The sequence below is a fragment of the Escherichia sp. HH26CH genome (genome assembly GCF_009820205.1).
GTDB lineage: Bacteria > Pseudomonadota > Gammaproteobacteria > Enterobacterales > Enterobacteriaceae > Escherichia > Escherichia coli_F.
Window position 1 is genome coordinate 343,433 of record NZ_VNXM01000012.1, and the last position, 115,343, is coordinate 458,775.

Consider the following 115,343-nt stretch of genomic DNA (forward strand, 5'->3'; position numbering starts at 1 on the left):
CGTCAGCAGCTGATGCAAAGCGTTAACCCAGCTCTGGTGTTGCGCAACTGGTTGGCGCAACGGGCGATTGAAGCGGCAGAAAAGGGTGATATGACGGAATTGCACCGCCTGCATGAGGCGTTGCGAAATCCTTTCAGCGACAGGGATGATGACTATGTCAGTCGTCCACCTGACTGGGGTAAACGGCTTCAAGTCAGCTGCTCGAGTTAAAGGCTACTTGGTCAACAGCAGCTTGCCAGCCTGAGTTTTACGAAGCAGATATTCTTGCCCGTCATGATCGATAATCAGTTTGCCATCCGGACCTAACAGTGTCTGGCTGGTAATTCGCCGAATGGGCTGCGGGGAAGCGGTCTTGTGATTGGCATCCGTTTCAGGCGTGAGTTTTCTGCTATCCGTATAACGCATAAAAATTAATAATAATTGATATAACAATGATTCTTATTATCAATATTCTGGCGGGCCAGAGCAAGCAGTAATGTGTTGAGAAGACAACAAGTTGCGCAGAAATGCCCATTCCGTCAGGAATGGGCACGCATTCAGAAGCGGGTATCAACCGCAGAGGCGAGTTTTTCGACCAGGCGTTCGGTATCTTCCCAGCCCAGACACGGGTCGGTAATCGATTGACCGTAAGTGAGCGGCTGACCGCCGACGATTTTTTGCGTTCCTTCGCGCAGGAAACTTTCCGCCATAATTCCAGCAATCGCCGTAGAGCCATTGCGGATTTGCTGACAAATATCCTCACAAACTTCTAACTGGCGACGGTGCTGCTTCTGGCAGTTACCGTGGCTGAAATCCACCACCAGATGTTCAGGTAAATCAAACTCGTGCAGCGTATCGCAGGCTGCGGCGATATCATCGGCATGGTAATTCGGTTTTTTGCCGCCACGCATAATAATATGGCCATACGGGTTGCCACTGGTCTGATAGATGGTCATCTGACCGTTTTTGTCTGGCGAGAGGAACATATGGCTGGCGCGGGCTGCGCGGATAGCATCCACGGCAATCCGCGTGTTGCCATCGGTACCATTTTTAAAACCTACCGGACAGGAGAGTGCCGAAGCCATTTCACGGTGGATCTGACTTTCGGTAGTACGTGCGCCAATCGCGCCCCAACTGATTAAATCAGCAATAAACTGACCGGTCACCATATCGAGGAACTCAGTCGCGGTAGGGACGCCCAGCTCATTTACCTGTAAAAGTAATTTGCGCGCCAGCTCCAGACCGTGATTTACCCGATAGCTGCCGTTTAAATCCGGATCGGAGATTAGCCCTTTCCAGCCGACAACAGTTCGTGGTTTTTCAAAATAGGTGCGCATTACGATTTCCAGCCGTGACTGGTACTGGTTGCGCAGCGACTGCAGACGGGTGGCGTACTCCATTGCAGCGGTGAGATCGTGGATCGAGCAGGGGCCAATGATGACCAACAGTCGCTTATCTTCACCATTCAGTATTTTTTCAATTCTGCGGCGGGAGTCGGTGACATGGGTGGCGACGCCAGGCGTTACGGGATACCGTAGCGCGAGTTCGGCGGGCGTTACCAGGCTCTCAATACGCGCAGTACGGAGTTCGTCAGTTCTGTTCATTACAAGTCTCAGAAATTTGTTGCTTCTACGGCAGGACTACCGGGAAGTGATGCGCATCACGATAAACCAATCGCAGCTGATTTCAAGTGCGAGGTGTGACACACCTCGCCGGGTGGTTAGCATGATAACAAAAAAACAAGTTAATGCACTAGTTCTCTAGTACATTCGACGACTAAGGCCCATGATATCAAGGATCTTGGTGGCAATCTCTTCTACCGAATAATTGGTACTGTTAATCCACGGGATCTGATTTTTACGGTACAACGCTTCCACTTCCGCGACTTCCATCCTGCACTGACGAAGCGAGGCATAGCGACTGTTCTCCCGACGTTCCTCGCGAATCGCCGCCAGACGTTCCGGGTCGATAGTCAGGCCGAATAATTTATGCTGAAGCGGTTTGAGCGACGCGGGTAGCACCAGATTATCCATATCGTCGGCAATAAAGGGGTAGTTTGCCGCGCGGATACCAAACTGCATTGCCAGATACAAACTGGTGGGGGTTTTACCACAGCGAGAAACGCCGAGCAGGATCACCTGAGCCTGGTCCAGATTGCGCAACGAAATGCCGTCGTCATGGGCAAGGGTGTAATCAATCGCCGCAATGCGCGCATCGTATTTATTGAGATTATTAGGATTAAGGCCATGGGTACGATGAGCAATCGGCGTTGGATCCAGTTTCATCTCTTGTTGTAGCGGGGCAACCAGCGCCTGAACGATATCCTGGCAAAAGCCTTCACTTTGCAAGATGATGGCGCGAATCTCCGGCAACACGATGGAGTAGAAGACCAGTGGGCGCACACCTGTCTGGTGATAAATTGCGTCAATCTGATCCTTCACTGCCCGTGCACGGCTCTCATTTTCGACAAACGGCAGCGTAATGCTGCTGATAGTGACGGGAAATTGTGACATTACTGCGTGTCCTAATACCTCCGCAGTTATTGCCGTACCATCAGAAATATAAAAAACGTGGCGATCAACAGCATTATCCATTTTGTTCTTCCCGTAATGCAGACATAATTCTATGAAAGCATAAATTAAAAACGCACAGAAGCGTAGAACGTTATGTCTGGTTTATAAAATGAACCTTCAATTTTATTTTTTATGAAAACAGCATTTCATTTTTACGGTTTCGTTTATACCGATGGTTTATGTGGAAATTGTCGAAGAGAGCAGATTTGCGCAACGCTGGGATCAGTCTTAAAAAGTAAAAAAATATATTTGCTTGAACGATTCACCGTTTTTTTCATCCGGTTAAATATGCAAAGATAAATGCGCAGAAATGTGTTTCTCAAACCGTTCATTTATCACAAAAGGATTGTTCGATGTCCAACAATGGCTCGTCACCGCTGGTGCTTTGGTATAACCAACTCGGCATGAATGATGTAGACAGGGTTGGGGGCAAAAATGCCTCCCTGGGTGAAATGATTACTAACCTTTCCGGAATGGGTGTTTCCGTTCCGAATGGTTTCGCCACAACCGCCGACGCGTTTAACCAGTTTCTGGACCAAAGCGGCGTAAACCAGCGCATTTATGAACTGCTGGATAAAACGGATATTGACGATGTTACCCAGCTTGCGAAAGCGGGCGCGCAAATCCGCCAGTGGATTATCGACACTCCCTTCCAGCCTGAGCTGGAAAACGCCATCCGCGAAGCCTATGCACAGCTTTCCGCCGATGACGAAAACGCCTCTTTTGCGGTGCGTTCCTCCGCTACTGCAGAAGATATGCCGGACGCTTCCTTTGCCGGTCAGCAGGAAACTTTCCTCAACGTTCAGGGTTTTGACGCCGTTCTCGTGGCAGTGAAACATGTATTTGCTTCTCTGTTTAACGATCGCGCCATCTCTTATCGTGTGCACCAGGGTTACGATCACCGTGGCGTGGCGCTCTCCGCCGGTGTTCAGCGGATGGTGCGCTCCGACCTCGCATCTTCTGGCGTGATGTTCTCCATTGATACCGAATCCGGCTTTGACCAGGTGGTGTTTATCACTTCCGCATGGGGCCTTGGTGAAATGGTCGTGCAGGGTGCGGTTAACCCGGATGAGTTTTACGTGCACAAACCGACACTGGCGGCGAATCGCCCGGCTATCGTGCGCCGCACCATGGGGTCAAAAAAAATCCGCATGGTTTACGCGCCGACCCAGGAGCACGGCAAGCAGGTTAAAATCGAAGACGTACCGCAGGAACAGCGTGACATCTTCTCGCTGACCAACGAAGAAGTGCAGGAACTGGCAAAACAGGCCGTACAAATTGAGAAACACTACGGTCGCCCAATGGATATTGAGTGGGCGAAAGATGGCCACACCGGCAAACTGTTCATTGTGCAGGCGCGTCCGGAAACCGTGCGCTCACGCGGTCAGGTCATGGAGCGTTATACGTTGCATTCACAGGGTAAGATTATCGCCGAAGGCCGTGCTATCGGTCATCGCATCGGCGCGGGTCCGGTGAAAGTCATCCATGACATCAGCGAAATGAACCGCATCGAACCTGGTGATGTGCTGGTTACTGACATGACCGACCCGGATTGGGAACCGATCATGAAGAAAGCATCGGCCATCGTCACCAACCGTGGCGGTCGTACCTGTCACGCGGCGATTATCGCTCGTGAACTGGGCATTCCGGCGGTAGTGGGCTGTGGTGATGCAACAGAACGGATGAAAGACGGTGAGAACGTCACTGTTTCTTGTGCAGAGGGTGATACCGGTTACGTCTATGCTGAGTTGCTGGAATTTAGCGTGAAAAGCTCCAGCGTAGAAACGATGCCGGATCTGCCGTTGAAAGTGATGATGAACGTCGGTAACCCGGACCGTGCTTTCGATTTCGCCTGCCTGCCGAACGAAGGCGTGGGCCTTGCGCGTCTGGAATTTATCATCAACCGTATGATTGGCGTCCACCCACGCGCACTGCTTGAGTTTGACGATCAGGAACCGCAGTTGCAAAACGAAATCCGCGAGATGATGAAAGGTTTTGATTCTCCGCGTGAGTTTTACGTTGGTCGTCTGACTGAAGGGATCGCGACGTTGGGTGCTGCGTTTTATCCGAAGCGTGTCATTGTCCGTCTCTCTGATTTTAAATCGAACGAATACGCCAACCTGGTCGGTGGTGAACGTTATGAGCCAGATGAAGAGAACCCAATGCTCGGCTTCCGTGGCGCGGGACGTTATGTTTCCGACAGCTTCCGCGACTGCTTCGCACTGGAGTGTGAAGCGGTGAAACGTGTGCGCAACGACATGGGACTGACCAACGTTGAGATCATGATCCCGTTCGTGCGTACCGTAGATCAGGCGAAAGCGGTGGTTGAAGAACTGGCGCGCCAGGGGCTGAAACGTGGTGAAAACGGGCTGAAGATCATCATGATGTGTGAAATTCCGTCCAACGCCTTACTGGCAGAGCAGTTCCTCGAATATTTCGACGGCTTCTCAATTGGCTCAAACGATATGACGCAGCTTGCGCTTGGTCTGGACCGAGACTCTGGCGTGGTGTCTGAACTGTTCGATGAGCGCAACGATGCAGTGAAAGCACTGCTGTCCATGGCGATTCGTGCCGCGAAGAAGCAGGGCAAATATGTCGGGATTTGCGGTCAGGGTCCGTCCGACCATGAAGACTTTGCCGCCTGGCTGATGGAAGAGGGGATCGATAGCCTGTCTCTGAACCCGGACACCGTGGTGCAAACCTGGTTAAGCCTGGCTGAACTGAAGAAATAAAATAAATACCCGGCGGCGTTTTGTCGCCGGGTTTACGTGATCCCCGAGTATGAAACTTATTCAACCTCTTCGCAGATATCCTGAGTTAATCGCCGCATAATATCTTTCCTTAACAAAAACTTTTGTATTTTACCGGAGGCCGTGCGCGGTAGTTTTTCGATTACCACAATATGTTCAGGATATTTATATTTTGCTACCCGTTTACGGCTAAAAAAAGCCACTATGTCTTCCAGCGATATTGAATGATGTGGCGCTTTCAGCACGACATAAGCGCATGAACGTTCACCTAAGCGTTCATCGGGCATTGCCACAACACAAGCATCATGAATTTTAGGATGCTGTAATAAAATATCTTCCACTTCACGACTGCTAATATTTTCCCCGCCGCGGACAATAATATCTTTCTTGCGCCCGGTTATTTTTATATAGCCAGCTTCATCCATTCGGCAGAGATCGCCGCTGTAATACCAGCCTTCTTCATCCAGCGCACGGTCGGTTAATTCCGGTTCATCAAAATACCCCATAAACACATTGGGGCCACGCGAAGCCTCTTCACCTACACAACCAGGCGGTAAGGTCTTGCGTGCATCATCGACCACTTTAATCTCTACGCCTGCGGCAGCGTAACCATCGGTGTTCATAAAGCGCGACAAAGGATCGTCGAGATTTACCACCGCATGCGGCGAACTTTCTGTGGAACCATAAACACTTAATAATTTAATGCCGCGTTGTTGGCATTCACGCGCCACCTTTTTGGGGATCGTGGTGCCGCCGCAAAGAAAGAAGCGCAGCGCTGAAAGGTCTGCGGGCTGTTTCTCCAGTAAATTCAAAAGGTCATAGACAAACGGTGTTGCGCCGAGCATACAGGTGCAACGCTGCTGCTCAAGCAGCGCGAGACACGCATCAGGAGTGAAAATATCTAACAACACGCTGCGAGCACCAATCAAAAAAGGTGCTGTTACGCCATGCAGAAAGCCCGTTGCGTGACCAAGTGGCGCAGGCATCATAAAGACATCCTGCCAGGTCAGATTCAGCCGCGCGCAATAAGCCCGCTCACTGGCGAGAATATTGTTATGCGTTAGCATCACGCCCTTTGGCAGACCCTCGGTTCCGGAGGTAAATAGCACAGCGGCTAATTCATCGCCGTGGGTCGTTATCGCCGTAGTCAGTGGGGTATTGTCGGCGAGAATCTGACTTAATGAGAGGGAAGAGGTGGCGGGAGCCAGTTTGTCCACGCCGACAATTTGTTGTAGTTGTGGAAGCTGATTTTGCAGCGGCAGGATTAAATCTACCGGACGCGTTTGTTTAAACAACGTCGGTGCAAAGAACATTTTTGCCTGACACTTATTGAGCACCCACACCAGTTCAGCCTCCCGCCAGGAAGGCAACAGCGGCACGGAAACCGCACCGGTTTTCAGGCAGGCAAGATAGATAACGGTAAATTCACACCAGCCAGGCAGTTGAAAAGCAATGCGATCCCCTGATTCAATACCCTTCGCCAGCATCCAGTTTGCCAGACACCTCGCGGCATGATCGAGCGCGCTATAGGTGTACGATGCACCATGATTATCGACCACGGCAATTTTATCTGGCATCGAACGAGCGGTCTGCTGCCAGTAATCGGCCAGCGAAGCATCGCCCCATAATCCTTGCTGACGATACGCCGCACGACGTTGTTCGTTGAACGTTAATGTCACTTTCATTTTGGACTCTCGAAACAGAACATCAGGCCCGAGATGCGGGCCTGTGGGATGCATGATTAGCCGTAGCGAAAATCAATACCGAAGGTGCCTGCGGGATATTGCCACTGTTCGAGAATAGTGTTGCCGCACAGCACCCGACAGGTGCCGCACTCCAGACAACCGGCGGAATCGAAATGAATGTTTCCAGCGTCATCCTGCTTATAAAGTCCGGCAGGGCAAGCTTTCATTAATTTACGGAATTCATTGATATCGGGATTTGCCGCCAAAATGATATGCGGGTGGCCCTCATCAACATGGAATTTATTGACGCCTAATTTGATGTCGACGTTAACCGTAGCGTTCTGGCTCATAGCGCGGTTGCTCCTTTAATGCCATCTTTCAGCAAGTTGATCAGCCCAATTTTCTTCGCATGTCCCATGATCATTTTGCGTACCGGTTGGTTAGGCTTACCGTCGATAGTGAACATTTCGTTCATGATGTCGGCGACCATTCGTGGGTATTGGCTAAACAGGCGCGGGTTTTCCATCAGCGCCGGGATCTTGCGGAAATGCTGCATATCGCGCATAACACAACTTTGTTCCAGCTCACGTTTGTATTGCGCCAGGCTGCTGGCGGAGAAGTCAGCGCGTTCTTTGGCGGCAATCACTGTTGTGGCGGCAGCCTGGGCCGATGCGATGGCTAAATCCATTCCGCGAACCGTAAAGCCCAGATTGAGGCAGAAACCTGCGGCATCACCGACGATCATCACGCCCTCATTAACCAGCTGCGGCACCATCGCCAGACCGCCTTCCGGCACCATGTGCGCGGAATATTCAAGCAGTTTGCCGCCGCTAATCAGTGGGCGAATGGCGGGGTGTTGTTTAAAATCTTCCAGCATTTGCGGCACGCTTTTTTTTGCATGGGCGATATCACCCAATCCACAAACCAGCCCCAACGATACGGAATCCTTGTTGGTATAGAGGAATCCGCCGCCCATCAGGCCGTCAGAAGGGGAACCGGCAAACAGCCAGGCGGTACCTTCCTCGCCCATAACATTAAAGCGATCGTTGATTTGCTCTGGTGTAAGACCAATAACCTCTTTAACACCAACTGCGTAATGATGCGGATCGGAAGCGGGAACCATTCCCAGCGAGCGGCCAAGCATTGAGTTAACGCCATCAGCCAGAATCACCACATTCGCTTCGAGAATATCCTCCCCGGCCTGGACGCCAGTGACCTTATTTCCTTCACGAACCAGCGCATCGACACGAACGCCCGGGATAAACTGCGCGCCAGCCTGTTCGGCTTGTTCCATCAACCACGGGTCCAGACGATTACGCAATACGGTATAAGACGCGTGTTGCGGAACATCTGGTTGCTCGCGGTGAAAATCGAGGGTAACGGCACTCTCTTCGGTTAAGAAGGAGATTTTCTCGCGTGTGACCTTGCGTTCTACCGGCGCTGATGCTGCAAAGCCTGGAATAATCGCTTCAAGTGTGTGGGCATAAAGACGCCCGCCGGTCATGTTTTTACATCCGGCACTGTCGCCGCGTTCTATCACCAGGACATCCAGCCCGGCTCGCGCCATGACCAGTGCGGCAACGCTACCGGCAACGCCCGCACCGACCACAATGGCATCAAATTTGTCATCCGACATGCGTTATGCTCCCTTCCCGCTGCATTTACAGCGGGAGATGTGGTTGAAAGGGGAATTAGCGGCTCAACTGGCTAATCAGGGCAGGGACGACTTTGTAAATATCGCCCACCAGACCGTAGTCGGCATAGTTGAAGATTGGCGCATTTTTATCTTTATTAATGGCGACAATCACTTTTGCACCGTTGCCGCCAACCATATGCTGGATCTGCCCGGAGATCCCCAGCGTCAGGTAGAGATCGGATTTCAGCAACACGCCGGAGACACCGATATAACGTTCACGCTCCATCCAGTTCTCGCCTTCGGCAATTGGACGTGAACAGCCGACTTCAGCATTCAGCACCGCCGCCAGTTCGTGGACCATTTTCAGGTCATCCTGCGCCGCCAGACCACGACCGACGCCAACCACACGTTTTGCTTTGCTCAGGTCCACGCTGCTTGCCGCTTTCGCACGGCGTTCGCGACAGAGAATTTCATGACGCGGGGCAACATAAGGTACCGTTTCTGTCGGGCACTGATGAGAGATATCACTGGTGCACGGTTCCTGAACACCGGGTGCAAGGGTAATGATCGCCAGCGGGCTGTTGATCTTTTCCTGAGCGAACGCTAACCCGCCATACATCCGGTGTTCGGCGCAAATGTGACCATCGACAATATCCACCGCCGTGGCATCGTTCACCAGCGCCGCATTCAGTTGCACACTTAACCGTGCTGCCAGAGCTTTACCACGTTTCGTCGCGGCCAGCAGCAACATAGCGGGGTGTTTATCTTTCAGCAGGGCAGCAATGCTTTCGGCGTAATTTTCAGTACGTTGCAGCGCGTCGTTTTGCTCAAGAACATAAATACATTTTGGCCCATAAGGCATAACTGCCTGCGCCTGGTCGGTATTTTGTACAATGGCATACACCTGTTGGCCCCATTGCTGAGCGCCGCCAAACAGTTCAGCATAACGTTCAGGATTATCGCTAAAGACCCAGACGCTGTTTAATTGACTCATCGTTTCTTCTCCGTAGGCTTCAGTTCAGGGCTTTCTTCAGATGTTCCGCCAGCTCGGCAATGGCCTCCGGCGAATCGTTATCGAGAATGATGTGCTTACGTTCTGTTTGCGGCGGTACGCGAATACCGGTCAGTTCAGCAAGTGGTGCGCTCTGGCTCCAGCCAATATCACTTGCCTGCCACTGATTTACCGGTTTTTTACCCGCGCCGAGAATGGCTTTCATCGAAGGAATACGTGGCACGTTAATATCGGAGGTGACGCAGAGCACGGCTGGAACAGAGAGCTCAATAACTTCAACATCATCTTCAAGCGTGCGTTCAATCACCAGTGTATTGCCCTGACGCTGAATAGCACTCACTGCATTAATCACCGGAAGTTGCAGAATTTCTCCGACCAGCAAGCCAACCTGCTGGGCATAAAGGTCGCCGGAACCTTCACCAAAGATCAGTAAATCGAAGCCGATCTTTTCAACTGCTGCCGCCAGCGCCTTTGCGGTATCGAGAGGCAGTGCATGTTCAAGTTGCGCATCCTGCACCAAATACAGGCTATGCGGCCCGCGGGATAGCACGTCTTTGCGCACTTTCGAGTTCTGCAACAATGAGCCGCCAATGGTCAGCGCGGCTATCTCATCGTCATCTGTTGCAATCTGGCTTGCAGCTTCAATGGCATTGAGATCGAACTGGCTGATTTTGGCGTCGGCATTGTCGAAATTCAGGGTATATTCTGGAGTGACAACAATGTCCTGTTCTTCAGGCACCAGCTTAAAGCAGGTTATTATTTTCATGATTTCTCCTGTGAGTCGCATACGGAACCATCTCCGATGGAAGGTAAAAATGGCCTGAAAATAGTGTGCGATAGCGGTGCGGGGTTTTCGACGGAGCAAGCTGTTTTCCTTGCCAACAATCTTGCAAAAAAAATGCGATCGCTAAAACAAAAGTGCAATTTGCGGCAATGTTGTTATTCCATGACCGTACAATCTTGCATTCAGTGTAAATAATCTTGTTTAGCTCTCGCTAAACGCGGTTGTATAACCGCAATACACGCCGTATTTTATCCGGCATATATTGTTTTTGCTTGCTCATGGAATAGGGAGGTTGTCATGTATCAACGCTGTTTTGATAACGCCAGCGAAACGCTGTTTGTCGCCGGTAAAACGCCACGGCTTTCACGTTTTGCATTTAGCGATGATCCAAAATGGGAGTCCGGACATCACGTTCATGACAATGAAACCGAGCTGATTTACGTCAAGAAAGGGGTAGCAAGGTTTACCATCGATTCTTCGTTATATGTCGCGCATGCCGATGACATTGTGGTGATAGAACGTGGCAGGTTGCATGCGGTGGCCTCTGACGTTAACGATCCAGCAACGACGTGTACCTGTGCGCTGTACGGCTTTCAGTTTCAGGGGACTGAGGAAAATCAGCTACTGCAACCGCATTCTTGCCCGGTAATTGCCGCAGGGCAGGGAAAAGAAGTCATTAAAACCTTATTTAATGAGCTAAGTGTGATTTTGCCGCAAAGTAAAAATAGCCAAACATCTTCGTTATGGGACGCATTTGCCTATACGTTAGCAATTCTTTACTACGAAAACTTTAAAAATGCTTATCGTTCGGAGCTGGGGTATATTAAAAAAGATGTTCTGATAAAAGATATTCTTTTCTATCTGAATAATAATTATCGCGAAAAAATCACTTTAGAGCAGTTATCGAAAAAATTTCGTGCCAGCGTCAGTTATATTTGCCATGAATTTACCAAAGAGTATCGTATTTCCCCTATTAACTATGTTATTCAACGGCGTATGACGGAAGCGAAATGGTCACTCACCAATACTGAATTATCACAGGCAGAGATCTCCTGGCGTGTGGGTTATGAAAATGTCGATCACTTTGCCAAACTGTTTTTGCGCCATGTCGGCTGTTCGCCCAGCGATTACCGCAGGCAATTTAAAAACTGTTTTGCGGAACAAGAAATCTTATCTGAATTTCCTCAACCGGTAAGTCTTGCCGGATAAATCTGGCGGCGCAGTTTGTTAAGAAGCTGCGCCGCCTGCAGATTATTTGTTCTGAAAATCTTTCAGGATCTGCCGACCCGCTACGTAAATCATAATTTCGTCTGTACCGCCGCCGATACGTTCACAACGGACATCACGCCAGAAGCGAGAGACGCGCGCCTCATCGGTATAGCCCAGACCGCCCATGATTTGAATCGCATCATCAATGACTTCCATTGCGGTACGTGCGCAGTACAGTTTTGCCAGCGCCGCGCTGGTGCGCAGTGACTGATGCTGATCGGCTTGCCATGCCACTTTCAACACCATGTTGCGCATGTTGTCGATCTTAATCGCCATCAGCGCCAGTTTTTCCTGGATCATCTGGTTATGACCAATGGGCTTACCAAAAGCGATACGCTGGTTGGCATAGCGGGCGGCATCTTCAAAGGCACACTCGGCAAAGCCGGTGCTGCGCGCGGCATTGATCAAGCGTTCCATCTCAAAGTTATACATCACATTGAGGAAACCCATTCCTTCTTCGCCCACCATGTCGCTCTCTTCAACTTCCACGTTGTCGAGATAGACTTCGCAGGTGCTGAGCATATGCCAGCCGATTTTATGCAACGGGTTAATCTTAATGCCGGGCTTACTGGAGTCGACCCACCACAGGGTGAAGGCTTTTTTGGGATCTTTCGGTTCTGGATCGCGCGCCAGCACCAGCATATACGGGTACTCTTTCGCGCCGGTAATAAAGGTTTTCTGGCCGTTGATGTAAACCTTGCCATTTTTACGCGTGTAAGTGGTAGTGGCACTGTTATTGTCTGAGCCTGCGCCTGGTTCCGTCAACGCCAGGGCATAGGCGGGATCACCCGTTTCCAGGGTGCTCTCTGCCGTTTTACGTAGCTGCTCAGCAGAACCGAAACGGCGCATGCTGTGAATACATTGACCGTTGGTAATCAAAAATGCCGGAGCACCGCATTTTGACACTTCCATCAGCGCCAGCATTTGGGTGACGTAATCCGCAGGGATACCACCAAATTCTTCCGGCACGCCAAGCATAGAAATGCCGTTATCCGCCAGTGCCCGCATAAACTCACGCGGGTATGTCCCGTTTTGATCGCAGGTGCGGAAATACTCTTCCGGGAAGTTGGTCGTAATCAACTCGCGAATACTGGCCAGCAGCAGTTCTTGTTCTTCAGTTAAAGAAAAATCCATCATTATACTCCTGTTAATGAGCCGCTTCAGGCAGGACAAAACCCATCGCCGCATCGATAAATAATCTTTCGTCCATCAGTTTGAGTTCTGGCGAAATCACTGGGGTGAAATCCATTTTGTCGAGAATATCTTTTTGTAAATCGACGCCAGGAGCGATTTCGATTAAATGCAGGCCATCTTCTTTTAGCGTGAATACGGCGCGCTCAGTGATATAACGAACATCCAGTCCTCGCTCGAGAGCGATTTTTCCGCTGAAAGTAATTTCCGGTAGTTCCCGAATAAATTTCTTCACCCGTCCTTCCTGGACTATATTTAATTTGCCGTCGGCAATTTCTGTTTTTAAACTGCCCGCAGTTAATGTGCCGCAGAAAATGATTTTCTTCGAAGTGGCACTGATATCAATAAATCCACCGGTGCCCATGATTTTACCATTGAATTTATGCACGCCGACGTTACCGTGCTGGTCGACTTCAGCAAAACTCAAATAACAAACATCCAGACCGCCACCGTGATAAAAATCAAACTGGGACGTCATATCCAGAATGGCACGGGTATTCACGTTCGCGCCAAAGGCGATCCCCTGTGAAGTAATACCGCCAATTGGGCCTGTTTCTACCGTCAGAATAAAGTCATCAGCACAACCTTCTTCCCGGGCGACCAGGCCAATGCCGTCAGCAATACCGACGCCGACATTCCCCACCGCGCCTTTGCGCATTTCGAATAATGCGCGCCGCGCAACTAATTTACGTTGGTTTAGGGGTAGGCTAAGTTTGGTGCTGTCATCAAGGGTGAAGTCACCAGAAATAAAGCGGTTAACCGGCGCACCGCCATACAGTTGGGTTTGATCCGGATCGACTACCACAATATCCACCAGATAACCCGGAATACGGACAGATTTAGGATGCAGCGTGGCTTTCTTAACCATCTTCTGCACCTGCATCATCACAATACCGCCGTTATTGTGCACCGCCTGAGCAATAACCAATGCGTCGAGATACATCACCTCATCTTCAAAAGTGGCGTAGCCTTCACTGTCGCAGGTGGTAGCGCGAATGAAGGCGATATCTGGCGCTATCGCTTTGTAATAGAGATATTCTTTGTTATCAAACTCGACCAGTTTAATCAGGTCTTCTTTAGTGACTTCATTCAGTTTGCCGCCTTGCTGGCGTGGATCGACAAATGTTCCGATGCCAATATCACTAATAATACCAGGCTGGTGGGCTGCGGCGGCGCGTAAGGTTTGTGTAAGTACACCTTGTGGATAGTTATAAGCAATAATTTTATTTTGTTCTGCGAGATCAGAAATACGCGGCGATTGTCCCCAGTGACCGCATAATGCCCATTTCACCAGACCTTCTTGTGCCAGCGGACTAATACCACGGTCGGCGCGATCGCCAAGCCCTGTTGGACTAATAATCGATAAATTACGTGGTGTTTGAGTCTGTTTATATTTATCAGCAAGAGCAGTAATTAACGTGGTGGCTTCCAGAATACCGCCGCCAGCGCCTAACACACAAAGTGTTGCTTCGTCGGGAATATAATTCACCGCTTCCTGTGCCGACAGGACCGGCACTCGTCCATTAATACGAGGTGGTTTTACAGGTTTCATTGTTAATTCCTGATTCAGATGTGATTTTCCCTACGCCAGATGGAGAATTAGCGCACAGAGACTCACGAAATATTTTTATTAAATACGGTTGAATATATTTTTTTAGTTCGGCGGGGGAGGGTATTCCCGCCGAAATATTATTGCTTATGCCTGATGTAAAATAGTTAATACCGTGCGCAAATCATTTACCGAGATTTGCCCTGGCGCAGAGGCTTTTTTTACCGCACCAAAAGTTGCCGCCGACCCAAATACTTCACCAGCCAGACGAGAAATTACGCCAGTTTTTGCCATCGACATCGTGATGATTGGACGATCGGCATACTGCTCCTGCATCTCCAGGGTCGCGGCAAGCAACGTCAGCACATCGCTGGTACTTTGCGGCATCAGCGCAATCTTAGGAATATCGGCGTCGAAGGACTGCATTTTACGCAGACGGGCAATGATTTCTTCGGCTTCCGGCGTTTTATGGAAGTCATGGTTGGACATGACAACTTTCACATCATGCGCGTGGGCGTAGGCGACGGTTTCTTTAACTTGATCATCACCGGTAAATAACTCCAGATCGATCATATCAACCAGGCCGCTGTCGATGGCTGCACGATTGAGTGCAATATAAGCCTCGGTGGAAATCGCCTGCTCGCCGCCTTCTTTGGCACTGCGGAAGGTAAACAGCAGCGGTTTTTCTGGCATGGTTTCACGGAGAATTTTTGCCGCTGCCATGACAGACTCCACATTGGAGAGGTCGGCATAGTGGTCAACACGCCATTCCAGAATATCAAAGTCCGCTTCACGATAGGCGAGAGCTTCGGATTTCACGCTGGCGATATCTTTCGCCATCAGCGAGACGATGATTTTAGGTGCGCCCGTACCAATGACGAGATCTTTTACAGTTACGGTTTTCATTTTTTACCCTTTCTGCACGCGGTCAGCCTGTCAGGCACCGAACCCCATGACCTGTTTAACATATTCCAGAGGGAAATCTTTGCCAGTCCATAACGTGAACTGTTCAGCCCCTTGCCACAACAACATGCCGTATCCATCAATCGTTTTGCAACCAGCTTGTTGCGCCTGCTGCAATAACTTCGTCATATGCGGGTTATACACGCATTCAGTGACCAGAAGTCCCGGATGTAACAGACTGATATCATTAACCAATGATTCATTCTCAAGGGGTTTCATACCCACTTTTGTGCCATTGGTTAAAATGTCGGCGGAAGCCAGGGCTTCAGCAAAGGCTTGCTGATCGGCGAGATCGGTGACTGTCACGACGCAATCGGTGTTTTCGTTAACCCGCTGCGCGAAGGCGAGGGCTTTATCGAAGAACTCATCCCGACGGTTAAAGAGTTTAATTTCTTTTAAACCTTCAATTGCCCCCTGCGCGCCAATCGCCGTTGAGGCACCTCCGGCCCCTAACAGCACCATCGTTTTGCCTTTGATATCAAAACCGCTCTCTTTAATGGCGCGAATATGGCCCGTGCCGTCGGTGTTATAGCCACGCAGATAGCCATCATCATTAACGATGGTGTTGATGGCACCCACCAGTTTGGCCGCTGGCGTTAATTCATCAACATATTCACACGCCAGTTGTTTGTTCGGCATTGATACACCAGTTCCGCGCATTTTGAGGGCTTTTAATCCTTCAATTGCTCCGGGAAAGCTATCGTTATCCACTTCGAAGGCCATATAGGTAAATGGCAATCCCGCTTTTTCTAAGGCTTTATTCTGCATTTCGGGCGATAAACTGTGGCGGATAGGATAGGCCATCAACCCAATCAATTCGTATTTTGCGGTAACATCCATAATTAACTCCTTTAACCTCTATGCTTAATTGTGTTTAACCGGGTGCTAAATTTACGCTCGCCAAACCGCACATCATTTTCAGGAATAATGAAAACGCGGTAATAGCGGATAAAAACAATAATTGCGGTAATCAGGGCCAGCAGCGCGAAAGTAAAATCGAGAACGATGATATATTGCAGGCCGATGTTCGACAGATAACCGGTAATCAGCGGAATAACAAAGTTAGCCAGTCCACCCATCATCATATAAATACTGGTGACTTTGGCTTTGCTTTTGGGAAAAAACTCTGACATGACCGAAACGCCGAGCTGTAAAATGCCGCCAGCCGCTGAGAAACCGATAACAAAGGCTCCGGCATTACACACCAGTGGAGAAGGGTACAGGTAGATAATGGCTGATGTTATTGTTGCCAGTGCAGAGTTAAATACATTAGCCCAGATGGGCCGGACCATTTTTTTCAGTAGTGCGGCAAAAATAAAGACACAGACCAACGAGCCCATACTGTAATAAGAGATGGTTTTTAATGCCTCAGCTTCTGACATACCAGCAAAAGCCATCGCATATTTGGGCATCCACACCACAATCACATAAAAGGTCGAGAATGCAGCTACACCGAACAGTACCGATGAAACACCTTCCAGCCAGACTAACGGTTTGCTGTTCATTTGCGGTAATTCATTAGCTACGCTGGCGTCCACCAACTGGTTGGGGAATTTGCTTTTCAATAGCATCAGCGTGATCAGTACAAACAGAATACCCGGAATAATCAGCCCATAGCCGTACCAGATGTTATTGAGCAACATATAGCTCACCAGCATTGGGTAGAACATTTGTCCGAATGACACCATCGCTTTAACCAGTATGACCGCCGAACCAGAGGCTTTCGGAAAGCATTCCATGAGCGCAGGGTAGCCACCCGTATCAAGCGCTGAGTTAGCGATACCTACGCACACTGCCAGACAGTAGGCGAGAGTTAAATTCGGGCAAGCGGGAATACCAAAGAAGAATAGCAGATACATTATTACTGCCATTAATATCACCGCCCGACGACCAAACTTATCGGAGATCACACCGAAGAATAAAATACTGATCAATCGGCCCAAACCGATACCGGAAATTAAATAGGCAATGCCCGCGTTGTCAGTGGAAAACTTTTCTGCCAGAGATGACATATTTTGGGCAAGCGTAATAACACTAATGCCGTGCAGAAAATAGCTGAAGTAAATACAAAGAACAGCCAGGATAAATGGCGTGCTGAAAGCCTTATTTTGAGACATTTTCACAGCTCCTTGCTGAAAGATAATTTCGTTACCGTACGTATTGTTCTCCGACGGTTTACATAATTACTATACTGAAGATGATTTTCCCTGGGTACATGGCATAAAGTTTATGTTTCCAGGAATATTGCATGTCATAGTTTGTTTTTTATCGCGATTTTCCTTAGTTGGCGCAGAAAGAGTTATTTATCCGTAAGATCTTGCATGACCTGAAAAGAATATTGCATTACCCACCCGGAGCGACATTTTCCTTTAGCGAGTGATGCCACGTTTCTTTGCGGCTGCGTAAGCCGATAAACAGTGCCAGTAAAAAGCCGATGGCAGCGATGGCGGTATCGAACCACATAATATCGGCAATACTTCTTTGGGACAGATGAGCCGTAATCAACGGAATAGTAAAGGTCGCAATACTGCCCGCACTGTAATAGATCCCTGTAGCTTTACCCTTAGCGTAGGGGAAACGTTCAGCCATTAATGTCAGGCCAATTTGCACAACACCTCCAGCAGAGGTAAAACCAATGACAAAAGCAAATATTATCACCACATAAAATGTGGGATGCAGACAGACGGTAAACAGAGCAATAAATGAGATAAAGGTGTACAGCATCAGTAATGTTGTTGGGCGAACGGTATTACGAATGAGTGGAGCGGTAATAAATACACAAAGCAGCGAACCCACGGTGTAGATACTGAGTAGTTTGATCGACATAGTGTATGACATGCCTGCAACAAATTGTCCGTACTGTGCCAGCCACTGGCTAACCAGATAAAAGGTTGCCATTGAGATATAGCCATATAAGGTATAACTGGCTAAATCGATAATTGAACAGCGATGTTCCGTAGAGTTGGTGGCTTTCTCTATGACAGGTAAGCGACGACCCGGATGTGGTGGGAACGTACAACGGTATAAAAACAGAGCGTTAATAAACATAATGCCTGCGGCAATCATAAAGGACCAGCCGAACCACAGTTCAGCCCACACTAACAGGCTGATGATTAGCGGTAATAAAAATTGCCCGCTGGAAACAAATGCTTTAATTAAAATATTAGCTGTACCCGGTGAACGTGGAAAAGCTTCCATCAAACTGGGATAGGTGCCTGCATCGAGAAAACTGTTTGCCATTCCCGCCAGAAAGCCCAAACCATAAGCGATAATGATGTTATTGGTGTGCAGGATGCCAAAAAAGAAGGCCATATAGCAGCACATCCCGAGCATGATAAAAGGGCGGCGACCAAAGCGATCGGATAATAATCCTGCAAAAAGCAAGACACTTAATCGACCAATACCCAGCGATGAGATAACTATTGAGACGCCTGCGGCATTAGTCTGCCAAAGCGTCTCCAGCGAGGCCATATTCAGGCTCATCAAAATGACGCCCATACCATGCACCAGGTAATTAAAATACAACCCAAGTGCGGTAGGGAAATAGGGATTTTTCATAGGTTCTACTTAGCAAAGGTGCTTTAAAAAGTGAAGCGATGTTGTGTCAGCATCTGTTCATTATTGTTGTAACAACGACAATTCCTTTCTTTGGAAAATTAACAAAGGCGCTCCAGATCGTGTGCATATAATTCAGCGGCTACCGATTGATAGATCTTCCAGTCAATAAAATTGCCATCAGGGTAGACACGTTGAAACGCGGTTAAGTCAGGGAAAAAACGCATGGTGTTGTTGCCGATGCGGTTATTTATTTTCTCTATGATGGCATGAAGATGTTTTTTTCGTTGCTGTCGCATAGCCAACAGTTGCTCGACTACACGATCAGGAATGGCGCATTTGCCATTTTCCCACTGACGCCAGCTTTCACTGTCACCGGTCTGGGCAATCCAGGTCGCGCATTCATCAATAGTCATGGCAAAAATATGGCGAAGAGCCTGGAGTTCATAAGCGTTCATCGTGTAATGGCTGCATGAAATAAACAATAAAATATAAATAACATTATCAGCCTGCTGACGGCTTGAAGAGAGTCACAGTATCTTGTGCAACATTATTGGAAAGCGTGAGGGGCGAGGTAGCGAAGCGGAAAAATGTTAAAAAAAAGCCCATCGTGGGAGATGGGCAAAGACTACACACAGCAATTCGTTGTTTCACTCAGGGGATTTCCATGCTTATAAATCAATATGTTGATTTATAACCGTGAGCTAATAGTAGGCATACGGACTTTTTGCGTCGATCAGATTCGTCTCATTAGTTTAAAAACTGTAAAGAATTTGCGACAGGTACTACCAGCTGAATGGCGGTAAGCAGGAAAATATAGTGAAGAGCAAGCAAATATCAATTAGCGGTGGTTAACAATCAGGCGGCAGAACCGCCTGATGAGAAATTACTTATTCGGTTTCTCGATTTCGCCAAGTTCTTCGAGAATTTCTTCCGGTTGGTCCGTCGGCGGCGGGACTTCTTCCACCCACGCGGCAAACAGACGCCAGGAAACGGCTAACAGAACCGGACCAATAAACAGACCGATCATCCCGAAAGCAATCAAACCACCAATAACGCCAGAGAGGATCAGGATCAGCGGTAAATCGGCACCCATGCGAATTAACATTGGGCGGATGACGTTATCCAGCGTGCCAACCACACCGCTCCACACTAACAATACCGTTCCCCAGGTGGTATCGCCGGTCCAGTAGAGCCAGATAATCGCCGGAATCAGTACCGGCAATGGGCCAAGCTGGACAAGGCAGGAGAGGATCATTAACACCGTGAGCAACGTTGCATAAGGTACGCCGGATACGGCGAGGCCGATACCGCCAAGCACAGCCTGTACTAACGCCGTCACCACCACACCCAGCGCCACCGCGCGGATAGCCTGTGCCGCCAGCAGTACGGCGGCATCTCCGCGAACGCCTGCCAGACGGGTTGCAAAATGGCGAATGCCTTGTGCCACCTGTTCACCGCGCCAGTACAGCAGGGCACTGAAGAGAAGCATCAGCGCACAATGCACCATAAAGCGCCCGATATGCGCCGCCTGCCCAACGAACCAGGTGGTGGTAGTGCCAATATAAGGGCGGACTTTTGCCATGATCGCCGTACCCCCCATATCCAGCAAGTTGTGCCAGCCTGCATACAGCTTCGCGCCAATCACCGGAATGGTATTAAGCCACGCCAGATCGGGTAACGTCATGTCACCGCTGGAAATGGCTTTAATCAGTGGACCGCTGCCATCGACAATACTGTTAACCAGCAAAGCAATAGGGATGATAAACACCATCACTAATAACAGCGTCATCACCAGAACGGCGAGAGAGCGGCGGCCAAACATGATCTTTTGCAAACGTAACAATACCGGCCAGGTGGCGATAACCACCGTACCGGCCCATGCGAAGCCGAGAATAAAGGGTTGAACAATCCACAGACATGCCACAATCATGATGGCTAAAAACAGCACCGAAAGCAGAATTTGTGCGACATCCCTGGGCTGACGAACATTTACCATAACTACTTTTCACCTTTTTTGTGCGTCAAATCGTCGACGCGACGTGAACACGCGAAACTCACCTGCATAATGATGAGCAATTTCAGCGGTTTTTAACAGGCCGATTCTGCCCTTAATTCTGATGGGCGTGTTAGAAAAAAATGTGGTACAACAACTCAGGCAACACGCAAACGATTTACTCGTCGTATTTCAAATTGCATGTGCTGCGGCTACGTTCGTTCACCCCAGTCACTTACTTTGTAAGCTCCTGGAGTTCACTCGCTTGCCGCCTTCCTGCAACTCGAAATCCATAGAGTAAACAAACATCACCTTTCAGTGCGCTATTAGCAGCCTGAAAGAACAGTGTATCGTTCTACATCACAGACCGCAGGAAAGGGTCAATATAATGATTCCACAGATTTCCCAGGCACCCGGCGTCGTTCAATTGGTGCTTAATTTTTTGCAAGAGCTGGAGCAACAGGGTTTTACTGGCGATACGGCGACAAGTTATGCCGATCGTCTGACAATGTCGACCGACAACAGTATTTACCAACTTCTCCCCGATGCAGTGGTATTTCCGCGTTCGACCGCAGATGTGGCGCTGATCGCCCGTCTTGCCGCGCAGGAACGCTATTCATCGCTGATCTTTACCCCGCGAGGTGGTGGCACCGGCACTAACGGTCAGGCGCTCAACCAGGGGATTATTGTTGATATGTCCCGCCATATGAACCGCATCATCGAAATTAACCCTGAAGAGGGGTGGGTGCGCGTGGAAGCTGGGGTGATAAAAGATCAACTCAATCAGTATTTGAAACCATTCGGCTACTTTTTTGCGCCAGAACTTTCGACCAGCAATCGCGCAACGCTCGGCGGGATGATCAATACCGATGCATCCGGGCAGGGATCGCTGGTCTATGGGAAAACATCAGATCACGTGCTTGGCGTACGCGCGGTGTTGTTGGGAGGCGATATTCTCGATACCCAGCCTTTGCCTGTTGAACTGGCGGAAACGCTGGGTAAATCCAATACTACAATCGGGCGAATTTATAACACGGTTTATCAACGTTGCCGTCAGCAACGCCAGTTAATTATCGATAAATTCCCCAAACTTAACCGTTTTCTGACGGGTTACGATCTGCGTCATGTCTTTAACGATGAGATGACTGAGTTCGACCTGACGCGCATTCTGACGGGTTCAGAAGGGACGCTGGCCTTTATTACCGAAGCGCGGCTGGATATTACGCGCTTGCCTAAAGTGCGCCGTCTGGTGAACGTCAAATATGATTCTTTTGACTCCGCCCTGCGTAACGCACCGTTTATGGTCGAAGCGCGCGCGCTTTCGGTAGAGACGGTAGACTCAAAAGTGCTGAATTTGGCGCGGGAAGATATCGTCTGGCATTCCGTCAGTGAGCTGATTACCGATGTACCTGACAAACAGATGCTCGGGCTGAACATTGTTGAATTTGCCGGAGACGATGAAGCACTTATCGATCAGCAGGTGAATGCGCTCTGTGCGCGGCTGGATGAACTTATCGCCAGCCAGCAAGCAGGTGTGATCGGCTGGCAGGTGTGCCGTGAGCTGGCTGGCGTTGAACGTATCTATGCAATGCGCAAAAAAGCCGTTGGCCTGCTTGGCAATGCTAAAGGTGCCGCCAAGCCAATTCCATTTGCTGAAGATACCTGCGTACCGCCGGAACATCTGGCGGATTATATTGCTGAATTCCGCGCACTGCTCGACAGCCACGGCTTAAGCTACGGTATGTTCGGTCATGTCGACGCAGGCGTCTTACACGTCCGTCCGGCGCTGGATATGTGCGATCCACAACAAGAGATTTTGATGAAGCAAATCTCTGATGATGTAGTGGCGTTGACTGCGAAATACGGTGGTTTGTTGTGGGGCGAACATGGTAAAGGTTTTCGTGCCGAATACAGCCCGGCGTTTTTTGGAGAGGAACTTTACGGCGAATTACGTAAAGTCAAAGCGGCATTTGATCCACAAAACCGGCTCAACCCAGGGAAAATTTGCCCACCGGAAGGTATCGACGCGCCGATGATGAAAGTGGACGCGGTGAAGCGTGGCACATATGACCGGCAGATCCCCATCGCGGTACGCCAGCAGTGGCGTGGTGCAATGGAGTGTAACGGCAACGGTTTATGCTTCAACTTTGATGCCCGCAGTCCGATGTGCCCGTCGATGAAGATTACCCAGAACCGGATTCATTCACCGAAAGGGCGCGCAACGCTGGTGCGTGAATGGCTGCGTTTGTTGGCCGATCGCGGCGTTGACCCACTCAAACTGGAACAGGAACTGCCTGAATCCGGTGTCAGTCTGCGGACGTTAATTGCCCGTACGCGTAATAGCTGGCATGCGAATAAAGGCGAATATGATTTCTCGCACGAAGTGAAAGAGGCGATGTCGGGCTGCCTGGCCTGTAAAGCGTGTTCGACTCAGTGCCCCATCAAAATTGATGTGCCGGAGTTTCGCTCTCGTTTTCTGCAGCTCTATCACACCCGTTATTTACGCCCGCTGCGCGACCACCTCGTCGCCACGGTCGAGAGCTACGCACCGCTGATGGCTCGTGCACCGAAGACTTTTAACTTCTTCATTAACCAGCCGCTGGTGCGCAAACTCTCGGAAAAACATATCGGCATGGTTGATTTGCCACTGCTGTCGGTTCCCTCGCTACAACAACAAATGGTGGGACATCGCTCGGCAAACATGACGCTGGAACAGCTTGAAGCTCTCAATGCAGAGCAGAAAGCGCGCACGGTGTTGGTGGTGCAGGACCCCTTTACCAGCTATTACGATGCGCAAGTGGTGGCGGATTTTGTCCGTCTGGTCGAAAAATTAGGTTTCCAGCCCGTGTTACTGCCATTTTCGCCGAATGGCAAAGCCCAGCATATCAAAGGCTTTCTTAATCGTTTTGCGAAGACGGCGAAAAAAACGGCGGATTTTCTCAACCGAATGGCGAAATTGGGAATGCCAATGGTGGGCGTCGATCCAGCGCTGGTACTTTGTTATCGCGATGAATATAAACTGGCGCTGGGCGAGGAACGTGGCGAGTTTAAGGTCTTACTGGCGAATGAATGGCTGGCAAGCGCACTTGAGTCACATCCAGTGGCTACAGTCAGCGGTGAATCATGGTATTTCTTTGGTCACTGTACCGAGGTTACCGCCTTGCCGGGCGCGCCAGCACAATGGGCGGCGATATTTGCCCGTTTTGGCGCGAAACTTGAAAATGTCAGCGTGGGTTGCTGCGGCATGGCAGGGACTTACGGACATGAAGCGAAAAATCATAAAAACTCGCTCGGGATCTATGAGTTATCCTGGCATCAGGCGATGCAGCGACTGCCGCGTAACCGCTGTCTGGCGACCGGATATTCCTGTCGCAGCCAGGTAAAACGGGTTGAAGGCACGGGGGTACGCCATCCTGTGCAGGCTTTACTGGAGATTATTAAATGATATGGAAACGAAAAATCACCCTGGAAGCACTGAATGCAATGGGTGAAGGAAACATGGTGGGGTTGCTGGATATTCGCTTTGAACATATTGGTGATGACACCCTTGAAGCGACAATGCCAGTAGACTCGCGGACAAAGCAGCCTTTCGGGTTGCTGCATGGAGGGGCGTCCGTGGTATTGGCCGAAAGTATCGGTTCCGTTGCCGGTTATTTATGTACCGAAGGTGAGCAAAAGGTGGTTGGTCTGGAAATCAATGCTAATCATGTTCGCTCGGCACGAGAAGGGCGGGTACGCGGCGTATGTAAACCGTTGCATCTCGGTTCACGTCATCAGGTTTGGCAGATAGAAATCTTCGATGAGAAAGGGCGTTTGTGCTGTTCGTCACGATTGACGACCGCTATTTTGTGACGTTGTCACCAGAAAAGTGTGACGCATATTGCTTTTGGTCATTATCTGCACAGTAAACGGTGGTATACTGTGCAGGTCTTGTCTAAAAGCGAGGATGCTATGTCTACTCAACTTGATCCCACCCAGCTGGCCATTGAATTTTTACGTCGTGACCAGAGCAATCTTTCACCTGCCCAATATCTCAAACGTCTGAAACAATTAGAACTTGAATTCGCTGACTTGCTTACTCTCTCTTCTGCTGAATTAAAAGAAGAAATCTACTTTGCCTGGCGTTTGGGCGTGCATTGATCCTGACGTAATGTCGCGACTTCGCCAAATCGGCCTGGATTAATCTTCGTCCAGGTTCGAGGGCCTTCTTAATACTGCTTATCTACCCGCCTGATAACGTTCAAAAATAATACAAATCGCAGTTTGTGCTAAAACAGCGGCTTAGCTTTATGAGACTATTCTTATCGCCCCTTCAAGAGCTAAGCCACTGTGAGTGCCGGAGATAAGCGCCGGATGGGGTAGAAACCCTTAAGCCTGTGATGCACAGACTTAAGGGTTTTCTTATTTCTGAACGCTGCACTTTTTTACCTATCTCTTAAATAGTCATTTTCAATACAACTTTTTCTTTTTCATCACAGCCTTAATGCTCCTAAGATAATAATCATTATCTAACAATGAGATACCTAATTCTTAGCGTGCCTGTTAACCCACACATCAGGGTCTATGCTTATTAAAAGCAGGCAAAAAGCATGTTTTACGGTAAAGCCCCTGCGTTTGCTGGGTTGAACTGATAATCATTATCACTAACATGCTGTTATACGCTGAAAGCGATGAAGTGAGGTAAATCGATGGACATGCATTCAGGAACCTTTAATCCACAGGATTTCGCCTGGCAGGGCTTAACGCTGACACCCGCTGCCGTGGTCCACATCCGTGAGCTGGTGGCAAAGCAGCCGGGTATGGTCGGCGTGCGCTTAGGCGTGAAGCAAACGGGCTGCGCGGGCTTTGGCTATATGCTCGACAGTGTTAGCGAGCCGGACAAAGACGATCTGCTGTTTGAACACGACGGCGCGAAGCTGTTTGTCCCGCTGCAAGCGATGCCGTTTATTGATGGCACGGAAGTCGATTTCGTTCGTGAAGGACTTAATCAGATATTCAAATTTCACAACCCGAAAGCCCAGAATGAATGTGGCTGTGGCGAAAGCTTTGGGGTATAGGCGGTACTATGTCTCGTAATACTGAAGCAACTGACGATGTCAAAACCTGGACCGGCGGCCCGCTGAATTATAAAGAAGGATTCTTCACCCAGTTAGCCACTGATGAACTGGCAAAGGGGATAAACGAAGAGGTGGTGCGCGCAATATCGGCGAAGCGTAATGAGCCGGAGTGGATGCTGGAGTTTCGTCTCAATGCCTATCGCGCATGGCTGGAGATGGAAGAGCCGCACTGGCTGAAAGCGCACTACGACAAGCTGAATTATCAGGATTACAGCTACTACTCAGCACCATCGTGCGGTAATTGTGACGACAACTGCGCGTCTGAACCCGGCGCGGTGCAGCAAACTGGCGCGAACGCCTTTTTAAGTAAAGAGGTGGAGGCGGCGTTTGAGCAGTTGGGCGTTCCCGTGCGGGAAGGCAAAGAAGTGGCAGTGGATGCCATTTTCGACTCTGTTTCGGTTGCCACCACTTATCGCGAAAAACTGGCGGAGCAGGGAATTATTTTCTGTTCCTTTGGCGAGGCGATCCACGATCACCCGGAACTGGTGCGTAAATATCTCGGCACCGTGGTGCCGGGGAATGACAACTTCTTTGCCGCGCTTAATGCGGCGGTGGCCTCTGACGGTACGTTTATTTATGTGCCTAAAGGCGTGTGCTGCCCGATGGAACTTTCCACCTATTTTCGTATTAACGCGGAAAAAACCGGGCAGTTTGAGCGCACCATTCTGGTGGCCGACGAAGACAGCTACGTCAGCTACATTGAAGGCTGTTCCGCTCCGGTGCGTGACAGCTATCAGTTACACGCGGCGGTGGTGGAAGTCATCATCCATAAAAACGCCGAGGTGAAATATTCCACGGTACAAAACTGGTTCCCTGGCGATAACAACACCGGCGGTATTCTCAACTTCGTCACCAAGCGTGCTTTGTGCGAAGGCGAAAACAGCAAAATGTCATGGACGCAATCAGAAACCGGGTCAGCGATTACGTGGAAATATCCCAGTTGCATTTTGCGCGGCGATAACTCCATCGGTGAGTTTTACTCAGTGGCACTGACCAGCGGTCATCAGCAGGCGGATACCGGCACCAAGATGATCCATATTGGTAAAAACACCAAATCGACCATCATCTCTAAAGGGATCTCAGCCGGACACAGCCAGAACAGTTATCGCGGCTTAGTGAAAATCATGCCGACGGCAACCAATGCACGTAACTTCACCCAGTGCGACTCAATGCTGATAGGCGCTAATTGTGGGGCGCATACTTTCCCGTATGTCGAATGTCGCAATAACAGCGCGCAACTGGAGCACGAGGCAACGACATCACGTATTGGTGAAGATCAACTGTTTTACTGCCTGCAACGTGGGATCAGCGAAGAAGACGCCATCTCGATGATTGTTAACGGTTTCTGCAAAGACGTGTTCTCAGAACTGCCGCTGGAATTTGCCGTTGAAGCACAAAAACTCCTCGCCATCAGTCTTGAACACAGCGTCGGATAAGGAATAAACATGTTAAGTATTAAAGATTTACACGTCAGCGTGGAAGATAAAGCTATCCTGCGTGGGTTAAGCCTCGACGTTCGTCCCGGCGAAGTTCACGCCATTATGGGGCCAAACGGTTCTGGCAAAAGTACCTTATCGGCAACGCTTGCTGGGCGAGAAGATTATGAGGTGACGGGCGGCACGGTTGAGTTCAAAGGCAAAGATTTGCTTGCGCTGTCGCCGGAAGATCGTGCAGGTGAAGGCATCTTTATGGCCTTCCAGTATCCGGTGGAAATTCCCGGCGTCAGTAACCAGTTTTTCCTGCAAACGGCACTTAATGCGGTGCGCAGCTATCGCGGCCAGGAAACGCTCGACCGCTTTGATTTTCAGGATTTGATGGAAGAGAAAATCGCTCTCCTGAAAATGCCGGAGGATTTATTAACCCGTTCGGTAAATGTTGGTTTTTCCGGCGGCGAGAAAAAGCGCAACGATATTTTGCAAATGGCGGTGCTGGAACCGGAGTTATGCATTCTTGATGAGTCGGACTCCGGGCTGGATATTGACGCATTAAAAGTGGTTGCCGATGGCGTGAACTCGCTGCGTGACGGCAAGCGTTCATTCATCATTGTTACGCACTACCAACGCATTCTCGACTACATCAAGCCTGATTACGTCCATGTGCTGTATCAGGGACGAATTGTGAAATCCGGCGATTTCACGTTGGTCAAACAACTGGAGGAGCAGGGTTATGGCTGGCTTACCGAACAGCAGTAACGTGCTGCAACAGTGGCATCATTTGTTTGAAGCCGAGGGTGCAAAACGCTCCCCGCAAGCACAGCAGCATTTACAACAATTGCTGCGTACCGGACTGCCGACACGCAAACATGAGCACTGGAAATATACGCCGCTGGAAGGGCTGACCAATAGCCAGTTTGTCAGCATTGCGGGAGAGATATCCCCACAGCAGCGAGATGCCTTAGCGTTAACGTTAGACGCTGTGCGGCTGGTGTTTGTCGATGGACGTTACGTGCCCGCGCTGAGCGATGCAACTGAAGGCAGCGGATATGAAGTGAGCATTAACGATGACCGCCAGGGGTTACCCGACGCTATTCAGACGGAAGTGTTTCTGCATTTGACGGAAAGCCTGGCGCAAAGCGTGACGCATATTGCTGTGAAGCGCGGTCAACGACCGACAAAGCCATTGCTGTTAATGCATATCACCCAGGGCGTGGCAGGTGAAGAGGTGAACACAGCTCATTACCGGCATCATCTGGATCTGGCGGAAGGTGCCGAAGCGACGGTGATTGAGCATTTTGTCAGCCTTAATGACGCTCGTCATTTCACCGGAGCGCGCTTTACCATCAATGTCGCAGCGAACGCCCACTTGCAGCATATCAAGCTGGCGTTTGAAAACCCGGTCAGTCACCACTTTGCCCATAACGATTTGTTGCTGGCTGACGATGCCACTGCATTTAGCCACAGTTTCCTGCTTGGTGGCGCAGTATTACGACACAACACCAGTACGCAACTCAATGGCGAAAACAGCACGCTGCGGATCAATAGTCTGGTGATGCCGGTGAAAAACGAGGTGTGTGATACCCGTACCTGGCTGGAACACAATAAAGGTTTTTGTAACAGCCGACAGTTGCACAAAACTATCGTCAGCGACAAAGGCCGCGCGGTATTTAACGGTTTGATCAACGTCGCGCAGCACGCCATCAAAACGGATGGTCAGATGACCAACAATAATTTGCTGATGGGCAAACTGGCGGAAGTGGATACGAAACCGCAGCTGGAAATCTATGCAGATGATGTGAAATGCAGCCACGGTGCGACGGTGGGGCGTATTGATGATGAACAAATGTTCTATCTGCGCTCGCGCGGGATCAATCGGCAAGATGCCCAGCAGATGATCATTTACGCCTTTGCTGCCGAACTGACGGAAGCACTGCGTGATGAGGAGCTTAAACAGCTGGTGCTGGCCAGAATCGGTCAACGGCTGCCGGGAGGTGCAAGATGACTTTTTCCGTTGATAAGGTGCGAGCCGATTTTCCGGTGCTTTCTCGTGAGGTAAACGGTTTGCCGCTGGCTTATCTCGACAGCGCCGCCAGTGCGCAGAAACCAAGCCAGGTGATTGACGCCGAGGCCGAGTTTTATCGTCATGGCTACGCGGCGGTGCATCGCGGTATTCATACCTTAAGCGCCCAGGCGACCGAGAAAATGGAGAACGTGCGCAAGCGTGCTTCGCTGTTTATCAATGCCCGTTCCGCGGAAGAATTGGTGTTTGTCCGCGGCACCACGGAAGGCATTAACCTGGTCGCCAATAGCTGGGGCAACAGCAACGTGCGAGCGGGCGATAACATCATCATCAGCCAGATGGAGCACCACGCTAACATTGTTCCCTGGCAAATGCTTTGCGCGCGAGTGGGTGCAGAGCTGCGTGTGATTCCTCTCAACCCCGACGGTACGTTGCAGCGGGAGACACTGCCTAATCTGTTCGATGAGAAAACTCGCCTGCTGGCAATTACCCATGTTTCCAACGTGCTGGGAACGGAAAATCCGCTGGCAGAGATGATCACGCTTGCGCATCAGTATGGTGCAAAAGTGCTGGTGGATGGCGCTCAGGCGGTGATGCATCATCCGGTGGACGTTCAGGCGCTGGATTGCGATTTTTACGTGTTCTCCGGGCATAAACTGTATGGCCCCACTGGAATTGGCATTCTTTATGTCAAAGAAGCCTTGTTGCAGGAGATGCCGCCGTGGGAAGGGGGCGGTTCTATGATCGCCACCGTCAGCCTGAGTGAAGGGACTACCTGGACCAAAGCACCATGGCGGTTTGAAGCCGGCACACCCAATACCGGAGGCATCATTGGTCTTGGCGCGGCGCTGGAGTATGTGTCGGCGCTGGGGCTAAATAATATAGCCGAGTATGAACAGAATCTGATGCACTACGCGCTATCACAGCTGGAATCTGTACCGGATCTCACTCTCTATGGTCCCCAGAACAGACTTGGTGTTATTGCTTTTAATCTTGGTAAACACCACGCCTATGATGTTGGTAGTTTTCTCGATAATTACGGCATTGCTGTGCGTACCGGACATCACTGCGCTATGCCATTAATGGCCTATTACAACGTTCCTGCCATGTGTCGGGCGTCGCTGGCTATGTATAACACCCATGAAGAAGTGGATCGTCTGGTGACCGGCCTGCAACGTATTCACCGTCTGCTGGGATAACAGGGAGGCACTATGGCTTTATTGCCGGATAAAGAAAAATTGCTGCGTAATTTTTTACGCTGCGCCAACTGGGAAGAGAAATATCTCTACATTATTGAGCTGGGCCAGCGTCTGCCAGAATTACACGACGAAGACAGAAGCCCGCAAAATAGCATCCAGGGCTGCCAGAGTCAGGTATGGATTGTGATGCGTCAAAATGCGCAGGGAATTATTGAATTACAGGGCGACAGCGATGCGGCCATTGTGAAAGGGCTTATTGCGGTCGTCTTTATTCTTTACGATCAAATGACACCGCAGGATATTGTCAATTTCGATGTGCGCCCGTGGTTTGAAAAAATGGCGCTCACCCAACATCTCACCCCATCACGCTCACAAGGTCTGGAAGCGATGATTCGCGCAATTCGCGCCAAAGCCGCTGCACTTAGCTAAACTAAAGGGACAGCTTTCATCCGGTGGACTCACATTGCCGGGTGGTCAATGTTTACACTGGCCTGCACAGGAGTGTTTTGGTTTCAGGTGAACATAAGCGCCATCCGACGTTTCAGCGTGAGTCTCCGGCAAATACAGGAGGTTTACAATGAAACGCGCGTCTTTGCTTACACTCACGCTTATCGGCGCTTTTAGCGCCATTCAGGCTGCCTGGGCGGTTGATTATCCGCTACCACCAACCGGAAGCCGACTGGTTGGGCAAAATCAAACGTATACGGTGCAAGAAGGGGATAAAAACCTTCAGGCCATCGCCCGACGTTTTGATACTGCGGCAATGTTGATACTTGAAGCCAATAACACTATCGCTCCGGTGCCAAAACCCGGTACGACGATAACGATTCCTTCGCAACTGTTATTGCCTGATGCGCCGCGTCAGGGGATTATCGTTAACCTTGCAGAGCTGCGCCTTTATTATTATCCGCCGGGAGAAAATATCGTGCAGGTCTATCCGATAGGTATTGGATTGCAGGGGCTGGAAACGCCGGTGATGGAAACGCGTGTGGGGCAGAAAATCCCTAATCCAACCTGGACGCCAACGGCGGGCATTCGTCAGCGTTCGCTGGAGCGTGGCATTAAATTACCGCCCGTCGTTCCTGCCGGGCCAAATAACCCGCTAGGACGTTACGCACTGCGCCTCGCGCATGGTAATGGCGAATACCTCATTCATGGCACCAGTGCGCCGGACAGCGTCGGTTTGCGCGTCAGTTCAGGGTGTATTCGCATGAATGCACCGGATATTAAAGCCTTGTTCTCCAGCGTGCGGACGGGAACGCCGGTGAAAGTGATCAACGAACCGGTGAAATATTCTGTGGAGCCTAACGGGATGCGTTATGTGGAAGTGCATCGACCACTATCAGCAGAAGAACAGCAGAACGTTCAGACAATGCCTTACACACTGCCAGCAGGCTTCACGCAATTTAAAGATAATAAGGCTGTAGACCAGAAGTTAGTCGATAAAGCGTTGTATCGTCGGGCAGGGTATCCAGTTGCCGTGAGCACTGGCGCAACGCCTGTAGCCAGCAATGCGCCTTCAGTAGATTCAGCGCAGAATGGTGAACCAGAGCAAGGGAATATGTTACGCGCGACGCAGTAGCGGTAAATGGCAGGCAAAAAAATGGCGCACAATGTGCGCCATTTTTCACTTCACAGGTACTATTACTTGCGGTATTTAGTAGCCATGTTGTCCAGACGCTGGTTAGCACGAGCTGCGTCATCTTTAGCAGCCTGAACGTCGGAACGCATTGCGTTCACGTCGTTGCTCAGCTGGTCAACTTTAGCGTTCAGAGTCTGAACGTCAGAAGACAGCTGATCGATTTTAGCGTTGCTGGAGCAACCTGCCAGCAGAGTAGAACCCAGGATTACCGCGCCCAGTACCAGTTTAGTAGCTTTCATTATTAATACCCTCTAGATTGAGTTAATCTCCATGTAGCGTTACAAGTATTACACAAAGTTTTTTATGTTGAGAATATTTTTTTGATGGGAAGGCACTTATTTTTGATCGTTCGCTCAAAGAAGCATCGAACGCTGGGTTTTAGATAAAAAAATTGAGAGAAAACAGGACGCTTCCATCGGATTCATCTTAGATAAAGTGGGATTATATAGTGAAATCCGATTTGATTTTTTATTGCTTCTGGTTATCGATTAAATAAAAAAAGCGCCCATCAGGGCGCTTCGATATACAAATTAATTCACAAAAGCAATATTACAGGACGTGAACAGATGCGGTGTTAGTAGTGCCGCTCGGTACCAGTGCACCAGAAACCATAACTACGACGTCACCTTTGTGTGCCAGACCGCTCTGCAGAGCCAGTTCTTTACCCAGACGGTAGAAATCATCAGTAGAAGTGATCTCTTTAACCAGCTGCGGCACAACGCCTTTGCTCAATACCAACTGATGAGCCGTTTTTTCGTTGGTGGTCAGTGCCAGGATGGTGGCATCTGGGAAGTATTTACGTACTGCACGAGCAGATTTACCGCCCTGGGTAGCAACCACGATCAGCGGAGCATCCAGTTTTTCAGCAGTTTCAACCGCGCCACGGCATACTGCTTCGGTAATGCGCAGTTTACGGTTGTCATTGTTGAACTCGAGACGGCTGTTCATCACGCGGTCGGTACGTTCGCAGATGGTCGCCATGATAGAAACCGCTTCCAGCGGGTATTTACCTTTTGCGGATTCACCAGACAGCATTACTGCGTCAGTACCGTCGAGGATGGCGTTCGCAACGTCACCGGCTTCTGCGCGAGTCGGGCGTGGGTTTTTGATCATTGAATCGAGCATCTGGGTCGCAGTGATAACGACTTTACGTGCACGGATACATTTTTCGATCATCATCTTCTGGGCGAAGATAACTTCTTCAACCGGGATCTCAACGCCCAGGTCGCCACGCGCAACCATGATGCCGTCGGAGGCTTCGAGGATTTCGTCGAAGTTGTTCAGGCCTTCCTGGTTTTCGATTTTGGAGATGATTTGGATGTTTTCACCACCGTGTGCTTTCAGATGCTCACGGATTTCGATAACGTCAGAACGCTTACGAATAAAGGAAGCAGCAACAAAGTCTACGCCTTGTTCGCAACCAAAGATCAGGTCCTGTTTGTCTTTTTCAGCCAGTGCTGGCAGGGCAATGGAAACGCCTGGCAGGTTCACACCTTTGTTTTCGCCCAGGTCGCCGTTGTTCAGCACTTTACAGATAACTTTGTTACCTTCAATGGCGGTAACTTCCATACCGATCAGACCATCGTCAACCAGTACGGTGTTGCCAACAGACAGGTCGGTAGTGAAACCTTCATACGTTACCGCAACCATTTCGCTGTTGCCGATAACAGATTTATCAGTGGTGAAAGTAAAGGTCTGACCGGCTTTCAGAGAAACGTCGTTACCGCCTTCCAGTTTCATAGTGCGGATTTCTGGACCTTTGGTATCAAGCAGGATAGCGGCAGTTTTACCGGTTTTGCTCATCACGTTGCGCAGATTCTGAATGCGCTGACCGTGTTCTGCATAGTCACCATGAGAGAAGTTCAGACGCATAACGTTCATGCCAGCGTCCAGCATTTTAGCTAACATCTCTTCAGATTCGGTTTTCGGTCCGATGGTGCAAACAATTTTGGTCTTTTTCATGACAGTCTTAGTCTTTAAGTTGAGAAGGATGGGAGAAACTTGCTTTCTGGTCGCACTGCCGGAAAGCGAATTCGGTATTACGAAAGTGGTGGTGCCTCGCTCTAAGGATAGGTGACATCGAAAAAGCGTGCAGAGGAATGTGTGCTTGTGTCTCAGCCCAACGTGAGTGCCTGTTTTTGAGTCGTTGAGTTCTACAGTCCAAAGTGCTGAAACCATTCAAGAGTCAATTGGCGCGCATTATACGCTGAAATTAATCCAAAAGGAAAACAAAAACAGCGTTTCAAAAAATATACAACTCGTTAGACAATAAATTGTTATCAAAGATTTAACGTTCCAGGGAAAACGTTACGCAAAAACTTCGCTGTTTGCGCAACGTCTGGAGTCAGCTTTGTCAGTGTGATGACGAGTGAAAATTCATTAGGTGTACAAATACATCATCGCTAAATTGCTTCAGTGAAAATAATTTATCGCGTTATTTGTCTGATTTTGTTTGGTTTTTGTTTAATTGGTTAGATTGATATATGCTGATAGTTGGCATGATAAATAGGTATAAAGAATGGGAAACCGGACAAAAGAGGATGAACTGTACCGAGAAATGTGCAGAGTTGTCGGTAAAGTTGTGCTGGAAATGCGCGATCTGGGGCAGGAACCAAAGCATATCGTTATCGCAGGCGTATTACGTACAGCATTAGCCAATAAACGCATTCAGCGCAGTGAGCTGGAAAAGCAGGCGATGGAAACCGTCATTAACGCACTGGTTAAATGACCATTCAGGATGAGGCGGTAAGCTTCATCCTGATATTTTTAGTTCAGTTGCGAGTCAGTTAATTTTTGTAAATGACGACTTCTGAAATTATACGAATTTCGATATGTTTTTTAATTTATAGCGGCAATATTATTTTTATTTTCTGCTATGAATGTCACAAATAATTGTCGGATCAGTTAAATTCATTTCAAATGATAATAAATATCACTTCACTTATATTTTTTTTCTTTGTGTTTTTAATTGATAACGATCAATGTTAAGAGTTCGGAATAATCACATTATTTTTTCTCCTAACCATAAAGGATTAGTTTATTAGCGTTAAATCTTTTCTCATACACTATCGGGTTAGGGAAAATATCTGGTGTTGGGGACAGAGTCAGCAGCGTATTAGTTGAATGCTTAATATCAGGCTGCTGAATTGTCAGCACTGTGTTTGCGAAGAGGATGCGAAATAAATGAACCCGGTTGATCGTCCACTATTAGATATTGGCTTAACGCGATTAGAATTCTTGCGTATATCAGGAAAAGGCCTTGCTGGTCTAACAATTGCCCCTGCGTTACTGTCACTTTTGGGTTGCAAACAGGAAGATATTGATAGCGGCACAGTAGGGTTGATAAATACACCCAAAGGGGTGCTGGTGACCCAACGTGCGCGATGCACGGGTTGCCACCGCTGTGAAATCTCTTGTACCAACTTCAACGATGGCTCAGTAGGGACATTCTTCTCCCGTATCAAAATCCATCGCAATTATTTCTTTGGCGATAACGGGGTTGGCTCTGGTGGCGGCCTGTATGGCGATCTCAACTATACCGCGGACACCTGCCGTCAATGCAAAGAACCGCAATGCATGAATGTCTGCCCGATTGGTGCGATTACCTGGCAACAGGAAGAAGGCTGTATTACCGTCGATCATAAACGTTGTATTGGTTGTAGCGCCTGTACGACGGCATGCCCGTGGATGATGGCCACCGTAAATACCGAAAGTAAAAAATCCTCGAAATGTGTGTTATGCGGTGAATGCGCAAACGCCTGCCCAACAGGGGCGTTAAAAATTATCGAGTGGAAAGATATTACTGTGTGAATCTTGCAAAGGAAAAAATCATGGCTAACGGTTGGACAGGTAATATATTAAGAGTCAATCTCACGACAGGAAATATTACCCTCGAAGATTCCAGTAAGTTTAAAAGTTTTGTCGGTGGTATGGGCTTCGGCTACAAAATTATGTATGACGAAGTACCGCCAGGCACGAAACCTTTCGATGAAGCGAATAAATTAGTCTTTGCTACCGGCCCATTAACTGGATCTGGTGCCCCCTGCAGTTCTCGCGTAAATATCACCTCACTTTCTACTTTTACCAAAGGAAATTTAGTCGTCGATGCCCATATGGGGGGCTTTTTTGCAGCGCAAATGAAATTCGCTGGATACGACGTCATTATTATCGAAGGGAAAGCGAAAGCACCGGTATGGCTGAATATTAAAGATGACAAAGTTAGCCTGGAAAAAGCCGATTTCTTATGGGGAAAAGGGACGCGCGCAACTACGGAAGAGATTTGTCGATTGACCAGCCCTGAAACCTGTGTGGCGGCTATTGGTCAGGCTGGGGAAAACCTTGTTCCTCTCTCTGGCATGTTGAATAGCCGTAACCACAGCGGTGGTGCGGGAACTGGCGCAATAATGGGTTCGAAAAACCTGAAAGCGATTGCGGTTGAAGGGACGAAAGGGGTCAACATTGCCGATCGTCAGGAGATGAAGCGTCTCAACGATTACATGATGACCGAGCTTATCGGTGCGAATAATAACCATGTCGTGCCAAGTACGCCGCAATCGTGGGCAGAGTACTCAGATCCCAAATCACGTTGGACAGCTCGTAAAGGGCTGTTTTGGGGCGCGGCAGAAGGCGGTCCGATTGAAACGGGTGAAATTCCGCCAGGTAATCAGAACACGGTCGGCTTTCGTACCTATAAATCCGTTTTTGATTTAGGTCCGGCGGCAGAGAAATACACAGTAAAAATGAGCGGCTGCCACTCTTGCCCGATCCGTTGTATGACCCAAATGAATATTCCTCGGGTGAAAGAGTTTGGCGTGCCCAGCACAGGTGGTAACACTTGTGTTGCAAACTTTGTCCATACCACCATCTTCCCGAACGGTCCGAAAGATTTTGAAGATAAAGACGATGGTCGTGTGATTGGTAACCTGGTTGGTTTGAATCTGTTCGATGACTACGGCCTATGGTGTAACTATGGTCAGCTGCATCGCGACTTTACCTATTGTTACAGCAAAGGGGTGTTCAAGCGTGTTCTGCCTGCTGAAGAGTATGCGGAAATTCGCTGGGATCAACTGGAAGCGGGTGACGTTAACTTCATTAAAGATTTTTACTACCGTCTGGCGCATCGTGTGGGTGAGCTGAGTCACCTGGCTGATGGTTCATATGCTATCGCAGAACGCTGGAATTTGGGTGAAGAGTACTGGGGCTACGCGAAAAATAAACTCTGGTCGCCGTTTGGCTATCCAGTTCACCACGCCAATGAAGCGTCAGCGCAGGTCGGCTCCATTGTTAACTGTATGTTCAACCGTGACTGCATGACGCATACCCATATCAACTTCATTGGTTCCGGTTTGCCATTGAAACTGCAACGTGAAGTGGCGAAAGAGCTTTTTGGTTCTGAAGATGCTTACGATGAAACCAAAAACTACACGCCAATCAATGACGCAAAAATTAAATATGCTAAGTGGTCGCTGTTGCGGGTCTGTTTGCATAACGCCGTCACCCTGTGCAACTGGGTCTGGCCAATGACCGTTTCGCCGCTGAAAAGCCGTAATTATCGGGGCGATCTGGCGCTTGAAGCCAAATTCTTCAAAGCGATCACTGGCGAAGATATGACTCAGGAAAAATTAGATTTAGCTGCAGAGCGTATCTTTACGTTGCATCGCGCCTACACGGTAAAACTGATGCAAACCAAAGATATGCGTAATGAACACGATCTTATCTGTTCCTGGGTATTCGACAAGGATCCGCAGATCCCGGTCTTTACTGAAGGTACTGACAAAATGGATCGTGACGATATGCATGCTTCGCTCACGATGTTCTACAAAGAAATGGGCTGGGACCCACAGCTTGGTTGTCCGACCCGCGAAACATTGCAGCGTCTGGGGCTGGAAGATATTGCCGCCGATCTGGCAGCACACAATCTACTGCCTGCGTAAGGAATGGGTGAGATGAACCATCAGGATGTCTTGCCGTTAGCGGAAGTCAGCGAAATTGACGAGGCGAAGCGGCAATGGTTGCAGGGGATGCGCCACTCCGTTGATACGGTAAGTGAAGACATCACAGAACCAGAACCTGCTGAAATCCTGGCAGAGTTCATTCGCCAGCATTCTGCGGCTGGGCAGCTGGTGGCGCGCGCCGTGTTTCTCTCGCCACCCTATTCGGTTGCAGAAGAGGAACTGTCAGTTTTGCTGGAAAACATTAAGCAGAACGGAGACTACGCGGATATCGCGTGTATGACGGGAAGCCAGGATGATTACTATTACTCAACGCAGGCCATGAGTGAAAACTACGCGGCGATGTCTTTGCAAGTTGTGGAGCAGGACATTTGTCGCGCTATTGCACACGCCGTTCGTTTTGAGTGCCAGACGTATCCTCGTCCTTACAAAGTCGCCATGCTGATGCAAGCGCCATATTACTTCCAGGAAGCGCAGATTGAAGCCGCGATCGCCGCGATGGATGTTGCACCTGAATATGCCGATATACGGCAGGTGGAGTCATCGACGGCGGTGTTGTACTTGTTTAGCGAGCGATTTATGACCTATGGCAAAGCTTATGGCTTATGCGAATGGTTCGAGGTAGAGCAGTTTCAGAACCCCTGAAATTTCAGGGAGATGTCATGGATAGGGTGGACAGTTGCAGCCACTGCATTAGGGGATAATCAGATGTCCTTCACTCGACGCAAATTTGTTCTGGGGATGGGAACAGTAATCTTTTTTACTGGTTCTGCGTCTTCTCTGTTAGCGAACACGAGGCAAGAAAAGGAAGTTCGGTATGCCATGATTCATGACGAGTCACGGTGCAATGGCTGTAATATTTGCGCCCGCGCATGCCGTAAAACTAACCACGTCCCCGCTCAGGGAAGCCGTTTATCGATAGCACACATACCGGTCACCGATAACGACAACGAAACGCAGTATCACTTTTTTCGCCAGTCATGCCAGCACTGTGAAGATGCTCCTTGCATCGACGTTTGCCCAACAGGAGCGTCATGGCGTGATATGCAGGGGATCGTGCGGGTAGAAAAATCGCAGTGCATCGGCTGCAGTTATTGCATTGGCGCTTGCCCGTACCAGGTTCGCTACCTTAACCCTGTCACTAAAGTTGCAGATAAATGTGATTTCTGCGCTGAGTCCCGACTGGCAAAAGGCTTTCCACCCATCTGCGTCAGCGCCTGTCCGGAACACGCATTGATCTTTGGTCGCGAAGATAGCCCAGAAATTCAGGCGTGGTTGCAGGAAAATAAATACTATCAATATCAGCTACCTGGTGCCGGGAAACCGCATCTGTATCGCCGATTCGGTCAACATTTGATTAAAAAGGAAAATGTATGAACCCGTCGCAACATGCTGAACAGTTTCAGAGCCAGTTGGCGAACTATGTGCCACAGTTCACTCCCGAATTTTGGCCGGTGTGGTTGATCATTGCCGGACTATTGCTGGTTGGGATGTGGTTGGTGCTGGGGCTGCATGCCTTGCTTCGTGCTCGTGGCGTGAAGAAATCAGCCACCGATCATGGTGAGAAGATTTATCTTTACAGCAAAGCGGTCAGATTATGGCACTGGTCGAATGCGTTACTCTTTGTATTGTTGCTGGCAAGTGGGCTGATAAATCACTTTGCGCTGGTGGGAGCAACTGCGGTTAAAAGTCTGGTTGCGGTGCATGAAGTTTGCGGATTTTTGTTACTGGCATGCTGGCTCGGCTTTGTTCTGATCAATGCCGTTGGGGGTAATGGTCACCACTATCGCATTCGTCGTCAGGGTTGGCTGGAGCGAGCGGCAAAACAAACGCGATTTTATTTGTTTGGCATTATGCAGGGGGAAGAACATCCTTTCCCGGCAACAACACAGTCTAAATTTAATCCCTTACAGCAGGTCGCCTATGTTGGTGTCATGTATGGATTGCTGCCGTTGTTACTATTGACGGGGCTGCTGTGTCTCTATCCGCAAGCCGTGGGAGATGTGTTTCCTGGCGTAAGATACTGGTTATTGCAGGCGCATTTTGCTCTGGCATTTATAAGCCTCTTTTTTATCTTCGGTCATCTTTATCTTTGCACCACGGGGCGTACGACACACGAAACCTTTAAAAGCATGGTCGATGGCTATCACCGGCACTAACGAATGATCATTACACGAGCAGACCTGCGAGAATGGCGTATCGGAGCGGTGATGTATCGCTGGTTCCTGCGCCATTTCCCACGCGGCGGTAGTTATGCCGATATTCATCATGCACTGATTGAGGAAGGATATACGGACTGGGCGGAGAGTCTGGTTGAGTATGCGTGGAAAAAATGGCTGGCGGATGAAAACTTCGCGCATCAGGAAGTTTCTTCTATGCAAAAACTGGCCATAGATCCCGGAGAGAGACCATTTTGCAGTCAGTTTGCCCGCAGCGACGATCATGCTCGCATCGGCTGTTGTGAGGATAATGCCAGAATCGCAACTGCTGGGTATGCCGCGCAAATTGCCAGTATGGGTTATAGCGTGCGGATTGGAAGTGTCGGCTTTAACAGTCACATTGGCAGCTCCGGTGAACGCGCACGGGTTGCTGTAACCGGTAATTCTTCGCGGATAAGCAGCGCTGGAGATAGTAGTCGGATTGCGAATACCGGAATGCGAGTACGCGTTTGCACATTGGGTGAACGGTGTCATGTCGCCAGTAATGGTGACCTGGTGCAAATCGCCAGCTTTGGCGCAAACGCCAGAATTGCCAACAGCGGCGACAATGTACACATCATTGCCAGCGGTGAAGATTCAACAATAGTGAGCACGGGCGTGGTCGACTCAATTATTCTAGGGCCAGGGGGAAGCGCCGCACTGGCATATCATGACGGCGAAAGAGTTCGCTTCGCCGTCGCCATTGAAGGTGAAAACAATATTCGAGCCGGAGTCCGCTATCGCCTTAATGAACAGCATCAGTTTGTTGAGTGCTGATAGCTTTACATTTGATCAAACGAAAGACGCCGACGAGCACGGGATGCAGGCTTTACGACCGCCTGAGCCATCGCCTCACCAATTTCTGCACATGCCGTAAGTCCCTGTACGAATGGCCGGTCGTGCATCAACCAGGGCAACGCGCCGAATGCTACGTGCCCACGAATTTCTTCGGGTTGCTGTAACGTATAATCTTCGCCAACATCCGGGATTTCATCCCCTGTTTTCTGTAATTGTTCGCGTAGTCCAGGGAAAGGAATATCTTTCACTTTAAGCGGACGCTGCCCGCGGGCATCAATAAAAACGTCAAACGAGTAGCTATCGTCTTCCGTTTTCAGGACGGTGCGCGACTCATTAATTTCCATTTCGTAGTCTTCACCGAGGGCGAGAATATGAATGATTCCCGCTTCACGTAAGGCCAGTAGTCGACGAATAGACTCTGAAGGGATTGCCGCATAATTATCGATGAAAACCCGGGCAAGGCCTTTACTGAACCGTTTATGGTCGTGTTCATTCAGATGAGGAACAATTTCCTGTACGGCTTCATGCAGGCGCAGAATGACATAACGCCAGGGAACAGTATGTTTTTCTCGTTTATTGCGTTCGACTTCCTGGAGATTTTTTTCTGCCCAGTCGAATGGGTCGCGTTGTTTGCGCTCGGCAAACCAGGCTTGAGCAAAGGAATCGACATTCAGGCTCTCTAAGGCTATGCGTTGGCTCCAGTCTGGATCAGCAAATTTGATTTCCTCTACTATTAATTCGAATACTCGATCCAAAAGGCCCTCTTCGCCTTTTTGAATCTCCGCATTTAATGCCTGTTCAGTGACGATGTGTAAGGGCTCGTAGGGAATAGGGCAATAGAAATCGGCTTCCGGTAAAATACCCGTGCGTGACATTAGCGTAATACTTAGCTTTTCACTTGTGTTATTGAGTTGATAAATAACATGTTGTTTATCATCTTCAATAAATGAACCATGTTGAATAGCCACTGCCATTGCCGCATCCAGTCCGCTCAAGGATGTTCCCATAATACCCACGTTACACGCATCGACCTTTGCTTCCATCAGGCCTGACCACGGGCTGGGAAAATACGTTCTGGTTGCTTCTTCTTCATCAGGCCAGACGTGACCCGTCGCGATCACCGCTAAATCAAACGTCTCGCTGGGTAAATCCTGATTTGTAGCGAGCATGACGCCAGCATTTATAATTTGCAGATCGGTAACCTGGCATGATTCATAAACAGCCACTGCAAATTTTTGCTGTCGTGCCTGGTCTACTAATCGTAAAAATTGATCGCGGAAATATTCGCCCAGCAGAATTCGCGGTAAAAACTGGCGATCGTGCAAGGTTTCTTTTTTAACGCCATAACGCTGGAGATGGCTGGCTTCTTGCTTTTGTAGCCATTCGAGATATGTACAATAAATCGGCGGTATTTCAATACTGGCAATATTTGCCAGCATCAGTTTTGAGTTTTCCTCATCACTGTATGGCATCCCGACACCGGCTTCGTCAGCCTGCTCGAAGATAGAAATAGAAAGTGGAGTTTGTTGCTGTAGAAGCGAGAATAAGGTGTAGATCCCCGTAGGCCCGGCACCCACAATAGCAATTTTTTTCATTGTTACTTACCTGTACGCATTCTTTCGAATTTAGTGTTATCAGATAAGTTTGGTTGAAATTTTTAGAATTTGAGAAATTTCAGACAGGGATGAAAAGGGCGCTAACCGCCCTTGGTTAAAATCTGTCAGGCGAGTTTTGCCTGATTGATTTGACTCAGTGGCTCATTGACATCGAAAACTTTGGCGACAACTTCCTCAACGCCGAGATTTTTCAGTCGGGCAGTATGTTTTTCCAGATAGGCAAGGGCGCTTTTTTCATCAGTGAAAAGGTAGATCCCACCGGCTTCGTGGTTCTTTTCACTTTCTGTCCATACCTTCCACAGAAAACCAGGTTCCTGATTAATCGACTCAGCAAGCGGTTTAAGCTGCTCAGCCATTGCGTCGCCAAATGGGCCATTAAAAGCAAAATGAAGTTGTAACAAAGTTGCCATAGCGATTCTCCTTCTGATAACGCATACGAAGACAGTGTAAATCTTTTAACGTATTGGATACAGAGAAGAAACAGAGGGAAAAAGGAGAAGACCAGATTAAGAAAATCTGGTGCGTCCGAGTGGACTCGAACCACCGACCCCCACCATGTCAAGGTGGTGCTCTAACCAACTGAGCTACGGACGCAGGATGGTGCGTTCAATTGGACTCGAACCAACGACCCCCACCATGTCAAGGTGGTGCTCTAACCAACTGAGCTATGAACGCAACGTTGTAGGTGACAACGGGGACGAATATTAGCGGCAGAGTGGGAAGGTGGCAAGAGGCAAAACGTAATTTTCTGCGGTATTTCGACCGTTTGCAGAGCTTTTAAGCAAATTGGCTATATTTTGTTGATTTGCAAGGGCGATTTTTATTCAGGATCGCATTTACATCTGACACAACCCAATAATCTGTGTATCAGAGTTTAAACAGAGTTGTTTGCCACCATCTCAAAATCTGTCGTGGATAAATCCTCCGTAGCCTTTACACTTATGTAGCAATAAAGGCACACAGATGCAGCAAAGGAATAAATCATGGGATCTGATGCGAAAAACTTGATGAGCGACGGGAACGTGCAAATTGTTAAGACCGGCGAGGTCATTGGCGCGACGCAACTTACTGAAGGTGAGTTAATTGTTGAAGCTGGCGCAAGAGCCGAAAATACCGTGGTCACGGGGGCCGGTTGGTTGAAAGTGGCAACCGGTGGGATCGCCAAATGCACACAGTACGGCAACAATGGCACGCTATCGGTCAGTGACGGTGCCATTGCCACAGATATTGTTCAGTCAGAGGGAGGCGCAATTAGTCTCTCTACGCTCGCTACGGTTAATGGCCGCCATCCCGAAGGTGAATTTAGCGTTGATCAGGGTTATGCCTGCGGTTTGTTGCTGGAAAATGGCGGTAACCTGCGTGTACTGGAAGGCCATCGCGCGGAAAAAATCATTCTCGATCAAGAGGGCGGCCTGTTGGTCAATGGGACAACCTCAGCGGTCGTGGTAGATGAAGGTGGTGAATTGTTGGTGTATCCAGGTGGGGAAGCCAGCAATTGTGAGATTAATCAGGGCGGCGTTTTTATGCTGGCGGGGAAAGCCAGTGATACATTGCTTGCTGGTGGCACCATGAATAATCTCGGTGGTGAAGACTCTGACACTATTGTTGAGAATGGATCCACTTATCGTCTGGGGACGGATGGTCTTCAGCTCTACAGTTCCGGTAAGACGCAAAACTTGTCCGTTAATGTAGGTGGTCGGGCTGAAGTGCATGCTGGTACGCTGGAAAACGCGGTAATACAAGGTGGGACAGTGATCTTGTTGTCACCCACCAGCGCGGACGAAAATTTTGTCGTAGAGGAAGATCGCGCACCGGTTGAACTGACCGGGAGTGTTGCATTACTGGACGGCGCTTCAATGATTATTGGCTATGGCGCAGATCTGCAACAATCAACGATTACTGTACAGCAGGGCGGCGTGTTGATTCTCGATGGCAGCACGGTAAAAGGTGACAACGTCACTTTAAATGTGGGCAACATTAATCTCGATGGCGGGAAAGTGTGGTTGATCACTTCTGCGGCAACGCATGTGCAACTGAAAGTTAAACGCCTGCGCGGAGAGGGAACGATTTGCCTGCAAACCAGTGCGAAAGAAATTTCACCTGACTTCATCAATGTGAAAGGGGAAGTTACCGGTGATATACACGTTGAGATAACAGATGCCAGTCGGCAAACTTTGTGTAACGCACTGAAATTACAGCCAGACGAAGACGGGATTGGCGCAACGCTCCAGCCTGCGTAAAAACACAGGCGCAACCCGTGAAGGTTGCGCCTTATCTTTACTAGCGAGCTGCTCGTTGCAGAATGATGGTTGATGGCAGACGTTGCAGGAAACGCATTCGCAGCATCATCATAATAGCTGCCGATGTCAGGCCGATAATAAACCCTATCCAGAAGCCTGCTGGCCCCATAGGCTCAACAACCAGATCGGTCAGTGCCAGAATATAGCCGCTTGGCAAGCCCAGCACCCAGTAAGCCGTAAAGGTGATATAGAAAATGGAGCGCGTATCTTTATATCCACGCAAAATCCCACTGCCAATGACCTGGATTGAGTCAGAAATCTGATATACCGCCGCCAGCAACATCAAATGCGCAGCCAGCGTTACAACCTCGGGATTATCGTTGTACAACAGGGCGATTTGCTCCCGCAGTGAAACCGTGAATATGGCCGTCAGGGTTGCCATACAGACACCCACCATAAGCCCGGTCCGCGCAGCGGTTTGCGCATCCAGCGTTGAGCCCTGACCCAGACGATAACCTACGCGGATGGTTACCGCTGCCGCCAGCGACATGGGAAGTACGAACATCAGTGAACTAAAGTTCAGGGCAATCTGATGTCCTGCGACATCAACAATACCTAGCGGAGACACTAACAGAGCCACGACGGCAAACAGCGTTACTTCAAAGAACAGCGCCAGCGCAATTGGCAAACCGAGTTGAATCAGTCGTTTCATAACCGCAGGATCGGGCTTCGCGGTGCCTTTTTCGTTACGAATATCGCGCATCGAGCGGGCGCGTTTAATGTAAGAAACCATGGCAAGGAACATGACCCAATACACCGCCGCAGTAGCCACGCCACAACCAACGCCACCGAGCTCAGGCATACCGAAATGACCATAAATAAAGATATAGTTCACCGGAATGTTCACCAGCAGGCCGATAAAGCCCATCACCATACCCGGCTTGGTTTTTGCCAGACCTTCACACTGGTTACGGGCAACCTGGAAGAACAGATAGCCCGGTGCGCCCCACAGCAATGCACGCAAATAACCCACGGCTTTGTCCGCCAGAGCCGGGTCGATATTTTCCATAGATCGGATAATGTAACCCGCATTCCACAGCACCAGCATAATAAGAACGGAAACAAAACCTGCCAGCCAGAACCCTTGTCGCACCTGATGCGCAATGCGCTCACGTCGACCGGAACCATTTAATTGCGCGATAACCGGCGTTAATGCCAGCAGCAGCCCGTGACCAAAGAGGATCGCCGGAAGCCAGATAGAAGTACCAATAGCGACCGCCGCCATGTCGGTGGCACTATAGCCGCCCGCCATCACGGTATCGACAAAACCCATCGCAGTTTGGGCGATTTGCGCGAGAATCACCGGGATTGCTAATGCTAATAACAGACGCGCTTCACTGATATACTTCTGCACGTGAACACCTTTTATTTGTAGTTATATGAGAGACTAAAAAGCCGCCTGAATGGGCAGCAAAAAGAAGAAGCAGGGGAAATTCAGTCTATTGTAGCGAGGATTTATTAATTCTCCAGTGAAAAAATAGCCATTCTTACCCCTTCACTGGTAAGGGCGTTTTCCACCTGCTATTGTGCTGAACAGAATGTCTTAACTGATTTCAGGAGTTGTGAGTATGTTTACGGGGATTGTACAGGGCACCGCAAAACTGGTGTCGATTGACGAGAAACCAAATTTTCGCACACATGTGGTTGAGTTACCTGACTACATGCTGGACGGTCTGGAAACCGGTGCGTCCGTGGCGCATAACGGTTGCTGCCTGACCGTGACGGAGATTAACGGCAACCATGTCAGTTTTGACCTGATGAAAGAAACGTTACGTATTACCAATCTTGGCGATTTAAACGTGGGGGATTGGGTAAATGTTGAGCGGGCGGCGAAATTTAGCGATGAAATTGGCGGACACTTAATGTCAGGTCATATTATGACCACCGCTGAAGTGGCTAAAATATTAACCTCGGAAAATAATCGCCAGATCTGGTTTAAAGTCCAGGATAGTCAGCTGATGAAATATATCCTGTACAAAGGATTTATTGGCATCGACGGTATTAGCCTGACCGTCGGCGAAGTCACGCCAACGCGTTTTTGCGTCCATTTAATTCCGGAAACACTGGAACGCACGACTCTTGGGAAGAAAAAACTCGGCGCACGCGTCAACATTGAAATCGATCCACAAACTCAGGCAGTGGTAGATACGGTAGAACGTGTGCTGGCGGCACGAGAAAATGCCATGAATCAACCAGGTACAGAAGCCTGATCTGAAATCGCCCCCGGAGCGGGGGCGATAGAATAGCCTCTAGCGAGCGACTCGAAGGCCGTTTTCGACTCCGCGAGAGAACACCACCTGCCAGAGCTGAATATCACGGGCGCGGAAAGCACCTGCACAGGCATTCAGATAATAGGTAAACATCCGTTTAAAGCGTTCACTGTAATTATCCGCAATTTCTGGCCATGCGGCGAGGAATCGTTCATACCACGCCATCAACGTAGTATCGTAATCAGCACCGAAGTTATGCCAGTCTTCCATCACAAAGTGGGGTTCGCTGGACTGAGCAATCTGGCGCACAGAGGGCAGGCAACCGTTCGGGAAAATATATTTATTAATCCAGGGATCAACATTCAGATCGGTTTTTTTCGAACCGATAGTATGGAGCAGGAATATGCCTTCCGGTTTCAAATTACGATCCACCACCGCAAAATAGGTATCGTAATTTTTCGGTCCGACGTGCTCGAACATCCCCACAGAAACAATACGATCAAACTGGTCGTTCAGGTCACGATAATCTTGCAGCAAAATGGTGACATCCAGGCCTTTACAGCGTTCCTGAGCCATTTTTTGCTGTTCAGCAGAAATGGTGACGCCCACCACGCTTACGTCATAGTTAGACGCCATGTAATGCGCCAGTCCGCCCCAACCACAGCCAATATCCAGTACGCGCATCCCTGGTTTTAACTGCAATTTTTCACAAATCATTTTGAGCTTCGCCTGCTGGGCAGATTCCAGATTATCGGCATCTTTCCAGTAAGCGCAGGAATATTGCATGAAGGGATCAAGCATGCGGCTGAACAAGTCATTACCCAAATCGTAATGCTCTTTGCCGACTATCCAGGCACGTTTTTTACTCTGCAGATTGAAGAGACGAGCGCCGGCAATACGCAGCGTGTCTTTGAAATGATGGGGGAGTTGGTTCTCGAGACCTGCGCGTAAGACTTTGCTAAAAAACATATCCAGTCGGTCACATTCCCACCAGCCATCCATATAACTTTCGCCTAACCCCAAAGAGCCTTCCTGCAGAACGCGTTTAAAAAAATCGGGGTTTTTGACACGAATATCCGCCGGGGCAGAACCGTTAATGGCTATACCGGCACGGCTAAGTAATTCGTTGGCGATACGGTACCAGTTGTCATCCGGTACACTGACTTCTTCTATACACGATGAACTCATAGTTTCTCCATCACTGGTCGGTGATCAGAACCTTAAAACAGCGTAGACGCTTTTTGGGCTTTGTGAGAAATCTCGCAGAAAAAACCGCGAGTCTATAATCCGACGTAGAACAGAGGGAAAGGAGGAACCCTTGCCGAAATGACCATCCATAGTGAGTCGGGAACGATCCTGTCCCCGTAAAAACATAATATTTATCGTAGCTTTAACAACTCGAAATTAGTATAGGCCGCTAATTTCAATCATACAACAAAATTTTGTTAGCAGCCTAAGTATAAGCATATCGATATAGATCAGTGTGATTCGCTATGAGCGACTTCGGCATTGCCATGATTCTGGCAGTCTACTTCTTCACAACGTTGCATCTTGTAACCCAGAGCGACCAGCACTACTGTTGATAACATCACGCTGGTGGTGGTGAGCAATGGCGTGCTGATACTGATAAGCCAGGAAACTACCAGACTTGCGAGGAAGCACAGACCCAGTTGTAGAGTGTTCTGCAACGCTGCGGCGCGACCAGTTGCATGTGGGAAAGGACGCAGTGCCTGGGCGACAACAATCGGGTAGATCGCGCCGTTGGCAATCGCCATCACACAGAATGGGATCAGGATTTCGGCCAGCGACACATGGCTAATGAAGCCCGCAGCCCAGGTCGCAATGACGCTGACAGCAAACAGCACCAGCAACCACGGTAATAACTGCTTGCCTTGCCATTTTTGTAGTGCGGCGCGACAGCCATAGCCACCAATCAGAAACGCGATAGTTTGCGGGACATAACTTAAACCAATCACTGCCGGGCTGTAACCCATTTCGCTAAGGATGAACGGTGAACCGGTCAGCCATGCAAAAAAACTGGCTGAACAGGCCGCGTAAATCAGCACATTGCCACGATAGGTTTTTGAACGCAGTAAGTCGGTAAAGGTCAACGCATCCTGACTATTGTTACGGGCCTTCGTCGTGGGTTTAAGCCAGAAAATAGGCAAAATCAGTACCACGGTAATGGCAAACAGTGTGGCGAAAATCGCCTGCCAGGAAAAATGGACCAGAAGCCAACTTCCTAAAAGAGGAGCCAGTGCCGGAGATAGACCCACTAGCGGCATGATGGTCGCAAAAATACGGTTAACTTTCTGTGAAGGATAATAATCCGTCACTAACGCTTGCCAGATAACCGCCGCCGCGCAGACACCCACAGCCTGTACAAAACGCAATACCAGCAGCGTGGCGGCGTTTTCAACCCACAGCATCCCCAGACTACCTAACGCAAAAATTGTCAGGCCGATAAATAACACCGGTTTACGACCATAACGGTCGGAGAGCGGCCCCCACAGAAGCTGGGCTGCGGCAAATCCGGCAAGGAACAGACTAAGGCTGGCACTGACAGCAGACGCAGGCGTTTGCAGGTCGGCCTGTATGGCGGCGAAAGCAGGCAGATACATATCGGTTGCCAGAAAACCGAGTACGCTCAAACCTGCCAGCCAGACTAAAAATCTTTTCCCAGGTTGCATGTATATTCTCTAAATCTCTCAATTAAACACCGCCGCAAAGTGTAGGGAGTGAAATTAGTGTTGTGAAACGGTAATATTTGATGACTGGTTTCAAAAATTTTGCAGGCAGACTATGTGGTCAGAATATTCACTCGAAGTTGTTGATGCGGTAGCGCGTAATGGTAGTTTTAGCGCTGCAGCCCAGGAGTTGCATCGCGTTCCTTCTGCGGTCAGCTATACCGTGCGTCAGCTGGAAGAGTGGCTGGCGGTGCCTCTGTTTGAACGACGTCACCGTGATGTGGAACTGACCGCTGCCGGGGCGTGGTTTCTCAAAGAAGGGCGCTCTGTTGTCAAAAAAATGCAGATCACTCGGCAGCAATGTCAGCAGATAGCGAACGGCTGGCGCGGTCAGTTAGCTATCGCAGTGGATAATATTGTCAGGCCAGAACGTACACGGCAGATGATCGTTGATTTTTATCGCCATTTTGATGATGTCGAACTTCTTGTCTTTCAGGAAGTGTTCAACGGTGTCTGGGATGCGCTTTCCGACGGGCGCGTGGAACTGGCGATTGGCGCAACACGCGCGATTCCGGTAGGCGGTCGTTATGCCTTCCGGGATATGGGGATGCTAAGCTGGAGTTGCGTTGTTGCCAGCCACCACCCGCTGGCGTTGATGGATGGCCCGTTCAGCGATGATACGTTGCGCAACTGGCCGTCATTGGTGCGCGAAGACACCTCGCGAACGCTACCTAAACGTATTACCTGGTTGCTGGATAACCAAAAAAGACTTGTCGTGCCTGACTGGGAATCATCGGCAACCTGTATCTCGGCAGGATTATGCATAGGGATGGTGCCAACACATTTCGCCAAACCGTGGCTTAATGAGGGGAAGTGGGTAGCATTAGAACTGGAAAACCCCTTTCCGGATTCGGCATGTTGTCTGACATGGCAGCAAAATGATATGTCGCCTGCGTTAACCTGGTTGCTTGAGTATCTCGGCGATAGTGAGACGCTGAATAAGGAGTGGCTGCGGGAGCCGGAAGAGACTCCCGCAACGGGTGATTAACGACGATAGTCTCGGAACGGGCCGTCAGCCACGGAGCGGCGTTCAATCAAGCGCGGATGCACTTCAATGGACTGCGGTTCTTCACGTTTGTTGACGATACGATCCAACAGCATGTTGAACGCTGTTTCACCCAGCGAATCTTTTGGCTGATGGATCGTGGTCAGCGCCGGCGTAAAATAGCGGGCGTTGCGCACGTTATCATAACCGATCAGCGAAACATCCTGTGGGACGCGCAGACCCATTTCATCAGCAGCACAAAGTGCGCCCATTGCCATGATATCGCCACCACAGAAGACGGCAGTAGGGCGATGCGGCTGCGACAGTATTTGCTGCATGGCGCGATAACCGGATTCAGGTTCAAAGTCACCCTGTACAATCCAGCTTTCCGGCACCTTGATCATCGCTTCTTCCATCGCCTTCATAAAACCGGCAAGGCGGCCTGCGCCAGTGTTACGTTCCAGCGGGCCGGGGATAACGCCGATTTCGCGGTGACCGCGTTCAATCAGATAACGCCCGGCCATGTAGCCGCCTTCGAACGCGTTATCAATGACCGCATCGGTGAAGTCAGCTTTTGCTTCACCCCAGTCCATTACCACCATTGGGATATGGCGATACTCTTCCAGCATCGCCAGCAACGGCTCTGGGTACTCAGAACACATCACCAGCAGACCATCGACGCGTTTTTGCGCCATCATCGACAGATAAGCCCGCTGTTTCTCAAGATTGTTCCACGCATTACCCAGAATCAGGGTGTAACCTTTCTGGAAGCAATTTTTTTCAACCGCTTCAATGATCTCGGCAAAATAGGCCGCTTCGCTGCTGGTCGCCAGCAAACCGATAGACTTGGTGTGGTTAACCTTCAGGCTACGCGCCACCGCGCTAGGGGAGTAGTGTAATTCTTTAATCGCTGCCCACACGGCGTTGCGCGTTTCTTCAGCGACGAAACGTGTTTTGTTGATTACGTGTGACACAGTTGTAGTGGAAACGTTTGCTCGTTTCGCTACATCTTTTATTGTTGCCATTCCATTTCACTCCAGACCCTAACTTCAGCTCCTGCAAAATCGCAAGGTAAACGTTTGCCTTTACACACCTTACGCACAACAAAAGTGTTGCGGTACGCCGGAAAAACGACACGGAGCGTCAGGAAGGGGTCAATGGCCAGTACGCAAATAGTGTAAGCGTGGAATTTTGGCCGATCTTGACGAAAAGGGGAAGTGGTAAAAACACTTATCATTATAAATGACGGGAGATTTTTTCATCACAGTGTGTAAAAATGCGTAATATCACTTTTTGTGTGGTAATAAAAAAGGAGAAAACTTGATGAGCACCGACCTTAAATTTTCACTGGTAACAACGATTATCGTCCTCGGTTTGATCGTGGCCGTGGGTTTGACTGCCGCGCTGCACTGATTTCCTCTCGAGGGAGCGCGTTCTCCCTCGCATCTCCTTCCTGTTTGTTAGCAAAATGGCAAAAGTGTTTTCTCTTTTTGTTATTTTCATTTTTTTGTGATTGCTGTCATGCTTTCGCCACTTTAATGAATATCGCGTAATGACGCGAAGAGGTGGAGATAAGGCATGAAAATTAACTATCCGTTGCTGGCGCTGGCGATTGGCGCGTTTGGTATCGGGACAACGGAGTTCTCGCCAATGGGCTTGTTGCCCGTCATTGCGCGCGGTGTGGATGTCTCGATTCCCGCTGCCGGAATGTTAATCAGTGCCTATGCAGTTGGCGTAATGGTGGGCGCGCCGCTGATGACGCTTCTACTTTCTCATTGTGCCCGCCGCAGTGCGTTGATTTTCCTGATGGCGATTTTCACGCTTGGCAACGTACTTTCCGCCATCGCGCCGGATTATATGACCCTGATGCTTTCACGCATTTTGACCAGCCTGAATCACGGAGCATTTTTTGGTTTGGGTTCAGTTGTGGCCGCAAGCGTGGTGCCAAAACATAAACAGGCCAGCGCAGTTGCCACTATGTTTATGGGGTTAACCCTGGCAAATATCGGTGGTGTTCCGGCGGCGACCTGGTTGGGTGAAACCATCGGCTGGCGGATGTCATTTCTGGCAACGGCGGGGCTGGGCGTGATTTCAATAGTAAGTCTGTTCTTCTCATTACCTAAAGGTGGCGCAGGGGCGCGACCTGAAGTGAAAAAAGAGCTGGCGGTATTAATGCGTCCGCAGGTGCTGTCTGCATTGCTGACGACGGTGCTGGGAGCTGGCGCAATGTTTACCCTCTACACCTATATCTCTCCGGTACTGCAAAGTATTACCCACGCAACACCGGTGTTCGTCACGGCAATGCTGGTGCTGATTGGTGTCGGGTTCTCTATTGGGAACTATCTCGGCGGCAAACTGGCAGATCGTTCAGTTAACGGCACGTTGAAAGGCTTTTTGTTGCTGCTGATGGTGATTATGCTGGCAATCCCGTTCCTGGCCCGCAATGAGTTCGGCGCAGCTATTAGCATGGTGGTGTGGGGAGCTGCAACCTTTGCGGTCGTACCGCCGTTACAGATGCGCGTGATGCGTGTCGCCAGTGAAGCGCCTGGTCTGTCTTCATCAGTCAATATTGGTGCCTTTAATCTTGGAAATGCGCTGGGAGCAGTGGCTGGTGGTGCGGTAATTTCCGCTGGGCTGGGATACAGTTTTGTGCCGGTGATGGGGGCGATTGTCGCGGGACTGGCATTATTGCTGGTGTTTATGTCAGCCAGAAAACAACCTGAGGCAGTTTGCGTTGCCAACAGCTAATTAAACAAAAACGCAGAAGGATAACCTTCTGCGTTACAGTTGCTGGCAACGTGCGATTTATCTTGCCGGATGCGGTGTTAACGCTTCATCCGAGTTGGCATGGTAAGCGAAGCGCATCAGGCAATGTTGCATTTGCCATCAGTTATTATGCAGCGAGATTTTTTGCTACGAATTCCCAGTTCACCAGCGCCCAGAAGTGCTCCAGATAGCCAGGACGTGCATTGCGATAGTCGATGTAATAAGCGTGTTCCCAGACATCAACGGTCAGCAGTGGAGTCGCATCGGTGGTCAGCGGAGTACCCGCGTTAGAGGTTGAAACGATAGCCAGCTTGCCATCGCTGTTTTTCACCAGCCAGGTCCAGCCAGAACCAAAGTTTTTGATCGCTGCATCAGTAAACTGTGCTTTGAAATCGGCAAAGCTGCCAAAAGATGCGGCGATAGCTTCAGCGACTTTTCCAGTCGGTTCGCCACCCGCGTTCGGTGACAGGCAGTTCCAGTAGAAAGTATGGTTCCAGACCTGAGCTGCGTTGTTGAATACGCCACCTTCAGAGCTGCGAATAATCTCTTCCAGTGATTTACCTTCAAACGCGGTACCTTTAATCAGGTTGTTCAGGTTAGTGACATAAGTCTGATGATGCTTGCCGTAGTGATACTCGATGGTTTCCGCAGAAATGTGCGGTGCCAGAGCATCTTTAGCATATGGTAGTGCAGGTAATTCGAATGACATTGCTACTCTCCTTTATTATTAATTTGCATACGTACAATAGCCTTATTGTGCGTATGGATAGGGTAGCAAATTAAAAGGTGAGACAAAAGATGAACTTACCCTGTTGCCGTAACAACAGGGTAAAGTTTTAGCGAAGTGTTTTTGGGGTCATTACCCGGCGAGCGCCAACATAGTGGCGCTGCCAGTAGTCTTCACTGAGAGAAGTGATTTGAATTTCCTGACCCGTACGCGGTGACTGAATAAATTTGCCGTTGCCGACATACACGCCGACATGATCGGCTGTACCGCGTCCCTGAGTACGGAAGAAGACCAGGTCGCCGTTTTTCAGTTCACTACGTTCGATAGGTGCTGCATCACGCAGGTGATACATTTCATTCGCCGTACGCGGAATACGAATTTTCACCAAATCTTTATAAGCGTAATAAACCAGGCCGCTGCAATCAAAACCGGTACGCGGTGAGCTGCCACCCCAACGATATGGCTTACCAATTTGCTGCATCAGTTTATTCATTGCCACTTTTGTGGCTTTTTGCACCTTCGCTTTGTGTGCGTCGGCAAGGGTTCCTGACGCGGCATTTTTGACTTTCACACAATGCGATTTATAGCCCTTACGTTTGGTACACTTTTCAGTAAAGCTGGCTGAGGCCGTTTTATTGACGACGTGTTTGCTGCGAGTTTTGGCGTTTTTAGAAGCGGTAATGGAAGATTTTTTAACGGAAGAAGCGGTTTTGCTTTTGGTCGTACTTTTACTGGCGGCTTTTTTCGCTGTTTTCTGGCTGGCTTTCTGGGTCTTTTTGGTGGTTGCCGTGCTTTTCTTTTTATCTGCTTTTTTGGTGATATGAGTGGTAGCAGAACTCTCCCTGGCTTGCTTTGAAGCATGGGCCATAGGCGTTAAAGGCAGGGTGGTAAAAAGTAAAGCACAGAGCGTGATCGAAATACGGTTTATCCGCGCCACTGAGCGTCCCTCTGTTAAGGCAGGTCTATCATGCCTGCGTCTGATTTACAAAACTTGATGATTCTAATGCATAGAAGAAGAGAAAGTTAATAGCTTTTATTGTTAAAAAATACGTTTCGTCGGCGAGCGCAAAAAAATGCAGCAGTGGAAGCTAAAAATGGTTATAAATACGCCAGTTTGCCGTGCATAAGGGAAGAAACGAATATTTGAAATGCAACAAATAGAACAAAGGGATAAAATAGCAAAAGCGTGATGAAAATGTTATTTTCCGATGCCGCACTGACCCGCTACAATGTCAGATTACTGCCGTAAAGAAGTTTGAGGAAGCAAGACAATGAGCACCACTATCGAAAAAATCCAACGCCAGATTGCTGAAAACCCGATCCTGCTGTACATGAAAGGTTCACCGAAACTGCCGAGCTGCGGTTTCTCTGCCCAGGCAGTCCAGGCGCTTGCCGCATGTGGCGAACGTTTTGCCTATGTTGATATCCTGCAGAATCCGGACATTCGTGCGGAACTGCCGAAATATGCTAACTGGCCGACCTTCCCGCAACTGTGGGTTGACGGCGAGCTGGTCGGCGGTTGTGATATCGTGATCGAAATGTATCAGCGTGGCGAACTGCAGCAGCTGATCAAAGAAACTGCCGCTAAATACAAGTCTGAAGAGCCGGACGCTGAATAATCCGTCCTGCAATACTGACGGATGCGAACGGGCATCCGTCAGTCCTTTCTCTATCCCCAATCCAGTCCTTGTGGCGAACTTGAAAATCCCGCCTCACGCAGCAGCGTAAACATCGGCGTTTGCCGGACCGGTAGGTCATTCACTTCTGTTAGCGTAAAGCGCAGCCGTGGTTCGCGACGCAGTGCGGTAGTCAGCGCGTGGAAAATCTCTGGGGCGAGTAATTCCTCTTTTTCCTGCCAGACCAGCATTTTTTTGCCACCTTGCGCCAGATAGAGTAACAATTTGCCGCCAGAAACGACCACCAGCGCACCCGCCCGACGCGTTGGTATCAGCGTTGCCGGATGTGCAGGCCAGGGCAGAAGATTTCCCCATGCATTAGCCGGATCGTTGGCAGAGAGCGCTACTGGTGTATAGTGGCGCGTTTGCGTGGCTTGTGTCGCCAGATCGCGCAATCGGTCAATAGTCAGACGTTCAGCGAATTGCGCGCCACCCAGACCTTCTACAAAACGACCTCGCATAATTCGCCCGGAGTCTTCCATACTTCGACAAAGCGTTTGCATCGATGGAAACCCGCCAGGGATATTTTCGGCTATCACCGCCTGACGACTGATGATGCCGTAGCGGTCGAGCATATTTTCCGCCAGCGCCAGCATCCTTTCGGTATCGTTTAGTGGCTCCACCTGCAATAACGACCAGCGTCCAGCCAGATTTGGTGTGTTGTAAGATAGCAGCGGCGAGACGGGTTGCGCATAGACAGGACGTCCACGACGAGCCCGGTGGCTGCGACGAGTTGAGGTGCGTGTGTTGGTACTGCTGCGGGTGAGGGCGCGTAACGGTGCCCAAATGTCGCTGGTGATGACGCCTTGCCAGACCAGCGCCCATAACGCCTCTTGCAGGGCTGAGGGATCAACCGATTCGTCGATTTTATCGCGTATCCGTTGGCTGATTTGTTGTGCAAACCAGGCTCCTCCGTCAGCCAGAACCGTGACTATCGCTTGCTGCAGCGCCGAACGATTCGCCTGATTCGCTTCGGCGGGAGTGAACGATTCTGCGGCATATTCCTGTAGATGCAGTGCCACCAGACCGTCATCTTCACCCAGTTTTTTTTGCCCCGACCAGATAACCGCACCGGTTGCCAGTAATTCATCGAGCATTTCTGGCGAATAGTCGCGTACGCGGGCAGGCAGGATCTGGCTTTCCCAGAGTGAGGCGGGTAAACCGACTCCGGCAAGCTGTTCGATCACCCGCATGACGCCATCCACGCCCTCATAAACGCCTGGCGATGTTGAGGCAAAGAGTGCCGGGCTACCATCGGTGGCGGGTAATACGCCCTGACGTTCCAGCAGCAATCGCGCATAGGTCGTGGCCGCAACGGGACTCGTCGCTTCTCTGGCGGCTTGCAGCGAGCGCAAACGCAGACGACGAAATACTTCATCGCTCACCCAGATGTCTTGTTGCAGATTCATCACCAGCCCTTGTTCGCGCAGTTGCTGAAGTTGCTCTTCGACAATGGCAATACCGAGACTAAACTCATGAGCCAGTTGTTCAGACGTGACCAGAGCATGAGCCCGGAGATAGCGCAGAAAGAGGTCGCGAAGCGGGTAACTGACTCGGTGCAAATAAATCTCTGGCAGTGACTCTGGTAGTCGTACGCCGAGGGCATCGCGCAGCCTGGCGGCATCATCCATACAGGCAAGACGCTCCTGCCCGCTAATCATCGTCGGGAAGATTCGTTTTACTGCCAGAAGATTTTCCAGATACGACGCAATCTCTTCACTGCTGCCTGTATGCCGTTGCGCCAGGTCATCAACGGTCATTGGCCCCAGTTCGCGCAGCAGGTCGAACAATCCTTCTTCACCTTTCGCTCTTCTGCCAGGTGCCAGCCGCTGTAACTCTTCTTCCACCTGACGAATGACTTGCGGGTCGAGTAACTCACCAGGATCAACCTGACCGAGTAGATTGCGCAGTAACTCGCTGTCCAGCGACAGTACGGATGCCCGGCGCTCTGCCAGCGGGGCGTCGCTCTGGTACATAAATTCCGCGACATAGCCGAACAATAAACTGGCGGCGAAAGGCGAAGGCGTTGCGGTCGTTACATCGGATATTTGAATTTCGCCACCGTTCAGGCGACGCATCAAACGTTCCAGCGCGGGAAGATCATAAACATCTTGCAGACATTCGCGTAGGGTTTCGAGAATGACCGGAAAATCCGGATATCCCTGAGCGATTTCCAGCAACTGACTGGCGCGTAGCCGTTGTTGCCAAAGCGGGGTACGATGGCCCGGCGTGCGGCCCGGCATTAATAATGCCCGCGCGGCGCATTCGCGAAAACGGGCGGCGAAAAGTGCCGAGCTGCCTACCGCCTCGCGGACAATTTGCAGTAACTTTTCAGGTTCAAACAAAAAGATCGCGGCATCAGGCAATTTACCATCGGTGTCAGGAATGCGCGCAACAATGCCGTCATCACTGGCAACCACAGACGCGTCAGCGCCCCATAGTGCATGTATTCGCCCGGCAATCGCCAGCGCCCAGGGTTCATGCACCCGTCTTCCATAGGGAGAATGCAAAATAATACGCCAATCGCCAATTTCATCACGGCACCGTTCGAGGACCAGATGACGACTACCCGGAACGATGCCCGTCGCGTTGCGCTGCTCGTCAATCAACCCCTGAATATTGGCGATCGTATTTTCTTCTGCCAACCACGGGGGAATAGTCCCGGAAAAGAACGCGCCATCCGCCAGTAAATGGAGAAAATCGCCGATCATCTCGCCTAATTCTGCCGGACGTCCGTTACCTTCACCACGCCAGAAGGGAAGGCGGGCAGAACGACCTGGAGCAGGAGTCACAATCACCTGATCGCGGGTGATTTGCTGGATCCGCCATGAGGTAGCGCCGAGAGTGATAATGTCGTTCACCCGCGACTCATATACCATCTCCTCATCCAGTTCACCCACCCGCCGCGAACCGGCCTGTTCTTCACCTTCGGGTAATAACACGCTATACATGCCACGATCCGGAATGGTGCCACCGCTGGTAACCGCCAACAGCTGAGCGCCAGGTCGGGCGGTCAATATCCCGGTCTCCCTGTTCCAGACCAGTTTTGGTCGAAAAGCAGAAAAATCGCCAGAGGGATAGCGCCCGGAAAGCATATCCAGCGTGGCGTCAAAAACACGTCTTGGCAGATCTTTCCACGGTGCGGCACGGCGTACGCGGGAGTACCATTCGTCTGCCTGTAATGCATCCATCGCCGCGGCGGCAACGGTCTGCTGCGCAAGGACGTCGAGTGGATTATGCGGTGGCGTCAGGTTTTCCAGCCTGCCTGCGAACATACACTCAACAATGACAGCGGAATCGACTAAGTCACGCCTGGTTCGGGGGAAAAAAAGCCCTTTGGAGATACCACCTACCTGGTGTCCGGCACGTCCAATGCGTTGTAACCCACTGGCAACAGAAAGCGGCGTTGCCACCTGAATTACCAGATCCACCGCGCCCATATCAATCCCCAGTTCGAGACTGGAGGTTGCGACCACGCAGCGTAATTCACCCGATTTCAGCGCCTGTTCGGTGATGGCTCGTTGTTCTTTAGACACGGAGCCGTGGTGTGAGCGGGCAATAAAAATGTCGCTACTTTGTACACGGTTAGAGGTTGCGCCGGAGGTCGACTCGAAATGGGCCGCATCAACGGCGATAGACGGGGAACGCTGTAAGCGTGCGGCGTAAAGCTCATTCAATCGTGCCGTCAGTTTTTCCGCCAGCCCGCGTGAATTAGTAAAGACAATGGTCGAGCGATGGCGCAAAACTTCATCAAGGATACCCGTTTCAATATATGGCCAGATGGAGCCTTCTCGGCCGGCATGGCTGTCTTCGCCGGTGCCGCTGGCGACCGATGAGACATCATCCATATTGGCGACCGGTACGACAATCCGTATCTGCGGATGGCGCATTGCAGGCGGGTTGACTACCGTAACCGGGCGATCGCCACCAAGAAATGCTGCCACATCGCTGGCTGAGCGTACAGTGGCAGAAAGGCCAATTCGCTGTGCTGAGGTGTGGAGCAGCGCATCGAGCCGCTCCAGACTTAACGCCAGATGCGCACCACGTTTACTGCCCGCTACCGCGTGGACTTCATCAATAATTACCGTTTCGACGCCGCGTAGCGTTTCGCGCGCGCGGGAGGTCAGCATCAGATAGAGTGATTCGGGTGTGGTGATCAGAATATCCGGCGGATTACGGGTGAGTTTGCTGCGTTCCTGTGCAGGCGTATCGCCAGTACGGATCCCCACGCGAAGATTGACTTCCGTTTCGCCGCGCCGCCGCCGTTCATCGGCAATACCCTGTAACGGGATCTGCAAGTTGCGCTGAACGTCGGTGCCCAGAGCTTTGATCGGTGAAATATAGAGAATGCGTGAGGTTTTACGCTTATGCGCCTCGCGGGTATCTTCGCCGCCTTCGCGGAAGAGCTGATCGAGGGCGTAGAGAAATGCTGCCAGCGTTTTCCCGGAGCCAGTCGGTGCAATCACCAGCGCATGTTCGCCTCGCGCCGCCACATGCCAGGTTTGCGACTGGACAGCGGTCGGCTGTTTAAAGACGCGAAGAAACCAGTCGCGGGTCGCCGGTGAAAACACGTCCGGCAGGGGCGATGAAGGGTTTAGATTATCTGCCATTAACGCTATTCCCCGTGAATATCATGCATGATGCGTGGAATAGCCTCACTATAGATGCCTGAATCATTGCATGTCATCAGGCATCGACTCGATTACACCTCTTCGGCGGCAGGTAGCGGCCAGCCTCCCAGACGTTTCCAGCGGTTGACGATTTCACAAAACAGCACAGCAGTGCGTTCGGTGTCGTACAGCGCGGAGTGCGCCTGGGTGCTGTCGAAGTCCATGCCAGCGGTCTGGCAAGCCTTTGACAATACGGTTTGTCCGAGTGCCAGCCCGGCCAGTGCAGCAGTGTCAAAAGTGGCGAAAGGGTGGAACGGGTTACGTTTCAGTGAGGCGCGTTCTGCGGCGGCCATCATAAAGCTGTGATCGAAATTGGCGTTGTGCGCCACCATAATGGCGCGGTTACAGCCGCTCGCTTTAATGCCTTTACGTACAACTTTAAAAATTTCGTGCAGCGCCTCGTATTCGCTGACCGCGCCGCGATCGGGATCGTTCGGGTCAATGCCGTTGAAGGCGAGGGCCTCTGGCTGCAAATTTGCGCCGACAAATGGTTCGACGTGGAAATGTAATGTGGTGTCCGGCATCAGCCAGCCTTGTTCATCCATTTTCAGGGTGATGGCGGCAATCTCAAGCAGCGCATCGGTTTTGGCGTTAAATCCAGCTGTTTCAACATCGATCACAACAGGATAAAAACCACGAAAACGGTCGCACAGACCGGTAAGTTGAGCGTTATCGGACATCTGATTCTCTTAATACGGATAAATTGCAGCGCGCATTATGACAAATATTACTTGTCGATGCAGTAAAGATGCGGGCGCGATGAGTTCACGCCCGGCAGGAGATTAGTTGCCCAGACCGCGACCGGCGTCTTTCTCTTCGATTAATTCAATTTTGTAACCGTCCGGATCTTCCACAAACGCGATAACCGTAGTGCCGCCTTTTACCGGACCCGCTTCACGGGTGACGTTACCGCCGTTCTGACGGATTTTTTCGCACGCTTCAGCGGCGTTATCTACGCTAAGCGCGATGTGACCATAAGCAGTGCCGAGTTCGTATTTATCCACGCCCCAGTTGTAGGTCAGTTCAATCACCGCTTCTTCGGTTTCCGGGCCATAGCCAACAAACGCCAGTGAGTATTTGTATTCCGGGTTTTCGCTGGTACGCAGCAGTTTCATGCCCAGTACTTTGGTATAAAAATCGATGGAGCGTTGCAGATCGCCAACGCGCAGCATGGTATGAAGAAGACGCATCTTTATATCCTCAAAATGGCTAACAGATTCAAAATGTTGTTTTAGTATAGCGGCGGCTTTGCGCCGCTCGCAATGTTGGATTACAGCGTCGGGTAATCGGTATAGCCTTCCGCGCCGCCACCGTAGAAACTTTCGGCACGCTGTGGGTTAAGCTCAGCTTTGCGCTGCAAGCGGGCAACCAAATCCGGGTTCGCAATCCAGTCACGACCAAATGCCACCGCATCAATCAATCCTTTGCCGATCAACGTTTCGGCTTTTTCTACCGTGTAGGCACCTGCGCCGATAATCGGACCGTGGAAACGGGCGCGTACTTTTTCGCGGAACGCGTCAGTATACGGTTGGCCTCCCGCCCAGTCCGGTTCGGACATATGCAGGTAAGCTATGCCACGTTTGCCCAGTTGTTCAATCAGATATAGTGCATCGGCTTCTTCATTTGGGCCATTATCCGTGTTCTGGAAAGTACCGATTGGCGAAACACGAATGCCAATGCGGTCGGCTCCCCATTCTTCAATCCCGGCATCGACCACTTCCAGCACCAGACGTGCGCGATTTTCCACGCTGCCGCCGTACTGATCGGTACGATGGTTTGAAGAAGGAGAAAGGAACTGATGCAGTAAATAACCGTGAGCAGAGTGTAGCTCCACCAGATTAAACCCAGCTTCACGGGCGTTAGCGATGGCCTGGCGGAAATCATTGACGATGCCCGGAATCTCTTCCCGTTCCAGTGCACGTGGCATGGATGTTTCAACGCGGATCGCCTGACCTTTTTCATCGCGCAGAGAAGTACGCGTTCCCGCGCTAAGTGCAGAAGGCGCTACCGGTGCCTGACCGCCAGGCTGCAGGCTGGCGTGAGAAATTCGCCCCGTGTGCCAAAGCTGCACGGCCATGTGACCATTTTCAGCATGGACTCCCGCGGTGATTTTTTTCCATGCGGCAATTTGCTCTGGGCTATGGATGCCAGGCGCACCGGCATATCCTTTTGCCTGGGCAGAAATTTGCGTGGCTTCGCTAATAATCAAACCGGCACTGGCTCGTTGGCGATAGTATTCCGCCATCAACGGGGTAGGGATGTCACCCGGTTCAATACTGCGCAGACGCGTCAGCGGTGCCATAAAAATACGGTTTGCCGCCGTGATCGCGCCCACTTTCAGTGGGGAATACAGTTTTTCAGATGACATAAAGGCTCCCGGTGGTCTGGTGATAAAAAATGCCTGCTAAACGGCAGGCGTCGCAATAATGGTTTTTACATGGGCCAGCGCGTTTTCCAGTGGCTCGAAACTGCGCGAAATTTTGGCCTGCAAATTCGCGCCAAGCCACAGTGCGTAAAGCACTTGTGCCTGTTGCAACGGTTCGCCACAAAAGGTTAAACAATGGTTCTCACGGCCATTTTCCAGCGCCTGAGAGAGCAGGGCGATTACGCCGCGAGCCCCTTTATCCATCGCGCTGCGCATATCTTCTGACAGATCGCACACTTCGGCAGAGAGTTTTACTGTCAGGCAACCACTGATGGTTCCATGTTGGCAAAACTGGTTCAGTGTTTGCTGGTAATAAGCCAGTATGCGGTCGCGGTAGTTACCTTCGCCGGATTGCAGCAACTCCGTCAGTCGCTGGTGATATGCGGCGTAATGGCGCTCAAGCATGGCAACGCCAAACGCTTCTTTAGAGCGAAAGTAGTGATAGAAGGACCCTTTCGGCACTTCAGCCGTTTTTAGTAATTCGCTTAGCCCCATCCCGGTGAATCCACGTTGCAGGCAAAGTTGCTCGCCCGTCGCCAGGAGATGTTCGCGAGTATCATGTTCGGTGTGTTTGTTCATGTGTTGGAGTGTAGTAGACCAGTCGGTCTAGTGCAAGCAAAGTTGCTACTTTGGGCATTAACAGCTTCAATAGTGGTAATAATCTTATCTGAGGAGGGCGAAGTGGCGGAGCAATTAGAGTTCTTTCCCGTCCAGAGCCCGTGCCGGGGAATTTGCCAGTCTGACGAACGCGGATTTTGTCGCGGCTGCTTTCGCAGTCGGGATGAGCGTTTTAACTGGAATAAAATGAGCGATGGCGAAAAACAAGAGGTACTGCGCCTTTGTCGGCAGCGGTTAATGCGCAAATTACGTGCAAATAAGCCAGCGTCATCAGACGAACCGGAGCAACCATCACTCTTTTGAGCATAATCTTGCGTATACTCCTCTCATATCTGATAAGAGGAAGCGATTATGGTTCAGCGTATTACTATTGCGCCGCAAGGCCCGGAGTTTTCCCGTTTTGTGATGGGCTACTGGCGATTGATGGACTGGAATATGTCCGCCCGTCAGCTGGTCAGCTTTATTGAAGAGCATCTGGATCTCGGCGTAACTACCGTGGACCACGCTGATATTTATGGCGGCTATCAGTGCGAAGCAGCGTTTGGCGAGGCGCTGAAACTGGCACCTCATCTGCGTGAACGGATGGAAATTGTCAGCAAATGCGGTATCGCGACGACCGCGCGTGAAGAAAACGTCATTGGTCATTACATTACTGACCGCGATCACATCATTAAGAGCGCCGAACAGTCGCTAATTAATCTTGCGACCGATTATCTGGATCTACTGTTAATCCACCGACCAGACCCGTTAATGGATGCCGATGAAGTGGCGGACGCCTTTAAACATCTGCATCAGAGCGGCAAAGTTCGCCATTTTGGCGTATCGAACTTTACGCCTGCGCAATTTGCGCTGTTGCAATCACGCCTGCCGTTTACCCTTGCCACTAATCAGGTGGAAATATCCCCGGTGCATCAGCCGTTACTGCTGGATGGCACGCTCGACCAACTGCAACAACTGCGTGTTCGTCCGATGGCGTGGTCCTGCCTTGGTGGTGGTCGTCTGTTTAATGATGATTATTTCCAGCCTCTGCGTGATGAACTGGCTGTGGTGGCGGAGGAGTTAAACGCGGGCTCTATTGAACAGGTGGTTTACGCCTGGGTATTACGTTTACCGTCGCAGCCGCTGCCGATAATCGGCTCCGGTAAAATTGAGCGCGTGCGAGCAGCTGTTGAAGCAGAAACCCTGAAAATGACTCGCCAACAATGGTTCCGTATCCGTAAAGCGGCACTGGGTTACGACGTACCGTAAGCACTTTTAGGAATAGCCGCCGTTCAAAAATGTGTCACTGGTTTACACTTATTCAGGAATGCACAATGAACGGAGGTCCTATGAAACGTTTTAGTCTGGCTATTCTGGCGCTGGTTGTTGCTACCGGCGCGCAAGCTGCCAGTGAAAAAGTCGAGATGAACCTCGTCACGTCGCAAGGGGTTGGGCAGTCAATTGGTAGCGTCACCATTACTGAAACCGATAAAGGTCTGGAGTTTTCGCCCGATCTGAAAGCATTACCCCCCGGTGAACATGGCTTCCATATTCATGCCAAAGGAAGCTGCCAGCCAGCTACCAAAGATGGCAAAGCCACAGCGGCGGAATCCGCAGGCGGGCATCTTGATCCACAAAATACCGGTAAACATGAAGGGCCAGAAGGTGCCGGGCATTTAGGCGATCTGCCTGCGCTGGTTGTCAATAATGACGGGAAAGCTACCGATGCCGTCATCGCGCCTCGTCTGAAATCACTGGATCAAGTCAAAGATAAAGCGCTGATGATCCACGTTGGTGGCGATAATATGTCCGATCAACCTAAACCGCTGGGCGGTGGCGGTGAACGCTATGCCTGCGGTGTAATTAAGTAACTAAGAGGCCAGCGTACCTTGCGGCGGTGCTTGCTCAAGTTGCGAAAGCGAGCAGTACAGCCGCCAGACAATTGCCGCCAGCTCCTGGGCGGCAGGTTGATGATGACGGGCAAGGCTGTCGCAAATCCGCTGTAATTCTGCAAGTGTGGCCGCCAGTGATTTTTGCTGAACGCCACGCTCACTCATCACTCCACGTAACAATGAAATACAGTTATCCCGTACTCGCGATAACGGATCGGAACGCGATTCCCATTCGCGCAATTGCCAGACAACATGAGAACAGTTCAACAACACCACCCCCCAGCGTAATAACCAACGGCGAGCCAGCGCATCCTGGCTGTTACTTAACTGACTGACGTGATGATAAGTGAGTGATTCAAAATCGCTTTCACTCAGTGTTGGATGGCGGCTTAGTTGGTCGACAAAATCCCGGCGCAGTGCGCGAATATGACGACGGCTTTTACGAGCGTCAGACCCAGGTCGCAGAATGGCGAACGCTAGCCACGCCAGCGCTACGCCAACAATTTTTGCCAGATTATCATTAAGAAAATCAGCGAAATCATACACCGGAGGATTAGTGACAGCGATAAACGACCCCATAAATACAATCAGTTGTCCCCAAAGCGCGGCAAATTTGGGCATCTGCAATTTAAGAAGCTGCATTGTCGCCAGTAGTGGGAAGAGAAACAGTAAAAATTGCCACAGATCGCTAATCTGAACCATCAGGCCAAATTTGACCACAAAGCTAAATAGCGAAAGTAACACTAGCGTGCGCATTAGCAGTGACAAGGACTTAAACGGTGCCGTGACGGCGGAGTAGAGTACGCAGCTAATTGCGGCCAGTGTTAATGCATTGGCACCGGCATCCCATTGTGAAGCGATACTCCATGCGCCAATTATCATCAATGTACAAAATGTTCGTAGTCCGCTCCACATAGCTTCGGCGTTATCGGTATGACGTGCCAGGCCGGATGTCCGTGGGAGTCTGGCATGATCATCTACGCCGCTTTGCAGACGATGTAATTCCTGACTGCTTTGCAGATAAAGATGGCAAAAATAGCGTAGTCGCTGCCAGAAGGCGACGTGCCGGTAGTCGGCGACGTTGGTCGGGCGTAGCGGGGCAATAATACGTGCGACGGTGTAAACATCTGTTTGCGAACTGGCGAGCGCCGTCAGCAACTGTTCGAGAATTTCTCGTGTGGCACCTGGCGGTGAGGGCCAGTTGAGCAACATACGTCGCAGGCTGGAAATGACGCTGGTCATACGTAATTGCTGGTGGAGCAGCGCATTAAGGCGCGCGTTTTGCTGGCGAAAACGATAGTGACTCCAGAAAGCCTGGATTCGTAGCAAATTCATGGTCAGTATCTGCCCAATCACCCCTTCATGCGCTGTACGAATGGCATCGGTTGTTTCAGGTTGCCAGAGCAAACTGGCATGTTCCAGTAATCGGGCATGCATGTTTTTCAATGCGGTTAAAAGGGCCGTAGCATCGGAACTGCTCGGCAGGATCATCATCATCATGCCACCGCACAAAATACCGACTATCACCTCGCAAACGCGCGCCTGAGCAATATCCCACAGCTGGCTGGCCTCAGTAATATTGACCATCGGAAAGGCGATGATGGCAGCCGTGTAACCCGCCAGTTGAAATGCATACGCGACGTTATTCGTGAAGTGCGCACAGGCCCAGGTACAAAAGCCAATCCATGCTGACATACTCAATAGAAAAAACCACGGCTCGTTGAGCGTATGTCCGGCAAGAAGCAATGCCGCGATGGCTCCCAGCAAACTACCCGCGATGCGTCCGAGGCTTTTGCTGATCACACCGCCAACGGTGGGGAAGCTAACCACCGCTGCCGAGGTCATCGCCCAATAGGGCTCATCGAGATTTAAATAATAGGCAACTGTCAGCGCCAGACACATGGCAATGGTATTGCGTAACGCATAACGCCATTGCGCCAGCGTGGCCCTGAACCAGGGCAAATTGCGCAAGGACCATGACGATGCACTCATTATTGACCTACGGCAATGCTACAGGTGGTGCCCGACACCAGCGTGACATCGCCTGGGACTTTATCCAGCGCAAAGCGGACCGGAACACGTTGGGCGAGGCGAACCCAGGGGACGTTAGGTTTCACATCCGGAATAAGGCTTGAGTCACTTTCAACGCTCTGATCATAAATCGCCCGACCGATACTGGAAACGTGACCCTGTAACGTTTTGTTATCACTATAGAGGGTAATTTGTGCTGGTGCACCTTCGCGGATATGGCGCAACTTGGTTTCTTCAAAATAACCAATGACGTAAAACGAGTGGCTATCGACAAGAGCAAACAGCGGTTTCCCGGTGTCAGCGTAATCGCCGATGCGGGTAGTAAGATTAGTCACCCATCCGCTCACCGGGGCGCGAATTTCCGTTTGCGCCAGTTGCCATTGTGCCTGTTTCAACGTCGCCTGTGCGGCATCAACACTGGCCTGCATCGCTTTAACATTGAGGTTAGCGGTATCGAGTTCTTCGGCAGAAATAAAATTTTGTGAGAGATGACGACGACGATTCGCTTCGTTATTGGCTTTTGCGAGGTCAGATTGCGCTTTCGCCAGCTGAGCCTGTGCGTTCAGCTCGGCGATCTGAAAGGGCGTTTTATCGATCGTGAGCAGAAGATCCCCCGCGTTAACCAGCTGGTTGTCTTTTATATTCAGCTCAACAATACGTCCCGACACCTGTGGGGTGATAGAAACCTGTTCTGCGCGTATTTTCCCGTCGCGTGTCCACGGAGATTGCATGTAATAATTCCACAGCCACCATCCGGCAAGAACCGCAACTACCGCTACAATGATTGTTGAGAAATACTTAATTGTTTTAATTGACATAGTTACCACGCAATCATTATTGCCAGGGAAAGGCAAACGCAAATCGCAAACAGCGATAAATCCATTAACAAGGGATGCCAGATGTCACCGGCGTAGATCCAGCCACGAAGCAGGCGGTGTACGACAAGCCAGATGACGAATCCAAACGCGAAGGCTTTGAAAAACGGAGGAAAGTAGACGGACGCACCGAACACCAGATCTTGTAAGGGCAATCCTGTTGCATTGAGCATAAACTTCACAAAGTAGATTCCTTTACGACCGAATATATTGCGTTAGATTAATAAATATTCTTTAAGTGCGAAAAATTTACGCGCAATTTCTGAAAAATATGTCTGACGGTAACCAAATGCAGCAATACATTTGTTTTAGCAATACAATTGCTGCACACTATTCTAAAAGCCGCATAATATCTTAGCAAGCTAATTATAAGGAGATGAAATTGGAATCGCCACTAGGTTCTGATCTGGCACGGTTGGTGCGCATATGGCGTGCTCTGATAGACCATCGCCTGAAACCGCTGGAGTTAACACAAACCCATTGGGTTACGTTACACAATATCCATCAGTTACCTCCAGACCAGTCGCAAATTCAACTGGCAAAAGCGATTGGCATCGAGCAGCCATCACTGGTCCGTACTCTGGACCAACTGGAAGAAAAAGGGTTAATTTCGCGTCAAACTTGTGCCAGCGATCGTCGGGCTAAACGTATTAAACTGACGGAAAAGGCAGAGCCGCTGATCAGCGAAATGGAAGCTGTTATTAACAAAACCCGCGCGGAAATTTTACATGGCATCTCCGCAGAGGAACTGGAACAACTGATTAAGCTCATCGCAAAACTTGAGCATAATATCATTGAGTTACAGGCCAAAGGGTGAAATAAAGGGGGCGTGTGGTCAGTAACCTGACCACACGCAAACTTATTTAGCGCGGGGAAACGGTCACCTGACTGCCATTGCTGGCCAGTACGACACGTTGGCCCGGAGAGAAACGAGTGTTGCCTTGTTTCTGTACCACCATGATGGTATTACCATCGTCTTTACGAATTTCCAGCTCGACACCCTGCGTTTTGTTCATTGCACTCTGTACGCCCTGACCGGCTACGCCACCTGCAACAGCGCCTGCTGCAGTAGCCAGAGAACGCCCGGTTCCGCCACCAACAGTATTCCCCAGGAAACCACCAAGAACAGCACCGCCAATTGCGCCGATAACGTTGGAATCATCACCGCCCTGAATCTGTACCGGACGTACGTTAACGATGGTGCCATAGCTGACATTCTGTACTTGTTTCGCTTCAGAAGCGGTATAAACATCCCCTGACAGGGTGTCGTTATTAACACAACCGACAAGAGACAGACCTACCATTGAAACAACCAATACGCGTTTAATCATTGAAAAATCTCCTGTTCACCATGAAACGCCACGCAAGCATCCCTCATGGTCAAAGTATATGGCATATGTGAATCCATGGTTACATGTTCTACCAAATATGAGCAAATCATAATGAAAGTAGGATCAACCAATTATAAACAAAACATTCATGATGATTATTGATTTGAAGATAATGTTTTACTACCAACGGTAAAAATCGGTCATTCCGCATGGTATTCACGAAAAGTTTATGTTTGAGTGGTGCGCAAACGTCAGATTGAAAAAGGATGAACTATGAAATCGGGCCGCTTTATTGGCGTTATGTCAGGCACCAGCCTTGATGGTGTTGATGTTGTGTTGGCGACAATTGATGAACACCGGGTCGCACAGCTGGCAAGTTTGAGCTGGCCGATCCCGGTGTCTCTGAAACAGGCTGTACTGGATATTTGCCAGGGCCAGCAGCTTACACTTTCGCAGTTTGGACAGCTTGATACTCAACTCGGGCGACTTTTTGCTGATGCGGTCAATGCCTTGCTTAAGGAACAAAACCTGCAGGCGAGAGATATCGTTGCGATCGGCTGTCACGGTCAAACCGTCTGGCATGAACCGACGGGCGTGGCACCACACACTTTACAGATTGGCGATAACAATCAAATTGTGGCACGCACCGGAATTACGGTTGTCGGTGATTTTCGCCGTCGCGATATTGCCTTGGGAGGACAAGGCGCACCGCTGGTACCTGCGTTCCATCATGCGCTGCTGGCTCACCCAACCGAGCGACGAATGGTGCTCAATATTGGTGGCATCGCCAATCTGTCACTGCTCATTCCTGGGCAGCCGGTAGGGGGCTACGATACCGGCCCTGGTAACATGCTGATGGATGCCTGGATCTGGCGTCAGGCAGGTAAACCTTACGATAAAGATGCCGAGTGGGCACGGGCGGGTAAAGTCATTCTCCCACTGCTGCAAAATATGCTTAGCGACCCGTATTTCTCGCAACCTGCACCGAAAAGCACCGGACGCGAATACTTTAACTACGGTTGGCTGGAGCGCCATTTGCGCCATTTTCCGGGTGTTGATCCCCGAGATGTACAGGCGACACTGGCAGAACTCACCGCCGTGACCATTTCTGAACAAGTTTTGTTGAGCGGTGGCTGCGAACGATTGATGGTATGTGGTGGAGGAAGTCGTAATCCGCTACTCATGGCGCGTCTGGCGGCATTACTGCCAGGCACAGAAGTCACCACCACCGATGCCGTTGGCATTAGTGGCGATGACATGGAAGCATTGGCTTTCGCCTGGCTTGCCTGGCGGACGCTGGCGGGATTACCAGGAAATCTGCCTTCCGTCACTGGCGCAAGCCAGGAGACGGTACTCGGGGCTATTTTCCCCGCTAACCCGTGATATCAGAGTTAACTGAATTTTTCTTACCGCGTCTGCCGTTACACTTGGAACGTTAGGGAGGGCGTATTGCCCTCCAGACCAGGAAAGTCTTCGGGATATGTCTATGAAAAAACTGTTACTGATCTGTTTGCCGGTCCTTCTCACCGGCTGTAGCGCGTTCAATCAACTGGTTGAGCGCATGCAAACCGATACGCTGGAATACCAGTGTGATGAAAAACCGTTGACGGTCAAACTGAATAATCCGCGCCAGGAAGTCAGTTTTGTTTACGATAATCAACTACTGCATCTCAAACAGGGCATTTCTGCGTCTGGTGCACGTTACACCGACGGGATCTATGTTTTCTGGTCGAAAGGGGAGGAAGCGACTGTCTATAAACGCGACCGCATCGTCTTGAATAACTGTCAGTTACAAAATCCACAGCGTTGAGATTTTTCCAGGGGCGGCGCACAATAGCGTCACCCACTGACAATCCGTAAAGAAAACCATGTCTGATAACGACGAATTGCAGCAAATCGCGCATCTGCGCCGTGAATACACCAAAGGCGGATTACGCCGCCGCGATCTTCCCGCCGCTCCATTAACCCTTTTTGAACGCTGGCTCTCTCAGGCGTGTGAAGCCAAACTGGCGGACCCTACCGCGATGGTGGTCGCTACCGTGGATGAACATGGTCAGCCTTATCAGCGCATCGTTTTACTCAAACATTACGACGAAAAAGGCATGGTGTTTTACACCAATCTCGGCAGCCGTAAAGCACATCAAATCGAAAATAATCCGCGCGTTAGCCTGCTGTTCCCGTGGCATACCCTTGAGCGCCAGGTGATGGTGATCGGTAAAGCGGAACGACTTTCGACTCTCGAAGTGATGAAATATTTTCATAGTCGCCCCCGTGATAGCCAGATTGGTGCATGGGTTTCGAAGCAGTCCAGTCGCATTTCTGCCCGTGGTATCCTTGAAAGTAAATTCCTGGAGCTGAAGCAGAAGTTTCAACAGGGCGAAGTGCCATTGCCGAGTTTTTGGGGCGGTTTTCGCGTCAGCCTTGAACAGATTGAGTTCTGGCAGGGCGGTGAGCATCGCCTGCATGACCGCTTTTTGTACCAGCGTGAAAATGATGCGTGGAAAATTGATCGTCTTGCCCCCTGAAAAGATGCAAAAATCTTGCTTTAATCGCTGGTACTCCTGATTCTGGCACTTTATTCTATGTCTCTTTCGCATCTGGCGAAAAGTCGTGTACCGGCAAAGGTGCAGTCGTTATATACATGGAGATTTTGATGGCAAGCAGTAACTTGATTAAACAATTGCAAGAGCGGGGGCTGGTAGCCCAGGTGACGGACGAGGAAGCGTTAGCAGAGCGACTGGCGCAAGGCCCGATCGCGCTCTATTGCGGCTTCGATCCTACCGCTGACAGCTTGCATTTGGGGCATCTTGTTCCATTGTTATGCCTGAAACGCTTCCAGCAGGCGGGCCACAAGCCGGTTGCGCTGGTAGGCGGCGCGACGGGTCTGATTGGCGACCCGAGCTTCAAAGCTGCCGAGCGTAAGCTGAACACTGAAGAAACTGTTCAGGAGTGGGTGGACAAAATCCGCAAGCAGGTTGCCCCGTTCCTCGATTTCGACTGTGGAGAAAACTCTGCTATCGCGGCGAACAACTATGACTGGTTCGGCAATATGAATGTGTTGACCTTCCTGCGCGATATTGGCAAACACTTCTCCGTCAACCAGATGATCAACAAAGAAGCGGTTAAGCAGCGTCTCAACCGTGAAGATCAGGGGATTTCGTTCACTGAGTTTTCCTACAACCTGTTGCAGGGTTATGACTTCGCCTGTCTGAACAAACAGTTCGGTGTGGTGCTGCAAATTGGTGGTTCTGACCAGTGGGGTAACATCACTTCTGGTATCGACCTGACCCGTCGTCTGCATCAGAATCAGGTGTTTGGCCTGACCGTTCCGCTGATCACCAAAGCAGACGGCACCAAATTTGGTAAAACTGAAGGCGGCGCAGTCTGGTTAGATCCGAAGAAAACCAGCCCGTACAAATTCTACCAGTTCTGGATCAACACTGCGGATGCCGACGTTTACCGCTTCCTGAAGTTCTTCACCTTTATGAGCATTGAAGAGATCAACGCGCTGGAAGAAGAAGATAAAAACAGTGGTAAAGCACCGCGCGCCCAGTATGTACTGGCGGAACAGGTGACACGTCTGGTTCACGGTGAAGAAGGTTTGCAGGCGGCAAAACGTATTACCGAATGCCTGTTCAGCGGTTCCTTGAGTGCGCTGAGTGAAGCGGACTTCGAACAGCTGGCGCAGGACGGCGTACCGATGGTTGAGATGGAAAAAGGCGCAGACCTGATGCAGGCGCTGGTCGATTCTGAACTGCAACCTTCTCGTGGTCAGGCGCGTAAAACTATCGCCTCCAATGCCATCACCATTAACGGTGAAAAACAGTCCGATCCTGAATACTTCTTTAAAGAAGAAGATCGTCTGTTTGGTCGTTTTACCTTACTGCGTCGCGGCAAAAAGAATTACTGTCTGATTTGCTGGAAATAATGCATTAAGTGGAAAGGGGGAGTGAGAAATCACTCCCCCTGGTTTTTATACAGGGAACATGATGAAAAATATTCTCGCTATCCAGTCTCACGTTGTTTATGGTCATGCGGGTAACAGTGCGGCAGAGTTTCCGATGCGCCGCCTGGGCGCGAACGTCTGGCCGTTGAACACCGTTCAATTTTCTAATCACACCCAATACGGCAAATGGACTGGCTGCGTGATGCCGCCCAGCCATTTAACCGAAATTGTGCAAGGCATTGCCGCCATTGATAAATTACACACCTGTGATGCCGTATTAAGTGGCTATCTGGGTTCGGCGGAGCAGGGTGAACATATCCTCGGTATCGTTCGTCAGGTGAAATCAGCGAATCCGCAGGCGAAATATTTTTGCGATCCGGTAATGGGTCATCCGGAAAAAGGCTGTATCGTTGCACCGGGTGTCGCAGAGTTTCATGTGCGTCACGGTTTGCCTGCCAGCGATATCATTGCGCCGAATCTGGTTGAGCTGGAGATACTCTGTGAGCATCCGGTAAATAACGTCGAAGAAGCGGTTCTGGCAGCGCGTGAACTCATTGCGCAAGGGCCACAAATTGTGTTGGTTAAACACCTGGCGCGGGCTGGCTACAGCCGTGACCGTTTTGAAATGCTGCTGGTTACCGCCGATGAAGCCTGGCATATCAGCCGTCCGCTGGTGGATTTTGGTATGCGCCAACCGGTAGGTGTCGGTGATGTGACGAGCGGTTTACTGCTGGTGAAACTGCTTCAGGGGGCAGCGCTGCAGGAGGCCCTGGAACATGTGACCGCTGCAGTATACGAAATCATGGTGACCACCAAAGCAATGCAGGAATATGAGCTGCAAGTGGTGGCTGCTCAGGATCGTATTGCCAAACCAGAACATTATTTCAGCGCAACAAAGCTCTGAAATATCTCATTTCGGCCCACAACGACCTGTGGGCCGATGGCTATTACTTTAAGCCTTCCGCTGACAGCGCGTCTTGTACTTCCGGACGTTCAGCCATACGTTGCATAAATGCCGCAATGTGCTCTAACCCTTCCAGATTCAGTTTCACCGCGTATGCCCAGCGCAGAACCGTAAACAGATAGGCATCAGCAATTGTAAATCGTTGCCCGCAGATCCAGTGCTCATCCTTCAGAGCATCGTTCACATATTGCAGCTTCTTCTCCAGCTGCGCGCGAACTGTTGGTTTGTACTCTTCCGGTGTATCAGGGCGAAACAGAGGTGTGAAGCCTTTATGCAGCTCGGTGGCGATGTAATTCAGCCATTCGATGGTTTTATAGCGGGAAATACTGTTTACCGGTGCCAGCAACTGGCGGTCGGGGACGCTGTCGGCAAGATACTGCATAATTGCTACGCCTTCCGTCAGCAAAGTACCATCGTCCAGCAGCAATGCAGGCACCTGTCCCTTAGGGTTAACGGCAAAGTAATCGTCACCGTTTTCGAGACGTTTTTTCATTAAATCCACACTGACGAGCGTAAAATCCTTTCCGCTCTCACGCAGGGTGATATGGGAAGCGAGAGAGCAGGCGCCCGGTTTGTAGAACAATTTCATCGGTAACTCCTTTTGTCTGTGGTTTAAAGTATGGTAGTGCGTTGCTGAACAAAAAAAAAGCCGCTAACGAAAAGTTAGCGGCTTGTAAAAGAGTTTCCCTGAATTTTACGCTACAGCAGCTTTCGCCGCTTTGTCTGCAGCGTCATCCTGCGTCATGCGGTGCAGTTTCGGCGCGGTCAGCAGCATCAGTACTGCAATAACGGCAGTAGCGACACCAATCTGCAAGAATACGCGACCATAGACTTCCAGTGACATCAGTGGATCGGTAACGTTATCCGGCACAGCCATCATACCCGCAACATAACCACCAATCAGGTTTGCACCGGCAGTGGTCAGGAACCAGCTACCCATAATGAAGCCCATCAGACGCTGCGGAACGAGTTGTGCAACCATTGCCAGACCCAGACCAGAGATCATAAGTTCCCCGATACTCTGCAGGCCATAGCTTGCGACCAGCCAGCTTACAGACACGATACCTGCGTCAGACGCGAATTTTGCACCCAGCGGCAGAATCAGGAACGCACCAGAACACATCACCATACCGATTGCAAACTTAGTTGGCATCGGCAGGGTATCGCCCATCTTGTTATAGATAGCGGCCAGAATCGGGCTACCAATGATGATCCAGAACGGGTTCAGTGCCTGATACTGCTCAGGTTCTACGGCCAGGCCCAGAATGGTGTGTTCAACGTTACGAATCGCAAAGAAGTTCAGTGACGTTGGCATCTGGCTGTACAGCACGAAGAAGATAATGGCTTCGAGCATCAGGATGAAGGCAACGATCATTTTACGACGCGCAGCACCTTTCATCGCGAAGGCTTCTTTACCGAAGATAACCACGATACCAAAGGCAACAACGCCCAGCGCCATACGCGCAACTTCCTGATTGTGCAGCAGCCAGGTGGCGATAGCGATCAGTGCCACAACACCAATAATGGTCAGCAGCAGGTTACGGTAGTTGATAGGCTCGAAGTCTGGTTTTGAACCGTACTGTTTAACCCAGCGTTGGCAGAAGGCGAAGTTAACGATAGTGATCAGCAGGCCTACAACGCTCAACGCAAACGCAACACTCCAGCCGTATTTCGCGGCCAGCCACGGGGTGGCGATCATAGAGAAGAAAGAGCCGATGTTGACGGACATGTAGTACATGGTGAATGCACCGTCCAGACGCGGGTCGTTTTTCTCATAGCATGTAGAAAGCAGAGAAGACGGGTTAGCTTTAAACAGGCCGTTACCGACCGCAATAGCCGCCATACCCATATAAACGATACCGGCGTCGTGACCAGACCAGGCAACCAGAGCATAACCAATCGCCAGCACAATAGCGCCAAGCATAATTACGCGTTTAGTACCCAGTACCTTGTCACCTAACCAGCCGCCGATAGCGACCAGACCATAAACCAGGGCACTAAAGGAAGAGAAAAGGGTGATTGAATCCGCTTCAGACATACCCAGTTGTTTAACCAGGTAAACAGCCATAATTCCTTGTAGGCCGTAATAACCAAAACGTTCCCATAACTCAATCGAGAAGATGAGATAGAACGCCTTCGGTTGTTTGAAAGCGTTCAAACTGACGCTTTCAGTTGGTTTTTGGTTTGCAGTGGACACTTTTACCTCTTTTTTTACATCCCATATTAACGGGGGTGCTTTCTCGCGTTATGCCTAAAAAACATACGCGCAATTGTTATAGTGGGAGGGGAAACGGCAGGTAATGTTCACTATCTTGCACTTTCAGACAAGTCCTTTGTAATAATCTGTTACATATAACTGAGGCGGGGAATTCAACCATTCCGGGAAATGTTATCCAGCGTTAAATTTTTCAAAAAACGTAACGGCAGATTTTTTCACTACCATGAGAGGGGGATGATGGCTTAACGGCGATATGTTCTGCTATTTAGCGTTTTTCCTAGTGAGATAGTCCAGTTTATGAAAAATAGCCAGTGTAATGTTTTGTAGGTCAATATTTGTTGCGTGTGTAAATTTAAATGATTTTAACCTAGTTCTTGCAATGTTTTTACATTGCCACAGCATCGTGATCTTGATCACGAATGAATAGAAAATTTCGCTATTAAAAAAACAATTAACCTGCATTTTTGGTTATCCGCAAACGGATTACCTGATGATAACGCTAAGCAATGGCATCATTGACGTTAAAAAGATGTTTTAAAAGAGGATAAAGAAAGGTTATCAATGGGGTAATCGGTGTTACCCCTTTTCTTCAGATGTCAACTTTCTCTTTGTATTCACAAAGATCTTCAATAATACAAGAGCCACAGCGAGGCTTGCGGGCAATACAGGTATAACGCCCGTGCAGGATCAACCAATGGTGGCAGTCGACTTTAAACTCTGCCGGAACCACTTTCAGTAGCTTTTCTTCTACCTGTTCGACGTTTTTCCCCGGCGCAAATTGAGTACGATTACAAACGCGGAAAATGTGCGTGTCGACAGCAATAGTCGGCCAGCCGAATGCAGTGTTTAATACGACGTTGGCTGTTTTACGACCTACACCAGGCAGGGCTTCAAGCGCAGCTCGATCTTCAGGCACCTCGCCATTATGCTGTTCCAGTAAGATACGGCAGGTTTTGATGATATTTTCTGCTTTGCTGTTATAAAGCCCAATAGTTTTGATATAGCTTTTCACCCCTTCGACGCCCAGCTCAAGCATCGCTGCAGGCGTATTCGCTACCGGGTAGAGTTTTGCCGTCGCCTTATTAACGCTGACATCGGTGGCCTGAGCGGAAAGCAGCACGGCAATCAGCAATTCAAAAGGCGAACTGAAATTAAGCTCAGTAGTGGGATGAGGATTGTTCTCACGCAGGCGGGTGAGGATCTCCAGGCGTTTTGCTTTGTTCATCAGACATTCCCTGTTTCACCGTTTGGCAATGCACGTTCGGCAGCTGCTTCAGCACGGCGCTTTTTCATTCTTTCATCAATCAGGTATTTCCCTGCCAGCATCAGTCCCAGGCCAATAAATGCACCTGGTGGCAGCATCGCCAGCAGGAAAGGGGAGTCGGTGTGGAATATCTCCACGCGTAATACTTTTGCCCAGCTACCTAACAGCGCATCTGCACCGTCAAACAATGTGCCATTGCCGATAATTTCGCGTAGTGAACCCAGCACGAACATGGCGCAGGTTGCGCCCATACCAATTGAAAAGCCGTCCAGTGCCGAAAGTGCCGGACCTTTTTTAGCAGCGAAGGCTTCAGCGCGCCCCACAACAATACAGTTAGTGACAATCAGCGGAATAAAAATCCCTAACGATTGATACAGGCCAAAGGCGTAGGCGTTGATCAGCATCTGTACAGCGCTGACCACCGAGGCGATGATCATCACGTAAATGGGAATGCGGATCTCGGCTGGCGTCCAGTGACGCAGCGTCGAAATGGTCAGGTTGGTCAGCGTCAGTACCAGCGTAGTCGCAAGTCCTAAACCCAGGGCGTTGGTGGCAGTGGACGTGACCGCCAGCAGCGGACAAAGGCCGAGCAACTGGACCAGCGCAGAGTTGTTTTTCCACAACCCCTGAACAATAACGTCTTTAATTTCGCTCACGCTTTATTCTCCACAGGCAGGAAGTTGAGAAAGTTGTGCCGGTAACGTCTGAGCGTACAATCCGGCGCGTTTTACCGCATTTACCACCGCGCGCGGAGTAATCGTCGCGCCGGTGAACTGGTCGAAATCACCACCATCTTTCTTCACCGCCCAGTGCGCATCATCCGTACTACTGATTTTTTTACCCGTAAAATGGGTGATCCAGTCAGAAAGGCGCAGTTCGATTTTATCGCCAAGCCCTGGCGTTTCGTGGTGCTCTGTCACGCGCGTGCCTAGCACCGTGCCGTTAAAATCGGCTCCCACCAGCAGCTGAATCGCACCAGAATAGCCATCTGGCGCGGTTGCTTCCAGAACGGCGGCTACCGGTTTGTCATCCTGTTTGGCGATGTAAACCCGATGCTCACCTTTACCTAACTCTGGCGCAGTTACCAGATAGCAACTCTGTGCCAGCGCATTGTTATAGCGTTCGGCTGGCAGCACCTGATCAAATAACGCCTTTTGTTGCAGACTGGCCTGTTCAGCAATTGTCGTTTTGGTCATCTGATTGATGGCCGCAGTTAACCCTGTAGAACCCGCTGCAAATAGTGCCAGTGTAATGCCGTGTTTTCGGATAGTTTTCAGCATGGTTTACCCTTTGCGATGGCCGTAGACGCGCGGACGCGTGTAGTAATCGATCAGAGGAACCGTGATGTTCGCCAGCAGGACGGCAAAAGCCACGCCGTCAGGATAGCCGCCGAAACTGCGGATCAACCAGACTAATAAGCCCGCCAGCGCGCCGAAAATAAGACGACCACGATTGGTCGTAGAAGCGGTAACCGGGTCAGTCAAAATAAAGAATGCGCCGAGCATGGTCGCTCCAGACAGCAGATGAATTTGCGGTGCTGCCAGTGTTTCTGGTGAGAACAACCAGCCCAACGTTGCGCATAACGCCAGCGTTACTAAGAAGCTGAGGGGAATATGCCAGCGAATCGCTTTCTGCCATAGCAACCACACGCCGCCAGCCAGCCAGGCGAGATTCACCCATTGCCAGCCTGCACCCGCGAGAATACCGCTGTAGATAGGATATTGCATAATCTGTTCAACCGAATGACCGGCGCGGACAGAGGTTTTGAATGTATCCAGCGGTGTTGCCTGACTTATGCCATCAATACCTAAGCGTAGTGTGTTCATATCATTGCCACTGGTGGTATGACCGCTGAAAATAACCTGTACGGCGTCGATAAAACCAGGGATGTTGACCGCAATTTCATGCGGCGGTAACCAGCTGGTCATCTGCACCGGGAAGGAGATCAGTAAGACCACATAACCAATCATTGCCGGATTAAACGGGTTTTGCCCCAGACCGCCATACAACTGTTTAGCGATGATCACCGCAAACACCGTACCCAGTACGACCATCCACCATGGCGCGAGGGGGGGAATACTTACCGCCAGCAATAAGCCTGTCAGCAATGCTGAGTTATCTTTCAACGTTGCGGCTACCGACTGCTTGCGTAGTTTGAGTACGAGAGCTTCGGCTAACAGAGCACTGACCGACGCCAACAGGATCTGAACGAGAGTACCCCAACCAAAAAACCACAGTTGCGCTGCGATTCCTGGCACGGCTGCGAGCAACACCAACAGCATAATGCGCGATGTTTGGCGCTGGTTATGGGTATAAGGGGAGCTAGCTATTCTGAATACCATTTAGTCCTCGTTTACAACCTTTTGCTGGGCGGCTTTTTTGGCCTGAACGCGGGCAATAGCCGCGGCAACTGCCGCTTTGCGCGGATCAACCTGTTCTTCTGGCTCCGCATTAGCCTGTTGCTGTTCCAGTTTGCGCGCTTTGGCACGGGCAATAGCGGCTTCGACGGCAGCTTTGCGCGGATCGACCTGTTGTTCTGGTTCCGCATTAGCCTGTTGCTGTTCCAGCTTGCGTGCTTTGGCACGGGCAATAGCGGCTTCGACGGCGGCTTTGCGCGGATCGACCTGTTGTTCTGGCTCTGCGTTAGCCTGTTGCTGTTCCAGCTTGCGTGCTTTGGCACGGGCAATAGCGGCTTCGACGGCGTCTTTGCGCGGATCGACCTGTTCTTCTGGTTCCGCATTAGCTTGTTGCTGTTCCAGCTTGCGCGCTTTGGCGCGGGCGATAGCGGCTTCAACTGCGGTTTTACGTGGATCAGCAACGGTTGCTGCGTCGTTAGTTTGCTGCAGTTCTGCCTGTTTCGCTCTGGCTTGCGCTTTACGGGCTTCCCGTGCTGCAATAATTGCGCTGTTATCCGGGCGTTCGCCCGCTTTAATCACAATAGGCTGTGTAGCCTGGGCCTGTTTCTCTTTCACCCGCGCCAGAGCGGCAGCAATCGCATCTTTATCTTTGGCTGCAGGTTGAACGGCTGCGCTCTTATGTCGTTCAAGGCGAGCCGCTTTTTCGCGCTCCAGACGAGCCTGGCGCGCTTCGAAACGCGCTTTGGCTTCTGCGGCGCGCTTTTCTTCCTGACGAATAGCCGCAATTTCAGCTTTTTCCTGACGGAAATATTGCACCAGGGGGATATTGCTCGGGCAAACCCACGCGCAAGCCCCACATTCAATGCAGTCGGCAATGTTATGCGTGGTGGCTTTATCGTGTTGCTGACCTTTGCTGAACCAGTACAGCTGTTGCGGCAAAAGATCCGCAGGGCAGGCGTCAGCACAGGCGCTACAACGGATGCAATTTTGTTCTTCCTGTGGTTCGCCAAGCTCATTGGCAGAGGGAGCCAACAGACAGTTGGTAATCTTTACGACCGGGACATCCAGCCATGGCAAGGTAAAGCCCATTAGCGGGCCGCCCATAATCACCATTTGATCGGCAGAGGGGCAGAATCCGGCATCATTCAATAAATGACGCACTGGCGTACCCAGCCGTGCCCAGACGTTGCCCGGGCGTGCGATTGCTTCGCCAGTCAGGGTCACGACACGCTCGGTAATCGGTTCGCCATCAATAACGGCACGTTTCACTGCATAAGCAGTGCCGACGTTTTGCATTAATACGCCGATATCGGATGAACGCCCGCCATGTGGAACCTGCTTCCCGGTCAGAATGTAGGTTAATTGTTTAGCACCGCCAGAAGGATATTTGGTTGGAATCACCCGCAGAGAAATATCGTGAGAGTCCGCCAGCACCGCGCGCAGCATGGAAATCGCCTGCGGTTTGTTATCTTCAATGCCGATAAGAATTTCGCGTGGCTGCAGAATATGCGCAAGAATGCGAATACCCTCTACGACCTGAGCCGCGCAATCCTGCATCAAACGGTCATCGGCGGTAATGTACGGCTCGCACTCAGCAGCGTTGATAATCAACGTTTCAATCTTATCTCCGCCGCCCTGCAATTTAACGCCTGTCGGGAATCCCGCACCACCCAGCCCGGCAACACCAAACTGATGAATGCGCTCGATTAACTCTTCGCGACTGCGAGAGCGATAATCGTCCCAGCCGTCGCGCGGGATCCAGCAGTCTTCGCCATCGGCATCAATAATCACGCTTAATTCAGCTAAAGCTGAAGGATGAGCCGTAGAGTGGGGCGCAATAGCCGTAACGGTACCCGAGGTGGGCGCGTGAACTGGCAGCATTTTGCCGCGTCCACGGGTAAGCGGCTGGCCGCGCAGTACTTTATCGCCGACACTAACGCACAACTCACCTTCAGCGCCAATATGCTGTTTCAGTGGAATAACAAAACGCTGCGCCAGTGGTACCTGGCGCAGGGGCGTACCGTTGGACTGGGTTTTCATCTCCGGTGGATGGATGCCGCCGTTGAAATCCCAGATTTTATTTTGTCTGAATGCAGAGAATAACTTAAGCATGGTGTTCCACGGGAATGATACGCACGGGAATGGTGTTCAGATCCCATTTCCAGGAGTCAGGTGTTTCTGCAACCGGTTGCAACGAGATGCAGTGCGTCGGGCACGGATCAACACATAAATTGCAGCCCGTACAGAGATCACTCATTACCGTATGCATGGCGCGGGTAGCACCAACGATGGCGTCTACCGGACACGCCTGAATACATTTAGTGCAGCCAATACAGTTATTTTCATCAATAAACGCCACCATCCGCGCAGGCGTTAGCTCTTGCGCTTCGCCATCCAGCGGCTGTGGCTCGACATTAAGCAACTCAGCAATTTTTAGCATCACAGCTTCGCCACCTGGGGCGCAGCGGTTAATTTTTTCACCGTTACAGCTGATGGCTTCCGCGTAGGGGCGACAGCCGGGATAACCGCATTGACCACACTGGCTCTGCGGTAAGATTTCGTCAATTTTCTCAACGACCGGATCGTCTTCCACCGCAAAACGGCGGGAGGCATAACCCAGAATGGCGCCAAACGCCAGGCCCAGCAGGCTCACGGCGGCAACGGCAATCCAGATAGCATTCATTACAACTTCACCAAACCACTAAAGCCCATAAAGGCCAGAGACATAAGACCTGCGGTAATTAACGCAATGGCATTACCGCGAAAAGGTGCCGGGACATCAGCCACAGCAAGGCGTTCGCGGATGGCGGCGAAGAGCACCATCACCAGCGAGAAACCGACAGCGGCGGAAAAACCGTACAGCGCCGACTGCAAGAAATTGTGCCCGAGATTGATATTCAGCAACGCCACGCCGAGCACTGCACAGTTGGTGGTGATAAGCGGCAAAAAAATCCCCAGCAGACGGTAAAGCACCGGGCTGGTTTTACGCACCACCATCTCGGTGAACTGCACAACCACAGCAATCACCAGAATAAACGCCAGGGTGCGCAGGTAAATCAGATTAAGCGGGATCAAAATCCACGTATCGATAAGCCAGGCGCAAATAGACGCCAGCGTCATCACAAACGTTGTAGCCAGCCCCATGCCCATCGCGGTTTCCAGCTTTTTGGAAACCCCCATAAACGGACAGAGACCGAGAAACTTGACCAGTACAAAGTTATTGACCAGTACAGTTCCGACAAACAGTAACAGGTAGTCAGTCATTTTTCGGCCTGAAATAAAAAAGCCGCCTATTATCCGTTAATCCAGAGCAGGCGACAACAGGTTAACTGTAAGGTTATTACGGATTCACAAACGTCGCTTTCACCCGCGACGAGCGTTTAAAATAGGGGACGATCAATGCGGTTGCCAACAAAGTAAACAGTAACTGGCGAACGGCTATGCCATCTTCCACGGGTGAAAAAGCGAACGCTTTTACTGCCAGCAATACGGAAATAAGCAGCCAGATAATATAGTGTTTAGGAACACAACGCCGACGTTTAAAGAAAGCGATGGTCAACCACAGTGTGTAATACCACATGGCGATAGCGGTAATAAAAGAAACGCCCCATAAGATTTGTGTCGTCAGTGCTTGTTCGCCGAGCGTTTGAAATGTTTGCGGAGAAGATAACGCAGCGGTATACAGCAACAACGCCAGCGTCGTACTTAACAGAGCGACTAAAAGCCAGGCCAATGGGCCAAGCAACCAGCCTCCAATACGTTGTGGCGTTGTGGTGGTCATAGGTTCTCCATAATAGCGACGCAAACAGGCAAATCTAATTTTAGGGGCGTTATTATAAGGCTTTTATAACCGATCGCTACTTTCTTTATTGGACATAGTGCCAGACGGACTTCGGTACCTGGCCGAGGTCAAACAAACGCCCGCCAGAAACCAGCTCTGCGCGACGGTGATCGGCAGCACGATACATATTGATCAGTTCCTGATCGTCCGTCAGGGTGTAATTAAGATGGTCGTAGAGTTTTTCCAGACTTTCGAGTGAACTGATTTTGCGAAATTTTAATAAGTAGTCCTGAACAGTCATAAAAGGTCCATAAAATAATTAATACCAAAGGGGTAGGTATTATTAGTGATGATAAAATTTCACCAAAAGTGAACGTTTGTATTATTACAATAATAAGAATGCGCTGATGGCAAATATTCAGGGATGAAAAACTGCTCTGGAAAGAGTAACGCGCTTTACTATCCCTGACAATCATCAACAACATCGAACAAGATAATAAATTCCTGGTTTAATATCCGACAAGTTAAAACATGCACCCGGTCGGGCAGCATGTCGCTCTACAAGAGTAGAGCTTACTTGTGTTGTACCGTAGCACTCTGTTCAGGTGGCTGATAGTTGTCAATGTGACTCGCCACGCCAAGAAGAATGACTGAAACGACAAGAACGATCCAACCTGTTAATTCAATAAGACGATTCATTACAGCCCACATCTCTGTTGATTGATCCATTAACTTCAGGGGGTAAATGTTACTTAGCAATAATAGCTCCAGCAAGATTTTTACTGAGGTTTTTGCGATATTTAGCTTTTGTCGTTGGAAAATTCGCTATTTTTTTGACTTAAGTTAAACAACATCCCTTATTGCTGGCAGGTTATTAAACTGTTGAGCGAGGGTAAAGGATAGTGTCAAATAGCCATCATACTTCAATGAGAGGCAATGACATGAGCGACAACATCCGTGTTGGGTTGATTGGGTATGGTTATGCGAGCAAAACCTTCCATGCGCCCCTGATTGCGGGCACGCCCGGGCTGGAACTGGCGGTAATCTCCAGCAGCGATGAAACAAAAGTAAAAGCCGACTGGCCAACGGTTACGGTTGTCTCTGAGCCGAAGCATCTGTTTAACGATCCCAACATAGACCTGATTGTCATCCCTACACCCAACGATACCCATTTCCCGTTAGCCAAAGCGGCGCTTGAGGCGGGTAAACATGTGGTCGTTGATAAACCCTTTACCGTGACACTGTCACAAGCGCGAGAGCTGGAAGCGCTGGCAAAAAGCCTGGGGCGTGTGCTGTCTGTATTCCATAACCGTCGCTGGGATAGCGATTTCTTGACGCTAAAAGGTTTGCTCGCGGAAGGCGTACTGGGTGAAGTTGCTTACTTTGAGTCTCATTTTGACCGCTTCCGTCCGCAGGTGCGCGATCGTTGGCGTGAACAGGGCGGCCCTGGCAGCGGTATCTGGTACGATTTAGCACCGCATCTTCTTGATCAGGCCATTACGCTATTTGGTTTACCGGTTAGCATGACGGTAGATTTGGCACAGTTACGGCCCGGAGCGCAGTCGACTGATTATTTCCACGCCATCTTGTCCTATCCGCAGCGGCGAGTCATTTTACACGGCACCATGCTGGCAGCCGCTGAGTCAGCACGTTATATCGTGCATGGATCCCGAGGCAGTTATGTGAAATATGGCCTCGATCCACAGGAAGAACGTCTGAAAAATGGCGAGCGTCTGCCGCAGGAAGACTGGGGCTACGATATGCGTGATGGCGTACTTACCCGCGTGGAAGGTGAGGAACGTGTCGAAGAAACGCTGTTGACGGTGCCGGGGAATTATCCGGCTTACTATGCGGCTATTCGTGATGCGTTAAATGGCGATGGTGAAAATCCGGTTCCGTCAAGTCAGGCAATCCAGGTAATGGAGTTGATTGAGCTGGGCATCGAATCCGCCAAACATCGCGCGACGCTGTGTCTGGCGTGAAAAGAGGATGGTGCAATTAGCACCATCCATTTTTGTTACTTCGCGGCGACTTTTTCTCGCAGTGCGCGTTTTTCCTCTGCGCTGAGGAAAGCCATTTCCAGACCATTAATCTGCGCCTGGCGGATTTGCTCGCGGGATAACCCAGCAGCCGGCGCGGCAACGGTATATTCGTGAATGATATCCACTCCCTGTACGCCGGGATCGTCAGTGTTAATGCTGGCACGAATGCCATGCTCAAGGAACGTTTTCAGCGGATGTGCCGCCAGCTCTGCCACGGTGCTGGTCTGAATATTGGAGGTCAGACAGGATTCAATACCAATTTCCTGCTCGGCGAGAAAATCCATCAGCGCCCGATCTTCAATGGCTTTTACGCCATGTCCAATACGCTCCGCCCCCAGTTCACGAATCGCCTGCCAGATGCTTTCCGGCCCGGCAGCTTCGCCTGCATGGACGGTAATATGCCAGCCCGCATCACGCGCGCGGTTGAAATGAGAAAGGAACAGACTTCCCGGGAAACCAAGTTCATCACCGGCTAAATCAAGTGCGGTAATCTGGTCACGGTGGGCTAAAAAGGCCTCCAGTTCTTGCTGACAGGCGGCTTCACCGAAGGTCCGGCTCATAATGCCGATAAGCTTCGCCTGCACACCAAAGGTGCGGCAACCTTCACGTACGCCATCGATCACCGCTTCGACAACACCCGCTACAGGCAGCTGATGTGCCATTGCCATGTAGCCCGGTGAAAAACGCAGCTCGACATAGTGCAGGCCGTTACGGGCTGCATCTTCAATGTTTTCAAATGCCACGCGGCGGCAAGCATCAAGAGAGGCGAGAACTTTAACGCCCCAGTCAAGTTTGGTCAGAAAGCTCACCAGATCGGGTTCGTTGGCAATGACCTGAACGTGGGGAATCAGTGTTTCCAGGGATTGTGCAGGAAGCGAGATATTATACTGGCGGCCAAGTTCAAGAATGGTCTGGGGACGAATGTTGCCATCAAGGTGGCGATGGATATCAGTTAATGGCAGGGTGGTATCAATCATGGTCGCACTCTTTTTCTGGATATAAAAGTGCGCACCATTATAAAAACAAAGCAGGGTAAAAATCCACGATTGCGCAACGATTTTTTACGTTGCGCAATTGGGGTTAACGAACAGCGCGGATGGCGTTAATTAATCCAGCAACACCTTTTTCCAGTTTCGAACGTGGGCAGCCGGCATTGAGACGGACAAAACCACGACCTTCTTCACCGTAGATATACCCCGGCATGATCGCGACCTTCTCATGCTCGATAAGCGCTTTTTGCAACGCGTTGTCGTCAATATTCAACGGACGTAGATCAAGCCAGGCCAGATAAGTGGATTGCGGGATCTGCCAATTGAGTTCAGGGAATGCGGCGTTCATTTTATCTGCGATATACGTCAGGTTATCTTTCAGATAGACGCGTAAGGCATCCAGCCACGGCGCGCCTTGCTCATAGGCGGCGATATGGGCAGTTAACGCCAGTACTGAAGGGGAAGAAAGGCCATCACGTCCTTTCAGTGCCGATAAATAGGCTTCACGGCTGCTGCTATTTTCTATTATCCCGTAAGCACCGGTCAGGGCGGGAATATTAAAGCTTTTCGAGCCCGACGTGAGTAACGCCCAGTCTCCGCGCGCCACATTACTCCAGGGAATATGCGGCTGCTCGCCCCAAACCATATCCATATGGATTTCATCGGAGATAACCCGCACACCATGACGCTCACACAGGTCAGCCATGATCTCCAGCTCATCGCACGTCCACACTTTCCCGGTAGGATTCTGTGGGCTACACAGGAGCATAATTTTACATTCTGGTTTCGCCAGCACGGCTTCCAGCTTGCCCATATCGCAAAACCAGCCGTCAGGCTGCTTCTCTAAAGCAACGGGCATTACTGTGCGCTGGTTACCTTCAATGGCCTTGTAAAATGCGTCATAGGCGGGTGTGTGGATCACCACGCCTTCACCTGTTTCAGACCACTGACGAATCAGTTCTGAAACCATATAGATAACAGAAGGGCCATACACCACCGACTGAGGATCGATGGCGGTGTAATGCTGGGTGGAAAACCAGTGGGCAATAGCCGCGAGAAACTCATCGTTTTTCCAGCGGCTGTAGCCAAACACGCCGTGCATCAGGCGCTGATTTAGCGCCTCGATAATGCAGGGGGCAGTGGCAAAATCCATGTCTGAAATCGTGAACGGTAACAGGTCAGCAGTGCCGAAACGGTCAGCGACATAATCCCACTGCGTACACCATGTGCCATGACGATCCACGACCTTTGAAAAATCGAACATATCTTATCCTTATGCCTGAACAGTATGCATCAGACCGGCCATTTCATCTTTTACTGACTGAACTTGTGGCCCGATAACAACCTGCAGGTTATGTTGATTAAGTTGTACTACGCCAATTGCCCGATTGTCCTTCAGTGCCTGCACATTAACAAGCGACATATCTTTCACAGACAAACGCAGACGGGTAATGCAGTTATCGAGGCTGACAATATTGTCGGCACCGCCTAAGGCTTCGAGGATTGCCGGAACGTTGTAACCTGATTTACCCGGTGCACCGGCAACGGCTTTTTCGATTGAGCTGGCAACTTCGCTATCGCGCCCCGGGGTTTTCAGATTGAAGCGGGTGATAGCGAAACGGAAGATGACGTAGTAAACGACAAACCAGATTGCCGCCACCACTGGCACCATGTACCACTTGGTTGACAGACCATGCAAAATACCGAACACCACGAAGTCGATGATATTGCCGTCGGTATTACCGATGGTGACGCCGAGCACAGACATGACGGTGAAGCCGAGGCCGGTTAACAGCGCGTGGATGACATACAGAACTGGCGCTACGAACAGGAACAGGAATTCCAGCGGTTCGGTCGTGCCGCCAACGACACAGGCGATCAGGCCAGAAATCAGCAGCCCTTTAATTTTATGGCGATTTTCCGGGCGCGCGCAGTGATACATAGCTAACGCTGCACCTGGCAGACCGCCGAGAAACGCAGGCATTTTGCCTTGCGAAAGGAAACGCGTGGCGCTTTCAGAAAAACCGTGAGTGGTCGGGCAACTCAATTGCGCCTGGAAGATGGTCAGTGCGCCGCTGACGGTTTGACCGCAGACTTCCTGCGTGCCGCCTGCGTCGGTAAAGCGAATTAATGCCACCAGAATGTGATGCAGACCAAACGGCAACAGCAGACGTTCACCGGTACCAAACAGCATCGGTCCGAAATCACCCGCGCTGTTTATCATATGGCCCAAGCCGCTAATACCCATGGCGAAAATCGGCCAGACTAATGGAATCACCAGACCGACAAGACCCATTACCAGTGAGGAGATGATTGGCACGAAGCGCGTACCGCCGAAGAATGCCAGCGCATCCGGCAGGCGGATATTATGGAAACGCTCATGCAGCATCCAGACGATAATACCGGCGATCACTGCACCGAGGATCCCGGAGTCGATCGACTGGATCCCAAGAATGCTCTGAATGTTATTGGCTTTCAGAACCGCGGCGTCCGTGGTTGGCAGAATGCCTTTATTGGTCAACCAGAAGTTTACCGCGAGATTCATTACCGCATAACCGACAAAGCCAGCAAATGCCGCTACACCTTTGTTTTCGCGTGCCAGGCCCAGCGGGATGGCGATACAGAACATGACTGGCAGGAAACTAAAAGCAAACGAGCCAATCTTACTCATCCAGGTAAAGATAGCCTGCAACACGGGGTTGCCCAGGACCGGGATCAGGGTGATGACATCATGGCTGCTAAGAGAACTACCAATGCCGAGCATAATGCCGCAGAACGACAATAATGCCACGGGTAACATGAAGGTTTTGCCTAACTGCTGGAAGAACTCCCACAGCGTGACTTTCGGTGCTGTTTTCGCCGTCATAAAACGACTCCTAGTAGAGAACAATCTGGATTCAGTAAATTGCGCGAGAAGATAAAACGTTTTATCAAATTTTAGTGAGGCACAAATCACATTACGCAACGATAATAGCGGGTATAAGATAAATAAAAGGTAAAACGTTTTATCTGTCACATAATCAGGGAGTAGGTCATCTGCATGGCTACCGCCAAAAAAATAACCATTCATGATGTTGCACTGGCTGCGGGTGTGTCGGTAAGCACCGTTTCGCTGGTGCTAAGTGGCAAAGGGCGAATCTCTACCGCCACAGGAGAACGCGTTAACGCCGCCATTGAAGAGCTGGGATTTGTGCGCAATCGTCAGGCGTCGGCGCTGCGCGGCGGGCAAAGCGGCGTCATTGGTTTGATCGTCCGTGATTTATCTGCGCCGTTTTACGCCGAATTAACGGCCGGATTGACGGAAGCTCTGGAAGCGCAGGGACGGATGGTTTTTTTGCTTCACGGCGGTAAAGACGGCGAGCAGCTGGCACAGCGGTTTTCACTGTTATTGAATCAGGGGGTCGATGGTGTGGTAATTGCCGGGGCTGCAGGAAGCAGCGATGACCTGCGACGGATGGCAGAAGAAAAAGCTATCCCGGTGATTTTCGCTTCCCGTGCCAGTTATCTTGATGATGTTGATACGGTTCGCCCGGATAACATGCAGGCTGCACAGTTGTTGACGGAGCATCTCATTCGCAATGGGCATCAGCGTATCGCCTGGCTGGGAGGGCAAAGTTCCTCATTAACCCGGGCAGAGCGGGTGGGGGGCTATTGTGCAACTCTACTAAAATTTGGCCTGCCGTTTCACAGCGATTGGGTGTTGGAGTGCACTTCCAGCCAGAAGCAAGCCGCGGAAGCTATCACGGCGCTTTTGCGTCATAACCCGACCATCAGTGCCGTGGTTTGCTACAACGAAACTATTGCGATGGGGGCCTGGTTTGGTTTGCTGAAAGCAGGGCGGCAAAGCGGGGAAAGCGGAGTCGATCGTTACTTTGAACAACAGGTTTCGTTGGCGGCATTTACCGATGCAACGCCAACCACACTTGATGACATACCTGTTACCTGGGCCAGCACGCCTGCGCGGGAACTTGGTACGACTCTTGCGGATCGCATGATGCAAAAAATCACCCACGAAGAGACGCATTCGCGCAATCTTATTATCCCCGCCCGGCTCATAGCGGCAAAATAATCCTCTCTTTATCTGCTATACCTGGTAGTGTCCTTTCCTCAAGGTTAATGATAAAAAATGTGGCACACAGGCGGTGCCTTTTATTTTTACTGAAGTTCACAGGAGGTTTATGTGTTTAATTCTGACAACCTGAGACTCGACGGAAAATGCGCCATCATCACAGGTGCGGGTGCAGGTATTGGTAAAGAAATCGCCATTACATTCGCGACAGCTGGCGCATCTGTGGTGGTCAGTGATATTAACGCCGATGCAGCTAATCATGTTGTAGATGAAATTCAACAACTGGGTGGTCAGGCATTTGCCTGGCGTTGTGATATTACTTCCGAACAGGAACTCTCTGCACTGGCAGACTTTGCCGTCAGTAAGCTGGGTAAAGTTGATATTCTGGTTAACAACGCCGGTGGCGGTGGTCCTAAACCGTTTGATATGCCAATGGCGGATTTTCGCCGTGCTTATGAACTGAATGTGTTTTCTTTTTTCCATCTGTCACAACTTGTTGCGCCAGAAATGGAAAAAAATGGCGGTGGCGTTATTCTGACCATCACTTCTATGGCGGCAGAAAATAAAAATATAAACATGACTTCCTATGCTTCATCTAAAGCTGCGGCCAGTCATCTGGTCAGAAATATGGCATTTGACCTGGGTGAAAAAAATATTCGGGTAAATGGCATTGCGCCGGGGGCAATATTAACCGATGCCCTGAAATCCGTTATTACACCAGAAATTGAACAAAAAATGTTACAGCACACGCCGATCAGACGTCTGGGCCAACCGCAAGATATTGCTAACGCGGCGCTATTCCTTTGCTCGCCTGCAGCCAGCTGGGTAAGCGGACAAATCCTCACGGTCTCCGGTGGGGGGGTACAGGAGCTCAATTAATACACTAACGGACCGGTAAACAACCGTCCGTGTTGTTTACCGGGATAAACTCATCAACGTCTCTGCTAAACAACTGGCAACCAAATCACGGATATTGGTTAACCAATTTACGAGTGAAAAGTATACGAATAGAGTGTGCCTTCGCACTATTCAACAGCAATGATAGGCGCTCACCTGACAACGCGGTAAACTAGTTATTCACGCTAACTATAATGGTTTAATGATGGATAACATGCAGACTGAAGCACAACCGACACGGACCCGGATCCTCAATGCTGCCAGAGAGATTTTTTCAGAAAATGGATTTCACAGTGCCTCGATGAAAGCCATCTGTAAATCTTGCGCCATTAGTCCCGGGACGCTCTATCACCATTTCATCTCCAAAGAAGCCTTGATTCAGGCGATTATCTTACAGGACCAGGAGAGGGCGCTGGCCCGTTTCCGGGAACCGATTGAAGGGATTCATTTCGTTGACTATATGGTCGAGTCTATTGTCTCTCTCACCCATGAGGCCTTTGGGCAACGGGCGCTGGTGGTCGAAATTATGGCGGAAGGGATGCGTAACCCACAGGTCGCCGCCATGCTTAAAAATAAGCATATGACGATCACGGAATTTGTTGCCCAGCGGATGCGTGATGCCCAGCAAAAAGGCGAGATAAGCCCAGACATCAACACGGCAATGACTTCACGTTTACTGCTGGATCTGACCTACGGTGTACTGGCCGATATCGAAGCGGAAGATCTGGCGCGTGAAGCGTCGTTTGCTCAGGGATTACGCGCGATGATTGGCGGTATATTAACCGCATCCTGATCCTCTCTCTTTCCGCGGGCTGGTGACAACTGAGCCCGCGTTTCATATCGTAATTTCTCTGTGCAAAAATTATCCTTCCCGGGTTCGGAGAATTCCCCCCAAAATATTCGTCGTAGCCATATGTCATGAGAGTTTATCGTTTTTAAGATACTCGAACGAACGTTCGATTGCTTATTTTATGGCTTCTGTCAACGCTGTTTTAAAGATTAATGCGATCTATATCACGCTGTGGGTATTGCAGTTTTTGGTTTTTTGATCCCGGTGTCAGTTCTTTTTATTTCCATTTCTCTTCCATGGGTTTCTCACAGATAACTGTGTGCAACACATAATTGGTTAACTAATCAGATTAAAGGTTGACCAGTATTTTTATTTTAATGAGGAGTCCCTTATGTTACGTCCTGTAGAAACCCCAACCCGCGAAATCAAAAAACTCGACGGCCTGTGGGCATTCAGTCTGGATCGCGAAAACTGTGGAATTGATCAGCGTTGGTGGGAAAGCGCGTTACAAGAAAGCCGGGCAATTGCTGTGCCGGGCAGTTTTAACGATCAGTTCGCCGATGCAGATATTCGTAATTATGTGGGCAACGTCTGGTATCAGCGCGAAGTCTTTATACCGAAAGGTTGGGCAGGCCAGCGTATCGTGCTGCGTTTCGATGCGGTCACTCATTACGGCAAAGTGTGGGTAAATAATCAGGAAGTGATGGAGCATCAGGGCGGCTATACGCCATTTGAAGCCGATGTCACGCCGTATGTTATTGCCGGGAAAAGTGTACGTATCACTGTTTGTGTGAACAACGAACTGAACTGGCAGACTATCCCGCCGGGAATGGTGATTACCGACGAAAACGGCAAGAAAAAGCAGTCTTACTTTCATGATTTCTTTAACTACGCCGGGATCCATCGCAGCGTAATGCTCTACACCACGCCGAATACCTGGGTGGACGATATCACCGTGGTGACGCATGTCGCGCAAGACTGTAACCACGCGTCTGTTGACTGGCAGGTGGTGGCAAATGGTGATGTCAGCGTTGAACTGCGTGATGCGGATCAACAGGTGGTTGCAACTGGACAAGGCACCAGCGGGACTTTGCAAGTGGTGAATCCGCACCTCTGGCAACCGGGTGAAGGTTATCTCTATGAACTGTGCGTCACAGCCAAAAGCCAGACAGAGTGTGATATCTACCCGCTGCGCGTCGGCATCCGGTCAGTGGCAGTGAAGGGCGAGCAGTTCCTGATTAACCACAAACCGTTCTATTTTACTGGCTTTGGTCGTCATGAAGATGCGGATTTGCGCGGCAAAGGATTCGATAACGTGCTGATGGTGCACGATCACGCATTAATGGACTGGATTGGGGCCAACTCCTACCGTACCTCGCATTACCCTTACGCTGAAGAGATGCTCGACTGGGCAGATGAACATGGCATCGTGGTGATTGATGAAACTGCAGCTGTAGGCTTTAACCTCTCTTTAGGCATTGGTTTCGAAGCGGGCAACAAGCCGAAAGAACTGTACAGCGAAGAGGCAGTCAACGGAGAAACCCAGCAGGCGCACTTACAGGCGATTAAAGAGCTGATTGCGCGTGACAAAAACCACCCAAGCGTGGTGATGTGGAGTATTGCCAACGAACCGGATACCCGTCCGCAAGGTGCACGGGAATATTTCGCGCCACTGGCGGAAGCAACGCGTAAACTCGACCCGACGCGTCCGATCACCTGCGTCAATGTAATGTTCTGCGACGCTCACACCGATACCATCAGCGATCTCTTTGATGTGCTGTGTCTGAACCGTTATTACGGTTGGTATGTCCAAAGCGGCGATTTGGAAACGGCAGAGAAGGTACTGGAAAAAGAACTGCTGGCCTGGCAGGAGAAACTGCATCAGCCGATTATCATCACCGAATACGGCGTGGATACGTTAGCCGGGCTGCACTCAATGTACACCGACATGTGGAGTGAAGAGTATCAGTGTGCATGGCTGGATATGTATCACCGCGTCTTTGATCGAGTCAGCGCCGTCGTCGGTGAACAGGTATGGAATTTCGCCGATTTTGCGACCTCACAAGGCATATTGCGCGTTGGCGGTAACAAGAAAGGGATCTTCACCCGCGACCGCAAACCGAAGTCGGCGGCTTTTCTGCTGCAAAAACGCTGGACTGGCATGAACTTCGGTGAAAAACCGCAGCAGGGAGGCAAACAATGAATCAACAACTCTCCTGGCGCACCATCGTCGGCTACAGCCTCGGTGACGTCGCCAATAACTTCGCCTTCGCAATGGGGGCGCTCTTCCTGTTGAGTTACTACACCGACGTCGCTGGCGTCGGTGCCGCTGCGGCGGGCACCATGCTGTTACTGGTGCGGGTATTCGATGCCTTCGCCGACGTCTTTGCCGGACGAGTGGTGGACAGTGTGAATACCCGCTGGGGAAAATTCCGCCCGTTTTTACTCTTCGGTACTGCGCCGTTAATGATCTTCAGTGTGCTGGTATTCTGGGTGCCGACCGACTGGAGCCATAGCAGCAAAGTAGTGTATGCATATTTGACCTACATGGGCCTCGGGCTTTGCTACAGCCTGGTGAATATTCCTTATGGTTCACTTGCTACCGCGATGACCCAACAACCACAATCCCGCGCCCGTCTGGGCGCGGCTCGCGGGATTGCCGCTTCATTGACCTTTGTCTGTCTGGCATTTCTGATAGGACCGAGCATTAAGAACTCCAGTCCGGAAGAGATGGTGTCGGTATACCATTTCTGGACGATTGTGCTGGCGATTGCCGGAATGGTGCTTTACTTCATCTGCTTCAAATCGACGCGTGAGAATGTGGTACGTATCGTGGCGCAGCCGTCATTGAAGATCAGTCTGCAAACCCTGAAACGGAATCGCCCGCTGTTTATGTTGTGCATCGGTGCGCTGTGTGTGCTGATTTCGACCTTCGCGGTCAGCGCCTCGTCGTTGTTCTACGTGCGCTATGTGTTAAATGATACCGGGCTGTTCACTGTGCTGGTACTGGTGCAAAACCTGGTCGGTACTGTGGCATCGGCACCGCTGGTGCCGGGGATGGTCGCGAGGATCGGTAAAAAGAATACCTTCCTGATTGGCGCTTTGCTGGGAACCTGCGGTTATCTGCTGTTCTTCTGGGTTTCGGTCTGGTCACTGCCGGTGGCGTTGGTTGCGTTGGCCATCGCTTCAATTGGTCAGGGCGTTACCATGACCGTGATGTGGGCACTGGAAGCTGATACTGTAGAATACGGTGAATACCTGACCGGCGTGCGAATAGAAGGGCTCACCTATTCACTATTCTCATTTACCCGTAAATGCGGTCAGGCAATCGGAGGTTCAATTCCTGCCTTTATTTTGGGATTAAGCGGATATATTGCCAATCAGGTGCAAACGCCGGAAGTTATTATGGGCATCCGCACATCAATTGCCTTAGTACCTTGCGGATTTATGCTGCTGGCATTCGTCATTATCTGGTTTTATCCGCTCACGGATAAAAAATTCAAAGAAATCGTGGTTGAAATTGATAATCGTAAAAAAATGCAGCAGCAATTAATCACCGATATCACTAATTAATATTCAATAAAAATAATCAGAACATCAAAGGTGCAACTATGAGAAAAATAGTAGCCATGGCCGTTATTTGCCTGACGGCTGCCTCTGGCCTTACCTCTGCTTACGCGGCGCAACTGGCTGACGATGAAGCGGGACTACGCATCAGACTGAAAAATGAATTACGCAGGGCTGATAAGCCCAGTGCTGGCGCGGGAAGAGATATTTACGCATGGGTACAGGGAGGATTGCTCGATTTCAATAGTGGTTATTATTCCAATATTATTGGCGTTGAAGGCGGGGCGTATTATGTTTATAAATTAGGTGCTCGTGCTGATATGAGTACCCGGTGGTATCTTGATGGTGATAAAAGTTTTGGCTTTGCCCTGGGTGCAGTAAAAATAAAACCCAGTGAAAATAGCCTGCTTAAATTAGGTCGCTTCGGGACGGATTATAGTTATGGTAGCTTACCTTATCGTATTCCGTTAATTGCTGGCAGTTCGCAACGTACATTACCGACAGTTTCTGAAGGAGCATTAGGTTACTGGGCTTTAACGCCAAATATTGATCTGTGGGGAATGTGGCGGTCACGAGTATTTTTATGGACCGATTCAACAACCGGTATTCGTGATGAAGGGGTTTATAACAGCCAGACGGGAAAATACGATAAACATCGCGCACGTTCTTTTTTAGCCGCCAGTTGGCATGATGATACCAGTCGCTATTCTCTGGGGGCATCGGTACAGAAAGATGTTTCCAATCAGATACAAAGTATTCTCGAGAAAAGCATACCGCTCGACCCGAATTATACGTTGAAAGGGGAGTTGCTCGGCTTTTACGCGCAACTCGAAGGTTTAAGTCGTAATACCAGCCAGCCCAATGAAACGGCGTTGGTTAGTGGACAATTGACCTGGAATGCGCCGTGGGGAAGCGTATTTGGCAGTGGTGGTTATTTGCGCCATGCAATGAATGGTGCCGTGGTGGACACCGACATTGGCTATCCCTTTTCATTAAGTCTTGATCGTAACCGTGAAGGAATGCAGTCCTGGCAATTGGGCGTCAATTATCGTTTAACTCCGCAATTTACGCTGACATTTGCACCGATTGTGACTCGCGGCTATGAATCCAGTAAACGAGATGTGCGGATTGAAGGCGCGGGTATCTTAGGTGGTATGAACTATCGGGTCAGCGAAGGGCCGTTACAAGGGATGAATTTCTTTCTTGCTGCCGATAAAGGGCGGGAAAAGCGAGATGGCAGTACACTGGGCGATCGCCTGAATTACTGGGATGTGAAAATGAGTATTCAGTATGACTTTATGCTGAAGTAAGAAAAAACGCCGGAGAGAAAAATCTCCGGCATTTTGGCTGTGAATTACTGCTGCGGAATAGCGGGTACAGCCGGAACGTTTAATGCCGGCATCGCAAACATGCCAACAAAATCTTCCAGTGGCATTTTCTGCCCGTTTAACGTGATCTGACCGTTAGCATATTGCAGGCTGGTGGTGATGGTATTGTCCTGCAAGGTGGTCAGACGGAACATCTGCCCCATTGCTGATGCACCTTCAACTTGCTGTTTCGCCAGTTTTTTCGCTTGATCTTCCTGATAACCTTCCAGCTTCGCTACCTGAGTCATCAACTCAGTTGCCATATCCACTGGAATGGTCAGTTTCGCATCCAGAGATTTAACCGAGCGGTCTACTTCCTGTGCCAGCGTTTGCGGCGCTTCTTTTGTCGTTGCCGGATCTTTCAGGAACAGCGACAGATTCAACGCACTTTCACCCTGACTGTTTTTCCAGCTTAACGGCGCGATAGTAATCACCGGATCGCCTTTCAGCATCAGCGGCAGAGCGCTAAAGAAGGCTTCCGTCACTTTCTCCTGATAAAGTTCGGGATTGTTGGCAATTTCTGGCTGTGCCAGCAGCGCCTGAGTTTGCGCGTTATATTGCTGGCTAAACTGATGCCAGGCTTCGCCATCAATCTGGCCGACTTTTAAAGTCAGCTTGCCGCTGCCCAGATCCTGATTCTGTACCTTAAGGCTATTTAGCGAGTAGTCCAGTTGGCTATTGATCGTTTTACCGTCATTGACCAGATCCGAATTACCGCTGATCTCCATGCCTTCCAGCAGTGCCAGTTCTTTGCCTTCCACTGAAATGGTCATTTTTTCCAGCGACAGTTTTTGGTTACCTACGCGCTCACCAAAACTTGCCAGCGTGCTGGAACCGTCGGTTTTCAGATTATTAAAGGTCAACTGCACTTTCTGGTTGTATTCGTTAACCGCGTCTATCCGACCACTTTGCGCCTCCCCTGAAAGGGAGATAGTTTTACCGTCTCTGTCAGCATTTAACTGGAACTCGCCGCCGCTAAAGGCGACTTTTTCATCCTTTTGCTCGTAATTCAGTGGCTTGAGCGAAATATCGGAACTGGAATCACCGCTATAACCAATGCGGGAGTTAATCTCAAAAGGCGTTTCACCCTTTGCCATATCAAACAGTGGCTTGCTTACTTCGTTATTGACCAGCGTGGTTTGAATTGATGCCATAGACGGGATCAGGTTCAGTTTTTTAAGCTGGGCAAAGGGGAAGGGGCCATGATCAACTGATTCGTTGAAGATGACGCTCTGACCACTTTTAATCCACGGATTTTCTTTTCCGGCAACGGGTTTCACCAACAGCTGCAACTGGCTGCTGAATACGCCGCGATGATAGTTTTGATAACTTACTTCCAGGTTGGATTCAGGAGCTGTCAGTTTGAGTTGCGCGTTCGCCTGCGCGACCATGTCTTCGAGATGGGTTTCTATCTTCTTGCCTGTATACCATGCGCCGCCTGTCCAGACTACGCCTAGCGCAACAATGACGCCTACCGCTACCAGCGATTTATTCATAATGATTATCCATAAAATGAAATCAGGCGGACTGGCCGCCTGAAGGTGTTATAAGCCTTTAATAAGCTTAGCAAGAGATGTTAATTTTTTCAGTAAGCTCTTACAGCTTGTTGTAAACACGCGCTAAACGGCCGTGGCCTTTGACAGTCACCGGTGATTCGTTGGCGGCAATAAACGCTGATTCACCCGGTTTAAGCTGTAACTGCTGAGAACCTTTACACAGCGTTGCATCGCCTTCGACGCAGAACAAAATGGCGGCACTCTGCTGGCTGATGGTGGTTTCTTCTTCGCTAAGGTCATGCAGCGAGAAGGCAAAATCATCCACCGGAATCGGGAAGTCCAGTTCTGCACCTTGTTTCACTGGCTGGGTCAACAACTGGTTAGCCGGTTTGGCTTCGAACTTCACATTGGCAACCAGTTCCGGAATATCAATGTATTTAGGCGTCAGACCCGCACGCAGCACGTTATCGGAGTTCGCCATCACTTCCAGCGCCACGCCTTGCAGGTAAGCGTGCGGTGTTTCAGCGAACAGGAACATCGCTTCGCCAGGATTCAATTTCACCACATTCAGCAACAGCGGGGAGAACAGACCGCTGTCTTCCGGGTAAAATTCAGAAATTAAACGAATCGTTTGCCATGGTTCACCCTGCTGGCTGTCGAGGGCCGATTTTAAAATCGCCAGCGCGCGGGATTTTTCTTCACCCTGCATATTCAACAGGCTGGCGAACAGTTCGCTTAAACGTTCGGCATCAGGCTGTTGTAAAAAGTGAGCAATCGCCGGATGTGCACCTGCGACTGGCTGGAGTAGGGAGACAATCTCGGAAAACTCACGAAACGCGTTCATCGCAAGGAAAGGCGTCAGCGCAAAAACCAGCTCCGGCTTGTGGTTAGGATCTTTATAGTTACGCTCAGCGGCATCCATCGGAATACCTGCAGCATTTTCTTTGGCAAAACCGATTTCAGAATTGCGTTTGTTTGGATGAACCTGAATGGAGAGCGGCTGTGCTGCGCATAATACTTTGAACAGGAAAGGCAGTTCGCCAAAGCGTTTGGCAACGGCCTCTCCGAGCAGAGTCGATTTATCACTCTCAATCACATCACGCAGTGAAACGATATCTCCGGCGGCATTCTGCACCTGTGAACTGCTTTTCGGATGTGCGCCCATCCACAGCTCGGCCATCGGCTGGCTGGACGGATTTTCCATACCATAAAGTTCAGTCAACGCCGTTTTGCTGCCCCAGGCATAGTTTTGCACTGAGTTAATGAGTTTTTGCATGATCAATCCCTGTTTTAATGTGGAAATTAATCCCGCTATTAAAGCAAGAATCCTACGGGAAGTAACCTGGAGCCGCAAAAAGTCGTACTAGTCTCAGTTTTTGTTAAAAAACTGTGTAGGATATTGTTACTCGCTTTTAACAGGGCAACGGAACACCCGCCCAGAGCATAACCAAACCAGGCAGTAAGTGAGAGAACAATGTCAAACAAACCCTTTCATTATCAGGCTCCTTTTCCACTCAAAAAAGATGATACTGAGTATTACCTGCTAACCAGCGAACACGTTAGCGTATCTGAATTTGAAGGGCAGGAGATTTTGAAAGTCGCACCCGAAGCGTTAACTTTGTTGGCGCGTCAGGCGTTTCATGATGCGTCATTTATGCTGCGTCCGGCTCACCAACAACAGGTGGCCGATATTCTGCGTGACCCGGAGGCCAGCGAAAATGATAAATATGTGGCGCTGCAATTCCTGCGTAACTCCGACATCGCGGCAAAAGGCGTTCTGCCAACCTGTCAGGATACCGGCACCGCGATTATTGTTGGTAAAAAAGGGCAGCGTGTATGGACCGGTGGCGGTGATGAAGCAGCGCTGGCGCGCGGTGTCTATAACACTTATATCGAGGATAATCTGCGCTACTCGCAAAACGCGCCGCTGGATATGTATAAAGAGGTGAATACCGGCACTAACTTACCAGCGCAGATCGATCTTTATGCCGTTGATGGTGACGAGTACAAATTCCTCTGTATCGCCAAAGGTGGCGGTTCGGCAAACAAGACGTATCTCTATCAGGAAACCAAAGCGTTACTGACGCCGGGAAAACTGAAAAATTACCTGGTTGAGAAGATGCGCACGCTGGGTACGGCGGCCTGTCCTCCGTATCATATTGCGTTCGTTATTGGTGGAACTTCAGCAGAAACGAATCTTAAAACGGTGAAACTGGCTTCCGCTAAATACTATGATGAACTGCCAACGGAAGGAAATGAGCACGGTCAGGCGTTCCGCGATGTGGAACTTGAAAAAGAATTGCTGATCGAAGCGCAAAATCTTGGTCTGGGTGCGCAGTTTGGTGGTAAATACTTCGCTCACGACATCCGCGTGATTCGCCTGCCACGTCACGGCGCATCCTGCCCGGTCGGTATGGGCGTCTCCTGTTCTGCTGACCGTAATATCAAAGCGAAGATCAACCGTCAGGGGATCTGGATCGAAAAACTGGAACATAATCCAGGCAAATATATCCCGGAAGAGCTGCGCAAAGCGGGAGAAGGCGAAGCGGTGCGCGTTGACCTTAACCGTCCGATGAAAGAGATCCTCGCACAGTTGTCGCAGTATCCCGTTTCTACACGCTTATCGCTGAATGGCACGATTATCGTCGGTCGTGATATTGCTCACGCCAAACTGAAAGAGCGGATGGATAACGGTGAAGGGCTGCCGCAGTACATCAAAGATCATCCGATTTACTATGCGGGTCCGGCCAAAACGCCGGAAGGTTATGCCTCCGGTTCTCTTGGCCCAACGACCGCCGGACGGATGGATTCTTATGTCGATCAACTGCAAGCGCAGGGCGGCAGTATGATCATGCTGGCGAAAGGCAACCGCAGCCAGCAGGTGACGGATGCCTGTAAAAAACACGGCGGTTTCTACCTCGGTAGTATCGGTGGTCCGGCAGCAGTATTGGCAAAGGGAAGTATTAAGAGCCTGGAATGTGTTGAATATCCGGAACTGGGAATGGAAGCCATCTGGAAAATTGAAGTAGAAGATTTCCCGGCGTTTATCCTTGTGGATGATAAAGGAAATGACTTCTTCCAGCAGATACAACTCACACAGTGCACCCGCTGTGTGAAATAAACAGAGCCGCCCTTCGGGGCGGTTTTTTTACATGGCACGAAAGACCAAACATTTGTTATCAAATAGTAAATAATGAGTGAGCTAAAAGTTGCTTAACGAAAGCAAAACAGAAAGAAAAAATTAATCAGGTGAGGAGCAGGCCATGAATACAGTACGCAGCGAAAAAGATTCGATGGGGGCGATTGATGTCCCGGCAGATAAGCTGTGGGGCGCACAAACTCAACGCTCGCTGGAGCATTTCCGCATTTCGACGGAGAAAATGCCCACCTCACTGATTCATGCGCTGGCGCTAACCAAGCGCGCAGCGGCAAAAGTTAATGAAGATTTAGGCTTGCTGTCTGAAGAGAAAGCGAGCGCCATTCGGCAGGCGGCGGATGAAGTATTGGCAGGACAGCATGACGACGAATTCCCGCTGGCAATCTGGCAGACCGGCTCCGGCACGCAAAGTAATATGAACATGAACGAAGTGCTGGCTAATCGGGCCAGTGAATTACTTGGCGGCGTGCGCGGGATGGAGCGTAAAGTTCACCCTAACGACGACGTGAACAAAAGCCAAAGTTCCAATGATGTCTTTCCGACGGCGATGCACGTTGCGGCGCTACTGGCGCTGCGCAAGCAACTCATTCCGCAGCTTAAAACCCTGACACAGACGCTGAATGAGAAATCGCGCGCATTTGCCGATATCGTCAAAATTGGTCGTACCCACTTGCAGGATGCCACGCCGCTAACACTGGGGCAGGAGATTTCCGGCTGGGTAGCGATGCTGGAGCATAATCTCAAACATATCGAATACAGCCTGCCGCATGTAGCGGAACTGGCTATGGGCGGTACAGCTGTGGGTACTGGACTAAATACCCATCCGGAGTATGCGCGTCGCGTGGCAGATGAACTGGCAGTCATTACCTGCGCACCGTTTGTTACCGCGCCGAACAAATTTGAAGCGCTGGCGACCTGTGATGCCCTGGTTCAGGCGCACGGCGCGTTGAAAGGGTTGGCTGCGTCACTGATGAAAATTGCCAATGATGTCCGCTGGCTGGCCTCAGGCCCGCGCTGCGGAATTGGTGAAATCTCAATCCCGGAAAATGAGCCGGGCAGCTCAATCATGCCGGGGAAAGTGAACCCAACCCAGTGTGAGGCATTAACCATGCTCTGCTGTCAGGTGATGGGGAACGACGTGGCGATCAACATGGGGGGCGCTTCCGGTAACTTTGAACTGAACGTCTTCCGTCCGATGGTGATCCACAATTTCCTGCAATCGGTGCGCTTGCTGGCAGATGGCATGGAAAGTTTCAACAAACACTGCGCAGTGGGCATTGAACCGAATCGTGAGCGAATCAATCAATTACTCAATGAATCGCTGATGCTGGTGACTGCGCTCAACACTCACATTGGTTATGACAAAGCCGCCGAGATCGCCAAAAAAGCGCATAAAGAAGGGCTGACCTTAAAAGCTGCGGCCCTTGCGCTGGGGTATCTTAGCGAAGCCGAGTTTGACAGCTGGGTACGGCCAAAACAGATGGTCGGCAGTATGAAAGCAGGGCGTTAATCTGCAACATACAGGTGCAGCCGGGGAATGATCAAACGAAGCGGCTGCGCCTGTGGTTTATAACGGTGTTGCACATTGTCGGCATCGTAATTTAACAACTCCCCAACGTCCGGCACGCCCGCGCCATTATCCCGATTAATCAGCGCAATAAGCGGCGTAGGGCAAGCGTGTTGTACTTGTTTTTGATCTCCCTTGTACCAGACGCGGGCAATCGGCTGCACCTTCACCGGACGTTTGATTTTTAACTTCGCGTCCTGTGGCAGGGTAGCAATATCCTGATACTCTCTCTCCAGTTTTCGTTGCCACTCTTCGCGCGTCCACGGTGCGACACTGCGCGGTGATTTCAGGCTTTTTTCCAGCTGTGCCAGGACTTCATCACGATGCAAATTCTTAATGATATGTTTATTGGCCCAGCCAAAACGTAAAGTGGCGGGGTCGTGAAGAACGGTGAGCGTGCGATAAGCGTTAAGTGTGATTAGGCCCGGCAAGTGGCGATGCACCCATTCAAAACGCGCCGCTGTGGGGAGTTCTGACTCAACCGTGACGATATGCTCGAACGTAGTCTTGAGTTGATTGATGTGCTGAATATGACTGACCAACACTGCTTGCGAAAGGTTATCGACCTGGTAACACAACACGCCAGGTAGACGAACAGCGGCCTTGCTGCTGCGATTTTCGGACTGTTGTTGAATAAATAAATGGCGGAAATGACGCAACGCCAGCGCCTGCGCCTCTTTGCCGAGATGTTGCTTTACCTCAATACGATTAAGCGGATTATGCTCATCCTCTTTTTTCACCTCCGGTAAAGAGAACACGCGGGCAACCAGCAATTTGTGCTGTTCTAGCTCAGCGGCAAATGCAGCCAGCTCTTGTTCCATCTGGCGAAAGGTAGTGTTGAGTCGGTCTACGAGATCGTAACGCGCCATAATATTAACCACTTTAGTTACAACATCCTTATTTTATAGCACAGTGGTGGTGACTTGACCACCGTGCGCGTAATGTCAAACAGAGGTAAATTGCGGGATGTTATGCCATAACGGCCAGCTAAACGAGAAGCGGGCACCCCCCAGTTCGCTGGTGTCACAATTAACCGTACCGCCCATTGCTAGTGCTATAGAGTGGACAATCGCCAACCCCAGCCCGCAGCCGCCGGTTGAGCGATCCCGGCTGGGATCGAGGCGAACAAAAGGTTCAAAGATATGTTCGCGGTTTTCTGGGGCAATCCCTGGGCCATCATCCTCAACAATTAATGTCGCTCTATTTCCCGACAGTAGCAGGCTGGTTTCAACCGTTGAGTGACAGTAGCGCAGGGCGTTATTGAGCAAATTATCCAGCACGCGCTCCATTAAGCGCATATCCAACGCCGCATAATGGCCTTGCGCGAGCGTTTTAATCCGTACCGTTTTATCGGGCGTTACTGCCTGAATGTCTGCCAGATGCGTTGACAGCCACAACGGCAGGTCTGGTTCGCTAAGATGAAGCTCGTTTTGTGGGCGATCGAGTCGGGCATAAGTCAGCAGCTCTTCAATTAAAGCTTCAAGTTGACTGATATCGCGATTCAACGCCTGGGATTCGGCGGCGCTCAGGTTATCGCTCATCTCCAGTCGATAACGCAAGCGCACTAACGGCGTTCGCAGTTCGTGAGCGATTCCGTCGATAAGCTGTTTTTTACTGGCAATCAAGGCGTTGATATTGTCCGCCATCTGGTTAAATGCGACACCAAGTCGTTCAAAGCTTGAACCCTCATCAAAGTGGATACGCTCATTGAGATGCCCATCGCCAAATCGTTGCGCCGCTGCTTCCAGTTTTAACATATCCTGCCAGTGCGGACGCATCCAGATAAACACCGGAAAGGCGAGGGAAATGGCAATAAAAGCGATCAGGGCGATATCCAACAATCGCATCTGATGGAGGTAATAAAGATAAGGAACAGGACCAACGGCCAGCACATAGTGGCTACGCGGGATGCGCTGTAAAAACGTGTACTGATCGTCAAGGGCGACAATCTCGCCGCCACGCAGTCGGTGCATGGAAATATCATCAAGATGATATTTACTCAGCGGCTCGACACGCAGATCGAAAGAGAGATTTAAATCCATCTCCTTCAGCGTCTTACCCCAATCGTGTGGGGGGATCTCACGCAATTCGCTGCGCATCAGATACAGCGAACTGTTCATCAAATCATCCAGCGACTGTTTGCCCGCGCGTTCGGCGGTAAATTTGTACACCAGCCCAACCAGCAGAGACATCACAAGGAAGCAGACAAACAATAACAGGTAAAACTGGATAAACAGTTTTTTCATCGCTTATTCCCATGCATGAGGCGCAAAAAGATAGCCTTTGTTACGCACAGTTTTAATGCGATAAGGTTCTGCGGCGTTATCGAGCAGTTTTTTTCTTAACCGCGAAATAGCCACGTCCACGCTACGATCCAGTCCGTCATAACTGACGCCGCGTAAATTTTTCAGCAATGCATCGCGGTCCATGATTTGCCCAGCATGGGTAGCTAATTCCCACAATAATTCGAAATCAGCTGTCGAGAGCGAGATTTCAGTGTTAGCCAGGGTGACTACGCGGTTGATGGGATCGATGGTCAACGTGCCGAAATGCAGGGCTTTGTAGGGAGTCAGAGACGTTTCCTGAAGACCTTTGCTCAGTGTGGCTTGCTCATTCTGACGCAAATGCAAACGTAAACGCGCTAACAAAACAGCAGGGGGCGTCGTTTTGAGAATATAGTCGCAGGCACCCATTTCCAGTGCCAGGATGTGGTTCATATCGCTATCGAGAGAGGTTAGAAGAACAATAGGTCCGGACCACTTTGCGCGTAAATCACGACAAATGGTCATGCCGTCCTTGCCTGGTAGCATGATATCGAGTAACACCAAATCCGGATTTTCTCGCAGAATAGTTTCTTCGGCCTGGTCGCCGCGCGGCTCTACGGTAACCTGCATATCATGTTTTGCCAGGTACGCGGCAATCAGTGAACCGACTTCCGCATCATCTTCCACAAATACGATAGTGTTCATAACATTCACGGTAGATATAAAAACGTCACAATACACCGCGCTGTTTTTACTTACTATCAATCGTTTCTAAACAAGTTTTCATCAGGTATTCTACTGGTGACTTGTTATGGAATTGTTAAGGTAAAAAGATGGGGCTGGTAATCAAAGCCGCGCTCGGTGCGCTGGTAGTGCTGTTGATTGGTGTTTTAGCAAAAACGAAAAATTATTATATCGCCGGACTGATTCCGCTTTTTCCGACTTTTGCGCTCATCGCGCATTATATTGTTGCCAGCGAACGCGGCATTGAAGCCTTACGTGCAACAATCATTTTTAGTATGTGGTCGATAATTCCCTATTTTGTTTACCTGGTGTCGCTGTGGTATTTCACCGGAATTATGCGCTTGCCCGCCGCTTTTATCGGTTCTGTAGTGTGCTGGGGACTAAGCGCATGGGTGTTGATTATATGCTGGATTAAGCTGCATTAACGCAGATGACGACCGCCATCAAGTGGGAAACTGCGTCCGGTGACAAAGCAACTGGTAAGTAAGTAATCGACCAGGTCGATCACTTCTTTCTCGCCAGGCGCGGTTTTCATCAGTGATTTATTCAGTGCCTGTTGACGATATTCGGCATCATCATGCTCATTAAACAGGATCAGCGATGGCGCAATAGAATTTACTTTCACTTCAGGTGCCAGCTTGCGGGCAAACGAGCGGGTCATATTATCCAGTGCTGCTTTGCTTGCAGCATAGGCAATATGTTTGTCGCTACCGCGCTCCACCACATAATCGGTAAAGTGAATAATATCGCTGGCGGCGTGTCCGTGCCCGCGCAGTAATCTTTCCAGCGCGTGGTTAAGTAGGTATGGGGCATTAACGTGGATCTGCATCATGCAGGCCAGTACGTCGGTGAGTGGCATACCTGGTTTTTCTGCCATCCACGCACTGGCATTGTGCAACACCGCACGCAGGCCGTGGGTGCTTTTTAGCACTTCATCGGCAAACGCCATCACACCGTCGTTGGTCGAAAAATCAGCCTGAATACACAGCGCACCCGCATTCATCAGCTCATCAATGGCAGGATAGTGTGTCCGATAGCTGACTATCACCGGTTGCTTTTGATTAATGAAATGCCAGGCGAGGGCGAGGCCGATGCGACGGCCGCCTCCAGTAATTAATATTGGCAAGGCGTGGGTTTTACCCATCGTTATCTCCTTTGCTATCCAACGATGGGATGAACGTTATCCCACCAGCATCCAGGTCGCCGGAACTGAGGCAATTAACAGCATGCCAATCAGCACCATTTCCTGACGATTCAGTACATTATCATGTGTATGCGTTTTACGCGCGTACAGGAAGACCAGTAGCCCTGGCGCATACAGAACGACGGACAACAGCAGATGCATTGGACCAGAGGCGTACAATAACCATAAGCCATAAATGCAGGCACCGACACCTACCGCTTTATGCAGTGGACGGGTTGCGATTTTCAGCAAGAACGCGCCGACCAGGAAATAAGGCACCAGAATCATTTCTGAGGCGATGGTCAGCAACGTGTTGTAATCGGAACCGGTAAGCCAGATCAGTACCAGACAAATTTGCACGCAGATATTGGTCAGCCACAGTGAGGCGGATGGCGCGGCTTGTGCGTTCTGGCGCGCGAAAATGCGCGGGAATGCTTTATGGGTGGCTGCAAGGAACGGAACTTCTGCTGCCATGATGGTCCAGCTTAAGTACGCGCCGCAAACGGAAACGATCAAACCGGCAGCGATGATGATTTCGCCCCACGGTCCCATCATTTCCACCATCAGACCGGCCATTGACGGGTTACGAATTTCAGCCAGTTCAGGACGTGCTACCACGCCCAGCGAAAGCAGCGTTACCAGCAAGTAAACGCCCAGAGCGGAGAGAACCGCCAGCAGTGTTGCTTTACCTACATCACGTTTATTACGCGCACGCGCCGAAACGACCACAGCACCTTCCACACCAATGAAAACCCACAGGGTGATCAGCATGGTGTTTTTCACCTGTTCCCATACCGGTACGCCAAGTGCAAGGCCAGTAAAGTCGAGCTTGAAGGTGTCCAGTTTGAACATCATCATCGCCAGCACAATAAACAGGCCCAGCGGCAACAATTTTGCCAGTGTCGCCACCAGGTTAATGCTGGCAGCGGTTTGTACCCCGCGCAGGATCAAAAAGTGAACAATCCACAATAAAGCCGAGGCACCGACGATCGATTGCCAGGTATTGCCATCGCCAAACAGACGCAATTCCGGCGTGTCCGTAAAAAAGCTTAACGCGGAAAAAACGATCACCAGATAGGAGACGTTGGCGATAACCGCGCACAGCCAGTACCCCCATGCGGAACAAAAGCCGATTAACTCACCAAACCCTTCGCGGGCATAGGTAAAGATGCCGCCGTCAAGCTCGGGGCGAATGCGTGTGAGGATCAGCATGGCAAAGGCCAGCAATAAAATGCCAGCACCAGTAATGCTCCAGCCGATGAGCAGTGCTGCCGGGCTGGCAACTGCCGCCATATTTTGCGGCAGACTGAAAACACCCGCGCCCAGCATTGAGCTTAATACCAGCGCGGTGAGTGCGCTCAGTCCCAGTTTCTTTTCCATCGATATCCAGTGGTTAAAACGTGATTAGAAGAATAAATATTAGGGCAAAACGCATAAAAATGGAGTTTGCCACTGAAGCGCGGGATTTTACGAAGAGATGTGTCTGCATGCAATGGTCGTGGGGAAATTTGTGACTAAAAATGCGAAAGGCGGCATTAAGCCGCCTTATAGTGGTAACTGAATAGTTATTTATACAGATCTGCGCTAACGGTGAGGTTATTACCACGTTCCTGCCACTGGCGGGTGATGTGGTAATACTTAGCGCCTTTCTTCGCGGCACGTTTCGCAACCTGATAGGAGACTTCGGTCATGTTGCCATAGTTGCCAGAGAATTTGATGCTGTCGAATGGAACCATCATCGCTGCTGTTGCTTTGTTCAGTTCTTCGACTTTAGTACCATCAGGAAGCGTGACAGTGTAACGCCCGCCTTTTGATGACTGGGTTTCAAAGAAGCGACCAACTTCAGAACTTGGTGATGCGGTTGTCGCAACCCCTGGGATCTCTACTTTCTTCGCTGCTTCGCCACCCGCAGCCAGAGCTGCACGCCCCGCTTCGGAATCTGCCGGGATCACATCCGGGCTTTGTACGACGCGTTTCTTAGCATCTTTTTTATAGATGAACGCTGTAATGCGCTGGTTACCGCCCTGGTTAGCATCGATTTGACGAACAATGTAGAAAGCGTAAGCGCCTTTCGCTTTTGCCGCTTTGGTGATGGCGTCATTGACTTCAGGCTGGCTACGATAGAAGCCCTGAACGGTAACCGTATCAAACGGTTCAATCAGAACGGCCTGATCTTTTGGCAGTTCGACAACACCGTTGATAACGCGATTACTTGTTTCTTCGGCTTTTTCAGCATCGGCTTTATAGAGGTCAGCGACCACACGCCAGTTACCGCTGTTACCAAAATCAGAAGTGTCGACAACATAAAAAGAGGCGGCACCTTCTTTATCAGCGCGACGAGAAACGGCTTTCACCGCTTCGCCAATAGCATTAAAACGACCGGTAACCACTACACGGTCAAAAGGTTTAACCGCTGCCGCTTGCTCCGGTGTCAGTTCTGTTGCTGCGTTAACGGAAAAGGCCGTAGCAGAAAGCAGTGCCGACGCCAGGAGGGTGTTCTTAAGCTTCATAAAAATAATCCTTCGCCTTGCGCAAACCAGGTACTGGTATTGTTATTAACGAGAAACGTGGCTGATTATTGCATTTAAACGGTGTAACTGTCTGCGTCATTTTTCATATCACATTCCTTAAGCCAATTTTAATCCTGTTCAAATGACGGTCTATGCTTAAAAAACAGCCGTATCAGCATCAATACTACTGAAGCAACTGAATTGTATAAGTTAATTTAATGTTAAGTAATGATTCGTGCCGGGGCGATATCACGTTTTACCTGTCCACCGAAGATAATTATCAGTCTTTATCTAGCGTTCTAAGGTGTTTATCCCACTATCACGGCTGAATCGTTAATATTTTGCGAGTTCACGCCGAAATACTGATTTTTGGCGCTAGATCACAGGCATAATTTTCAGTACGTTATAGGGCGTTTGTTACTAATTTATTTTAACGGAGTAACATTTAGCTCGTACATGAGCGGCTTGTGTGGATCCTGACACAGGCAAACCATCATCAATAAAACCGATGGAAGGGAATATCATGCGAATTGGCATACCAAGAGAACGGTTAACCAATGAAACCCGTGTTGCAGCAACGCCAAAAACAGTGGAACAGCTGCTGAAACTGGGTTTTACCGTCGCGGTAGAGAGCGGCGCGGGTCAACTGGCAAGTTTTGACGATAAAGCGTTTGTGCAAGCGGGCGCCGAAATTGTAGAAGGGAATAACGTCTGGCAGTCAGAGATCATTCTGAAGGTCAATGCGCCGTTAGATGATGAAATTGCGTTACTGAATCCAGGGACAACGCTGGTGAGTTTTATCTGGCCTGCGCAGAATCCGGAATTAATGCAAAAACTTGCGGAACGTAACGTGACCGTGATGGCGATGGACTCTGTGCCGCGTATCTCACGCGCACAATCGCTGGACGCACTCAGTTCGATGGCGAACATCGCTGGTTATCGCGCCATTGTTGAAGCGGCACATGAATTTGGGCGCTTCTTTACCGGGCAAATCACGGCGGCAGGGAAAGTGCCACCGGCAAAAGTGATGGTGATTGGTGCGGGTGTTGCAGGTCTGGCCGCCATTGGCGCAGCCAATAGTCTCGGCGCGATTGTGCGTGCATTCGACACCCGCCCGGAAGTGAAAGAACAAGTTCAAAGTATGGGCGCGGAATTCCTCGAGCTGGACTTTAAAGAGGAAGCGGGCAGCGGCGATGGCTATGCCAAAGTGATGTCGGATGCGTTCATCAAAGCTGAAATGGAGCTCTTTGCCGCCCAGGCAAAAGAGGTCGATATCATTGTCACCACCGCGCTTATTCCAGGCAAACCAGCGCCGAAGCTGATTACCCGTGAAATGGTTGACTCCATGAAGTCGGGCAGTGTGATTGTCGACCTGGCAGCCCAAAACGGCGGCAACTGTGAATACACCGTACCGGGTGAAATTTTCACTACGGAAAATGGTGTCAAAGTGATTGGTTATACCGATCTTCCGGGCCGTCTGCCGACGCAATCCTCACAGCTTTACGGCACTAACCTCGTTAATCTGCTGAAACTGTTGTGCAAAGAGAAAGACGGCAACATCACGGTTGATTTTGATGATGTGGTGATTCGCGGTGTGACCGTGATCCGTGCTGGCGAAATTACCTGGCCGGCACCGCCGATTCAGGTATCAGCTCAGCCGCAGGCGGCACAAAAATCGGCACCGGAAGTGAAAACTGAGGAAAAATGTGCCTGCTCACCGTGGCGTAAATACGCGTTGATGGCGTTGGCAATCATCCTTTTCGGCTGGATGGCAAGCGTTGCGCCGAAAGAGTTCCTTGGGCACTTCACTGTGTTCGCGCTGGCCTGCGTTGTCGGCTATTACGTGGTGTGGAATGTATCGCACGCGCTGCATACACCGTTGATGTCGGTCACCAACGCGATTTCAGGGATTATTGTTGTCGGAGCACTGTTGCAGATTGGCCAGGGCGGCTGGGTTAGCTTCCTTAGTTTTATCGCGGTGCTTATAGCCAGCATTAATATTTTCGGTGGCTTCACCGTGACTCAGCGCATGCTGAAAATGTTCCGCAAAAATTAAGGGGTAACATATGTCTGGAGGATTAGTTACAGCTGCATACATTGTTGCCGCGATCCTGTTTATCTTCAGTCTGGCCGGGCTTTCGAAACATGAAACGTCTCGCCAGGGTAACAACTTCGGTATCGCCGGGATGGCGATTGCGTTAATCGCAACCATCTTTGGACCGGATACGGGTAATGTTGGCTGGATCTTGTTGGCGATGGTCATCGGTGGGGCAATTGGTATCCGCCTGGCGAAGAAAGTTGAAATGACCGAAATGCCAGAACTGGTGGCGATCCTGCATAGCTTTGTGGGTCTGGCGGCAGTGCTGGTTGGCTTTAACAGCTATCTGCATCATGACGCGGGAATGGCACCGATTCTGGTCAATATTCACCTGACGGAAGTGTTCCTCGGTATCTTCATCGGGGCGGTAACGTTCACGGGTTCGGTGGTGGCGTTCGGCAAACTGTGTGGCAAAATTTCGTCTAAACCGTTGATGCTGCCAAACCGTCACAAAATGAACCTGGCAGCTCTGGTCGTTTCCTTCCTGCTGCTGATTGTATTTGTTCGCACGGATAGCGTCGGCCTGCAAGTGCTGGCATTGCTGATAATGACCGCCATTGCGCTGGTATTCGGCTGGCATTTAGTCGCCTCCATCGGTGGTGCAGATATGCCGGTGGTGGTGTCGATGCTGAACTCGTACTCCGGCTGGGCGGCTGCGGCTGCGGGCTTTATGCTCAGCAACGACCTGCTGATTGTGACCGGTGCGCTGGTCGGTTCTTCGGGGGCTATCCTTTCTTACATTATGTGTAAGGCGATGAACCGTTCCTTTATCAGCGTTATTGCGGGTGGTTTCGGCACCGACGGCTCTTCTACTGGCGATGATCAGGAAGTGGGCGAGCACCGCGAAATCACCGCAGAAGAGACAGCGGAATTACTGAAAAACTCCCATTCAGTGATCATTACTCCGGGGTACGGCATGGCAGTCGCGCAGGCGCAATATCCTGTCGCTGAAATAACCGAGAAACTGCGCGCTCGTGGTATCAATGTGCGTTTCGGTATCCACCCGGTTGCGGGGCGTTTGCCTGGGCATATGAACGTATTGCTGGCTGAAGCAAAAGTACCGTATGACATCGTGCTGGAAATGGACGAGATCAACGATGACTTTGCTGATACCGATACCGTACTGGTGATTGGTGCTAACGATACGGTTAACCCGGCGGCGCAGGATGATCCGAAGAGTCCGATTGCTGGTATGCCTGTGCTTGAAGTGTGGAAAGCGCAGAACGTGATTGTCTTTAAACGGTCGATGAACACAGGCTATGCTGGTGTGCAAAACCCGCTGTTCTTCAAGGAAAACACCCACATGCTGTTTGGTGACGCCAAAGCCAGCGTGGATGCAATCCTGAAAGCTCTGTAAACTTGACGGCCTCTGCGGAGGCCGTCACTCTTTATTGAGATCGCTTAACAGAACGGCGATGCTTTGACCTCCCGCTGTTTGTTCAAGCGCAATTTTGACAATAATTGTCAACGGCACGGAAAGCAGCATACCCACCGGTCCTAACAACCATCCCCAAAAAATCAACGACAGAAATACCACCAATGTGGAAAGCCCCAGCCCACGCCCCATGATCCGCGGCTCCAGAATATTGCCGAAGACCAGATTAATCAGCAGATATCCCGCCAGCACCAGCAACGCTTCGTAGAAGCCATTAAACACCAGTACCTGAGCGATAGGGGGGATTGCCGCGAGGACTGAACCAATATTCGGGATGTAATTAAGCGCAAAGGCCAGCAATCCCCAGACAAAAGCGAAGCGAACATCGAGTGCGGCGAGCATCGCCCAGGCGACCAGGCCGGTGATGATGCTGATGGCTGTTTTCAGCACCAGATAATGAGACACACTGTCAATCGCACGCTGAATCGCCGCCATCCCTTCAACCGGACGCGCCATCATTTGCTGAAATTTTCCGGGCAATTGTGGC

General features: G+C 50.3%; 107 protein-coding genes, 2 tRNA genes and 1 other RNA gene (2 of these 110 running past the window's edge). 47 read left to right on the plus strand and 63 right to left on the minus strand.

Annotated elements, in window-relative coordinates:
• A protein-coding gene (selO, locus tag FQ015_RS03705; protein ID WP_105276969.1) for a protein adenylyltransferase SelO crosses the window boundary here: on the plus strand, positions 1-210 show its final stretch. It extends 1,227 nt beyond the left edge of the window; only the last 210 of its 1,437 coding nucleotides appear in the window; its start codon lies off the left edge, out of view; its stop codon occupies positions 208-210.
• Between the two features lie 3 nt (positions 211-213).
• Here the strand turns inward: selO and hemP are convergent, their stop codons facing one another.
• The 3 genes from hemP to ppsR form a co-directional block, all read right to left on the minus strand.
• Positions 214-405, minus strand: coding sequence for a hemin uptake protein HemP (gene hemP, locus FQ015_RS03710; protein ID WP_001270810.1), 192 nt, complete (start codon positions 403-405; stop codon positions 214-216).
• A 131-nt stretch (positions 406-536) separates the two neighbouring features.
• The gene (gene aroH, locus FQ015_RS03715) at positions 537-1,583 is read right to left on the minus strand and encodes a 3-deoxy-7-phosphoheptulonate synthase AroH (protein ID WP_001082226.1); all 1,047 of its coding nucleotides are present in this window, start codon (positions 1,581-1,583) and stop codon (positions 537-539) included.
• A gap of 156 nt (positions 1,584-1,739) precedes the next feature.
• Complete coding sequence (ppsR, locus tag FQ015_RS03720; RefSeq protein WP_000368046.1) at positions 1,740-2,573, minus strand: posphoenolpyruvate synthetase regulatory kinase/phosphorylase PpsR; 834 nt, start codon at positions 2,571-2,573, stop codon at positions 1,740-1,742.
• A gap of 332 nt (positions 2,574-2,905) precedes the next feature.
• Here ppsR and ppsA point away from each other — a divergent pair, with 332 nt between their 5' ends.
• Positions 2,906-5,284 carry a phosphoenolpyruvate synthase gene (gene ppsA / locus FQ015_RS03725; protein ID WP_000069375.1) on the plus strand — a complete coding sequence of 793 codons (2,379 nt, stop codon included), beginning with the start codon at positions 2,906-2,908 and terminating at the stop codon, positions 5,282-5,284.
• 56 nt (positions 5,285-5,340) lie between these two features.
• Here ppsA and fadK read toward each other — a convergent pair whose 3' ends face one another.
• From fadK to FQ015_RS03750, 5 genes are read right to left on the minus strand one after another with little or no spacing between them, the layout of a single operon-like run.
• Positions 5,341-6,987 (minus strand): medium-chain fatty-acid--CoA ligase, encoded by a 1,647-nt coding sequence (fadK, locus tag FQ015_RS03730; RefSeq protein ID WP_202385045.1) that lies wholly within the window; start codon positions 6,985-6,987, stop codon positions 5,341-5,343.
• A gap of 56 nt (positions 6,988-7,043) precedes the next feature.
• Entirely contained in the window at positions 7,044-7,337 is a 294-nt protein-coding gene (locus FQ015_RS03735; protein WP_000081071.1) for a ferredoxin family protein, read from the minus strand.
• Positions 7,334-8,623 (minus strand): FAD-dependent oxidoreductase, encoded by a 1,290-nt coding sequence (locus tag FQ015_RS03740; RefSeq protein WP_160523724.1) that lies wholly within the window; start codon positions 8,621-8,623, stop codon positions 7,334-7,336. The genes FQ015_RS03735 and FQ015_RS03740 overlap by 4 nt, the downstream gene beginning before the upstream one ends.
• A gap of 55 nt (positions 8,624-8,678) precedes the next feature.
• Positions 8,679-9,617: an electron transfer flavoprotein subunit alpha gene (locus FQ015_RS03745; protein ID WP_000080696.1), complete on the minus strand. Its 939-nt coding sequence runs from the start codon at positions 9,615-9,617 to the stop codon at positions 8,679-8,681.
• A 19-nt stretch (positions 9,618-9,636) separates the two neighbouring features.
• A complete protein-coding gene (locus FQ015_RS03750) occupies positions 9,637-10,401 on the minus strand; it encodes an electron transfer flavoprotein (protein WP_089582799.1) in 765 nt (254 codons plus the stop codon).
• A 315-nt stretch (positions 10,402-10,716) separates the two neighbouring features.
• Here FQ015_RS03750 and FQ015_RS03755 point away from each other — a divergent pair, with 315 nt between their 5' ends.
• Complete coding sequence (locus FQ015_RS03755; protein ID WP_160523725.1) at positions 10,717-11,628, plus strand: AraC family transcriptional regulator; 912 nt, start codon at positions 10,717-10,719, stop codon at positions 11,626-11,628.
• A 42-nt stretch (positions 11,629-11,670) separates the two neighbouring features.
• Here FQ015_RS03755 and FQ015_RS03760 read toward each other — a convergent pair whose 3' ends face one another.
• From FQ015_RS03760 to ydiK, 9 genes are all read right to left on the minus strand, one after another.
• Positions 11,671-12,822 carry an acyl-CoA dehydrogenase gene (locus tag FQ015_RS03760; protein ID WP_160523780.1) on the minus strand — a complete coding sequence of 384 codons (1,152 nt, stop codon included), beginning with the start codon at positions 12,820-12,822 and terminating at the stop codon, positions 11,671-11,673.
• Positions 12,823-12,835: 13 nt separating this feature from the next.
• Positions 12,836-14,431, minus strand: a complete 1,596-nt coding sequence (locus FQ015_RS03765; protein WP_032184342.1) for an acyl CoA:acetate/3-ketoacid CoA transferase — start codon at positions 14,429-14,431, stop codon at positions 12,836-12,838.
• Between the two features lie 144 nt (positions 14,432-14,575).
• On the minus strand, positions 14,576-15,334 hold the full coding sequence (gene aroD, locus FQ015_RS03770) for a type I 3-dehydroquinate dehydratase (RefSeq protein WP_000860201.1): 759 nt from the start codon (positions 15,332-15,334) through the stop codon (positions 14,576-14,578).
• Between the two features lie 30 nt (positions 15,335-15,364).
• A complete protein-coding gene (gene ydiB, locus FQ015_RS03775) occupies positions 15,365-16,231 on the minus strand; it encodes a quinate/shikimate dehydrogenase (RefSeq protein WP_000383469.1) in 867 nt (288 codons plus the stop codon).
• A gap of 11 nt (positions 16,232-16,242) precedes the next feature.
• Entirely contained in the window at positions 16,243-17,508 is a 1,266-nt protein-coding gene (locus tag FQ015_RS03780) for an MFS transporter (protein WP_032303145.1), read from the minus strand.
• Positions 17,509-17,734: 226 nt separating this feature from the next.
• Entirely contained in the window at positions 17,735-18,949 is a 1,215-nt protein-coding gene (locus FQ015_RS03785; protein WP_000795527.1) for an MFS transporter, read from the minus strand.
• Between the two features lie 98 nt (positions 18,950-19,047).
• On the minus strand, positions 19,048-19,404 hold the full coding sequence (locus FQ015_RS03790) for a YdiL family protein (protein ID WP_001310864.1): 357 nt from the start codon (positions 19,402-19,404) through the stop codon (positions 19,048-19,050).
• 135 nt (positions 19,405-19,539) lie between these two features.
• Positions 19,540-19,647, minus strand: an RNA gene (rprA, locus tag FQ015_RS03795) — antisense sRNA RprA.
• Between the two features lie 185 nt (positions 19,648-19,832).
• Positions 19,833-20,945: an AI-2E family transporter YdiK gene (ydiK, locus tag FQ015_RS03800; protein WP_000248636.1), complete on the minus strand. Its 1,113-nt coding sequence runs from the start codon at positions 20,943-20,945 to the stop codon at positions 19,833-19,835.
• A gap of 385 nt (positions 20,946-21,330) precedes the next feature.
• On the opposite strand from ydiK, the gene ydiJ reads away from it, so the two are divergent.
• The 10 genes from ydiJ to ldtE all read left to right on the plus strand — a co-directional run bounded on the left by ydiJ (position 21,331) and on the right by ldtE (position 32,296).
• Positions 21,331-24,387 (plus strand): D-2-hydroxyglutarate dehydrogenase YdiJ, encoded by a 3,057-nt coding sequence (gene ydiJ, locus FQ015_RS03805; protein ID WP_039021246.1) that lies wholly within the window; start codon positions 21,331-21,333, stop codon positions 24,385-24,387.
• Complete coding sequence (gene menI, locus FQ015_RS03810; protein WP_000637986.1) at positions 24,384-24,794, plus strand: 1,4-dihydroxy-2-naphthoyl-CoA hydrolase; 411 nt, start codon at positions 24,384-24,386, stop codon at positions 24,792-24,794. Before ydiJ ends, menI begins: the two co-directional genes overlap by 4 nt.
• A 99-nt stretch (positions 24,795-24,893) precedes the next feature.
• Positions 24,894-25,082: a YdiH family protein gene (locus FQ015_RS03815; RefSeq protein ID WP_001296104.1), complete on the plus strand. Its 189-nt coding sequence runs from the start codon at positions 24,894-24,896 to the stop codon at positions 25,080-25,082.
• A 548-nt stretch (positions 25,083-25,630) separates the two neighbouring features.
• A complete protein-coding gene (gene sufA, locus FQ015_RS03820; protein WP_039021247.1) occupies positions 25,631-25,999 on the plus strand; it encodes a Fe-S cluster assembly scaffold SufA in 369 nt (122 codons plus the stop codon).
• Between the two features lie 8 nt (positions 26,000-26,007).
• On the plus strand, positions 26,008-27,495 hold the full coding sequence (gene sufB / locus FQ015_RS03825) for a Fe-S cluster assembly protein SufB (protein ID WP_160523726.1): 1,488 nt from the start codon (positions 26,008-26,010) through the stop codon (positions 27,493-27,495).
• Between the two features lie 9 nt (positions 27,496-27,504).
• The gene (gene sufC / locus FQ015_RS03830; protein WP_000948872.1) at positions 27,505-28,251 is read left to right on the plus strand and encodes a Fe-S cluster assembly ATPase SufC; all 747 of its coding nucleotides are present in this window, start codon (positions 27,505-27,507) and stop codon (positions 28,249-28,251) included.
• Positions 28,226-29,497 carry a Fe-S cluster assembly protein SufD gene (sufD, locus tag FQ015_RS03835; RefSeq protein ID WP_160523727.1) on the plus strand — a complete coding sequence of 424 codons (1,272 nt, stop codon included), beginning with the start codon at positions 28,226-28,228 and terminating at the stop codon, positions 29,495-29,497. The genes sufC and sufD overlap by 26 nt, the downstream gene beginning before the upstream one ends.
• Positions 29,494-30,714 carry a cysteine desulfurase SufS gene (gene sufS, locus FQ015_RS03840; RefSeq protein ID WP_105271105.1) on the plus strand — a complete coding sequence of 407 codons (1,221 nt, stop codon included), beginning with the start codon at positions 29,494-29,496 and terminating at the stop codon, positions 30,712-30,714. Before sufD ends, sufS begins: the two co-directional genes overlap by 4 nt.
• A 12-nt stretch (positions 30,715-30,726) precedes the next feature.
• Positions 30,727-31,143 (plus strand): cysteine desulfuration protein SufE, encoded by a 417-nt coding sequence (gene sufE, locus FQ015_RS03845; RefSeq protein WP_104919708.1) that lies wholly within the window; start codon positions 30,727-30,729, stop codon positions 31,141-31,143.
• Between the two features lie 148 nt (positions 31,144-31,291).
• Positions 31,292-32,296, plus strand: a complete 1,005-nt coding sequence (gene ldtE / locus FQ015_RS03850) for a L,D-transpeptidase LdtE (RefSeq protein WP_000817100.1) — start codon at positions 31,292-31,294, stop codon at positions 32,294-32,296.
• Between the two features lie 62 nt (positions 32,297-32,358).
• Here ldtE and lpp read toward each other — a convergent pair whose 3' ends face one another.
• The 3 genes from lpp to ynhH all read right to left on the minus strand — a co-directional run bounded on the left by lpp (position 32,359) and on the right by ynhH (position 34,520).
• A complete protein-coding gene (gene lpp / locus FQ015_RS03855; RefSeq protein WP_000648420.1) occupies positions 32,359-32,595 on the minus strand; it encodes a murein lipoprotein Lpp in 237 nt (78 codons plus the stop codon).
• A 310-nt stretch (positions 32,596-32,905) separates the two neighbouring features.
• Entirely contained in the window at positions 32,906-34,318 is a 1,413-nt protein-coding gene (gene pykF / locus FQ015_RS03860; RefSeq protein WP_000751442.1) for a pyruvate kinase PykF, read from the minus strand.
• Between the two features lie 7 nt (positions 34,319-34,325).
• Positions 34,326-34,520, minus strand: coding sequence for a protein YnhH (gene ynhH / locus FQ015_RS24495; protein ID WP_248793860.1), 195 nt, complete (start codon positions 34,518-34,520; stop codon positions 34,326-34,328).
• 354 nt (positions 34,521-34,874) lie between these two features.
• On the opposite strand from ynhH, the gene fumD reads away from it, so the two are divergent.
• The 7 genes from fumD (at position 34,875) to ydhT (ending at position 41,282) form a co-directional block, all read left to right on the plus strand.
• Positions 34,875-35,084, plus strand: coding sequence for a fumarate hydratase FumD (gene fumD, locus FQ015_RS03865; RefSeq protein ID WP_000528342.1), 210 nt, complete (start codon positions 34,875-34,877; stop codon positions 35,082-35,084).
• Between the two features lie 455 nt (positions 35,085-35,539).
• Positions 35,540-36,166, plus strand: a complete 627-nt coding sequence (locus FQ015_RS03870) for a ferredoxin-like protein (protein ID WP_001070227.1) — start codon at positions 35,540-35,542, stop codon at positions 36,164-36,166.
• 20 nt (positions 36,167-36,186) lie between these two features.
• A complete protein-coding gene (locus FQ015_RS03875) occupies positions 36,187-38,289 on the plus strand; it encodes an aldehyde ferredoxin oxidoreductase (protein WP_001273493.1) in 2,103 nt (700 codons plus the stop codon).
• Between the two features lie 12 nt (positions 38,290-38,301).
• A complete protein-coding gene (locus FQ015_RS03880; protein ID WP_160523728.1) occupies positions 38,302-38,952 on the plus strand; it encodes a YdhW family putative oxidoreductase system protein in 651 nt (216 codons plus the stop codon).
• Positions 38,953-39,015: 63 nt separating this feature from the next.
• The gene (locus FQ015_RS03885; protein WP_050486602.1) at positions 39,016-39,684 is read left to right on the plus strand and encodes a 4Fe-4S dicluster domain-containing protein; all 669 of its coding nucleotides are present in this window, start codon (positions 39,016-39,018) and stop codon (positions 39,682-39,684) included.
• Positions 39,681-40,466 (plus strand): thiosulfate reductase cytochrome B subunit, encoded by a 786-nt coding sequence (gene phsC / locus FQ015_RS03890; protein WP_160523729.1) that lies wholly within the window; start codon positions 39,681-39,683, stop codon positions 40,464-40,466. The genes FQ015_RS03885 and phsC overlap by 4 nt, the downstream gene beginning before the upstream one ends.
• A gap of 3 nt (positions 40,467-40,469) precedes the next feature.
• Positions 40,470-41,282: a protein YdhT gene (ydhT, locus tag FQ015_RS03895; protein ID WP_032184329.1), complete on the plus strand. Its 813-nt coding sequence runs from the start codon at positions 40,470-40,472 to the stop codon at positions 41,280-41,282.
• A gap of 5 nt (positions 41,283-41,287) precedes the next feature.
• Here ydhT and FQ015_RS03900 read toward each other — a convergent pair whose 3' ends face one another.
• From FQ015_RS03900 to FQ015_RS03915, 4 genes are all read right to left on the minus strand, one after another.
• Positions 41,288-42,898, minus strand: coding sequence for an FAD-NAD(P)-binding protein (locus FQ015_RS03900; protein ID WP_160523730.1), 1,611 nt, complete (start codon positions 42,896-42,898; stop codon positions 41,288-41,290).
• A gap of 125 nt (positions 42,899-43,023) precedes the next feature.
• The gene (locus FQ015_RS03905) at positions 43,024-43,329 is read right to left on the minus strand and encodes a monooxygenase (protein WP_000212657.1); all 306 of its coding nucleotides are present in this window, start codon (positions 43,327-43,329) and stop codon (positions 43,024-43,026) included.
• Between the two features lie 107 nt (positions 43,330-43,436).
• A tRNA-Val gene (locus FQ015_RS03910) sits at positions 43,437-43,513 on the minus strand.
• A 4-nt stretch (positions 43,514-43,517) separates the two neighbouring features.
• A tRNA-Val gene (locus FQ015_RS03915) sits at positions 43,518-43,594 on the minus strand.
• Positions 43,595-43,902: 308 nt separating this feature from the next.
• On the opposite strand from FQ015_RS03915, the gene FQ015_RS03920 reads away from it, so the two are divergent.
• The gene (locus tag FQ015_RS03920) at positions 43,903-45,159 is read left to right on the plus strand and encodes an AIDA repeat-containing protein (protein ID WP_160523731.1); all 1,257 of its coding nucleotides are present in this window, start codon (positions 43,903-43,905) and stop codon (positions 45,157-45,159) included.
• Between the two features lie 40 nt (positions 45,160-45,199).
• Here the strand turns inward: FQ015_RS03920 and mdtK are convergent, their stop codons facing one another.
• The gene (gene mdtK / locus FQ015_RS03925; protein WP_001174941.1) at positions 45,200-46,573 is read right to left on the minus strand and encodes a multidrug efflux MATE transporter MdtK; all 1,374 of its coding nucleotides are present in this window, start codon (positions 46,571-46,573) and stop codon (positions 45,200-45,202) included.
• A 214-nt stretch (positions 46,574-46,787) separates the two neighbouring features.
• Between mdtK and FQ015_RS03930 the strand changes: the two genes are divergently transcribed.
• On the plus strand, positions 46,788-47,429 hold the full coding sequence (locus FQ015_RS03930) for a riboflavin synthase (protein WP_000493965.1): 642 nt from the start codon (positions 46,788-46,790) through the stop codon (positions 47,427-47,429).
• Positions 47,430-47,468: 39 nt separating this feature from the next.
• Here FQ015_RS03930 and cfa read toward each other — a convergent pair whose 3' ends face one another.
• Together cfa and punC are read right to left on the minus strand one after the other, a co-directional pair.
• A complete protein-coding gene (cfa, locus tag FQ015_RS03935) occupies positions 47,469-48,617 on the minus strand; it encodes a cyclopropane fatty acyl phospholipid synthase (RefSeq protein WP_000098906.1) in 1,149 nt (382 codons plus the stop codon).
• Between the two features lie 290 nt (positions 48,618-48,907).
• A complete protein-coding gene (punC, locus tag FQ015_RS03940) occupies positions 48,908-50,119 on the minus strand; it encodes a purine nucleoside transporter PunC (RefSeq protein ID WP_039021257.1) in 1,212 nt (403 codons plus the stop codon).
• Positions 50,120-50,231: 112 nt separating this feature from the next.
• On the opposite strand from punC, the gene punR reads away from it, so the two are divergent.
• A complete protein-coding gene (gene punR / locus FQ015_RS03945; RefSeq protein ID WP_000269493.1) occupies positions 50,232-51,164 on the plus strand; it encodes a DNA-binding transcriptional activator PunR in 933 nt (310 codons plus the stop codon).
• On the opposite strand, the gene purR is transcribed toward punR, so the two are convergent.
• Positions 51,161-52,186, minus strand: a complete 1,026-nt coding sequence (gene purR, locus FQ015_RS03950) for an HTH-type transcriptional repressor PurR (RefSeq protein WP_000190982.1) — start codon at positions 52,184-52,186, stop codon at positions 51,161-51,163. The two genes, punR and purR, sit on opposite strands and share 4 nt — an antisense overlap.
• A 298-nt stretch (positions 52,187-52,484) precedes the next feature.
• Between purR and cydH the strand changes: the two genes are divergently transcribed.
• On the plus strand, positions 52,485-52,574 hold the full coding sequence (gene cydH / locus FQ015_RS03955; protein WP_000102278.1) for a cytochrome bd-I accessory subunit CydH: 90 nt from the start codon (positions 52,485-52,487) through the stop codon (positions 52,572-52,574).
• Between the two features lie 165 nt (positions 52,575-52,739).
• Complete coding sequence (locus FQ015_RS03960) at positions 52,740-53,909, plus strand: MFS transporter (protein ID WP_160523732.1); 1,170 nt, start codon at positions 52,740-52,742, stop codon at positions 53,907-53,909.
• A 145-nt stretch (positions 53,910-54,054) separates the two neighbouring features.
• On the opposite strand, the gene sodB is transcribed toward FQ015_RS03960, so the two are convergent.
• The gene (gene sodB / locus FQ015_RS03965; RefSeq protein WP_032303131.1) at positions 54,055-54,636 is read right to left on the minus strand and encodes a superoxide dismutase [Fe]; all 582 of its coding nucleotides are present in this window, start codon (positions 54,634-54,636) and stop codon (positions 54,055-54,057) included.
• Positions 54,637-54,763: 127 nt separating this feature from the next.
• Positions 54,764-55,591: a peptidoglycan DD-endopeptidase MepH gene (mepH, locus tag FQ015_RS03970; RefSeq protein WP_000101187.1), complete on the minus strand. Its 828-nt coding sequence runs from the start codon at positions 55,589-55,591 to the stop codon at positions 54,764-54,766.
• Positions 55,592-55,925: 334 nt separating this feature from the next.
• On the opposite strand from mepH, the gene grxD reads away from it, so the two are divergent.
• Positions 55,926-56,273: a monothiol glutaredoxin 4 gene (grxD, locus tag FQ015_RS03975; RefSeq protein ID WP_000108172.1), complete on the plus strand. Its 348-nt coding sequence runs from the start codon at positions 55,926-55,928 to the stop codon at positions 56,271-56,273.
• Positions 56,274-56,323: 50 nt separating this feature from the next.
• Here grxD and FQ015_RS03980 read toward each other — a convergent pair whose 3' ends face one another.
• The 5 genes from FQ015_RS03980 to nemR all read right to left on the minus strand — a co-directional run bounded on the left by FQ015_RS03980 (position 56,324) and on the right by nemR (position 64,004).
• Positions 56,324-60,940 carry an ATP-dependent helicase gene (locus tag FQ015_RS03980; RefSeq protein WP_160523733.1) on the minus strand — a complete coding sequence of 1,539 codons (4,617 nt, stop codon included), beginning with the start codon at positions 60,938-60,940 and terminating at the stop codon, positions 56,324-56,326.
• Positions 60,941-61,032: 92 nt separating this feature from the next.
• Positions 61,033-61,680, minus strand: coding sequence for a ribonuclease T (gene rnt / locus FQ015_RS03985; protein WP_001282281.1), 648 nt, complete (start codon positions 61,678-61,680; stop codon positions 61,033-61,035).
• Positions 61,681-61,782: 102 nt separating this feature from the next.
• On the minus strand, positions 61,783-62,190 hold the full coding sequence (gene gloA / locus FQ015_RS03990) for a lactoylglutathione lyase (protein WP_001237796.1): 408 nt from the start codon (positions 62,188-62,190) through the stop codon (positions 61,783-61,785).
• 80 nt (positions 62,191-62,270) lie between these two features.
• Positions 62,271-63,368: an N-ethylmaleimide reductase gene (gene nemA / locus FQ015_RS03995; RefSeq protein WP_160523734.1), complete on the minus strand. Its 1,098-nt coding sequence runs from the start codon at positions 63,366-63,368 to the stop codon at positions 62,271-62,273.
• 36 nt (positions 63,369-63,404) lie between these two features.
• The gene (gene nemR / locus FQ015_RS04000) at positions 63,405-64,004 is read right to left on the minus strand and encodes a DNA-binding transcriptional regulator NemR (protein ID WP_001032937.1); all 600 of its coding nucleotides are present in this window, start codon (positions 64,002-64,004) and stop codon (positions 63,405-63,407) included.
• Between the two features lie 102 nt (positions 64,005-64,106).
• Between nemR and FQ015_RS04005 the strand changes: the two genes are divergently transcribed.
• From FQ015_RS04005 to sodC, 3 genes are all read left to right on the plus strand, one after another.
• Positions 64,107-64,346, plus strand: coding sequence for a DUF1289 domain-containing protein (locus FQ015_RS04005; RefSeq protein ID WP_000840481.1), 240 nt, complete (start codon positions 64,107-64,109; stop codon positions 64,344-64,346).
• A 48-nt stretch (positions 64,347-64,394) separates the two neighbouring features.
• On the plus strand, positions 64,395-65,291 hold the full coding sequence (locus FQ015_RS04010) for an aldo/keto reductase (protein ID WP_000250667.1): 897 nt from the start codon (positions 64,395-64,397) through the stop codon (positions 65,289-65,291).
• 80 nt (positions 65,292-65,371) lie between these two features.
• A complete protein-coding gene (gene sodC / locus FQ015_RS04015) occupies positions 65,372-65,893 on the plus strand; it encodes a superoxide dismutase [Cu-Zn] SodC (protein WP_001353183.1) in 522 nt (173 codons plus the stop codon).
• Here the strand turns inward: sodC and FQ015_RS04020 are convergent, their stop codons facing one another.
• The 3 genes from FQ015_RS04020 to FQ015_RS04030 are packed head-to-tail and all read right to left on the minus strand — an operon-like array spanning position 65,894 to position 69,002.
• Entirely contained in the window at positions 65,894-67,906 is a 2,013-nt protein-coding gene (locus tag FQ015_RS04020; protein WP_039021262.1) for an FUSC family protein, read from the minus strand.
• The gene (locus FQ015_RS04025; RefSeq protein WP_001300356.1) at positions 67,906-68,763 is read right to left on the minus strand and encodes an efflux RND transporter periplasmic adaptor subunit; all 858 of its coding nucleotides are present in this window, start codon (positions 68,761-68,763) and stop codon (positions 67,906-67,908) included. The genes FQ015_RS04020 and FQ015_RS04025 overlap by 1 nt, the downstream gene beginning before the upstream one ends.
• 2 nt (positions 68,764-68,765) lie before the next feature.
• Positions 68,766-69,002 carry a DUF1656 domain-containing protein gene (locus FQ015_RS04030; RefSeq protein WP_039021263.1) on the minus strand — a complete coding sequence of 79 codons (237 nt, stop codon included), beginning with the start codon at positions 69,000-69,002 and terminating at the stop codon, positions 68,766-68,768.
• A gap of 200 nt (positions 69,003-69,202) precedes the next feature.
• Between FQ015_RS04030 and slyA the strand changes: the two genes are divergently transcribed.
• Entirely contained in the window at positions 69,203-69,637 is a 435-nt protein-coding gene (gene slyA / locus FQ015_RS04035; RefSeq protein WP_000445640.1) for a transcriptional regulator SlyA, read from the plus strand.
• A gap of 46 nt (positions 69,638-69,683) precedes the next feature.
• Here slyA and slyB read toward each other — a convergent pair whose 3' ends face one another.
• Positions 69,684-70,151: an outer membrane lipoprotein SlyB gene (gene slyB / locus FQ015_RS04040; RefSeq protein ID WP_000597196.1), complete on the minus strand. Its 468-nt coding sequence runs from the start codon at positions 70,149-70,151 to the stop codon at positions 69,684-69,686.
• A 273-nt stretch (positions 70,152-70,424) separates the two neighbouring features.
• On the opposite strand from slyB, the gene anmK reads away from it, so the two are divergent.
• The 5 genes from anmK to pdxY all read left to right on the plus strand — a co-directional run bounded on the left by anmK (position 70,425) and on the right by pdxY (position 75,001).
• Positions 70,425-71,534 (plus strand): anhydro-N-acetylmuramic acid kinase, encoded by a 1,110-nt coding sequence (gene anmK / locus FQ015_RS04045; RefSeq protein ID WP_000835077.1) that lies wholly within the window; start codon positions 70,425-70,427, stop codon positions 71,532-71,534.
• Positions 71,535-71,631: 97 nt separating this feature from the next.
• Positions 71,632-71,961 carry a C-type lysozyme inhibitor gene (gene mliC, locus FQ015_RS04050; protein ID WP_000061974.1) on the plus strand — a complete coding sequence of 110 codons (330 nt, stop codon included), beginning with the start codon at positions 71,632-71,634 and terminating at the stop codon, positions 71,959-71,961.
• A 58-nt stretch (positions 71,962-72,019) separates the two neighbouring features.
• Entirely contained in the window at positions 72,020-72,676 is a 657-nt protein-coding gene (pdxH, locus tag FQ015_RS04055) for a pyridoxamine 5'-phosphate oxidase (protein WP_001282302.1), read from the plus strand.
• A 128-nt stretch (positions 72,677-72,804) separates the two neighbouring features.
• Positions 72,805-74,079, plus strand: a complete 1,275-nt coding sequence (gene tyrS, locus FQ015_RS04060) for a tyrosine--tRNA ligase (protein ID WP_039021265.1) — start codon at positions 72,805-72,807, stop codon at positions 74,077-74,079.
• Between the two features lie 61 nt (positions 74,080-74,140).
• Positions 74,141-75,001: a pyridoxal kinase PdxY gene (gene pdxY / locus FQ015_RS04065; RefSeq protein ID WP_160523781.1), complete on the plus strand. Its 861-nt coding sequence runs from the start codon at positions 74,141-74,143 to the stop codon at positions 74,999-75,001.
• 43 nt (positions 75,002-75,044) lie between these two features.
• Here the strand turns inward: pdxY and gstA are convergent, their stop codons facing one another.
• The 12 genes from gstA to blr form a co-directional block, all read right to left on the minus strand.
• Positions 75,045-75,650, minus strand: coding sequence for a glutathione transferase GstA (gene gstA, locus FQ015_RS04070; RefSeq protein WP_000765742.1), 606 nt, complete (start codon positions 75,648-75,650; stop codon positions 75,045-75,047).
• A gap of 105 nt (positions 75,651-75,755) precedes the next feature.
• On the minus strand, positions 75,756-77,258 hold the full coding sequence (dtpA, locus tag FQ015_RS04075) for a dipeptide/tripeptide permease DtpA (protein ID WP_000100942.1): 1,503 nt from the start codon (positions 77,256-77,258) through the stop codon (positions 75,756-75,758).
• Positions 77,259-77,868: 610 nt separating this feature from the next.
• Positions 77,869-78,504 (minus strand): endonuclease III, encoded by a 636-nt coding sequence (gene nth, locus FQ015_RS04080; protein WP_001030334.1) that lies wholly within the window; start codon positions 78,502-78,504, stop codon positions 77,869-77,871.
• Positions 78,504-79,199 (minus strand): electron transport complex subunit RsxE, encoded by a 696-nt coding sequence (gene rsxE / locus FQ015_RS04085; protein ID WP_001289652.1) that lies wholly within the window; start codon positions 79,197-79,199, stop codon positions 78,504-78,506. The genes nth and rsxE overlap by 1 nt, the downstream gene beginning before the upstream one ends.
• Before the next feature lie 3 nt (positions 79,200-79,202).
• Positions 79,203-79,823 carry an electron transport complex subunit RsxG gene (gene rsxG, locus FQ015_RS04090; RefSeq protein WP_115738550.1) on the minus strand — a complete coding sequence of 207 codons (621 nt, stop codon included), beginning with the start codon at positions 79,821-79,823 and terminating at the stop codon, positions 79,203-79,205.
• Positions 79,824-79,826: 3 nt separating this feature from the next.
• Complete coding sequence (rsxD, locus tag FQ015_RS04095; protein WP_000231942.1) at positions 79,827-80,885, minus strand: electron transport complex subunit RsxD; 1,059 nt, start codon at positions 80,883-80,885, stop codon at positions 79,827-79,829.
• On the minus strand, positions 80,886-83,012 hold the full coding sequence (gene rsxC / locus FQ015_RS04100) for an electron transport complex subunit RsxC (RefSeq protein WP_160523735.1): 2,127 nt from the start codon (positions 83,010-83,012) through the stop codon (positions 80,886-80,888).
• Positions 83,005-83,583, minus strand: a complete 579-nt coding sequence (gene rsxB, locus FQ015_RS04105) for an electron transport complex subunit RsxB (RefSeq protein WP_000991806.1) — start codon at positions 83,581-83,583, stop codon at positions 83,005-83,007. The genes rsxC and rsxB overlap by 8 nt, the downstream gene beginning before the upstream one ends.
• Positions 83,583-84,164, minus strand: coding sequence for an electron transport complex subunit RsxA (rsxA, locus tag FQ015_RS04110; protein ID WP_000133193.1), 582 nt, complete (start codon positions 84,162-84,164; stop codon positions 83,583-83,585). The genes rsxB and rsxA overlap by 1 nt, the downstream gene beginning before the upstream one ends.
• A 76-nt stretch (positions 84,165-84,240) precedes the next feature.
• Positions 84,241-84,681: a DUF2569 domain-containing protein gene (locus tag FQ015_RS04115; RefSeq protein ID WP_001306099.1), complete on the minus strand. Its 441-nt coding sequence runs from the start codon at positions 84,679-84,681 to the stop codon at positions 84,241-84,243.
• Positions 84,682-84,766: 85 nt separating this feature from the next.
• Positions 84,767-84,982, minus strand: coding sequence for a transcription modulator YdgT (ydgT, locus tag FQ015_RS04120; RefSeq protein ID WP_000217950.1), 216 nt, complete (start codon positions 84,980-84,982; stop codon positions 84,767-84,769).
• Between the two features lie 272 nt (positions 84,983-85,254).
• Positions 85,255-85,380 (minus strand): division septum protein Blr, encoded by a 126-nt coding sequence (gene blr / locus FQ015_RS04125; protein ID WP_024166213.1) that lies wholly within the window; start codon positions 85,378-85,380, stop codon positions 85,255-85,257.
• A gap of 242 nt (positions 85,381-85,622) precedes the next feature.
• On the opposite strand from blr, the gene FQ015_RS04130 reads away from it, so the two are divergent.
• Entirely contained in the window at positions 85,623-86,663 is a 1,041-nt protein-coding gene (locus FQ015_RS04130) for an oxidoreductase (protein ID WP_039021268.1), read from the plus strand.
• 35 nt (positions 86,664-86,698) lie between these two features.
• Here the strand turns inward: FQ015_RS04130 and add are convergent, their stop codons facing one another.
• The 3 genes from add to malX form a co-directional block, all read right to left on the minus strand.
• On the minus strand, positions 86,699-87,700 hold the full coding sequence (gene add / locus FQ015_RS04135; protein WP_000567509.1) for an adenosine deaminase: 1,002 nt from the start codon (positions 87,698-87,700) through the stop codon (positions 86,699-86,701).
• A 103-nt stretch (positions 87,701-87,803) separates the two neighbouring features.
• Entirely contained in the window at positions 87,804-88,976 is a 1,173-nt protein-coding gene (malY, locus tag FQ015_RS04140) for a bifunctional maltose regulon transcriptional repressor/cystathionine beta-lyase MalY (protein ID WP_039021269.1), read from the minus strand.
• 9 nt (positions 88,977-88,985) lie between these two features.
• A complete protein-coding gene (malX, locus tag FQ015_RS04145) occupies positions 88,986-90,578 on the minus strand; it encodes a PTS maltose transporter subunit IICB (protein ID WP_160523736.1) in 1,593 nt (530 codons plus the stop codon).
• 174 nt (positions 90,579-90,752) lie between these two features.
• On the opposite strand from malX, the gene malI reads away from it, so the two are divergent.
• The 6 genes from malI to uidC all read left to right on the plus strand — a co-directional run bounded on the left by malI (position 90,753) and on the right by uidC (position 98,345).
• The gene (gene malI / locus FQ015_RS04150) at positions 90,753-91,781 is read left to right on the plus strand and encodes a mal regulon transcriptional regulator MalI (RefSeq protein ID WP_000179513.1); all 1,029 of its coding nucleotides are present in this window, start codon (positions 90,753-90,755) and stop codon (positions 91,779-91,781) included.
• A 111-nt stretch (positions 91,782-91,892) separates the two neighbouring features.
• Positions 91,893-92,660, plus strand: a complete 768-nt coding sequence (hdhA, locus tag FQ015_RS04155; protein ID WP_000483371.1) for a 7-alpha-hydroxysteroid dehydrogenase — start codon at positions 91,893-91,895, stop codon at positions 92,658-92,660.
• A gap of 220 nt (positions 92,661-92,880) precedes the next feature.
• The gene (gene uidR / locus FQ015_RS04160) at positions 92,881-93,471 is read left to right on the plus strand and encodes a DNA-binding transcriptional regulator UidR (protein ID WP_000969092.1); all 591 of its coding nucleotides are present in this window, start codon (positions 92,881-92,883) and stop codon (positions 93,469-93,471) included.
• Between the two features lie 388 nt (positions 93,472-93,859).
• Positions 93,860-95,671, plus strand: a complete 1,812-nt coding sequence (uidA, locus tag FQ015_RS04165) for a beta-glucuronidase (protein ID WP_000945913.1) — start codon at positions 93,860-93,862, stop codon at positions 95,669-95,671.
• Positions 95,668-97,041, plus strand: coding sequence for a glucuronide transporter (uidB, locus tag FQ015_RS04170; RefSeq protein WP_105278793.1), 1,374 nt, complete (start codon positions 95,668-95,670; stop codon positions 97,039-97,041). The genes uidA and uidB overlap by 4 nt, the downstream gene beginning before the upstream one ends.
• Before the next feature lie 38 nt (positions 97,042-97,079).
• Positions 97,080-98,345 (plus strand): glucuronide uptake porin UidC, encoded by a 1,266-nt coding sequence (gene uidC / locus FQ015_RS04175; protein ID WP_105278792.1) that lies wholly within the window; start codon positions 97,080-97,082, stop codon positions 98,343-98,345.
• 44 nt (positions 98,346-98,389) lie between these two features.
• On the opposite strand, the gene FQ015_RS04180 is transcribed toward uidC, so the two are convergent.
• Both FQ015_RS04180 and manA read right to left on the minus strand, forming a co-directional pair.
• A complete protein-coding gene (locus tag FQ015_RS04180) occupies positions 98,390-99,898 on the minus strand; it encodes a YdgA family protein (RefSeq protein ID WP_105278791.1) in 1,509 nt (502 codons plus the stop codon).
• Positions 99,899-99,998: 100 nt separating this feature from the next.
• Complete coding sequence (manA, locus tag FQ015_RS04185; RefSeq protein ID WP_001170638.1) at positions 99,999-101,174, minus strand: mannose-6-phosphate isomerase; 1,176 nt, start codon at positions 101,172-101,174, stop codon at positions 99,999-100,001.
• Between the two features lie 198 nt (positions 101,175-101,372).
• On the opposite strand from manA, the gene fumB reads away from it, so the two are divergent.
• Together fumB and fumC are read left to right on the plus strand one after the other, a co-directional pair.
• Positions 101,373-103,019, plus strand: a complete 1,647-nt coding sequence (fumB, locus tag FQ015_RS04190; protein WP_105278790.1) for a class I fumarate hydratase — start codon at positions 101,373-101,375, stop codon at positions 103,017-103,019.
• A 142-nt stretch (positions 103,020-103,161) separates the two neighbouring features.
• Positions 103,162-104,565: a class II fumarate hydratase gene (gene fumC / locus FQ015_RS04195; RefSeq protein ID WP_105278789.1), complete on the plus strand. Its 1,404-nt coding sequence runs from the start codon at positions 103,162-103,164 to the stop codon at positions 104,563-104,565.
• Here the strand turns inward: fumC and tus are convergent.
• The 3 genes from tus to rstA all read right to left on the minus strand — a co-directional run bounded on the left by tus (position 104,562) and on the right by rstA (position 107,591).
• Entirely contained in the window at positions 104,562-105,491 is a 930-nt protein-coding gene (tus, locus tag FQ015_RS04200; protein ID WP_105278788.1) for a DNA replication terminus site-binding protein, read from the minus strand. The genes fumC and tus overlap by 4 nt on opposite strands.
• Before the next feature lie 75 nt (positions 105,492-105,566).
• Positions 105,567-106,868 carry a two-component system sensor histidine kinase RstB gene (gene rstB, locus FQ015_RS04205; RefSeq protein WP_048969958.1) on the minus strand — a complete coding sequence of 434 codons (1,302 nt, stop codon included), beginning with the start codon at positions 106,866-106,868 and terminating at the stop codon, positions 105,567-105,569.
• 3 nt (positions 106,869-106,871) lie between these two features.
• A complete protein-coding gene (rstA, locus tag FQ015_RS04210; protein WP_001092504.1) occupies positions 106,872-107,591 on the minus strand; it encodes a two-component system response regulator RstA in 720 nt (239 codons plus the stop codon).
• A gap of 128 nt (positions 107,592-107,719) precedes the next feature.
• Here rstA and FQ015_RS04215 point away from each other — a divergent pair, with 128 nt between their 5' ends.
• Positions 107,720-108,055, plus strand: a complete 336-nt coding sequence (locus FQ015_RS04215) for a GlpM family protein (RefSeq protein ID WP_000524867.1) — start codon at positions 107,720-107,722, stop codon at positions 108,053-108,055.
• Here FQ015_RS04215 and folM read toward each other — a convergent pair.
• The 3 genes from folM to ydgH all read right to left on the minus strand — a co-directional run bounded on the left by folM (position 108,052) and on the right by ydgH (position 111,323).
• Positions 108,052-108,774 (minus strand): dihydromonapterin reductase, encoded by a 723-nt coding sequence (gene folM / locus FQ015_RS04220; protein ID WP_160523737.1) that lies wholly within the window; start codon positions 108,772-108,774, stop codon positions 108,052-108,054. The two genes, FQ015_RS04215 and folM, sit on opposite strands and share 4 nt — an antisense overlap.
• A gap of 36 nt (positions 108,775-108,810) precedes the next feature.
• Positions 108,811-110,193 carry an amino acid permease gene (locus tag FQ015_RS04225; RefSeq protein WP_000412394.1) on the minus strand — a complete coding sequence of 461 codons (1,383 nt, stop codon included), beginning with the start codon at positions 110,191-110,193 and terminating at the stop codon, positions 108,811-108,813.
• Between the two features lie 185 nt (positions 110,194-110,378).
• Complete coding sequence (gene ydgH, locus FQ015_RS04230) at positions 110,379-111,323, minus strand: DUF1471 family protein YdgH (RefSeq protein WP_000769317.1); 945 nt, start codon at positions 111,321-111,323, stop codon at positions 110,379-110,381.
• A 523-nt stretch (positions 111,324-111,846) separates the two neighbouring features.
• Between ydgH and pntA the strand changes: the two genes are divergently transcribed.
• Together pntA and pntB are read left to right on the plus strand one after the other, a co-directional pair.
• Positions 111,847-113,379 carry a Re/Si-specific NAD(P)(+) transhydrogenase subunit alpha gene (pntA, locus tag FQ015_RS04235; protein ID WP_105267527.1) on the plus strand — a complete coding sequence of 511 codons (1,533 nt, stop codon included), beginning with the start codon at positions 111,847-111,849 and terminating at the stop codon, positions 113,377-113,379.
• 10 nt (positions 113,380-113,389) lie between these two features.
• A complete protein-coding gene (gene pntB, locus FQ015_RS04240) occupies positions 113,390-114,778 on the plus strand; it encodes a Re/Si-specific NAD(P)(+) transhydrogenase subunit beta (protein WP_000014036.1) in 1,389 nt (462 codons plus the stop codon).
• Between the two features lie 24 nt (positions 114,779-114,802).
• On the opposite strand, the gene tqsA is transcribed toward pntB, so the two are convergent.
• A protein-coding gene (gene tqsA, locus FQ015_RS04245) for an AI-2 transporter TqsA (protein WP_097412052.1) crosses the window boundary here: on the minus strand, positions 114,803-115,343 show its 3' portion. It continues 494 nt past the right edge of the window; the window shows 541 of its 1,035 coding nt (coding positions 495-1,035); the start codon falls outside the window, past its right edge; the stop codon is at positions 114,803-114,805.

What these genes read in the sequence shown, in the direction of transcription:
- ydhT (WP_032184329.1), top strand. Translation starts at nt 40,470, where the DNA reads ATGATCATTACACGAGCAGACCTGCGAGAATGGCGTATCGGAGCGGTG.
- FQ015_RS04225 (WP_000412394.1), bottom strand. Translation starts at nt 110,193, where the DNA reads ATGGAAAAGAAACTGGGACTGAGCGCACTCACCGCGCTGGTATTAAGC.
- slyB (WP_000597196.1), bottom strand. Translation starts at nt 70,151, where the DNA reads ATGATTAAACGCGTATTGGTTGTTTCAATGGTAGGTCTGTCTCTTGTC.
- sufA (WP_039021247.1), top strand. Translation starts at nt 25,631, where the DNA reads ATGGACATGCATTCAGGAACCTTTAATCCACAGGATTTCGCCTGGCAG.
- blr (WP_024166213.1), bottom strand. Translation starts at nt 85,380, where the DNA reads ATGAATCGTCTTATTGAATTAACAGGTTGGATCGTTCTTGTCGTTTCA.
- rnt (WP_001282281.1), bottom strand. Translation starts at nt 61,680, where the DNA reads ATGTCCGATAACGCTCAACTTACCGGTCTGTGCGACCGTTTTCGTGGT.
- grxD (WP_000108172.1), top strand. Translation starts at nt 55,926, where the DNA reads ATGAGCACCACTATCGAAAAAATCCAACGCCAGATTGCTGAAAACCCG.
- FQ015_RS03755 (WP_160523725.1), top strand. Translation starts at nt 10,717, where the DNA reads ATGTATCAACGCTGTTTTGATAACGCCAGCGAAACGCTGTTTGTCGCC.
- FQ015_RS03785 (WP_000795527.1), bottom strand. Translation starts at nt 18,949, where the DNA reads ATGAAAAATCCCTATTTCCCTACCGCACTTGGGTTGTATTTTAATTAC.
- sodC (WP_001353183.1), top strand. Translation starts at nt 65,372, where the DNA reads ATGAAACGTTTTAGTCTGGCTATTCTGGCGCTGGTTGTTGCTACCGGC.
- uidB (WP_105278793.1), top strand. Translation starts at nt 95,668, where the DNA reads ATGAATCAACAACTCTCCTGGCGCACCATCGTCGGCTACAGCCTCGGT.
- anmK (WP_000835077.1), top strand. Translation starts at nt 70,425, where the DNA reads ATGAAATCGGGCCGCTTTATTGGCGTTATGTCAGGCACCAGCCTTGAT.
- hemP (WP_001270810.1), bottom strand. Translation starts at nt 405, where the DNA reads ATGCGTTATACGGATAGCAGAAAACTCACGCCTGAAACGGATGCCAAT.
- ydgH (WP_000769317.1), bottom strand. Translation starts at nt 111,323, where the DNA reads ATGAAGCTTAAGAACACCCTCCTGGCGTCGGCACTGCTTTCTGCTACG.
- rsxG (WP_115738550.1), bottom strand. Translation starts at nt 79,823, where the DNA reads ATGCTGAAAACTATCCGAAAACACGGCATTACACTGGCACTATTTGCA.
- rstA (WP_001092504.1), bottom strand. Translation starts at nt 107,591, where the DNA reads ATGAACACTATCGTATTTGTGGAAGATGATGCGGAAGTCGGTTCACTG.
- FQ015_RS03780 (WP_032303145.1), bottom strand. Translation starts at nt 17,508, where the DNA reads ATGTCTCAAAATAAGGCTTTCAGCACGCCATTTATCCTGGCTGTTCTT.
- folM (WP_160523737.1), bottom strand. Translation starts at nt 108,774, where the DNA reads ATGGGTAAAACCCACGCCTTGCCAATATTAATTACTGGAGGCGGCCGT.
- purR (WP_000190982.1), bottom strand. Translation starts at nt 52,186, where the DNA reads ATGGCAACAATAAAAGATGTAGCGAAACGAGCAAACGTTTCCACTACA.
- FQ015_RS03765 (WP_032184342.1), bottom strand. Translation starts at nt 14,431, where the DNA reads ATGAAACCTGTAAAACCACCTCGTATTAATGGACGAGTGCCGGTCCTG.
- FQ015_RS04025 (WP_001300356.1), bottom strand. Translation starts at nt 68,763, where the DNA reads ATGTCAATTAAAACAATTAAGTATTTCTCAACAATCATTGTAGCGGTA.
- tyrS (WP_039021265.1), top strand. Translation starts at nt 72,805, where the DNA reads ATGGCAAGCAGTAACTTGATTAAACAATTGCAAGAGCGGGGGCTGGTA.
- FQ015_RS04010 (WP_000250667.1), top strand. Translation starts at nt 64,395, where the DNA reads ATGGTTCAGCGTATTACTATTGCGCCGCAAGGCCCGGAGTTTTCCCGT.
- malX (WP_160523736.1), bottom strand. Translation starts at nt 90,578, where the DNA reads ATGACGGCGAAAACAGCACCGAAAGTCACGCTGTGGGAGTTCTTCCAG.
- ldtE (WP_000817100.1), top strand. Translation starts at nt 31,292, where the DNA reads ATGAAACGCGCGTCTTTGCTTACACTCACGCTTATCGGCGCTTTTAGC.
- rsxB (WP_000991806.1), bottom strand. Translation starts at nt 83,583, where the DNA reads ATGAATGCTATCTGGATTGCCGTTGCCGCCGTGAGCCTGCTGGGCCTG.
- lpp (WP_000648420.1), bottom strand. Translation starts at nt 32,595, where the DNA reads ATGAAAGCTACTAAACTGGTACTGGGCGCGGTAATCCTGGGTTCTACT.
- FQ015_RS03900 (WP_160523730.1), bottom strand. Translation starts at nt 42,898, where the DNA reads ATGAAAAAAATTGCTATTGTGGGTGCCGGGCCTACGGGGATCTACACC.
- pdxY (WP_160523781.1), top strand. Translation starts at nt 74,141, where the DNA reads ATGAAAAATATTCTCGCTATCCAGTCTCACGTTGTTTATGGTCATGCG.
- ydiJ (WP_039021246.1), top strand. Translation starts at nt 21,331, where the DNA reads ATGATTCCACAGATTTCCCAGGCACCCGGCGTCGTTCAATTGGTGCTT.
- pykF (WP_000751442.1), bottom strand. Translation starts at nt 34,318, where the DNA reads ATGAAAAAGACCAAAATTGTTTGCACCATCGGACCGAAAACCGAATCT.
- cfa (WP_000098906.1), bottom strand. Translation starts at nt 48,617, where the DNA reads ATGAGTTCATCGTGTATAGAAGAAGTCAGTGTACCGGATGACAACTGG.
- FQ015_RS03930 (WP_000493965.1), top strand. Translation starts at nt 46,788, where the DNA reads ATGTTTACGGGGATTGTACAGGGCACCGCAAAACTGGTGTCGATTGAC.
- ppsR (WP_000368046.1), bottom strand. Translation starts at nt 2,573, where the DNA reads ATGGATAATGCTGTTGATCGCCACGTTTTTTATATTTCTGATGGTACG.
- fumC (WP_105278789.1), top strand. Translation starts at nt 103,162, where the DNA reads ATGAATACAGTACGCAGCGAAAAAGATTCGATGGGGGCGATTGATGTC.
- ydiK (WP_000248636.1), bottom strand. Translation starts at nt 20,945, where the DNA reads ATGGTAAATGTTCGTCAGCCCAGGGATGTCGCACAAATTCTGCTTTCG.
- FQ015_RS03790 (WP_001310864.1), bottom strand. Translation starts at nt 19,404, where the DNA reads ATGAACGCTTATGAACTCCAGGCTCTTCGCCATATTTTTGCCATGACT.
- menI (WP_000637986.1), top strand. Translation starts at nt 24,384, where the DNA reads ATGATATGGAAACGAAAAATCACCCTGGAAGCACTGAATGCAATGGGT.
- manA (WP_001170638.1), bottom strand. Translation starts at nt 101,174, where the DNA reads ATGCAAAAACTCATTAACTCAGTGCAAAACTATGCCTGGGGCAGCAAA.
- FQ015_RS03760 (WP_160523780.1), bottom strand. Translation starts at nt 12,822, where the DNA reads ATGGATTTTTCTTTAACTGAAGAACAAGAACTGCTGCTGGCCAGTATT.
- FQ015_RS03745 (WP_000080696.1), bottom strand. Translation starts at nt 9,617, where the DNA reads ATGAGTCAATTAAACAGCGTCTGGGTCTTTAGCGATAATCCTGAACGT.
- sufC (WP_000948872.1), top strand. Translation starts at nt 27,505, where the DNA reads ATGTTAAGTATTAAAGATTTACACGTCAGCGTGGAAGATAAAGCTATC.
- malY (WP_039021269.1), bottom strand. Translation starts at nt 88,976, where the DNA reads ATGTTCGATTTTTCAAAGGTCGTGGATCGTCATGGCACATGGTGTACG.
- uidA (WP_000945913.1), top strand. Translation starts at nt 93,860, where the DNA reads ATGTTACGTCCTGTAGAAACCCCAACCCGCGAAATCAAAAAACTCGAC.
- add (WP_000567509.1), bottom strand. Translation starts at nt 87,700, where the DNA reads ATGATTGATACCACCCTGCCATTAACTGATATCCATCGCCACCTTGAT.
- sodB (WP_032303131.1), bottom strand. Translation starts at nt 54,636, where the DNA reads ATGTCATTCGAATTACCTGCACTACCATATGCTAAAGATGCTCTGGCA.
- FQ015_RS03815 (WP_001296104.1), top strand. Translation starts at nt 24,894, where the DNA reads ATGTCTACTCAACTTGATCCCACCCAGCTGGCCATTGAATTTTTACGT.
- FQ015_RS04215 (WP_000524867.1), top strand. Translation starts at nt 107,720, where the DNA reads ATGGGGCTGGTAATCAAAGCCGCGCTCGGTGCGCTGGTAGTGCTGTTG.
- rsxC (WP_160523735.1), bottom strand. Translation starts at nt 83,012, where the DNA reads ATGCTTAAGTTATTCTCTGCATTCAGACAAAATAAAATCTGGGATTTC.
- sufE (WP_104919708.1), top strand. Translation starts at nt 30,727, where the DNA reads ATGGCTTTATTGCCGGATAAAGAAAAATTGCTGCGTAATTTTTTACGC.
- sufB (WP_160523726.1), top strand. Translation starts at nt 26,008, where the DNA reads ATGTCTCGTAATACTGAAGCAACTGACGATGTCAAAACCTGGACCGGC.
- uidC (WP_105278792.1), top strand. Translation starts at nt 97,080, where the DNA reads ATGAGAAAAATAGTAGCCATGGCCGTTATTTGCCTGACGGCTGCCTCT.
- FQ015_RS03960 (WP_160523732.1), top strand. Translation starts at nt 52,740, where the DNA reads ATGAAAATTAACTATCCGTTGCTGGCGCTGGCGATTGGCGCGTTTGGT.
- punR (WP_000269493.1), top strand. Translation starts at nt 50,232, where the DNA reads ATGTGGTCAGAATATTCACTCGAAGTTGTTGATGCGGTAGCGCGTAAT.
- fumB (WP_105278790.1), top strand. Translation starts at nt 101,373, where the DNA reads ATGTCAAACAAACCCTTTCATTATCAGGCTCCTTTTCCACTCAAAAAA.
- FQ015_RS03875 (WP_001273493.1), top strand. Translation starts at nt 36,187, where the DNA reads ATGGCTAACGGTTGGACAGGTAATATATTAAGAGTCAATCTCACGACA.
- cydH (WP_000102278.1), top strand. Translation starts at nt 52,485, where the DNA reads ATGAGCACCGACCTTAAATTTTCACTGGTAACAACGATTATCGTCCTC.
- FQ015_RS03905 (WP_000212657.1), bottom strand. Translation starts at nt 43,329, where the DNA reads ATGGCAACTTTGTTACAACTTCATTTTGCTTTTAATGGCCCATTTGGC.
- mliC (WP_000061974.1), top strand. Translation starts at nt 71,632, where the DNA reads ATGTCTATGAAAAAACTGTTACTGATCTGTTTGCCGGTCCTTCTCACC.
- nth (WP_001030334.1), bottom strand. Translation starts at nt 78,504, where the DNA reads ATGAACAAAGCAAAACGCCTGGAGATCCTCACCCGCCTGCGTGAGAAC.
- uidR (WP_000969092.1), top strand. Translation starts at nt 92,881, where the DNA reads ATGATGGATAACATGCAGACTGAAGCACAACCGACACGGACCCGGATC.
- FQ015_RS03885 (WP_050486602.1), top strand. Translation starts at nt 39,016, where the DNA reads ATGTCCTTCACTCGACGCAAATTTGTTCTGGGGATGGGAACAGTAATC.
- FQ015_RS04020 (WP_039021262.1), bottom strand. Translation starts at nt 67,906, where the DNA reads ATGAGTGCATCGTCATGGTCCTTGCGCAATTTGCCCTGGTTCAGGGCC.
- fadK (WP_202385045.1), bottom strand. Translation starts at nt 6,987, where the DNA reads ATGAAAGTGACATTAACGTTCAACGAACAACGTCGTGCGGCGTATCGT.
- pdxH (WP_001282302.1), top strand. Translation starts at nt 72,020, where the DNA reads ATGTCTGATAACGACGAATTGCAGCAAATCGCGCATCTGCGCCGTGAA.
- FQ015_RS03735 (WP_000081071.1), bottom strand. Translation starts at nt 7,337, where the DNA reads ATGAGCCAGAACGCTACGGTTAACGTCGACATCAAATTAGGCGTCAAT.
- tus (WP_105278788.1), bottom strand. Translation starts at nt 105,491, where the DNA reads ATGGCGCGTTACGATCTCGTAGACCGACTCAACACTACCTTTCGCCAG.
- nemA (WP_160523734.1), bottom strand. Translation starts at nt 63,368, where the DNA reads ATGTCATCTGAAAAACTGTATTCCCCACTGAAAGTGGGCGCGATCACG.
- rstB (WP_048969958.1), bottom strand. Translation starts at nt 106,868, where the DNA reads ATGAAAAAACTGTTTATCCAGTTTTACCTGTTATTGTTTGTCTGCTTC.
- FQ015_RS03870 (WP_001070227.1), top strand. Translation starts at nt 35,540, where the DNA reads ATGAACCCGGTTGATCGTCCACTATTAGATATTGGCTTAACGCGATTA.
- nemR (WP_001032937.1), bottom strand. Translation starts at nt 64,004, where the DNA reads ATGAACAAACACACCGAACATGATACTCGCGAACATCTCCTGGCGACG.
- pntB (WP_000014036.1), top strand. Translation starts at nt 113,390, where the DNA reads ATGTCTGGAGGATTAGTTACAGCTGCATACATTGTTGCCGCGATCCTG.
- aroH (WP_001082226.1), bottom strand. Translation starts at nt 1,583, where the DNA reads ATGAACAGAACTGACGAACTCCGTACTGCGCGTATTGAGAGCCTGGTA.
- sufS (WP_105271105.1), top strand. Translation starts at nt 29,494, where the DNA reads ATGACTTTTTCCGTTGATAAGGTGCGAGCCGATTTTCCGGTGCTTTCT.
- aroD (WP_000860201.1), bottom strand. Translation starts at nt 15,334, where the DNA reads ATGAAAACCGTAACTGTAAAAGATCTCGTCATTGGTACGGGCGCACCT.
- FQ015_RS04180 (WP_105278791.1), bottom strand. Translation starts at nt 99,898, where the DNA reads ATGAATAAATCGCTGGTAGCGGTAGGCGTCATTGTTGCGCTAGGCGTA.
- ydiB (WP_000383469.1), bottom strand. Translation starts at nt 16,231, where the DNA reads ATGGATGTTACCGCAAAATACGAATTGATTGGGTTGATGGCCTATCCT.
- rsxA (WP_000133193.1), bottom strand. Translation starts at nt 84,164, where the DNA reads ATGACTGACTACCTGTTACTGTTTGTCGGAACTGTACTGGTCAATAAC.
- ppsA (WP_000069375.1), top strand. Translation starts at nt 2,906, where the DNA reads ATGTCCAACAATGGCTCGTCACCGCTGGTGCTTTGGTATAACCAACTC.
- FQ015_RS03740 (WP_160523724.1), bottom strand. Translation starts at nt 8,623, where the DNA reads ATGTCGGATGACAAATTTGATGCCATTGTGGTCGGTGCGGGCGTTGCC.
- ydgT (WP_000217950.1), bottom strand. Translation starts at nt 84,982, where the DNA reads ATGACTGTTCAGGACTACTTATTAAAATTTCGCAAAATCAGTTCACTC.
- FQ015_RS04115 (WP_001306099.1), bottom strand. Translation starts at nt 84,681, where the DNA reads ATGACCACCACAACGCCACAACGTATTGGAGGCTGGTTGCTTGGCCCA.
- FQ015_RS03750 (WP_089582799.1), bottom strand. Translation starts at nt 10,401, where the DNA reads ATGAAAATAATAACCTGCTTTAAGCTGGTGCCTGAAGAACAGGACATT.
- FQ015_RS03980 (WP_160523733.1), bottom strand. Translation starts at nt 60,940, where the DNA reads ATGGCAGATAATCTAAACCCTTCATCGCCCCTGCCGGACGTGTTTTCA.
- sufD (WP_160523727.1), top strand. Translation starts at nt 28,226, where the DNA reads ATGGCTGGCTTACCGAACAGCAGTAACGTGCTGCAACAGTGGCATCAT.
- fumD (WP_000528342.1), top strand. Translation starts at nt 34,875, where the DNA reads ATGGGAAACCGGACAAAAGAGGATGAACTGTACCGAGAAATGTGCAGA.
- FQ015_RS03880 (WP_160523728.1), top strand. Translation starts at nt 38,302, where the DNA reads ATGAACCATCAGGATGTCTTGCCGTTAGCGGAAGTCAGCGAAATTGAC.
- gstA (WP_000765742.1), bottom strand. Translation starts at nt 75,650, where the DNA reads ATGAAATTGTTCTACAAACCGGGCGCCTGCTCTCTCGCTTCCCATATC.
- gloA (WP_001237796.1), bottom strand. Translation starts at nt 62,190, where the DNA reads ATGCGTCTTCTTCATACCATGCTGCGCGTTGGCGATCTGCAACGCTCC.
- rsxD (WP_000231942.1), bottom strand. Translation starts at nt 80,885, where the DNA reads ATGGTATTCAGAATAGCTAGCTCCCCTTATACCCATAACCAGCGCCAA.
- malI (WP_000179513.1), top strand. Translation starts at nt 90,753, where the DNA reads ATGGCTACCGCCAAAAAAATAACCATTCATGATGTTGCACTGGCTGCG.
- FQ015_RS04130 (WP_039021268.1), top strand. Translation starts at nt 85,623, where the DNA reads ATGAGCGACAACATCCGTGTTGGGTTGATTGGGTATGGTTATGCGAGC.
- punC (WP_039021257.1), bottom strand. Translation starts at nt 50,119, where the DNA reads ATGCAACCTGGGAAAAGATTTTTAGTCTGGCTGGCAGGTTTGAGCGTA.
- pntA (WP_105267527.1), top strand. Translation starts at nt 111,847, where the DNA reads ATGCGAATTGGCATACCAAGAGAACGGTTAACCAATGAAACCCGTGTT.
- phsC (WP_160523729.1), top strand. Translation starts at nt 39,681, where the DNA reads ATGAACCCGTCGCAACATGCTGAACAGTTTCAGAGCCAGTTGGCGAAC.
- FQ015_RS03920 (WP_160523731.1), top strand. Translation starts at nt 43,903, where the DNA reads ATGGGATCTGATGCGAAAAACTTGATGAGCGACGGGAACGTGCAAATT.